This window comes from Chryseobacterium sp. 2987 (assembly GCF_031456375.1).
Classification (GTDB): Bacteria; Bacteroidota; Bacteroidia; order Flavobacteriales; family Weeksellaceae; genus Chryseobacterium; species Chryseobacterium vaccae.
On the sequence record NZ_JAVDUN010000001.1, the window covers coordinates 922,745 to 1,038,087 of the forward strand.

At 37.1% G+C, this 115,343-nt stretch carries 103 protein-coding genes and 1 tRNA gene (1 of these 104 cut by a window edge); 70 read left to right on the forward strand and 34 right to left on the reverse strand.

The window, feature by feature from the left end; genetic code table 11:
* The 3 genes in view from J2Y40_RS04210 to J2Y40_RS04220 are tightly spaced (at most 60 nt apart) and all read right to left on the reverse strand, a layout consistent with a single transcriptional unit that may run on beyond the window.
* Positions 1-265, reverse strand: the 5' portion of a protein-coding gene (locus J2Y40_RS04210) for a JAB domain-containing protein (RefSeq protein WP_309997290.1). It extends 185 nt beyond the left edge of the window; only the first 265 of its 450 coding nucleotides appear in the window; it begins with the start codon at positions 263-265; the stop codon falls past the left edge of the window.
* 60 nt (positions 266-325) lie between these two features.
* A complete protein-coding gene (locus tag J2Y40_RS04215; RefSeq protein ID WP_309997292.1) occupies positions 326-1,399 on the reverse strand; it encodes a DUF932 domain-containing protein in 1,074 nt (357 codons plus the stop codon).
* Positions 1,400-1,435: 36 nt separating this feature from the next.
* Positions 1,436-1,837, reverse strand: coding sequence for a single-stranded DNA-binding protein (locus tag J2Y40_RS04220; RefSeq protein ID WP_309997295.1), 402 nt, complete (start codon positions 1,835-1,837; stop codon positions 1,436-1,438).
* Between the two features lie 386 nt (positions 1,838-2,223).
* Here J2Y40_RS04220 and J2Y40_RS04225 point away from each other — a divergent pair, with 386 nt between their 5' ends.
* From J2Y40_RS04225 to J2Y40_RS04240, 4 genes are all read left to right on the forward strand, one after another.
* Positions 2,224-2,898, forward strand: a complete 675-nt coding sequence (locus J2Y40_RS04225) for a DNA-processing protein DprA (RefSeq protein ID WP_309997296.1) — start codon at positions 2,224-2,226, stop codon at positions 2,896-2,898.
* The gene (locus J2Y40_RS04230; RefSeq protein WP_309997298.1) at positions 2,888-3,496 is read left to right on the forward strand and encodes a phosphoribosyltransferase; all 609 of its coding nucleotides are present in this window, start codon (positions 2,888-2,890) and stop codon (positions 3,494-3,496) included. Before J2Y40_RS04225 ends, J2Y40_RS04230 begins: the two co-directional genes overlap by 11 nt.
* A gap of 277 nt (positions 3,497-3,773) precedes the next feature.
* On the forward strand, positions 3,774-3,986 hold the full coding sequence (locus tag J2Y40_RS04235) for a hypothetical protein (protein ID WP_309997300.1): 213 nt from the start codon (positions 3,774-3,776) through the stop codon (positions 3,984-3,986).
* Positions 3,987-4,085: 99 nt separating this feature from the next.
* Complete coding sequence (locus J2Y40_RS04240; RefSeq protein WP_309997302.1) at positions 4,086-5,648, forward strand: recombinase family protein; 1,563 nt, start codon at positions 4,086-4,088, stop codon at positions 5,646-5,648.
* Here J2Y40_RS04240 and J2Y40_RS04245 read toward each other — a convergent pair.
* Positions 5,614-5,687: transfer RNA gene (locus tag J2Y40_RS04245), tRNA-Arg, on the reverse strand. The genes J2Y40_RS04240 and J2Y40_RS04245 overlap by 35 nt on opposite strands.
* A gap of 60 nt (positions 5,688-5,747) precedes the next feature.
* On the opposite strand from J2Y40_RS04245, the gene J2Y40_RS04250 reads away from it, so the two are divergent.
* From J2Y40_RS04250 to J2Y40_RS04260, 3 genes are read left to right on the forward strand one after another with little or no spacing between them, the layout of a single operon-like run.
* The gene (locus J2Y40_RS04250; protein WP_153393586.1) at positions 5,748-6,794 is read left to right on the forward strand and encodes an ABC transporter substrate-binding protein; all 1,047 of its coding nucleotides are present in this window, start codon (positions 5,748-5,750) and stop codon (positions 6,792-6,794) included.
* Positions 6,795-6,839: 45 nt separating this feature from the next.
* Positions 6,840-7,484 (forward strand): monofunctional biosynthetic peptidoglycan transglycosylase, encoded by a 645-nt coding sequence (gene mtgA / locus J2Y40_RS04255; RefSeq protein ID WP_153393584.1) that lies wholly within the window; start codon positions 6,840-6,842, stop codon positions 7,482-7,484.
* Between the two features lie 13 nt (positions 7,485-7,497).
* Entirely contained in the window at positions 7,498-9,531 is a 2,034-nt protein-coding gene (locus J2Y40_RS04260; RefSeq protein ID WP_309997306.1) for a recombinase, read from the forward strand.
* Between the two features lie 170 nt (positions 9,532-9,701).
* On the opposite strand, the gene J2Y40_RS04265 is transcribed toward J2Y40_RS04260, so the two are convergent.
* From J2Y40_RS04265 to J2Y40_RS04305, 9 genes are all read right to left on the reverse strand, one after another.
* Positions 9,702-10,511, reverse strand: a complete 810-nt coding sequence (locus tag J2Y40_RS04265) for a helix-turn-helix domain-containing protein (RefSeq protein ID WP_309997309.1) — start codon at positions 10,509-10,511, stop codon at positions 9,702-9,704.
* Positions 10,512-10,721: 210 nt separating this feature from the next.
* Positions 10,722-11,132, reverse strand: coding sequence for a 5-fold beta-flower protein (locus tag J2Y40_RS04270; protein WP_153393578.1), 411 nt, complete (start codon positions 11,130-11,132; stop codon positions 10,722-10,724).
* A gap of 103 nt (positions 11,133-11,235) precedes the next feature.
* Positions 11,236-11,799 (reverse strand): GAD-like domain-containing protein, encoded by a 564-nt coding sequence (locus tag J2Y40_RS04275; protein ID WP_309997311.1) that lies wholly within the window; start codon positions 11,797-11,799, stop codon positions 11,236-11,238.
* 331 nt (positions 11,800-12,130) lie between these two features.
* Positions 12,131-13,558, reverse strand: coding sequence for a hypothetical protein (locus J2Y40_RS04280; protein WP_309997313.1), 1,428 nt, complete (start codon positions 13,556-13,558; stop codon positions 12,131-12,133).
* 200 nt (positions 13,559-13,758) lie between these two features.
* A complete protein-coding gene (locus J2Y40_RS04285) occupies positions 13,759-14,340 on the reverse strand; it encodes a HEAT repeat domain-containing protein (RefSeq protein ID WP_309997315.1) in 582 nt (193 codons plus the stop codon).
* 129 nt (positions 14,341-14,469) lie between these two features.
* Positions 14,470-15,396 (reverse strand): hypothetical protein, encoded by a 927-nt coding sequence (locus J2Y40_RS04290; RefSeq protein WP_309997317.1) that lies wholly within the window; start codon positions 15,394-15,396, stop codon positions 14,470-14,472.
* 19 nt (positions 15,397-15,415) lie between these two features.
* Positions 15,416-15,979, reverse strand: a complete 564-nt coding sequence (locus tag J2Y40_RS04295) for a pentapeptide repeat-containing protein (RefSeq protein WP_309997320.1) — start codon at positions 15,977-15,979, stop codon at positions 15,416-15,418.
* A gap of 70 nt (positions 15,980-16,049) precedes the next feature.
* Positions 16,050-16,535: a pentapeptide repeat-containing protein gene (locus J2Y40_RS04300; RefSeq protein WP_309997322.1), complete on the reverse strand. Its 486-nt coding sequence runs from the start codon at positions 16,533-16,535 to the stop codon at positions 16,050-16,052.
* A gap of 40 nt (positions 16,536-16,575) precedes the next feature.
* Positions 16,576-16,839 carry a hypothetical protein gene (locus tag J2Y40_RS04305; protein ID WP_309997324.1) on the reverse strand — a complete coding sequence of 88 codons (264 nt, stop codon included), beginning with the start codon at positions 16,837-16,839 and terminating at the stop codon, positions 16,576-16,578.
* A gap of 153 nt (positions 16,840-16,992) precedes the next feature.
* Between J2Y40_RS04305 and J2Y40_RS04310 the strand changes: the two genes are divergently transcribed.
* The gene (locus J2Y40_RS04310; RefSeq protein WP_309997327.1) at positions 16,993-17,802 is read left to right on the forward strand and encodes a hypothetical protein; all 810 of its coding nucleotides are present in this window, start codon (positions 16,993-16,995) and stop codon (positions 17,800-17,802) included.
* Between the two features lie 458 nt (positions 17,803-18,260).
* On the opposite strand, the gene J2Y40_RS04315 is transcribed toward J2Y40_RS04310, so the two are convergent.
* The 5 genes from J2Y40_RS04315 to J2Y40_RS04335 form a co-directional block, all read right to left on the reverse strand.
* The gene (locus J2Y40_RS04315) at positions 18,261-18,554 is read right to left on the reverse strand and encodes a hypothetical protein (RefSeq protein WP_309997329.1); all 294 of its coding nucleotides are present in this window, start codon (positions 18,552-18,554) and stop codon (positions 18,261-18,263) included.
* A 1-nt stretch (position 18,555) separates the two neighbouring features.
* Positions 18,556-19,209: a hypothetical protein gene (locus J2Y40_RS04320; RefSeq protein ID WP_309997331.1), complete on the reverse strand. Its 654-nt coding sequence runs from the start codon at positions 19,207-19,209 to the stop codon at positions 18,556-18,558.
* 173 nt (positions 19,210-19,382) lie between these two features.
* Positions 19,383-20,066, reverse strand: a complete 684-nt coding sequence (locus J2Y40_RS04325) for a hypothetical protein (protein ID WP_309997333.1) — start codon at positions 20,064-20,066, stop codon at positions 19,383-19,385.
* Positions 20,063-21,142, reverse strand: coding sequence for a DNA replication/repair protein RecF (gene recF / locus J2Y40_RS04330; RefSeq protein WP_309997335.1), 1,080 nt, complete (start codon positions 21,140-21,142; stop codon positions 20,063-20,065). Before recF ends, J2Y40_RS04325 begins: the two co-directional genes overlap by 4 nt.
* Positions 21,143-21,145: 3 nt before the next feature.
* Positions 21,146-21,901 (reverse strand): hypothetical protein, encoded by a 756-nt coding sequence (locus tag J2Y40_RS04335; protein ID WP_309997337.1) that lies wholly within the window; start codon positions 21,899-21,901, stop codon positions 21,146-21,148.
* Between the two features lie 18 nt (positions 21,902-21,919).
* On the opposite strand from J2Y40_RS04335, the gene J2Y40_RS04340 reads away from it, so the two are divergent.
* From J2Y40_RS04340 to J2Y40_RS04460, 25 genes are all read left to right on the forward strand, one after another.
* On the forward strand, positions 21,920-27,820 hold the full coding sequence (locus J2Y40_RS04340) for an MG2 domain-containing protein (protein WP_309997339.1): 5,901 nt from the start codon (positions 21,920-21,922) through the stop codon (positions 27,818-27,820).
* A gap of 10 nt (positions 27,821-27,830) precedes the next feature.
* A complete protein-coding gene (locus tag J2Y40_RS04345) occupies positions 27,831-33,713 on the forward strand; it encodes an MG2 domain-containing protein (RefSeq protein WP_309997341.1) in 5,883 nt (1,960 codons plus the stop codon).
* 43 nt (positions 33,714-33,756) lie between these two features.
* Complete coding sequence (gene eco, locus J2Y40_RS04350; RefSeq protein ID WP_153393548.1) at positions 33,757-34,245, forward strand: serine protease inhibitor ecotin; 489 nt, start codon at positions 33,757-33,759, stop codon at positions 34,243-34,245.
* A 1,034-nt stretch (positions 34,246-35,279) separates the two neighbouring features.
* Positions 35,280-36,689, forward strand: a complete 1,410-nt coding sequence (locus J2Y40_RS04355) for a TolC family protein (RefSeq protein WP_309997345.1) — start codon at positions 35,280-35,282, stop codon at positions 36,687-36,689.
* Between the two features lie 18 nt (positions 36,690-36,707).
* Positions 36,708-37,664: an HlyD family secretion protein gene (locus tag J2Y40_RS04360; protein WP_153393544.1), complete on the forward strand. Its 957-nt coding sequence runs from the start codon at positions 36,708-36,710 to the stop codon at positions 37,662-37,664.
* Position 37,665: 1 nt separating this feature from the next.
* Entirely contained in the window at positions 37,666-38,862 is a 1,197-nt protein-coding gene (locus J2Y40_RS04365; RefSeq protein WP_153393542.1) for an ABC transporter permease, read from the forward strand.
* A gap of 166 nt (positions 38,863-39,028) precedes the next feature.
* Positions 39,029-39,484, forward strand: coding sequence for a DUF1569 domain-containing protein (locus tag J2Y40_RS04370; protein WP_153393540.1), 456 nt, complete (start codon positions 39,029-39,031; stop codon positions 39,482-39,484).
* A gap of 13 nt (positions 39,485-39,497) precedes the next feature.
* Positions 39,498-39,968 carry a hypothetical protein gene (locus tag J2Y40_RS04375; protein WP_153393538.1) on the forward strand — a complete coding sequence of 157 codons (471 nt, stop codon included), beginning with the start codon at positions 39,498-39,500 and terminating at the stop codon, positions 39,966-39,968.
* 2 nt (positions 39,969-39,970) lie between these two features.
* On the forward strand, positions 39,971-40,375 hold the full coding sequence (locus J2Y40_RS04380) for a hypothetical protein (protein ID WP_153393536.1): 405 nt from the start codon (positions 39,971-39,973) through the stop codon (positions 40,373-40,375).
* A complete protein-coding gene (locus J2Y40_RS04385; RefSeq protein ID WP_153393534.1) occupies positions 40,372-40,743 on the forward strand; it encodes a VOC family protein in 372 nt (123 codons plus the stop codon). The genes J2Y40_RS04380 and J2Y40_RS04385 overlap by 4 nt, the downstream gene beginning before the upstream one ends.
* A gap of 44 nt (positions 40,744-40,787) precedes the next feature.
* Positions 40,788-41,237 (forward strand): VOC family protein, encoded by a 450-nt coding sequence (locus J2Y40_RS04390; RefSeq protein WP_309997350.1) that lies wholly within the window; start codon positions 40,788-40,790, stop codon positions 41,235-41,237.
* 150 nt (positions 41,238-41,387) lie between these two features.
* On the forward strand, positions 41,388-41,789 hold the full coding sequence (locus J2Y40_RS04395) for a DUF1398 domain-containing protein (protein WP_153393531.1): 402 nt from the start codon (positions 41,388-41,390) through the stop codon (positions 41,787-41,789).
* A 140-nt stretch (positions 41,790-41,929) separates the two neighbouring features.
* Complete coding sequence (locus J2Y40_RS04400) at positions 41,930-42,607, forward strand: DUF2490 domain-containing protein (protein WP_153393530.1); 678 nt, start codon at positions 41,930-41,932, stop codon at positions 42,605-42,607.
* 84 nt (positions 42,608-42,691) lie between these two features.
* Positions 42,692-43,696, forward strand: a complete 1,005-nt coding sequence (locus J2Y40_RS04405; protein WP_153393529.1) for a bestrophin family protein — start codon at positions 42,692-42,694, stop codon at positions 43,694-43,696.
* A gap of 78 nt (positions 43,697-43,774) precedes the next feature.
* Positions 43,775-45,385 carry a Na+/H+ antiporter gene (locus tag J2Y40_RS04410; protein WP_153393527.1) on the forward strand — a complete coding sequence of 537 codons (1,611 nt, stop codon included), beginning with the start codon at positions 43,775-43,777 and terminating at the stop codon, positions 45,383-45,385.
* A gap of 115 nt (positions 45,386-45,500) precedes the next feature.
* The gene (locus J2Y40_RS04415) at positions 45,501-45,929 is read left to right on the forward strand and encodes an SRPBCC domain-containing protein (RefSeq protein WP_153393526.1); all 429 of its coding nucleotides are present in this window, start codon (positions 45,501-45,503) and stop codon (positions 45,927-45,929) included.
* Between the two features lies 1 nt (position 45,930).
* Positions 45,931-46,440: a GNAT family N-acetyltransferase gene (locus tag J2Y40_RS04420; RefSeq protein ID WP_153393524.1), complete on the forward strand. Its 510-nt coding sequence runs from the start codon at positions 45,931-45,933 to the stop codon at positions 46,438-46,440.
* A complete protein-coding gene (locus J2Y40_RS04425; RefSeq protein ID WP_153393522.1) occupies positions 46,437-46,820 on the forward strand; it encodes a VOC family protein in 384 nt (127 codons plus the stop codon). Before J2Y40_RS04420 ends, J2Y40_RS04425 begins: the two co-directional genes overlap by 4 nt.
* Positions 46,821-46,855: 35 nt before the next feature.
* On the forward strand, positions 46,856-47,878 hold the full coding sequence (locus J2Y40_RS04430) for a glutaminyl-peptide cyclotransferase (RefSeq protein ID WP_153393520.1): 1,023 nt from the start codon (positions 46,856-46,858) through the stop codon (positions 47,876-47,878).
* A gap of 374 nt (positions 47,879-48,252) precedes the next feature.
* Positions 48,253-49,278: a glutaminyl-peptide cyclotransferase gene (locus tag J2Y40_RS04435; protein WP_309997355.1), complete on the forward strand. Its 1,026-nt coding sequence runs from the start codon at positions 48,253-48,255 to the stop codon at positions 49,276-49,278.
* Between the two features lie 18 nt (positions 49,279-49,296).
* Positions 49,297-50,403 carry a serine hydrolase gene (locus J2Y40_RS04440; RefSeq protein ID WP_153393516.1) on the forward strand — a complete coding sequence of 369 codons (1,107 nt, stop codon included), beginning with the start codon at positions 49,297-49,299 and terminating at the stop codon, positions 50,401-50,403.
* Positions 50,400-51,353, forward strand: coding sequence for a hypothetical protein (locus J2Y40_RS04445; RefSeq protein WP_153393514.1), 954 nt, complete (start codon positions 50,400-50,402; stop codon positions 51,351-51,353). The genes J2Y40_RS04440 and J2Y40_RS04445 overlap by 4 nt, the downstream gene beginning before the upstream one ends.
* Before the next feature lie 27 nt (positions 51,354-51,380).
* On the forward strand, positions 51,381-51,995 hold the full coding sequence (locus J2Y40_RS04450) for a deoxynucleoside kinase (RefSeq protein WP_153393512.1): 615 nt from the start codon (positions 51,381-51,383) through the stop codon (positions 51,993-51,995).
* A 174-nt stretch (positions 51,996-52,169) separates the two neighbouring features.
* Complete coding sequence (locus J2Y40_RS04455; RefSeq protein WP_153393510.1) at positions 52,170-52,787, forward strand: hypothetical protein; 618 nt, start codon at positions 52,170-52,172, stop codon at positions 52,785-52,787.
* Between the two features lie 487 nt (positions 52,788-53,274).
* Positions 53,275-53,625 (forward strand): ArsC/Spx/MgsR family protein, encoded by a 351-nt coding sequence (locus J2Y40_RS04460; RefSeq protein ID WP_062696260.1) that lies wholly within the window; start codon positions 53,275-53,277, stop codon positions 53,623-53,625.
* Positions 53,626-53,692: 67 nt separating this feature from the next.
* Here the strand turns inward: J2Y40_RS04460 and J2Y40_RS04465 are convergent, their stop codons facing one another.
* Together J2Y40_RS04465 and J2Y40_RS04470 are read right to left on the reverse strand one after the other, a co-directional pair.
* Positions 53,693-53,998 carry a DUF493 family protein gene (locus J2Y40_RS04465; protein ID WP_153393508.1) on the reverse strand — a complete coding sequence of 102 codons (306 nt, stop codon included), beginning with the start codon at positions 53,996-53,998 and terminating at the stop codon, positions 53,693-53,695.
* A gap of 41 nt (positions 53,999-54,039) precedes the next feature.
* Positions 54,040-54,711, reverse strand: coding sequence for a DUF4197 family protein (locus J2Y40_RS04470; RefSeq protein WP_153393506.1), 672 nt, complete (start codon positions 54,709-54,711; stop codon positions 54,040-54,042).
* A gap of 349 nt (positions 54,712-55,060) precedes the next feature.
* On the opposite strand from J2Y40_RS04470, the gene J2Y40_RS04475 reads away from it, so the two are divergent.
* The 16 genes from J2Y40_RS04475 (at position 55,061) to J2Y40_RS04550 (ending at position 78,785) form a co-directional block, all read left to right on the forward strand.
* On the forward strand, positions 55,061-57,883 hold the full coding sequence (locus J2Y40_RS04475; RefSeq protein WP_153393503.1) for a SusC/RagA family TonB-linked outer membrane protein: 2,823 nt from the start codon (positions 55,061-55,063) through the stop codon (positions 57,881-57,883).
* Between the two features lie 12 nt (positions 57,884-57,895).
* Complete coding sequence (locus tag J2Y40_RS04480; protein WP_153393500.1) at positions 57,896-59,314, forward strand: RagB/SusD family nutrient uptake outer membrane protein; 1,419 nt, start codon at positions 57,896-57,898, stop codon at positions 59,312-59,314.
* A gap of 70 nt (positions 59,315-59,384) precedes the next feature.
* Entirely contained in the window at positions 59,385-60,767 is a 1,383-nt protein-coding gene (locus J2Y40_RS04485; protein WP_309997363.1) for a glucoamylase family protein, read from the forward strand.
* Between the two features lie 89 nt (positions 60,768-60,856).
* Positions 60,857-61,567, forward strand: a complete 711-nt coding sequence (locus tag J2Y40_RS04490) for a prolyl oligopeptidase family serine peptidase (protein ID WP_153393495.1) — start codon at positions 60,857-60,859, stop codon at positions 61,565-61,567.
* A 154-nt stretch (positions 61,568-61,721) separates the two neighbouring features.
* On the forward strand, positions 61,722-62,858 hold the full coding sequence (locus tag J2Y40_RS04495) for a hypothetical protein (protein WP_309997367.1): 1,137 nt from the start codon (positions 61,722-61,724) through the stop codon (positions 62,856-62,858).
* 129 nt (positions 62,859-62,987) lie between these two features.
* A complete protein-coding gene (gene bglX / locus J2Y40_RS04500) occupies positions 62,988-65,315 on the forward strand; it encodes a beta-glucosidase BglX (protein WP_153393489.1) in 2,328 nt (775 codons plus the stop codon).
* Positions 65,316-65,774: 459 nt separating this feature from the next.
* Entirely contained in the window at positions 65,775-66,170 is a 396-nt protein-coding gene (locus J2Y40_RS04505; RefSeq protein ID WP_153393486.1) for a hypothetical protein, read from the forward strand.
* An 840-nt stretch (positions 66,171-67,010) separates the two neighbouring features.
* Positions 67,011-67,151: a bacteriocin-like protein gene (locus J2Y40_RS04510; protein WP_153393483.1), complete on the forward strand. Its 141-nt coding sequence runs from the start codon at positions 67,011-67,013 to the stop codon at positions 67,149-67,151.
* Positions 67,152-67,389: 238 nt separating this feature from the next.
* Positions 67,390-68,817 (forward strand): adenylosuccinate lyase, encoded by a 1,428-nt coding sequence (gene purB, locus J2Y40_RS04515; RefSeq protein ID WP_309997371.1) that lies wholly within the window; start codon positions 67,390-67,392, stop codon positions 68,815-68,817.
* 50 nt (positions 68,818-68,867) lie between these two features.
* Positions 68,868-69,827 carry a WG repeat-containing protein gene (locus J2Y40_RS04520; protein ID WP_309997373.1) on the forward strand — a complete coding sequence of 320 codons (960 nt, stop codon included), beginning with the start codon at positions 68,868-68,870 and terminating at the stop codon, positions 69,825-69,827.
* Between the two features lie 15 nt (positions 69,828-69,842).
* Complete coding sequence (locus J2Y40_RS04525; protein WP_309997376.1) at positions 69,843-71,264, forward strand: serine hydrolase; 1,422 nt, start codon at positions 69,843-69,845, stop codon at positions 71,262-71,264.
* A gap of 22 nt (positions 71,265-71,286) precedes the next feature.
* Positions 71,287-72,714 (forward strand): serine hydrolase, encoded by a 1,428-nt coding sequence (locus tag J2Y40_RS04530; RefSeq protein ID WP_309997378.1) that lies wholly within the window; start codon positions 71,287-71,289, stop codon positions 72,712-72,714.
* Between the two features lie 43 nt (positions 72,715-72,757).
* Positions 72,758-76,453, forward strand: coding sequence for a phosphoribosylformylglycinamidine synthase (locus J2Y40_RS04535; protein WP_309997381.1), 3,696 nt, complete (start codon positions 72,758-72,760; stop codon positions 76,451-76,453).
* On the forward strand, positions 76,434-76,853 hold the full coding sequence (locus J2Y40_RS04540; RefSeq protein WP_309997383.1) for a ribonuclease inhibitor: 420 nt from the start codon (positions 76,434-76,436) through the stop codon (positions 76,851-76,853). The genes J2Y40_RS04535 and J2Y40_RS04540 overlap by 20 nt, the downstream gene beginning before the upstream one ends.
* A gap of 120 nt (positions 76,854-76,973) precedes the next feature.
* Positions 76,974-78,155 carry a glycosyltransferase family 39 protein gene (locus tag J2Y40_RS04545; RefSeq protein WP_309997386.1) on the forward strand — a complete coding sequence of 394 codons (1,182 nt, stop codon included), beginning with the start codon at positions 76,974-76,976 and terminating at the stop codon, positions 78,153-78,155.
* On the forward strand, positions 78,156-78,785 hold the full coding sequence (locus J2Y40_RS04550; protein WP_153393459.1) for a GDSL-type esterase/lipase family protein: 630 nt from the start codon (positions 78,156-78,158) through the stop codon (positions 78,783-78,785).
* Between the two features lie 60 nt (positions 78,786-78,845).
* On the opposite strand, the gene J2Y40_RS04555 is transcribed toward J2Y40_RS04550, so the two are convergent.
* Positions 78,846-79,202 carry a diacylglycerol kinase family protein gene (locus J2Y40_RS04555; protein WP_153393456.1) on the reverse strand — a complete coding sequence of 119 codons (357 nt, stop codon included), beginning with the start codon at positions 79,200-79,202 and terminating at the stop codon, positions 78,846-78,848.
* A gap of 198 nt (positions 79,203-79,400) precedes the next feature.
* Between J2Y40_RS04555 and dnaN the strand changes: the two genes are divergently transcribed.
* From dnaN to J2Y40_RS04585, 6 genes are all read left to right on the forward strand, one after another.
* Entirely contained in the window at positions 79,401-80,531 is a 1,131-nt protein-coding gene (dnaN, locus tag J2Y40_RS04560; RefSeq protein ID WP_153393453.1) for a DNA polymerase III subunit beta, read from the forward strand.
* Positions 80,532-80,597: 66 nt separating this feature from the next.
* Complete coding sequence (locus tag J2Y40_RS04565; protein WP_309997392.1) at positions 80,598-81,197, forward strand: hypothetical protein; 600 nt, start codon at positions 80,598-80,600, stop codon at positions 81,195-81,197.
* Positions 81,116-81,331: a M23 family metallopeptidase gene (locus J2Y40_RS04570; RefSeq protein ID WP_309997394.1), complete on the forward strand. Its 216-nt coding sequence runs from the start codon at positions 81,116-81,118 to the stop codon at positions 81,329-81,331. The genes J2Y40_RS04565 and J2Y40_RS04570 overlap by 82 nt, the downstream gene beginning before the upstream one ends.
* Before the next feature lie 40 nt (positions 81,332-81,371).
* A complete protein-coding gene (locus tag J2Y40_RS04575; RefSeq protein ID WP_309997396.1) occupies positions 81,372-81,650 on the forward strand; it encodes a hypothetical protein in 279 nt (92 codons plus the stop codon).
* A 40-nt stretch (positions 81,651-81,690) separates the two neighbouring features.
* Complete coding sequence (gene pheT, locus J2Y40_RS04580; protein WP_309997398.1) at positions 81,691-84,093, forward strand: phenylalanine--tRNA ligase subunit beta; 2,403 nt, start codon at positions 81,691-81,693, stop codon at positions 84,091-84,093.
* A gap of 486 nt (positions 84,094-84,579) precedes the next feature.
* Complete coding sequence (locus J2Y40_RS04585; RefSeq protein WP_153393444.1) at positions 84,580-84,990, forward strand: META domain-containing protein; 411 nt, start codon at positions 84,580-84,582, stop codon at positions 84,988-84,990.
* Between the two features lie 49 nt (positions 84,991-85,039).
* Here J2Y40_RS04585 and J2Y40_RS04590 read toward each other — a convergent pair whose 3' ends face one another.
* From J2Y40_RS04590 to J2Y40_RS04610, 5 genes are all read right to left on the reverse strand, one after another.
* Positions 85,040-85,279, reverse strand: a complete 240-nt coding sequence (locus J2Y40_RS04590) for a hypothetical protein (protein WP_002977986.1) — start codon at positions 85,277-85,279, stop codon at positions 85,040-85,042.
* A 37-nt stretch (positions 85,280-85,316) separates the two neighbouring features.
* Positions 85,317-86,636, reverse strand: a complete 1,320-nt coding sequence (locus tag J2Y40_RS04595; protein ID WP_309997401.1) for a hypothetical protein — start codon at positions 86,634-86,636, stop codon at positions 85,317-85,319.
* 27 nt (positions 86,637-86,663) lie between these two features.
* Positions 86,664-87,554 (reverse strand): 3-hydroxybutyryl-CoA dehydrogenase, encoded by an 891-nt coding sequence (locus J2Y40_RS04600; protein ID WP_185152042.1) that lies wholly within the window; start codon positions 87,552-87,554, stop codon positions 86,664-86,666.
* A 10-nt stretch (positions 87,555-87,564) separates the two neighbouring features.
* On the reverse strand, positions 87,565-87,975 hold the full coding sequence (locus J2Y40_RS04605) for a hypothetical protein (protein ID WP_309997403.1): 411 nt from the start codon (positions 87,973-87,975) through the stop codon (positions 87,565-87,567).
* Between the two features lie 89 nt (positions 87,976-88,064).
* Entirely contained in the window at positions 88,065-89,027 is a 963-nt protein-coding gene (locus J2Y40_RS04610) for a Gfo/Idh/MocA family protein (protein ID WP_153399805.1), read from the reverse strand.
* Between the two features lie 134 nt (positions 89,028-89,161).
* Here J2Y40_RS04610 and J2Y40_RS04615 point away from each other — a divergent pair, with 134 nt between their 5' ends.
* The 4 genes from J2Y40_RS04615 (at position 89,162) to J2Y40_RS04630 (ending at position 93,524) form a co-directional block, all read left to right on the forward strand.
* Positions 89,162-89,815 (forward strand): protein-L-isoaspartate(D-aspartate) O-methyltransferase, encoded by a 654-nt coding sequence (locus J2Y40_RS04615; protein WP_153393432.1) that lies wholly within the window; start codon positions 89,162-89,164, stop codon positions 89,813-89,815.
* A 135-nt stretch (positions 89,816-89,950) separates the two neighbouring features.
* The gene (locus tag J2Y40_RS04620; protein ID WP_153393429.1) at positions 89,951-90,925 is read left to right on the forward strand and encodes a D-glycerate dehydrogenase; all 975 of its coding nucleotides are present in this window, start codon (positions 89,951-89,953) and stop codon (positions 90,923-90,925) included.
* A gap of 60 nt (positions 90,926-90,985) precedes the next feature.
* Positions 90,986-91,276, forward strand: coding sequence for a hypothetical protein (locus J2Y40_RS04625; RefSeq protein ID WP_309997407.1), 291 nt, complete (start codon positions 90,986-90,988; stop codon positions 91,274-91,276).
* A gap of 262 nt (positions 91,277-91,538) precedes the next feature.
* The gene (locus J2Y40_RS04630) at positions 91,539-93,524 is read left to right on the forward strand and encodes a urocanate hydratase (RefSeq protein WP_309997408.1); all 1,986 of its coding nucleotides are present in this window, start codon (positions 91,539-91,541) and stop codon (positions 93,522-93,524) included.
* A 521-nt stretch (positions 93,525-94,045) separates the two neighbouring features.
* Here J2Y40_RS04630 and J2Y40_RS04635 read toward each other — a convergent pair.
* Entirely contained in the window at positions 94,046-95,134 is a 1,089-nt protein-coding gene (locus tag J2Y40_RS04635; protein WP_309997410.1) for a DUF4365 domain-containing protein, read from the reverse strand.
* A gap of 313 nt (positions 95,135-95,447) precedes the next feature.
* On the opposite strand from J2Y40_RS04635, the gene J2Y40_RS04640 reads away from it, so the two are divergent.
* Together J2Y40_RS04640 and J2Y40_RS04645 are read left to right on the forward strand one after the other, a co-directional pair.
* Positions 95,448-96,041, forward strand: a complete 594-nt coding sequence (locus J2Y40_RS04640) for a hypothetical protein (RefSeq protein ID WP_309997412.1) — start codon at positions 95,448-95,450, stop codon at positions 96,039-96,041.
* A 125-nt stretch (positions 96,042-96,166) separates the two neighbouring features.
* Positions 96,167-96,766 carry a hypothetical protein gene (locus J2Y40_RS04645; protein WP_309997414.1) on the forward strand — a complete coding sequence of 200 codons (600 nt, stop codon included), beginning with the start codon at positions 96,167-96,169 and terminating at the stop codon, positions 96,764-96,766.
* A gap of 110 nt (positions 96,767-96,876) precedes the next feature.
* On the opposite strand, the gene tpx (J2Y40_RS04650) is transcribed toward J2Y40_RS04645, so the two are convergent.
* The gene (gene tpx / locus J2Y40_RS04650) at positions 96,877-97,449 is read right to left on the reverse strand and encodes a thiol peroxidase (protein WP_153393404.1); all 573 of its coding nucleotides are present in this window, start codon (positions 97,447-97,449) and stop codon (positions 96,877-96,879) included.
* Between the two features lie 168 nt (positions 97,450-97,617).
* Between tpx (J2Y40_RS04650) and J2Y40_RS04655 the strand changes: the two genes are divergently transcribed.
* From J2Y40_RS04655 to J2Y40_RS04670, 4 genes are all read left to right on the forward strand, one after another.
* Positions 97,618-99,246, forward strand: coding sequence for an NADP-dependent glyceraldehyde-3-phosphate dehydrogenase (locus J2Y40_RS04655; protein WP_309997417.1), 1,629 nt, complete (start codon positions 97,618-97,620; stop codon positions 99,244-99,246).
* A gap of 159 nt (positions 99,247-99,405) precedes the next feature.
* Positions 99,406-99,912 carry an RNA polymerase sigma factor gene (locus J2Y40_RS04660; protein ID WP_153393399.1) on the forward strand — a complete coding sequence of 169 codons (507 nt, stop codon included), beginning with the start codon at positions 99,406-99,408 and terminating at the stop codon, positions 99,910-99,912.
* A gap of 9 nt (positions 99,913-99,921) precedes the next feature.
* The gene (locus tag J2Y40_RS04665; protein WP_153393396.1) at positions 99,922-100,740 is read left to right on the forward strand and encodes a hypothetical protein; all 819 of its coding nucleotides are present in this window, start codon (positions 99,922-99,924) and stop codon (positions 100,738-100,740) included.
* Positions 100,741-101,184: 444 nt separating this feature from the next.
* Positions 101,185-103,176, forward strand: a complete 1,992-nt coding sequence (locus tag J2Y40_RS04670) for a M4 family metallopeptidase (protein ID WP_153393394.1) — start codon at positions 101,185-101,187, stop codon at positions 103,174-103,176.
* A gap of 127 nt (positions 103,177-103,303) precedes the next feature.
* On the opposite strand, the gene J2Y40_RS04675 is transcribed toward J2Y40_RS04670, so the two are convergent.
* Entirely contained in the window at positions 103,304-104,839 is a 1,536-nt protein-coding gene (locus J2Y40_RS04675) for a S41 family peptidase (RefSeq protein WP_153393391.1), read from the reverse strand.
* A 229-nt stretch (positions 104,840-105,068) separates the two neighbouring features.
* Here J2Y40_RS04675 and J2Y40_RS04680 point away from each other — a divergent pair, with 229 nt between their 5' ends.
* Positions 105,069-106,109 (forward strand): MBL fold metallo-hydrolase, encoded by a 1,041-nt coding sequence (locus tag J2Y40_RS04680; RefSeq protein ID WP_309997421.1) that lies wholly within the window; start codon positions 105,069-105,071, stop codon positions 106,107-106,109.
* A gap of 1 nt (position 106,110) precedes the next feature.
* Here the strand turns inward: J2Y40_RS04680 and J2Y40_RS04685 are convergent, their stop codons facing one another.
* Positions 106,111-106,398, reverse strand: a complete 288-nt coding sequence (locus J2Y40_RS04685) for a GNAT family N-acetyltransferase (protein WP_153393386.1) — start codon at positions 106,396-106,398, stop codon at positions 106,111-106,113.
* A 158-nt stretch (positions 106,399-106,556) separates the two neighbouring features.
* Positions 106,557-107,834, reverse strand: a complete 1,278-nt coding sequence (locus tag J2Y40_RS04690; RefSeq protein WP_309997424.1) for a hemolysin family protein — start codon at positions 107,832-107,834, stop codon at positions 106,557-106,559.
* A gap of 152 nt (positions 107,835-107,986) precedes the next feature.
* Here J2Y40_RS04690 and J2Y40_RS04695 point away from each other — a divergent pair, with 152 nt between their 5' ends.
* The 3 genes from J2Y40_RS04695 (at position 107,987) to J2Y40_RS04705 (ending at position 110,503) form a co-directional block, all read left to right on the forward strand.
* Positions 107,987-108,412 carry a hypothetical protein gene (locus J2Y40_RS04695; RefSeq protein ID WP_153393380.1) on the forward strand — a complete coding sequence of 142 codons (426 nt, stop codon included), beginning with the start codon at positions 107,987-107,989 and terminating at the stop codon, positions 108,410-108,412.
* Positions 108,413-108,508: 96 nt separating this feature from the next.
* Positions 108,509-109,405, forward strand: coding sequence for an AraC family transcriptional regulator (locus J2Y40_RS04700; RefSeq protein WP_309997427.1), 897 nt, complete (start codon positions 108,509-108,511; stop codon positions 109,403-109,405).
* 96 nt (positions 109,406-109,501) lie between these two features.
* Positions 109,502-110,503 carry an aldo/keto reductase gene (locus tag J2Y40_RS04705; protein ID WP_153393374.1) on the forward strand — a complete coding sequence of 334 codons (1,002 nt, stop codon included), beginning with the start codon at positions 109,502-109,504 and terminating at the stop codon, positions 110,501-110,503.
* A 254-nt stretch (positions 110,504-110,757) separates the two neighbouring features.
* Here J2Y40_RS04705 and J2Y40_RS04710 read toward each other — a convergent pair whose 3' ends face one another.
* The 3 genes from J2Y40_RS04710 to J2Y40_RS04720 form a co-directional block, all read right to left on the reverse strand.
* Positions 110,758-112,977 carry an NADP-dependent isocitrate dehydrogenase gene (locus J2Y40_RS04710; RefSeq protein ID WP_309997430.1) on the reverse strand — a complete coding sequence of 740 codons (2,220 nt, stop codon included), beginning with the start codon at positions 112,975-112,977 and terminating at the stop codon, positions 110,758-110,760.
* A 106-nt stretch (positions 112,978-113,083) separates the two neighbouring features.
* Entirely contained in the window at positions 113,084-114,199 is a 1,116-nt protein-coding gene (locus tag J2Y40_RS04715) for a hypothetical protein (RefSeq protein ID WP_153393368.1), read from the reverse strand.
* Positions 114,200-114,212: 13 nt separating this feature from the next.
* Positions 114,213-114,665: a T9SS type A sorting domain-containing protein gene (locus J2Y40_RS04720; RefSeq protein ID WP_153393365.1), complete on the reverse strand. Its 453-nt coding sequence runs from the start codon at positions 114,663-114,665 to the stop codon at positions 114,213-114,215.
* A gap of 155 nt (positions 114,666-114,820) precedes the next feature.
* On the opposite strand from J2Y40_RS04720, the gene tpx (J2Y40_RS04725) reads away from it, so the two are divergent.
* On the forward strand, positions 114,821-115,324 hold the full coding sequence (gene tpx / locus J2Y40_RS04725) for a thiol peroxidase (protein ID WP_153393362.1): 504 nt from the start codon (positions 114,821-114,823) through the stop codon (positions 115,322-115,324).
* The last annotated feature ends 19 nt before the right edge of the window (positions 115,325-115,343 follow it).

Here is a 115,343-nt window from a genome sequence, read left to right on the forward strand (position 1 = left end):
CATTGCAGAGCAGAGCAGCCTGCATAATAATTCTTACATCAACCATCGTTGAGGAAATGCCGCATTCAGAAATTTTCTTGATTCCCAATACATTGTTTGCCTGATTCAGATAAAGGGCATAGAAAGATTCTCTGTAATCGATTTCGTCACTGTCAAAATGCTGACGGAAAACACTTACCGCATCGTTTGAGTTGGTAATCTTCTTTTCACTGTTGCCTTTTCGGGTGTATGTTATTTTTATTTCGTTCACAATACTGTAATTCATATTAGTGCTCCTGCACGGTGGAGACTTGGATTTCCCGTGCGTAGAAAATTTATAGGGGTATCAGTTCATTAGTAGCGAATCTGCTCCAGTTTTGGCAAATATCTCACATAATTCAAATGCTTTTTGCGATTTGATTTGCGCAGTTCCGCCCATAACAATAGATTGTAGTTTGGCTTCATCATCTTTGTAGGTCTTTACATTTTGGTAAAAACCAGTAACGGCATTGTAAGCTCCAAATAATGTCCCTTTGGTAGTTTCCATCTGCTGGGTATCGCTCATCATAGCGTAAGCAAAAGCATCATCAACAGTATTTTTAAAGACAGTTGACAGTTCGTCAAAATTCCCCATTTGCAGATGATTTAAAGTTTCTTTGTTTGGGCAGAGTGCCAATCGAATGAGCTTTTTCATTTCAGCGTCTCCAACAGTTATTTTTGACCAATGATTAAACGTGTTTTCCAATTCATTACTTAATTTGTTTGCTAATCCCATGACTTTGTGAGCATCATCTAAACGTTGTTTTGCTCCTGCGGTATGTCTGATTCGTACCACATTACTCATGTTTTTTAGGGATGCATTTAAAGTGTTTTGGCAAACGATACGGATTGGAGTAAATGCGGCGGTAATGCTTCCGCTTCCATCATGTGAGGTTGTTAAGAAAATATATTTTTCTGTAATATCATCACCGTTTCCAACACGGATATAATCGGGAAGTTTAGCCGTAATAAAAATTCTTTCGCCATTTCCTAAAGCTCCTGCAGTCTCGTATAAAATACCGTTTCCACCGCCTACAATTGAATCAAAAAAAGAAAAGGCTTCACGGCTTTGTACAATATGATAATCTTTTCCTACTACACCCAAAACAGTGTTATTATCAGTACGGATATTGGCAAAGTAATTTGGAACATCCAATTCTGAATCAATCATTTCAATTCCGTTGTCATTGTCAATAATTCCTGAACCTTTTGTAAATAAGGGAGATTTCTCTACATCATAGTCAAGTCCTGCAAACTTAATTGCTTCCTCACTCGTTGGGTGTTCCTGCACAATCTGTCCTAAGTTGTGCCATGCTTTTTCTTTAACAGTAAAAAATGAGTATTTCCCTGTTCTGTTGTTGAAATTTAAATTATGTGCCATGATAATGATTTTAAATGTTAATAATTGTGATTGATTTTAGAATGGTAAATCATCGTCTTTGTCGTTATCTGCCGATTTTGATTTTGCATTTACTCCTTTGTTTTTTGGTGTTATATTATTACTATCCTTTCTACTACCGCTATGGAGTTTAATCTGTGATGTAAGGAAATTGAGTCCTGCGTGTGCTTCTCCGTCTTTGCCTATCCATGCAGAAGTGTATGCTCTGCCATTTAATTCTACTAAAGCTCCCTTGGTAAGAATTTCAGCCACTTTCGGAGAAATCCAATAAGAGCAGTCGAAATAGGTAGTTTGTTCGATTTTTTCGCCTTGTTTGTTGCGATAATTGTCATTGGTAGCAATTGAGAAATTAACTACTTGTTTTTCATTAGACAGGGTGCGCACTTCCGCATCTCTTGTCAGTCTTCCGATAATGTTCATAACTGTTTGTTTTAAGATTGTACATTTTGATTTGTTTTCAATCTCTTCTCCGTCTTTTCTTACAAAGCCTTGTCGGCTTCGCTGAATATTTTTCAAAAGAAAAACCGGAAAAAAGAAAGCAGATATGAAGTGTTGACAAAGAAAAAAAGCCAAAAGGAAACGGAATAATTGGAGGGTACCTTTAGGGAGGAAACCGTTTATGCCGTAGTCTTTTGGTGGGAAAAGCTGTCGGCTGGCAACAATACCTTAGCTGACTTTTTACCGGTTTATTATGGAAAATTTTTGATAAAACAACCTTTAATTAATCTATATTATTTACTACTATTACTTTGAAAATACACTGTAAATGCACTATATTTACAATGTTCATTTAAACCTTAATACTTATGCAGATCGGTTCTTTTAACGATTACTATGAGAAGCTGACCACTATTGAGAAAAAAAACAGTCCCAAAGAAATATTCTATAAGGGGGACTTTTCTCTGTTGGAAAATGGTAGGAGAGTAGCAGTTGTTGGTTCTCGTAAGGTTTCAGATCTTGGCGTAAGAAGAGCTAGAAAGATTGCTAAATTATTAGTGCAAAATGATATAACTGTAGTAAGCGGTTTAGCTGAAGGTATTGATACAATAGCTCATAAAACGGCAATTGAATCCCAAGGTCATACGATTGGTGTTATAGGAACTCCTATTGATAAATATTTTCCGGCTGAGAACAAGCAATTGCAGGATTTTATTGCTGAAAATCATTTGCTAATTTCTCAGTTTCCTGAAAATTATCCAGTAACTCCGAAAAGCTTTCCGATCAGAAATAGAACCATGGCATTGATAAGTGATGCCACAATCATTGTTGAAGCCAGTGAAAAAAGCGGTACAAAACATCAGGGGTGGGAAGCGCTAAGATTGGGAAGGCAGCTTCTTATTATGGAAAATGTTCTCAATCAAAAAGTTTCATGGGCAGAAGAAATGCTAAGTTATGGTGCACAGGTTTTGACCAACGACAACTTTGAATTTCTAATTGAAAGCATTCCTTTTTTAACCACAAAAAAGGAGTATGTCTTTTGAATTTCTTACCTTTCTGGCCTATTCTCCGAGAGGTAAGTCTGATATTGAAATTAATTCACGGACGGTTGCCGGTTCTTGCAAAAATGGAGATGTTACCTTCAGTACGAGATTAAGCCAAAGAATAGAAGAAGCCGATTTATCAGAATATTTTGCAAACTCATCTTTAATCCCTGTCCCAAGAAGTACTCCACTTGTTGACGGAGCTGTTTTTCCAGCACAAGTAATTTGTGAAACACTGGTCAAAAATGAATTAGGTGAAAGTGTTACTGTTTGTGTTGACCGTGCATATGCCATTCCCAAATCAAGCGGACAGTTTCATGCCGATACAAGAAATACAGTTCAAACTCATCAAGATAGCTTAATCATAAGACCTGTAATTATCACCGAACCAACGATTATTGTGGTTGATGATATTCTGACATTAGGTCGAACATCTATGGCTGTTGCTCTTGAACTTCAAAAGATTTATCCGGAAAAAGAGATTAAAATTTTCTGTGCTATCAGAACAAGAGGCTGGAAGAATTTAGAAAATATTATAGATGTTAGTAGAGGCCATATGAGTCTTACAGCCAATGGTGGCGTTCAGCTACCGGATTAAGCTTACAGTACATTTTATTTTAATTTGCGGGAAATTATTATCTCAAATACTGATAAACCCGCAATTGATTTGTGCAGATGAATATTCATAGGTACTATGCGGATACCCACCGCTTTAGTCACCAGTTATGTTCATAACGAAAAGGTAAGAAATTTTTTAATTTAAAATAAAGTTGTAATCAACAGCCAAAAAAGGACTTTTTCGACAATAGCTTGGTCAATAATATGCTACCTACTTAAATTACAATGTTTGAGAACAAATCTTCAATCACATTGTTATGAAGAAAGCTAAATCAAAAAATGGATCCCAGCAACCTGAAATTAATAAATATATTCCTTCAATACCTTTAAAAAAAATTCCTCCCGAAAAGGTGCTACAGATATTAAGGAAAGCAGGTCATGATGTAAACGAAGAACAGTCAGAAGAGATTATGGAATTTCTATACATTATAGTAAAACTTACTTTAAAAGAATTTTTTACATCTGATTGATAATTTGTACCTTAGCAGTATATCGGAAAGATGAATTTCTACTGCATCAGTTTCTTTGATGCGAATTTAAAAACTAAATTTTAACGAAATACTAGAACTATGGTTATTGCAGATTTGTATATAAGAGTATCTACCGATGAACAGGCTGAAAAAGGCTATTCACAAAGAGATCAGGATGAAAGATTAAGAAAATATTGTGCTAATAACAATATAGCTATCAATAGAGTGATTTTTGAAGATCATTCAGCAAAAAGTTTTAATCGCCCTGAGTGGAAAAAATACCTTCTTGAAATAAGAAAGAAAAGCCATAAAAGCAACTTAGTCCTATTTACCAAGTGGGACAGATTCAGTCGTAATACAGCAGATGCTTATCAAATGATAATTTTACTGCATAAAAATCACATTATCCCTCAATCTATTGAACAGCCATTGGATATGTCTATTCCTGAAAACAAACTTATGCTTGCGATCTATCTCTCCACTCCGGAGGTAGAAAATGACAGAAGGGCACTGAACACGTTTCACGGTATGCGGAGAGCAAAAAAAGAAGGCAGGCTGATGGGAATTGCTCCCTATGGATATATCAACAGAAGCCATGAAGATGGTAAAAAGTATATTGCCATCAAAGAGCCGGAAGGATCTAATATAGCCTGGGCATTTAACGAGGTTGCAAAAGGACATATTCCGGCAGATCATGTCAGATTGCAGATGAACAAAAGGGATGGTGCTTCAATGTCAAGAAGTGCGTTTGCAAAAGCTATGAGAAATCCGGTTTACTGTGGTAAAATATATATTGAGGATTATAAACAGGAAGAGGCATATTACAGTGATGGAAAACATGAGCCATTGATTAGCGAAAGACTGTTTAATCAGGTGCAGCAGATTATGGACAAAAAAAGGAAGGTAGAAGGGCCTGGCGGTAGAGTATTAGGTAATGAACGTTTTCCACTACGTGGACTTTTACGTTGTCCAAGGTGTGGTAAAAATCTCACAGCAAGCGGGGCTAAAGGAAAGTCTAAAACCTATTACTATTATCATTGCCATTATAAATGCGGATTTCGTTTTGATTCAGACAGATTGAACGAGCTCTTTGAATTGGAAATTTCGAAATTGGAATACAATCCTATCATTAAAGACTTGATGAAAGATATACTTTTAGATAACTACAAACAGTTCACTTTTGATATAGATGTAAAAAGGAAGTCCATATCAAAAGAGATTAATGAGCTTAATGAAAAAGTTGCGAATGCAAGAGATAAATATCTTGCAGATAAATTGGATGAAGAAGATTATAAAGAGGTGAAAAAAATAACAAAAGAACAAATTGAACAGTTGGAACAAGAGATCCAGCATATTGTTTCAGAAAGCAAAGAACTTGATATAAAAACAAAAATAGAAAATGCTCTCGACTCAATGGAAAACCTTGCAAACCTCTATCAACAGGGCGATTTACAGACAAAAAGAACGATAGGGTGTTTGATATTTCCTCAAAAAGTCGAATTTGACGGAAAAAGTTTTCAAACACCTAAAATGAATATTGTGGCTCAATGTATCTATCAGTATAACAACGGATTAGGAAATAAAAAAAACCGACATAAGAGAAAAAAATCTACAAATGTCGGTCTTGTGACCTCGACAGGATTCAAACCTGTAACCTTCTGAGCCGTAATCAGATGCGCTATTCAGTTGCGCCACGAGGCCTTGTGTTACCTTGTTGTTTAAAGGTTTGCAAATATAGCACTTTTTTCTTTTCTTTGAAAGATGAAACAGAGAATTTTACTTTTATTAACGGTTTTTTCGCTAATTGCCTGTAAGAGAGAAACAAAAATTTCGTCCTCAGACTGGACCAAAATCTCAGAACGCACCCAGTTTAAAGAGAGTGGCGGAACCTTAGAGCTGAAATCGGGAAATTTCACCTATAATTTTAAGGAAAATCAGACCCCGTTCAGGAAAATTATTCTGTTAAATGCGAGTATGGCAGGGTATATTTCAGAGCTTGGAGCAGAAAATCTGATCATCGGAATATCCAGCCCGGAATACATCTATTCTGAGAAAATTCTGAACCTTCTTAAAGACGGAAAGATCCAGAATGTAGGAAATGAGCAGAAATATGATGTGGAAAAAATTATTTCCATGAAACCGGATGCCATTTTTACCAACCATATTGCAAGCTTTGACAATACGTACGAACTGTTGAAGAACAACGGAATTCAGGTGATATTTCTGGATGAGTATATGGAACAGCAGCCTCTTGAAAAAACAGCTTATATTAAACTTTTCGGAGAATTTTTAGGAAAAGAAAAAGAAGCTGAGGCTAAATATAAAGAAATTGAAAAAAATTATAGAGACCTGAAGCAGCTTGCACAGAAAGCAAAAGAAAAACCTGTTGTTCTGGCTAATGAGATGTATGGTGATGTCTGGTATCTTCCAGGCGGAAATACTTCGGTAGCTCATTATATTGCAGATGCCAACGCGAACTATATCATGAAAGAGAATAAAGATGAAAAAGCGTTAACGATGGGGTTTGAAGAAGTCTACGCTAAATGTGGAGGGGTACAGTACTGGGTGAATGCAGGAAGTCACGCTTCTAAAAAGCAAATGCTGAATGCCAATCCTTTCTACGGAAAGCTGGATGTATTCAATAAAGGAAAGATCTATACAATGGCAGGGAAGGAGAAACAGAAAGCCAATGATTTTTTTGAAAGCGGCGTTGTAAGAGCTGATCTGGTTCTCAAAGACTATATTAAAATCTTCCATCCTGAACTTTTACAGGGTTATCAGCTTACCTACATGAAAGAACTGCAATAAAATCCGGACATTTGCTTATTTTTGCATTTCATTTTACGAAAAACTATGTGGAAAAAAATTAAACAGCTGATTTTCATCGTTCTTGTCCTGAATGTAGTTTTTATCATTTGGGGTAGGTTTTTCAATCCGCCTATCACGATTACTCAGATAGGTGGTCTTTTTGAGTACGGGAAACTGCACCGGGATTATATTTCTTATGACGAAATGGGAAATAACGTAAAAAAAGCAGTGATTGCCTCTGAAGACCAGAAGTTCTTTAATCATGACGGGTTTGATTATACTGCTATAGAAAAAGCAATGAAACACAATGAAAAAGGGAAGAAGATCAGAGGAGGAAGCACCATTTCCCAGCAGACTGCAAAAAATGTTTTTCTGTGGCAGGGCAGAAGCTGGCTTAGAAAAGGGCTTGAAGCCATATATACCTTCATCATAGAAAAGGTATGGAGCAAAGATATTATCCTGGAAAGATACCTTAATTCCATTGAAATGGGACAGGGAGTATTTGGGGTAGAAGCGGCCGCTCAATATTATTTTGGAAAATCTTCCAAAGATCTAAGCGCATCAGATGCCGCATGGATTGCCGCAGTATTGCCTAATCCAAAGAAGTATGATCCAAAGAACCCATCTCCTTATTTAAGAAAGAAACACAATTGGATCATGAGACAAATGAGGAATGTGAGTTTGAAATAGTATCTTTGTACTAATGAAATTCTTTAATTCCAGCACAAATTTTGAATCTGTTCTTAAAAAATACTTCTCTTTTAAGAATGAGACCCTTTCTCTGGAACCCTTTGCCGAGTTTTTAGAGAGTATTAAAAGAGCTGATTTTACGGATGTTCTTAATTTTTTAAGAAACAACCCTGTTTTTGCTGAAAACTTTAAACATTATATTCACAATATATTCAGAGGGAGACCTTTTAACCTTTCGCTGACTGAAGCTAATATTCTGTCGGAAAATGCTTTCTTCCCTGAACTTAAAAAAAGAATCCTGAACAAGCTGCTGCCACCTGTTGAAAATGAAAAAACAGTGTGGTATATGATTGATAATGTCAGTTTAAGACCCAAAAAAGACTTAAAATACCTTCACAATCTTCCTGAAAATGAGATTGATGAATTCCTTGTCCTTCTGGGAGCTTCCGATTTTATTGTTAAACCCAACGTAAAAAAAGAGCTGATCTTCTCAATGAATATCCTTTCATGGAGGGTTACAGGAATGGCGATGGAAGTAGAGGTTGTAAGAATGGCCCCGCAATACAGGAATCTGGACAACCCTTTTCTGGCTTTGCAGAACGAACTGGAAACATTGGCGGAAGATCTGAGAAAGGATCCTGAACTTCAGCTGCATTCCAAAGACAGCCGTTATAAGCAGATTAAAATATATTCGGAACAATGTCTGGAATTCGTTAATATTGCTTTCAAAAACTCAGATAAATACGGGATATCAGGAAAAATTAACCAGTCACTGTTGAAGATTCGCCAGCAAACCGAAAGGATTTATGAAATAGTGCAGCTTCTGGTAATCGATAACGAAGAAGATGTAATGATTAAATCAAAACAGCTGGTCTTCAATATCCTGAATTATAAATCCCATAAAAATAATATTGCCGATCTGATCAACGACAGTACCCGTCTGATCTCACACCTTATTACCAACCATACCGCAGAAACAGGCACTCATTATATTACTTCCACAAGGAAAGAGTATATGACGATGTTCTATAAAGCGAGTGGCGGTGGAATTATTGTAGGAGCGCTCTGTGTCCTGAAAATGCTTTACGGCTATATTCCCGGAAGTGATTTCTCCCATGCATTTTTATATTCCATGAACTATGCAATGGGGTTCATTATGATTTATCTGATGGGCTTTACGCTGGCAACAAAACAGCCTGCCATGACTGCCGCTACCATGACGAAGGTTCTGTCGGAAGAAGGCAACAACAAAAGAAATAATACCGAATTCGCCCACCTTGTATCTAAGCTGTTCAGAAGCCAGTTCATTGCTTTTGTTGGAAACGTACTGCTTTCATTCCCGATTGCTTTGGCCATCATTTATGGTCTTGATGTATTTTTCTCTCAAAACCTTGCTGTTGAACGGTCGGATAAATTATTAAAAGACTTAGATCCGTTTAAGTCAAAAGCTATTTTGCACGCATCCATAGCTGGGTTTTATCTGTTTATTTCGGGAATTATTTCCGGAAACATCGGGAACAACTCCGTATTTTACCAGATTCCCGAGAGAATTGCCAAAAACCTTTCCATCAGAAACTTTTTCGGTAAAAAGTTTGCCAAAGGATTGTCTAAATATTATGCTAAAAACTGGCCTGGAATTATTTCCAACTTCTGGTTCGGGGTATTTCTGGGGGCAACAGCACCCATCGGGCTGTTTTTCGGGCTTGATCTTGATATCAGACACATCACTTTTGCCGCCGGAAACTTTGCATTAGGACTTTATGGTAAGGATTTTTCAGTAGATTCCTACACTTTCTGGATCTCTTTTATTACAGTTTTCCTGATTGGGTTTTTCAACTTCCTGGTAAGCTTTTCATTGTCTATGTTCCTGGCTTTCAGATCAAGAAAATTGAACTTCGGACAGGTAAGCGAGATCTATAAAGAAATTTTCAGATATTTTATTAAACATCCATTTAAGTTTTTTATTCCGCTTCGCTCCGGATTAGACAAAAAAGCAGATGACCTGATGAACAGTACGGTTTCTAATAAATCTGAAAATCAACATTAGAGGTTTTATAGATTTGAAGCTTGGCGATGGAAGAGGGAAGTTATGAAGGTCATCAAGAATAAGAATTGATTCAGTTTTATCTTTTTTAAGGTAATTTGATGTTACAGTGGCTTTCAAAACCTATAGCTAAAAGTAACTTCCAGCCTCCTTCTTCCATCTTTCAGTCTTATTTATATAAAAAGCCAGATATTTTCCTTGCTTGTGTCAACGTTTTTGAAAAATGTACTTGGTTTTATATGGGTTAATTCCTTAAAATCTTTGATGAAGTGAGATTGATCGAAAAAGAGATTTCCGTAAGATAAATCTGTAAGGTTTTTGCTTTTCTTCCGGTTGATCAATGTATTTCTGAAACGATGGATTTTCCGGTATTCAGAAGATGTTTTTCCTATGTTTTTAATAAATAGTTTATTGATGTATTGCCTTGACAGGTTATATTTCTCTGCAATTTCTTCGATTTTCATATCCTTTTCAATGTCCGATAAAATTTGCTCCATTAAGGATAGATCTTTTAGCTGGAATTTTGAAATCCAGTAGTTTTCTAATAACTCAATTTGCTGTTCCCGGTTTGGGTTAGTTAAAATTTGTTTCATTGTATCCTTAAAATCAGGAAAAGGAGTATAGCTGGTAAGGTTTTTTCGTTGAGCAAATATTTTCTCCAAATCACTCACGAAATGATTTAATCCGAGGGGTTTAAAATAGAGGGTAATCTCATTGATTGGCTGTTCGCAAAAAACTTCAATAGGATAATTATACCGGAAAACCAGGTCAGTCCAAACTTTATTTTGGGTAGAAGGGGTCACCATAATCCGGTTTTCTTCAAGAATCGTATCAGAATTGTAAGTGGTGGATAAGATGCAGAAATTGTTAGGAAAAGTAAGATATTGTATAGGATTTGAATCTTGATTGCCAGCCATAAAATAATACCCTTCAATATAATTTTTCAGGATGCTGTTTTTCGGTTTATAAAAATTGACCTTCATTCATGCGTTCGTTTTTTCACCAGACTAACTTACAAAATTCTGGTTAATGTGAAATACATTCAATGGAGAAATATTGCTTTAATCTATAGGTTTGAATCCTGTTGAGATCACAAAAGCGGCAAATATTGAAATATCTGCCGCTTTTATATAACTGAGTCTGAAGGTTAATTGTATTTTTAACAGGATTGACCTATCTTACAGAATTGAACATTAATTCATCTTGAAAAAAAAATATACTACCGCTGCCCATTCTTTTTTAACACCTCTGGCATAGCCAATCGTACTGCGGCTGCTGTTTTCTACGGTTCCATCATCTTTGATGTAACCAATGGTCGAACGGCTGCTGTTTTCTACAGTACCATCTTTTTTAACGTAACCAACCGTTGAACGGCTGCCGTTTTCTATAGTACCGTCGCTTTTGATGTAACCGATGGTGTTGCGGCTTTTGTTTTCAATAGTACCGTCGCTTTTAATATAACCAACCGTTGAACGGCTGCTGTTTTCTATGGTACCGTCACTTTTGATATAGCCCGTTGTACTGCGGCTTCCTGATTCTATAGTCTGCGCACTTACCATAGATATTCCGAATAAAAGACAACAAATGAATACTGTTTTTTTCATGGTTCTAAAATTTTAAAATGGTTGTTATTTTGGTTTTATTTTTAAAAATAGTGATTATTTTTTTCTGCTCATCTGGTAACAGGCTATCATTCCAGCCGTTTTTTTAATGATGAAGCTGTGATAATAATTCAAGATGGGTCTTATAATCGAATAATTCCATATGATCAAGGCGTTCTTTTCCTCCCAGAGGCAAAGCTAAGGAATACCCCCCACACTGATTGTTCGGGATATGCTTAAACCTATCCATTACCGCAAATTCTACTTTGCCGTAACAGTCTTCCGTCCAATAGTTTGACGCTGTTAAATTCCACTCTATTAACACATTGAAGCTTGTAGAGATGATGCTTTTCTCTCCCGTATGAATATTCAAAAAAGCAATATTTCTTCCGAAACTATATTCTTCCCATAAAAACAGGCAACCGGTGGCCGTTCTTGCAAAAACTTCTGCTTTCTCTGAAACTTCAGGAAAATTTCTGGCCAGCCTGTTGTATTCTTTGGGATTTAACAGGGAAAACAATCCATTCTTATAGAGACAAAAACCGTATTTTTTCCAGATTTCTGTGATAACGTCTGTCTCATCTTTAGGATCCATGAAAACACCTCTGTACTCATCAATTAATTCATCATCAGCGTTGGCATAGTTTTCAGATGTCTCCATAAACCCCATAAAAGAGTTGTATATTATTTCAAATTCAGTCACTAAATTTATTATTTAAGATTGATATTCATAAGGGATAATTTCTGATTCAGTCAGGTTTTAGGTTATGAAAGTCATACCTTATACCTGATGATCGGCTTGTATCTTTTATCCTTTCCGGACAATCTGTTATTCAAATTTAATCCAAAGCATAGAATACTTTTAAGCAAATGAACAAACGCAGCTTTATCTGGTGGAAGCGCAGTATTTGAGCCTATTTTCGTTTGAGATGAATGGCTTATATAACGCTAAAACGGAAAAATAAGGGTCTGTTTATGCCGGAACCTGAATCATTTTTACACTATTTACTGTGATAGGTAAGAGGCACTAAGTTCCACGATCCACTATCTTTAAATTCTTTGATAATATGCTGTTTTGCTTCTTCATTGTTATCACTCCTTAGTTGGTCTTTTGAAAGCCATTTCTTGACAACAGGTTTGATGCTTATCAGTAAGATTTCTTCCAGATTCAGCTGCAGTTTTTGATGAACAGTCTTCGATTCTATACCTAACAACACTCCAAAACTCTCGTCTTCTATAAAATCTTCAGAAACCAAAAAGCTGGACAGATCCTGGTTGGGGTTGTTTTCACTGGTTACCCAGAGCTCAATATTTTCTTCGCTGAATTCTACAAAAGTCACTCTGAGGTTTTCCATCAGACTTTTAAAATCACCATGCCCGATAGCCATCTGAGATACACTGTTGATCAGTGCTACGGCAAAATGCTTATGAATAATTTCATACGGAACCGTACTATGAAATTCCATGTAAAATTCTGCACCAATGCCATTGTGTTCTAAATGTTCATCGTCATCAGAGTATCTGTAAATATCAGAAAGCCCGTCAGTCATTAAAACCGTTGATTCCGGGGTATAAATAACCCTCATTTTACAGGAATTGTGTAAAGTGCTGTCTTCCGGCCATGAATGATCCCCGAGTCCGCCTAGACTTAAATAAATGATGTGTTCATCGGGTTTTCCTAAAGAATTGAAAAAATCATTTCGGAGTTTTTTACATTCTTCTGAAGCTTCTTTACGTTTTTTATATTCCGGATCTGATTCAATCTGAGATACAGTTAAAAGCTGGAGCCCATGTTCTTCAAAAGCCGGATAGGATTGTGCCTGAATTGTGTCATTTTCACAGATAAAATAAAGGGTTTCTATTTTACCGTCTAATTGATGATAAATGGAAAGAATATCTTCTTTATTGGCTGTATCATCATATGAACTTATTTTGTTATCATAATAATAAGTTGAATCTACAAACATTCCGATTTCATTTCCTTCTTTTTTAAAGTGAAGCAGTACTTCTGCTTTATGTAAAACCTGATCATTATCAACAAACAGCATGAGCCGTTTTATCACTTTACTTTTAACGCTTTCCAGCAGCATGGGAATGCTGAATTTTTCCGCCTGAATCAGTTCTCCTTTTTTGAAAGTGAATTTTATTTTTGAATATACAGGGAAAAAGGTAAGCAGTTTTATAAAATTGAAGCGATTAATGCTTTCAATGTGTTCTCTGATTTCCTCTTTGGCGTATTTTCCGAAATTATTAAAGTCATGAAGAACTCCATTTTCATAAAAATAAATGCCGTCTCTGGAACTTCCGTGTTCATCTATGTTGACCTCAGAATGGTAAGTACGGCCTTCAACCAGCAATTCATCCATTTTTTCAGAAAGTTCTGCAAGCATTTCTTTAGCTTCTTCAGAAACCAGATATTCGTTTTTCATGGTATAGTTTTATTTTAATATAGTTTTTATTGTAAGGCCGATAAAATTACACATTACGGGGTTAAAAATTGTATCCTCTTTACGTATTTTTTTAATTCACATCATTTGACCAATATCTTTACTGAAAGCATAGCACGTATGGTCTGAAGCCGGAAACAGAAGAAACGGGTTCTGAAAAAGATGTGGATCTGTTTTTATCTTCAACTCTGGTTGTTTTCTATATCTTCTATCGCTTTTCGGGCAACCGAATTTACATAATCATGATTGTATGATGTGTCTATTTTTTTCCAGAGATCCAGTAAATCCTTATCATTCATTGAATATAAAGAATCTGCTGCAGGGATAAATATATATGGATTTTCATCATTGAGAATTAAAAATATTAATGCTTCCTGAGCTTCTTTACAAGGATAATTCTTTAGTTGCTCAGCAGCCCGCTGTTTAGGGGAGGCAGATACTTTGGGCCGTTTTACTTCCTCAAGCAGAACTTTTAATATAGCATCACTTCTATAATTATCTAAAGCCAATATAGCAAACATTCTTACGGATTCTTCCTCATTTTTTGCGGTGTCTATAATGTAGGTAATTGCTTTTTCATCCTTTATTTCTCCAAGATTAAATACAGCGGTTTCTCTTACTTCTTTTGAATGATGCCTTAAAAAAGGTAAAATAAGTTCTAAAGAATTCTCATATCCTGATTGGGCTAAATCATCCAGGGCTTTTTCTATAACTTCAGAATCATTGCTTTTTAAATTCAATAGGATTTCGTTTAAATCTTGCATAGCTTTATTCTGTTTTTACTGAAGTTAATGTTGTTGAATTAAAAATTAAGAACTGAAATCCGTGCAAAGGATACAATTTTTCCTGATTCATTTTTTATTTTCATGGCTGATATACCGTATCAGCTACAGTTAGTCTATTCTCTGGGCGTTGCCTTTCATTATAATTTTATCTCCATTTTTATTAAAATACAGCACCTCTCTTATGATCCAGCACCAAGTGTCTTTATTGTTTTTCCAAAAATATTCATTAAAGATCTGAGATATAAGAAATGGATCCAGAAAGTTCATTTTTTCTTTCATATCCAAGGTGTCATCCAGAATATCTTTATAGGAAGGATATTCCGTGAGGTTTTCAAATAGTTCCAGGGCATAGTTTTCGTTGACCAGCAGGTCATCTGCGATTAATTCATTCAGCAGCTCTGCATATTTAGGTTGCATTCTTTCATTAAAATCATTCAGGTCAATATAGAGTTCAAAAGGATATATTTCTTTACCTCCAATATATTTTCTGTAATAAAACTCATCGTATAATATAGTACGCGGATCCACTTCCTGATCGTTGATAAATAGCTGTAGAGGATTTAATGTTTTATCCACCATAGGAGATTTTTGAGGAGGTATAGGTTCTTCTGTATAATAAAGAGGGCTGAAATAATCCTGGATGACTAATTTTTCATTCTCCAGGATGTCCCTGATTTCTGCCGCCGGGAGGTCTGTTACAATAGTAGGATCACCTTCCAGGGTAAGCAGAGCGGATTCTGACTGATATATTAATATGCCTTTATAGGAATTATTGATCACAATCCCTTTTTCTCCCGTCTCCGGATTTACACTGATTAAGTGTTTGCCCTCCCAATACAGATATTCATTGTATTCGATATCAAAAAGCAGCTCTACGGTATAAGAATACACCTTCCTTTTATCGTTAATATGAAAACGGGGAAAGCAGTACTGTAATACATAAGGGAGCCCGGCCTGTTTTAATGATTCTTTAAATTTTTTTATATGCAGTTTCTCTGCATTAAGGATCCGTTGTTTAATTTCTTCGAAAGTCATGGTTGGTCTGTTTTAATCCTTATTCATTGAATGCTTTAATGGTAGTTTTCAGCTGATCAATAGTGATAATATTTACATGATCATTAATTTTCACAGGATAGACGGTACTGAATTCCGCATTTTTAAAATCAACGGCTTTAAACTTACTGTCGATGAAAGTTAAGCCATCCAGTTCTGCTGATTCAAAAGTTGTATCTGATACATAACAATCTCCAAAGTGGCTCAACCCCAGTTTTACTTTCCTGAAAGTACAGGACTCTATGACCGTATCATAAAATTCAGCTTTTGTTATTTCATCTTCCGAAAAAACACAGCTTCTGAAGGTGCATCCATGAAACTCACATTTCCTTAAAAAACAATGTTCAAAATTGACGGAAGAGAAAGTACAGTTAAAGAACGAGCTGCCTCCCAGATTCAGACTGCTGAAAGTACCGGATATAAATTTTGTATTACTGAATACCGCCGTATTTAGATCTTCCTCTTTCAGTATGAGATCATTAAATTCTTCATCGGCTATATCCAGCTGCTGCCCTCCGGTACCGTGAAGCCATTGCTGATGCAGTTGTATTTTTATATTCTCCATGTTTATTGATCTGTATATCTGATCCTTTTGTGAGTTTAATGCTCTGATTTATGCTGTTGATAAAAATATTTTACATTTTTTGATCAAATAACCAAACCACATCTTTTTCAATATTATCGCTAATGGAAGAGAAAGAATGGTTAGTAATCTCGAATTGAGTATCATGAATTACATTATCACAAAAAACAATATCCGTAAAATTACATTTCCTGAAAATGCATGATGTAATTTCTGCTCCCATTATTTCAGCACTGACAAAAGAACACGAGGTAAAGGAACATCGTGTAAATGAGGTATTGCTTAAGTTGGACTTTGTAAAATCAACATTCTGAAAGATGCATTCCTGAAATGAGGTCTGCACAAAATACGCGGAATAAAGCGAAGTTCCGTTAAATTCAACATGACTGTATTGGGATTTTACAGAGATCAGATCATCCAGATTCAGGCTTCTGATAACCAGATTATTGAATTCAGTTTCGTTAAAACCTGGTAAATCATCAGCTGTGTAATCACTTTTCTCTCTTATTGCACTATATAAATTAAATCTGTTCTCCACTTTTTATATCTGGGTATTAATTTTAACATCCGTAAACAGCCTATTCCTTTTCAGGAGGAAAAGGATAATCTGCTAGTGGTAATAATTCTTCTCCTTTTTGGGCTAAATATTTCTGAAGGCTGCCTAATTCGTAAGAGTAATGAAACACTAAATCACGGCTGGTTTCTTTAAAATCAATCTTTACAAAAGGGGAGCCTTCTATGATTTCATGGGTATGTTCAATGTGGGTATTATTTTCTTTATTGAATCTGTAGGTAAACTGTGTAACTGCTGTTGGAGCGTACATTATTTTTGTCACTTTCATTTTTATTAGTTTTTGGTCTGTTAATTTTTCCATTCGGAAACATTCGGATAAATTTACATTTTTTAGCGGTATTTATTTTGGCCCCATAAAAAATAAAATCTTAAAGAGAGGATATCAGAATATATGAGAAGTAAGAATTACTATTTTTAAAATATGAAATTAGAAGCATATACAGAACCCAAAACCTATTTTATAACCCAAACTGTTTACTGGAAATTAACAAAAAGTGATAGTTACGTTCCCATAATCAATATTACCGGGAAAATTGATTCAATGGAGGAATCAGAATTACTGAAATTTTATCTTAATGAAGAGTTTTACGATGATACTACTTCTTATCGAATAATTAATTTTTCTGACTTACAGAATAATACAAATACTCCTTTCAGATTAAATCCTATCTACAAAGACCGGTTTATTTTTATAAAAGGGAACTTCAGCATTGAGGAAAATAACGTTTTCGATACAGAATTAGAGGCTTTAAACTATTGTTCCGGATTACTGAAAAAAGAATATTATGACGGGAAAATAAGAATATATGATGACCAATACCAGAAACCTAAATTTGTTGAAGCACTGGAACATACTCATTTTATTTCCTTTGAAATTAAGCACGACCAAAAAAATGGATTAGGCTATTTTAAAATAACAGGAGCCTATCCCGGGCCTACCAAAGACCTTGAGGATGATATATTAGAAACAAAAAGGATGTACGCTGCTTTAAAGAAATTTTTAAAATTTTCCGGAGTAAAGCATGTGATCATCGATATTACAGATTTTAAATATCAATACTTAGACAAGTATTTAGAAGATTTTATGCCTTCTTATGAAGATTTTGAGAGCAACCCATCTAAAATAAGCTATATTATCAATAAGAATACAGATACTACTTATGGTTTTGTAAAAAACTCAGGACTGTTTTTTGATCAGGATGAGGCAATAAGAGCTTTGAAATTGGAATAAAAAGACATCATTGGCAGCTCATCATCATGATAATGAAAGCTGCAATTTATTCTATTTTATAATCAGCAGGAATTATGTGTGATTTGCAGAATTTATTCAATAGGGGCCGACTTTAGTCCGCCAAAATAATAAAAAACAATCCATTGGCTTTAGCCAAAACCTATATAATGAATCCATGAAATATAGGAGAAAAAATATCCACAAACATCCGTGCATTCTGTGGGAGATTTAAAAAAAAATTCGTGCATTAGTGGCAGGTATATTGCCACTAATGCACGAATTAAATTTAATATTGATGTTATAATTTACTTAAGTTTCAAAGATCTGAAGTTTTTATTGGTGTGAAAATAAATCTGCGCAATCTGCAAAATCTGCGAGAATAAAAATAATCGCAAAGATCAGTGCCAATCTGTGTATTCTGTGGGAAACGATAAAAATATCCGCCAGGCAAAAGAGTTCTATAAAATCTTAAGATCATTAAACTTTTCCTCTCCAAACTTATCCTGGAACTTTTTCAGATAAAAACTCTTCCTCATCTGAAAATCATGCTTAAGCAGGGGAGAGTCTATTTTAATCACCACACATTTTTCTTCGATATTTACGCTTCGGATTTCGCTGAAAAGACTTTTATCAAGGTAATCTTCCAGAAAATCTTTAATCTCAAAGGCGATAAGCTTATCTTCAAAACCATAAATTCTTGCAAAAGATTTCACAAGTTCTGACGATTGATATTCACGTTTTTTCTTCTTCATACTATTTTCTCCCTATAAATTGAGTGGTTAAACCTTTGCTTTTAAAAAACTTTTCCAGTTCAGGATAAAGGTATTCACAGGTTTCAATAAAATTTAGTTGATCATCCGGAAATGACCTTGATCCGGAACATTCAAAACAAACCTCAAAGTAAGCAAAAATCTGATCATTTTCATCATAAAAGAGGACCGCATTTCTTGGAAAATAACATTTGTTTCCCATTTTATTTTCCAGATAATATTTGCTGCAGGTATTATAAAGGATATTGGTCAGTTCTGAAATTTCGGCCAATGTCAGAATTTTTGATTCCTGAATATCTTCATCAGTCGGATTTTTAATAAAGTCTTCCAGCTCAATAGGCTTTCTAAGCTTTTTTTCAGCTTCCTGAAAACGCAGATACTCCTCATTTGTTTTAAAGGCTGTAGGCGGAGGAGGTGACGGTAAGCTCTTTCCAAGCAATTTCAGATTGAACGAAATAATTTTCACTTTAACTGCCTGGTTGAACGGAAATTTTGCAATTCTTTTACTCAATGCGAGCGGTTTGAAGTTCTTATTAAGCTTTCCATGTTCAGGAGTATTCACTTTTGAATTCTTCTTCTGACCTAAAGAAAAACAAAAGAATAGTAAAAGTGTAGTAATAATTATTTTCTGAATCATATTTTGAAAATAAGGTTTTTGATGCGAGCAAATAAGATCGACTTTGTCACAAAATAAATGGATGATTAAAAACAACCGCTTCATCAAATCAACGGTCTTAACAATGAAAAATTTGTGTTGTAAAAATACGGGTTAATCTTCCGGGGTTGATTAAAAAAGGATATTCAATCCTATTATTTTCTCTTTACATATTCGGTTGTCAATCCCTTGCTTTTAAAAAACTTTTCCAGATCCGGATAAAGGTATTCACAGGTTTCGATGGGTTCCAGCATCTTTTTCGGTGAAGATTCTATTCCTGAACATTCAAAACAAACTTCGAAATGAGCAAAAATCTCATCATTCTTATCATAAAACAGGATGGCATTTCTTGGAAAAAAGCATCCGCTTGTAGAAACAACACTTATATAATATTTATTGCAGGTATTGTAGATCACATCCGTGAGCTCGGAAATTTCAGAATGTGTTAACGTTTTAGATTCCTGAATTCCTTCAAAATTAGAATGTTTAACCGCTTCCCTCAATTCAAACTTTACATTTTTTCTGATACTGTCATAATATCTGGTGAGATTGATAGAGTCTTCCCTTGTTTTTGGTGGTGGAGGCGGTGGCGTATAAGATCCTGCACTCGTTCTTTTTAAATTCAGATTATAAGAAATGATCTTTACCTTGGCCGCTTTATTAAACGGAAATCTGGCCATTCTCTTCTGAGGGGGAATAGGTTTGAAATCCTTTCTGAGATCACCGTCCCGATAAGAATTATACTCCGATAACAGATCTACAGCCTTCTTCTTTTTCTTCTGTCCAAAAGAAAATATAAAAAATACTGAAAATATCAGGATGAAGATTTTTGATGTCATATCTCAAAAATAATACTTTCTTCGTTAATTTTCTTCACCACACTTTCCGTTCTTTCCCTGTGGGTATCCGTAATGAAAATCTGTCCGAAACTTTCTTTGTTAACCAGTTCAATCAACTGGGAAACCCTTGTATCATCAAGCTTATCAAAAATATCGTCGAGTAAAAGAATAGGAGTCTTCTTGGTCAGTTCTTTTACCAGATTCATCTGAGCTAATTTAAGGGAAATAAGGAAAGACTTCTGTTGTCCCTGCGATCCGATTTTCTTAATTAAAACATGGTCCATTTCGAAAAGAAGATCATCTTTGTGAACGCCTTTTGAGGTATAGGTAAGCATCCGGTCTTTTTCAAGACTTTCCTTTAAAAGTTCTTCAAAAGAGCTTTCAAGAAGGTGGGATTCATAAATAACGGATACGGTTTCCTTTCCTCCCGAAATAATTTGATAGAAGTTCTGAACAATAGGGTTCAGTTGTTCTACAAATTCTTTTCTTTTATTAAAAATTTTCGTTCCGTATCGGGTAATTGGATCATCATAAATTTCCAGTGAGTCTTTATCCCAGGTTCTGTTTTTCGCAAAATATTTAAGCAGGGCATTTCTCTGCTGTATAGTTTTCTGATACTGGATCAGATCAAAAAGATAGCCTGAATCCGTCTGGGAAATCATAGAATCCAGAAACTTCCGGCGGCTTTCTCCGGAATCCGAGATCAGGTTGGAGTCATAGGGAGAAATCATCACACTGGGCAAATATCCGATATGATCGGCGAGTCTGTCGTAGCTTTTATCATTTTTTTTGATGATCTTCTTAGCTTCTTTGGGTTGGGAGATCTTGATGGTGTCTTCACTGTCTTCATTCAGGACCTCGGCATCGATGGTGAAAAAGTCTTCCTCCCGTTTGATATTGTTAAAATCCGTATTGCCTAAAAAGCTTTTCCCTACAGACAGATAATGCAGGGCATCCAGAATGTTGGTCTTTCCGGCACCATTGTTCCCTACAAAACAGTTGATCTGTGGCGAGAACTCGAATTTCTTCTCCGAATGGTTTTTGAAATTGTAAAGAGAAAGCTTCTTGATAATCATTCGTCAAAAATACTCCATTATTAGTAAAAATAAAAAAGGAAGTGCTGAACAGGTTTCCACTCCGAAGGAAAAATAAGTGTCATCACGTTTATTTTCAGCGAAATAAATGAAAATATAAGTTATGATACCCGAAAGGAAAAATGCTCCGGCATATAATGGTTTAAGATAAAAAGTGGAGATCAGGCAGCTAACAAATACAAGAATATACGCAATATACTTCGTATTCTGAATCCCAATCATTTTAGGGAACGTCTGTATCGTATCACTGTCCATATCCCGGATGTCAAAAGGAAGGACTAATGCTGTTATAAAAAAGAAACTGACCAGGAAAATGGGCAGACTGAATTCAGGAAGCGTAAGCCAGCAGTTCACCAATGCCCAGACCAATCCAACGTAAAAAACCTTCAGAAGCGGGATTTTCCGGATATATACATCAAGGAAAAAGCTATTGTAAAGCAGTCCCAGAACAACAATGATGAACCATTTCAGAAGCCTTATTTCATTATGATTATGAATGATCAGAAAAGCGCAGATAACCCCGGCTATGGCATTTAAAGTAACAATCTTAAGAAAATGTTGGGTGTATTGATATTTGGTATAAAGATAACCACTGAAATAAGTGATAAAGATCAGTAATACAGACGGGAAACGGAATGTGTTTTGCTCCTTCATAAAAAATACTGCAAAAAGAGTTCCCATTAAAGAGACATAGAGCTGGCTGTCTATAATGTATTTTTTCAGTACTTTTAAAACATTCATTTATCAAAATTAATACCTATGAAAATCATCTCCAAATGTGTTCTTCTCTTTTTTGCTTTTTCGTGCATATTTTTCCATGCACAGAAGTTTTATGAAGAGCAGTGGAAGAAAATTGCAGAAAGCTACAAAGACGGAACTTTCAAATCCAATCTGCCCCTTATTCTTGAGATTCAGAACAAAGCTGTAGAAGAGAATAATACGACGGAAATAATCAAGTCTCTGAAGGCAGAATTTGCAGTATATAAAGCCACTCAGGACGATCCGAAGAACGATTATGCTTCCGTTTTCTTTTCCAAGATCAGTAATATGGAAAAAAGATTGAAAAATGAAGATCTGCTTTTTTTTAAAGTATTGGAGATAGAATTCTTTGAAAATTATTATAACCTTAAAAAATGGGAGATTCTGAGCCGGACGAATGTTGCTAAAGGAGATATTTCAGAAATAGAATCCTGGACGAAGCTTGATTTCAAAAACTTTTACCTGAAGAGACTGGCAGAATTGACCGCAGATGATAATAAACTCCGGAAAATAAATATTGAGAAATACAAAGACGCCTTTGAAAATGAGCGCGACTTTCAGTTCTTTCCCTCTCTTTACGACTGGAAGGTTAAAAAAAATATTGATTTCCTGAACAACAGTGATATATTCACCAAAGATGAATTAAAAGAGAATCAGGCTGTTGTTCTTGCTTTATATCAGAATGTGATTGATTTTAATACCGCTAATTCTAAACTATATTTCCAGCACCAGAAACTGATCTATGAAAACACTATCAAAAAAGATGAAAATTTCCTGGATAAGCAGTTAGCATTAGTCAATTCCCCTGTAAAAGGAGATTACAAGATTTTAATTGTAAAAAATATAGTGGGAGAATACACCGGCAAATCAAAGTATATTCAGGCTGTAGAGCTGATTGATAAAATAAAGAAAGAATATCCCGGTTCAAAATTTCTGAGCAATATTATCTACCAGGAAAACCAGATAAAAGCAGGCTCTCTTACACTTTCTCTTGAAGTTCATAACGAACCCGGAAAGCCTATCCAGATCGTTGCCAATCATAAAAATACAGACCGCTTTACCCTTAAAATATATCAGGTTAATAACGTTAAAAAGCAATTAGAGTATCTGGCCTATTTAGGATATCAGGTAGATCCCCAGGAAGAGGAGTATAAAAAAATAGATAAAACCCTTTTCAGGACAGATTCTTTCAGCCTTCCCAATAAGAAAGATTATCTTAAATACAGCACGGCTCTTGAAATGAAAGAGCTTCCTAAGGGAGTATATATCGGGGAGTATATTAACGGAGAAGAGGTGTCAAAATTTATGTTTATTATCACCTCTTCCATGATAATTTATGATGAAAATAAAGATTATGTTCTGGTTGACCGTGAAAACGGAAAACTGAAACCCAATACCCGGCTTTTTAAATTTAACTTCAGAGACTATTCCGGAATAGACGAAACCCAGCTGATGATTGATACAGATAATATGGCTAGATTTCCTTCCGAAAAAATAGTGGAATATAATGTTCCGCGTCGTCTGATGTATGATCCGGCAGGAAATGATTACAACATCGTAGAAGGTACCTATTTTTCCCGTTCATATGAGGCATATTACCCACATACGCAACTTTTCCTGGACCGGCAGATCTTCAGACCGGGACAGACGGTTTATTTTAAGGCTATTTCCACCTACCCGGATGCTGAAAAAAGATCAGACAGGCTTACCGTCAGTAAAAATCAGAAAGTGACCCTGTATGACGCCAACGGGCAGATCGTGAGCAGCCAGGATTTTACGACCAATGCATTCGGATCGTATAGCGGAAGTTTTGTTTTACCAAAAGACAGATTGAACGGACAGTTCAGGCTTGAAGCCTCTGGTTATGCTGAAGGAGGTCATATAAGTGACTCTAAATATTTTTCTGTAGAAGAATATAAGCGCCCTAAATTTGAGATCATTTTTGATACCATCAAAAAAGATTATAAATACGGCGAAACCATTGAACTGAGAGGAAAAGCTGTTACATTCTCCGGAATTCCATTGAGCAGTACCAACGTTAATTATGAAATTAAAAGAGAGAATATCCGCCAGAGATATTTCTGGTGGTACCCATACGAGAGCTACAGCAATGAAAATTCAATCCTGGGAAAAGCAGAAACGGACGAGAAAGGAGAGTTTGTCATTAAAATCAATCTTAAAAAAGATGAAAACACAGAAGGAATACAGGTTCATAACTATAAAATAAAAACGTCTGTAACGGATATCAATGGTGAAACCCAATCGGCAGAAACCAATGTGAAAGTAGCCTCAGTTTCCCATTATTTAAAAACCGATGAAATAAAAGAAACTTTTGCTGAAGATGAACTGAAAATTAAAGTCAAAGCCTACAACTATAATGATGTTTCCCTGAATAAGAATTACAGGGTAAAACTGGTCCAGCTGAAGCAGCCGGAACGCGTTCTGAGAAGTAATTTTGAAAATCTGATTCAAACCCTTCCGGGAATGTCCAGAAAAGAGTTTCTGAAAAAATTTCCGCATGACCGCTTTGATCATTCTGAGAACCGTAAAAATTGGGAAACCCTGAAAACCATTATAGACGGAACAAAAGATGATAAAGAATTGAATCTTGGAAAACTGGAACCAGGAGATTACAGACTTCTGGTATATAATATTGAGGGCAAAGACACTATAAAAGCTGAACAGGATTTTGAGATATGGAGCCGAAAGAAATTGGGGAAAAATCAATATCCGTTTTTGAAGGTCATGGGCCCGAAAGATAAGGTGGAAAGAGGCTCCCAGGCCGTTGTTTATGCTTATTCAGCGATTCCTAATGCATCTGTAAATATCTATTTTCAGGACGGACAGGGGAAAAGGACCATCGAAAGAAAGAAATTTACCAACGGAATATTAACGTATAGCTTCCCGGTATCCAGAGAGAAAAAGATCACACAATATAATGTACAGTTTGCTCTGGCTTATTATAATGATGTACAGAATCAATATGCTCAGGTTAGAATTAAAGAGGAAGAAGATCCTTTGAAAATTGAACTGATGACTTTCAGGGATAAAGTAGAACCAGGTACGAAAGAAAAATGGAGTGTTAAGATCTCGGGGAAAAATAACGAAAAAGTGATTGCCGAAGTGTTGGCCAATATGTATGATAAATCTTTGGATAAATTTGCTCCCAATACCTATAACTTTATAAAATATTACAGACCTGTAAATGTTATGCAGGATTACAATATCAGAAACCTGATGCAGACTCTTGACTGGTATCAAAAAGTCAATTATCTGGAAACAAAAGGAGTTTATATTCCAAAGTTTAACTGGTTTGAAGAAGGTCTGTTTCACAGGCTGCTGATAAAATATGGACTGATTACCGATACAGACGGTGATGGAATTGATGATATGAATGATGCCTGTCCTACCGTTCCGGGAATCGCTTCGTACAATGGCTGCCCGCCTTCCAGCCACAAGGCAGTGGCTGAAACGGTAAGCAGTTCTGCCAAGGAACAAGGACGCTTTGACAATGAAGCTGATGTGCCCCTGTCTGATAAAAAAGATGCAGCACCAGAAGAAAAAACGAAAGAAGATCTGAACGATGTGAAAACCCGTCAGAATCTTAATGAAACTGCATTTTTCTATCCAAACCTGAAAACGGATGCCAATGGAAATGTAAGCTTTGAATTTACAACACCGGAAGCCCTGACCAAATGGAAATTGATGTTCCTTGCCCACACTGTAGACCTAAGAACGGCTATTCTGGAAAAAGACATCATCACCCAGAAAAAACTATCTGTAAATCCAAATTATCCGCGATTTTTGAGAGAAGGGGATGAACTGAACTTCCAGGTCAAAATTTCTAACCTTACAGACAAAACCATGTCCGGGGCAGCTTCCCTGCAGATCCTCAACGCAGAAACCAATGAAGATATTTCAAAGCTGTTCGGAATTGATTCAGCGGTACAGAATTTTGAAGTAAAAGATACCGGAAATTCCGTGGTCAGCTGGAAGATCAAAACACCATTCAATAAAGCAACATCCATCATCATCAAAGTAGTGGCAAAAGCAGGAGAATATTCCGATGGGGAACAGATCCCGGTTGCCGTGCTTTCCAACAGGATGATGCTTACCGATGCCGTTCCTATCTTTGTGAAAGAAGGGCAGACCAAAACCTTTACCCTCCAAAATCTTAAAAACAATACTTCTGCGACGGTTGAAAACATCAGCAATACCCTTGAACTAAAAACAAATCCGGTTTGGGAGATCCTTTTTGCCCTTCCGGATCTGAGCCAGAACCTCAATATCACGTCTGATGCTATCTTCAATACCTGGTTTGCAGACATCGTGGGAACCGAGATTTTCAAAGCCAATCCAAGGATGAAAGCCGTTTTTGATGAATACAAAAGCGCCGACCTCCTGAAAAGCAACCTTGAAAAAAATCAGGAGCTTAAACAAGTGCTGCTGGAAGAAACTCCCTGGGTGCTGAATGCCCAGTCTGAAACAGAAACCATGAACAGGATTTCAAGGCTTTTTGAAGTCAATGCCATGAAAGCATCCATCAACAGCGACTGGAAACTTCTTTTACAATATCAGAACGGAGACGGAGGATTCCCATGGCTGCCGGGGTACCCGAGCTCATATGTTTCCTCGTTATACATCCTCAGAAATCTTGGGAAAATGAATGAATGGCTGAAAGGAGGAATAAACCAGTATCAGTCAGGACAGGCGAATATGGTTTCTTCCCTGATCCATTATATCGACAGGGAATTGGGTACCCACTGGAAAGAAAATGAAAATACCCCGTGGAGCAACTTTGCCCTGGATTATCTGGATGCAAGACGCTATTGGGAAAAAGAATATCCGCTGCAGGGAACAGGGGCAAGCCTTAAACAGAATATTATCACCCGTGCAGATCAATTCAAAATTACAGACTTTACCTTCTTCGGTCTTCACAGGGCAGCGCTTATTTATGACAGCTACGGATTGAAAAATACCTCTAAAAAGCTGATTAAATACCTCAAAGAAACCTCTGTTTCTTCAGAGACACAGGGCGCTTACTGGAAACAGAACCTCAATGACTGGGGCTGGTATGAATCCAAGGCGGTAAATCATGCTGGCGCCATAGAAGCGATTAGCAAAGTAACACCCGAGGATATTAATTTTATTGAAGAATCAAAAGTCTGGCTGGCCACACAGAAAGAAACCAATTCATGGGGAAATTCCAGAACAACCGCTGAAATTATTTATACCCTCATGAATTCAGGAAAATCTTGGACCACCCCGGAAGCGGATAAGGCTACCGTAACCTGGGGAGGAAAAGAAGTAGCTCCACAAACCAAAACAACAGGCTATCTGAAGCAGACCATTCATTCTGATAAGGTCGATAAAAAGCTGGCTGAGGTAACCGTAACAAAACCCGGCCCGGGAATTGCACAAGGTGGATTGTTCTGGCAGTATTACGAAAACCTGGAAAATGTAAAATCCACAGAAACCTATCTTTCCATGACAAGAGAGTATTATAAAAAAATAAAAACCACAAACGGAGAAGAGCTGATCAAAATCACAGACAGCAGTCCGCTTACCGTAGGAGACCGTATTACCGTAAGGATGATCCTTAACACAGATCGTCCAATGCAGTATATCCACCTGAAAGATATGAGAGCAGCAGGACTGGAACCTGTAGATGTACTTTCCGGTTATCAGTATAAAAATAATCTGGGGTATTATCAGGCCACCAAAGATGCTTCCACCAACTTCTATATTTACTACATGCCGAAAGGGAAATATGTATTTGAATATGATTTGGTGTGCAACGCTTCAGGAAACTTCTCCAGTGGTTTTGCCACCCTGCAGAATTATTATGCACCTCAGATGAATGCCAGAACCAAAGGAGATAAAATAGAAATTAGAAAATAACATATAACAGATGAGAAATGTCAAACTATTAATGATGTTGCTGTGTTTTAGCTTTTACCCTAAAATGCAGGCGCAACAGTATTACGACGGACAATGGAAGAAGATTACGGACAACAGCACCAGAGGAGCCTATAAATCCAATCTTCCCATTATTTTAGACATACAAAACCAAGCCATGAAAGAAAATAATGTACTTCAGCTGATTCGTTCCCTGAAAGCGGAATTCAGTATCGTAAACCGGACCGTAGACGATGATCAGAATGATGCGGTCTCTCAGTTTTTTAAGAAGCTTCAGACCACAGAGGCTAAACTGAAAGGAGAAGAACAGCTGGTATTCAGGGTTCTGATGAATGAGTTTTTCCAGGATTATTACAGCCAGAACTCCTGGAAGATAAATAGCAGAACCAATATCAATTCACAGGATCTGTCACAGATAGAAACCTGGAGCAAGCTGGATTTTAAAAACTATCTCTCCAAAAGCTATCAGGAACTGGACAGCCGCAAACCGGAAATGAAAAAGATTGCCCTGCAGAAATACCAGGATATGCTGACAGAAACAAAGGATATCGCTTATTTTCCAACGCTTCTTGACTGGTATTCCTTAAAAAAGATAGCTTTCCTTTCTGACAACGGATTTTTTACAAAAAATGAACTTACAGAAAACAGAACAAAAATCAATACTGTTTTCGATGAGCTTATTGCGCAGAACAGCGGAAATTCAAAGCTCTATTTCATGAAAGAAAAATTGACGGAAAACTGTGATTACAACCGTTGTAAAGATAAACTTGAACAGCTTCAGAGTCTCTTGAAATCCGGAACAGAAGGTGATTACAAAGTAGTCATCATGGAAGAGATCATGAGTGAGCTTATCATCAAAAAGAACATAAAAGAAGCTCTGGCTGTTGCAGATCAGGCGAAAAAGCAGTACCCGAAATCGCTCTTCCTTGAAAACATTAAAAACAGGGAAAACCAGATCACCAATCCGCTGCTTACCATTAAATATGAGCAGCAGACGCAGAGTAACCTGCCTGTTCATATTGTTGCAGAACATAAAAATGTATCCGAATTCTCCCTGAACATTTATGAAGTAAAAGAAGACTTTCTTCCATTCATGCAATACATACAGGGCAGCTATAACAATACATTCGGAAACATCAAAAAAAATCTGGTAAGAAAAGAAACTTTCCAGCTTGCCGATGCCAAAGATTATCAGAATCATAAAACTTCTCTGGAGATTAAACCTCTTCCGGCAGGAGCTTATGTTGCTGAATATGCAGTAGCAGGATCAAATGATAAGAACAGCGATTCCAGACAGAATTTCTATTTTCTGGTTTCCGGAAACAGGATCATCTATCAGAACAAAACGGATCGTAATCAGCTTTCCAATGAAATGAAACTGGTAAGCAGTGAGAATGGAAAACCTGCGACGAATGAAGGTCTTACTTTTTATGAGTTTGTTTCCAATAAAACATTAAATAAAATTGACGGTAAAACCAACGAAAATGGGGTTTTCAAATTCCCTTCTACAGCCAGCAATGCGTACTACAGAACATTCCTGATCCGTCAGCCGAAAACCAATGATTTCCAGATTATGCAGGTCTACGGTAACAGTGGAACGGCAGAAGAATATAATCCGAATAAACAATCCCGTCTCCAGGCTCAGATCTTTACCGACAGAGCCATCTACAGACCGGGACAGATCGTTTATTTTAAAGTGATCAATACAAAAATTGATAATGAAATAGAATCTGTAACGGCAGGTCTGAAGCAGAAAATTACCCTTCAGGATGCCAACGGTCAGGATGTTTCCTCCCAGGATTTTACCACCAGCGAATTTGGTTCCTATCACGGCAGTTTTACCCTTCCAAAAGGCCAGCTGAACGGTGTTTTCTACTTGAGAACAGATGCAGGTTCTCAAGGCTATAAAGATTTCAGGGTGGAAGAATACAAGAGACCTAAGTTTGAAGTAACCTTTGATCCTGTAAAAGACGAATATAAATACGGACAGACCATAGAGCTGAAAGGAAAAGCAATGATGTTTTCCGGAGTGGCTTTAAGCAATACCACGGTAAATTATGAGATCAAAAAACATAATATCCGATGGAGATATTTCTGGTGGTACCCGCGTGGAAATGATAATGAAAACTCTATTCTGGGCGAAGCGAAAACCAATGAAAAAGGAGAATTTGTCATTCGTCTGGACCTTAAAAAAGATGAAACTTTAGAAGGAATTCAGATCGATAATTATGAAATCAATGCTTCCGTAACAGACATTAATGGAGAAACCCAATCCGCAGATACACAACTGAAGGTAGCTTCAGTTTCCCACTACATAAAAGCAGATGAGCTTAACAATGCCTTCAGTGATGAAAATGTAAAGCTGAAAGTGGAAACCAGAAACTACAACGAACAGGATCTGAAAAAATCTTACCAGGTTAAGCTTTCCAAACTGGCGGCTCCGGACAGAATTTTCAGAGAGAACTTCCAGTCGGCGGTTCAGGATCTTCCGAAGTTTTCAAAAGAAGAATTCATCAACAGATTTCCTCATGATCTTTTCGATAAAAATGATGAGGTTAAAAACTGGAAAACAGAGAAGGTGCTTATGGAAAAACAGCAGCAGCCTTCAGCAGAACTGGATTTAGGAAAACTGGATGCAGGAGATTATCAGTTGGAGCTTTATAATATCGAAGGAAAAGATACCATTAAATCCTCTCAGAACTTCAGTGTCTGGGATAAAGGAGCCTTAAAACCGGCACAGAAAACCTTCCTGAAAGTCATTGAACCTAAAAATGAATTCTCAAGAGGGGAGAAGGCGAAAATATATGTTTATTCTGCAATACCGGATGCCACAGTGAATGTTTTTGTACAAGACGGAACCGGAAAAACCGTTTCAGAAACCCATAAACTGAAAAAAGGAGTACTGGAATATACCACAGACATTCCTAAAGATAAAGGAATTTCTGCGCTGAATCTTCAGTTCCAGGTCGTAGCATTCAACGATGTGCAGACAAAATCTGTAGTCCTGAAAATTAAAGATTCAGAACAGCCACTGAAAATAGAAACCGTAACCTTCAGAGATAAGATGGAACCGGGTTCAAAAGAAAAATGGAGCGTAAAAGTTTCAGGAAATGACAAGGAAAAAATAAATGCTGAGGTACTGGCCAATATGTATGATATGTCACTGGATCAGTTTGCGGCTAACAGTTTCAACTGGCAGAAGCTTTATATGCCTTATTCTCTGATCACCTCATATGAAATCGGTGAATATCTGCAGCAGGCTTATTATCAGAAAAGATTGAAATACTATAACGGTAAATCTGTGCAGGTTCCTGGCTTCAACTGGTTTGATAATGACATCTATGGTTATGGGGTAGCTGGAAATATAGGACGTTTAACCCGTAGCAAAATGGCGCCTGTTCCTGCTCCTACTGCCATTGCTAAAGAAGCAAGCGTTGATGAAGTTGTGATGGTGGCATATGGGCAGAAGAAAGCTATTACTGGATCGGTAGCGGAGGTTAAAGAAGCAGATGCTGACGGAGTTGTAGATCAGGCTGAACAAAAAGAATCACTGGAAAAAGTTCCTGTACGTCAGAACCTGAAAGAAACAGCCTTCTTCTATCCCGATCTGAAAACCGATGCGGAAGGTAACGTAAGCTTTGAATTTACTTCTCCGGAAGCCCTTACAAAATGGAAGCTGATGTTCCTGGCCCATACCAAAGATGCCAGAGCAGCTGTACTGGAAAAACAGGTCGTGACCCAGAAAGAGTTTTCTGTAACCCCTAATTATCCAAGATTCCTGAGAGAGGGAGATGAACTGAATCTTCAGTCTAAATTATCGAATCTTACCGATAAAAAATTAAGCGGTTCCGCGGAATTACAGATTCTGGACGCTTTCACCAATGAGAACATTACTTCAAAATTTGGGATCAATGCAGGAGCTCAGAACTTTAATTTAAGTGAGAACGGAAATTCTGCCCTGACATGGAAGCTTAAGGTTCCGAATAATGTTTCGTCCATCATCATGAAAGTAGTAGCCAAAGCCGGAGCTTACTCAGATGGTGAGCAGCAGGCTGTAGCCGTACTTCCTAACAGAATGCTGGTAACAGATGCTGTTCCTGTTTTTGTAAAAGAAGGAGAAACCAAAACATTTGTTCTGGAAAATCTTAAGAATACAAACTCAACAACAATTTCCAATGTTTCCAATACACTCGAACTGACTACCAATCCGATCTGGGAGATCATGTTTGCATTGCCAAGCCTGAAAAATGATCAGAATAATTCTGCCGATGTCGTGTTCAACAAATGGTTTGCGGATGTTTTAGCCTCTGAGATCTTCAGAGCCAATCCGAAAATGAAAACTGTTTTTGAAGAATACCAGAACAAAGGATTGCTGAATTCAAATCTGGAGAAAAATCAGGAACTGAAACAGCTTTTACTTGAAGAAACCCCTTGGGTACTGGAAAGTAAAAATGAAAACGAACAGATGCAGAAACTGGCGCTGTTATTTGATGTTAATACGATGAGAAACTCCATCAGCCAAAGCTGGGACGATTTCAGAAAACTACAGAACCCTGACGGCGGATTCTCATGGTATTCCGGGTATCCAAGCTCGTACGGAACTTCTTTATACATTCTTAAAAACTTAGGAAAGATCAATTCATGGTTAAAAGATAATGTAAAAGATTATCAGGGAACAGAACAGAATGAGCTTGTTGCAAAACTGGTTCAGTATGTTGATAATGAGGTCAGCAAATATTGGGATGTGAAAAAAGAAAATGTGTGGAATAACTGGACGATGGATTACCTTGATACCCGTAACTACTGGGAAAAACAATATCCTTTGAAAGGAAAAGGAGCTACATTGAAATCATTGGTAAAACAAAAAGCAAAAACCGCGAAGATCACTGATTTCACTTTCTTCGGACTTCACCGTGCTGCATTACTGATGAATGACTATGGCCTGAAAGACGTTTCGGATAAACTGATGAATTACCTGAAAGAAACCTCCACAGACACAAAAACACAGGGCGTCTACTGGAAACAGAACCTGAATGACTGGGGCTGGTTCGGATCAAAAGTAGTGAATCATGCAGGAGCTTTGGAAGCGTTCAATAAGTTGAAGGCTAATGACCAGAAGTTCATTGAAGATATGAAAATCTGGTTGGTAACCCAGAAAGAAGTAAACTCATGGGGCAGCTCAAGAGGAACCTCAGAAGTGATCTTTACCATCCTGAACTCAGGAAAGTCATGGACCAGTGCTGAAAGTGATAAAGCTACAATCATTTGGGGCGGAAAAGAGCTGGCACCTCAGACCCAGGCAACCGGATATGTGAAATCTGCCGTAAAAACAGACGCTGTAGATAAAAACTTAGCAACCGTTACCATTACAAAACCCGGACCTGGAATTGTTCAGGGAGGACTGTTCTGGCAGTATTACGAAGATCTGGATAAGATTAAATCTTCAGAAAACTATATCTCGGTGACCAAAGAGCTGTATAAAAAGATAAAAACAGTGAATGGAGAGGAACTTCAGAAAATTTCGTCTGAAACCCCGCTGAAAGTAGGAGACAAAGTAACCGTAAGAATGATCCTGAATACAGACCGCGCTATGGAATTCATCCATATTAAAGATATGCGTGCTGCAGGATTTGAACCTTTAGATGTGCTGTCCGGATACCAGTGGAAAAATAATTTAGGATATTATCAGTCCACCAAAGATGCCTCCACTAACTTCTACATCCAGTACATGCCGAAAGGGAAGTATGTATTTGAATATGATGTGGTTGCCAATGCTTCAGGAAAGTTCTCCAACGGGATTACCACGATGCAGAATTACTATGCTCCGCAGATGAATTCACACACAAAAGGAACAGCCGTTTCTATTTTGGAATGATTTTTGGCCATAGGGAAGTAGTAAAATTTTAAAATAAAACAAAATGAGATTTTCAAAAACTTTAATTACAGGATTGGTAATGCTTGCAGGTGTAAATGCTTTCGCACAAAAGAAAGCTGAAAAGTTTGAGAAGCTGGAAATTCAAATGTTCCCAAAAGCTAAAGAAGGATACAAGCAGGTATACATTCAGCTGCCTGTTGCAAAAAATGAAGCGGATTTAAAAGTAGAATTCTTTGTAGGTGCTGAAAAAATGCTGGACTGTAACAAATATTTCCTGATGGGAAATGTGAAAACCCAGGATCTTCAGGGATGGGGCTACAACTATTATGAAGTAGAATCCAACGGAGAAACAGGCGGAACCTTAATGGCTTGTCCTGATAAGAAGCTGACGAAAAAATTCGTAACCCTTCAGCCGGAGGTTGTAAGATACAACAGCAAACTGCCGTTAGTATTCTACGTACCGAAAGATTTAGAAGTACGTTACAGAGTTTTACGCCCTGATGCCAAAATGAAAACAGCCGTTCAGAAATAATCTGAAACAGCAGTACATAAAAACCTCCCCTCAGAAATGTGGGGAGGTTTTGTTTTTTATAAACATTACTAACGAAAAACCTGTATTTATCTACGAAACCTGCGAAAGAAAAACATTCACCAAAATCTTTGAAATCCGTGCAATCCGCGGGAAACCTGAATAATTAACCTCAGAGTTCGGGATAATAAAATTAGACTTATATTAAGCATTATAATTGATGATCAATTTATAAATTTTTGTAAAAAAACACGATGTTATTTGAGTTTTTTTAAGTGCTCCGCAGGAGTACTCTGTTCATAGAATTTAATACATGATCTAAGGTGAGCTCCGTAGGAGCGACCTGATAATTATAATGATTAATATGTTATTTTAATATGAACAAAATTTGAAAACAATTATACCCTCAGTCCGGGATAAAATGTCTTATTTAGACTGGCTTAAAGCTGGGAGAAGGAAGTTATGAAGGTCATTAAAAATAAGTGTTGATGTATTTTTATCTTTTTAAGGCAATTTGATTTTACAATGGTTGTCAATACTTATAACTAAAAGTAACTTCTCGCCTTATATACTTAAACTTCTTAACCCGAACCAAGGTTAATTATGTTGGAAAACGCAACAGGCGCAAGGTTTTGAATCATTATACTGCATTTAAGGCGCTAGAAAATCAAAGATTTCAATTCATTTGATAACCATTTTTTAGTCTGGAGGATTGAGCAGATCAAGCCGATTTTATCATTACTAAACCGGATACTTACAACGTCCGCTTCATCGAATCAACAAAGTTGATTCCCTTCTTAGCTTCCTTAAAAATCAACATTGCCTATACATCGAACTTTACGTTTCCAAAAACTGAAAATAATTTTTTTTTATTTAAAACATCTCTCAAATTGAAATTAAACGATTACTCTATAGTTATGTTAAATAGGGAGTTAAAACTAAACGTATTTTAAACTTGTTTTAAATTCACCTATTTTTGATGTATATCGGTAACGAATTAACATTTTTTTGCATTATATTTGTTATAAACATAAACCATGAAAAACAATTTATTGATTTTTACGTTTAGTTTTCTGGCTTTCCCTGCTTTTGGCTGGGCACAGTCTGCTCCGGATTTTAAAGAGCTGCTAGATAGTGCTATGGTTCGCGATTCTGATCTCAAAATGCAAATTACCCAGAATAAACTCACCGATCTTGACGAACACAAGCTGAAAGACATTTTTCTGCCTACACTAGAAGTGAGCGGACAGGTCGGATATCTTAATGCAACCACAAGACTTACATCGCCGGAAATTAACCTCACGCCTTTCATCAATATCCCGGAAGGAAGCTTTAATAACAATCTCAACATATCCGGTTTCTCCGGAATCGCCAAAGCAGAGGCTAAAATGCTTCTTTACTCAGGCGGTAAGGTGAAATACATGAAAAAAGCGGTTGAGGAAAAGAAAATATCCGAAGATATTCTTTTGGAAAAGACGAAGGATGATGTGGTGGCTAATATTTCCAAAGCCTATGACCAGCTGGCATTGATTCATCAGTCTAAAAAAGTATTGGATGAAAGCAAAAAAAGGCTGGATATCAACAGGAAAACAGCAGATAAAGCTTTAGGGTACGGTCTCATTACCCCGTACGATCACAAGAAAATCGAACTCGCTCAGGCAACACTGAACGCTAAAATGGTAGAATATGAAGGGAAAAAAGAACTTCTTCTTACCCAGCTTTATATTCTTACCGGTATCAACAGAGACCGCCTAAGAATGATTGTTCCGGTACTTTCTCCGGTAGATCTTATAGCTCCTGAAAAAGGAATTGAACAGAGAGCTGAGATCAGAGCCCTCGATCACGGAATTAGCGCGGCAGATTACAAAATCAAAGCAGAAAGAACGTGGATGATTCCAAAAGTACAGCTGATGGCTTCGGCTTATTATATCGGGCTTTATGGAAGCAGAATCAAAACCTCTGAAAATATTATTCCTGCCATTCCGGAAATAGGGTATGGCGGAGCAAAACTGGACTGGAGGCCCAACAACGTCAATGTTCTTCCGTTACTCACCGCAGGCGTAGGCTTTAAATGGGAAATTTTTGACGGAAAAGAAGGGAAACACGCAGAAGAAACCGCACGGATTGGGAAAGAAATTCTTCAGAACAAAAAAGAAGATGCCGTGAAAAAGCTGACCCTGAATCTGGCTAACAACCAAACCAATTATGATATAGCCACTGCACAGATTGAGCTGAAAGCGAAACAAAAAGAACTGGCTAAAAACGCACTGGTGCAGGCAGAAAAAGAATTCAGATACGGAATGAGCAAATCGTCCCAGCTGATTGATGCCGAAAATGATCTTGAAGCGGCAGAATTGGAATATCAAAATGCTGTTTTCAACCAGAGAAGAGCCGGAATAGAACTGATGAGATCCACTCAGGAACTGGATGTAGCCAAACTTTATTAACTCCTTACCATTAAAACGATGCATAAAAATATACCCATACTCTTTGCAGCTCTTTTTCTATTAGGGAGCTGTGGTGAAAAAAAAGAAAACCTTAATGATTCCGAAGGGAAAACCAAAAAGGACGTGATTTCCTTCGCTCCGAAAGTAACCGGAAGAATTGTGAAAATATACGTTACCGAAGGGCAGACTGTAAAAAAAGGGGATACCCTTGCGCAGCTGGATGTACCGGAAGTTTCTGCAAAAATAGCCCAGGCTCAGGGTGCTGTAAATGCAGCCACAGCCCAGGAACAAATGGCCAAAAACGGAGCTACGGCAGATCAGCTGAGACAGCTTCAGGCCAAATATAAAGGCTTAAAAGAGCAATATGAATTTGCCCAGAAATCTTTCAAAAGGGCTAATAATATGTTCCGCGACAGCTTAATGTCTCCACAGGCTCATGATGAAGTATACGCAAAACTTCAGGGCGCAAAAGCGCAGTATGATGCTGTAGTGGCAGAACTGGATGATGTGAAAAGAGGAACCCGTGTAGAAAAAGTGGAAATGGCAGCAGGACAGGCATCACAGGCCCGAGGAGCACTTCAGGAAGCCAATGTTGCTTATTCTGAAAGATATGTAATTGCCACTAATGACATGGAAATAGAAACCATCAGCCTGAATACGGGAGAACTGGCAACAGCGGGTTTTGCTTTATTTAACGGCTATATTCCTGAAAGTACCTATTTCAGATTTACCGTTCCCGAAAGTGCTATTGCAAAGTATAAAAAAGGACAGGAGGTCAATATGCAGGTCGTCTATAACAAAGAAAACCTGGCTGGAAATATTGTATACATCAAACAGCTGACAAGATATGCGGATATTACCACTGCCTATCCTGATTATCAGCTTCAGGATGCCGTATATGAGATCAAAGTAAAACCTAAAGATATGAATAAGGCTAAAAGTATTTTAGTCAATGCTAATGTTATTCTGAAATAAGATGAAAGAATTTTTCCGGCTTTTAAAACGTGAGTTCAAACTTTTTATAGGTAATTCTACCTTAAGGACCGTATTTTTTCTGGCCCCGGTATTTTATGCCACCCTGTTAGGATTCGTTTATAAAAGCGGAAAAGTTGAAAATACACCCGTATTGGTCATCGATAGGGATAACACCCCTTTGTCCAGCCAGCTCACTGATATGCTGGATGACAACAAAAGCATCCGGATTATAAAATACGTTCAGGAACCTTTGAGCATGAAAGATGAGGTGATCCGTCATGAAGCCGCCGCCGTAGTCGTTATTCCTTCCCGATTTGAAGCAGATATGCTTCAGAAAAAATACCCTGAACTCAATGTATATATCAATACCGGAAATGTTCTTACAGCAAATTTCGCTTCCAAAGCATTACAATTAACCATAGGAACATTCTCTGCCGGAGCCTCCATAAAAGCTTTACAGAAAGCCGGAATGCCTGCAACCAAAGCAGCAACCCAGTACGAACCTTTCAAAGCCAATTACATAACCCTTTTCAATACCACCGGAAATTACCTTATTTTCATGTGGCCTGCCATGCTGGCGGTTGTGCTTCAGCAGGTAATCCTCCTGGCCATGGCAGTAAGCTTTGCCGCCGAGTTTGAAAGAGGATCTTTTGTAAAAGAATACCTTAAAATGAAAAAATGGGCTTTCCCGACGATGCTTATTAAAGTAATCCCGATCTGGGTATTTTCCATTCTTATTGTAGGAATCTATTACTTTATGCATATGATATTCCGGGTTCCGATGCCGGAAGGAATACTGAACTTCATCCTTCTGACAGCTGTTTTTGTGGGTTCAGTATCCTTTTTAGGAGTGTTCATCAGTATCCTGATTCCGGACGCACTGAAAGCGACACAGATTCTGATGGTCATTGCTTCACCGGCATTCATTATCAGTGGATTTACTTGGCCATTAAGTGCGATGCCTGCTTTCGTACAATTTATTGCAAACATTATCCCGCTTACCCCTTTTCTTCAGGCGTTCAAAATCCTGTTGATCCAGAAAGGCTCCGTGGAGCTTACTTATCCTTACTTACAACATCTGAGCATTCTTCTTGTGGTATATGCCATTATAGGCTGGATTGCTTTGAAGATCAAACTATGGTTTATTTTTAAAAAGGCAGCCCCGCAGCAAATAGAAGAACTGGAAATTGAAGAGTAAATAACAGGAGTTTTTTCCGGCATCAGGCTGTCTTATCAGTATATCCCAGTTCATTAATAACTTTGGACAGTTAAATTTCAATTAAAAACAATTAACAACTTTTTTGTTGCCCTATCCAATCAAAAGAAAAAACTGATATATTTGCTTTCAGATAATTTAACAGACTATGGAAAATGTATTTGATGCAAAAGATGCTCAGAATTATATAGATAGAATAAACAAACTTGTTGAAGATACCCATGGTTTATGGGGCAAAATGACAGTGGACCAGATGCTGGCACACTGCAGTATATCTTATGAAATGGTATACGAACCTGAAAAACATAAGAAGCCGGGAGCCATTGCCAAATTCATTCTGAAAACTTTTGTAAAACCTAAAGTAGTGGGAGAAAAAGCATATCCTAGAGATTCTCCTACAGCTCCGCAGTTTCTGATCTCCGGAAGAAAAAATTTCGAAGAAGAAAAGAAAAGACTAATCGGGTTTATCCAGAAAACACAGCAGCTGGGTCCGGATGCTTTTGATGGCAAAGAATCTTTTTCTTTTGGAAAACTTACCGCTCAGGAATGGAATAATATGTTTGCGAAACATCTGAACCATCACCTGTCTCAGTTCGGAGTTTAAGCCTTACCCATCTATGAAAAAACTTTTATACCTCCTCATTCTTGCCTGTAATTTTGCATGGGCACAAATGCCGGATATTTCAAATGTCTGGCTCAACAGCAGTAAACCTTACATCGGAACCATCGGTGGCAAAGGGCAGGAATTAAAGATGAAGATCAATATTTCTGAACAGAATAAGAAAAATGATCAGGAATATTTTGTTTCCGGTTATTCGCTTGTTGATGATAACTATGCAAAATTCGAAGGAAAATTCATCATTACCAAATACAAAGATGCCAAGAGTAAAGGCACAGTATTCGGAGAATATGAACTGGCAGAAGAAAATAAAGGAAAACATTCAGGACTTTTCAAAGGGAAGTTCACCTATACCTTCAAATGGAATAAGAAAACCGAAAAAATTGAAGATCAGGATATAGAACTCACCGGCGACTGGAAAAGCTATGACGGAACACTGGACTTTAAAACCCGCTTAAAAAACCAATAATTATGTTGAGAAGAATATTGGCAGTCCCCGGAGGGCTTATTGCAGGGATCATCTGCATAACCATCGTAGAAAAAATAGGGCATATGCTCTATCCAAGACCTGCAGCAGCAGGAAGCAATGATATGGAAGCCATGAAGGAATATGTGGCATCCGCTCCTTTTATGGCGTTGTTCTTCGTTATTATCGCCTACGCACTGGCAGCTTTCGTTTCCGGATATACAGCTTCAAAAATTGCAGCTAATGGAAAACATACATCTGCAGTTGTTTGTGGTATTATTTTTCTGATGATCACCATTTATATGATGATGTCTCTGCCAACTCCTATCTGGTTCTGGATCTTGGGAATTGCAGTCTGGGGCCTTGTATTTATAGGAAGTAAAATAGCTTTAAAAACAAAAACAATATGAGATTAGGAGTATTCTCACTCAGCTTAAGCGTAAAAGACCTTCAGAAATCCAAAGATTTTTATGAAAAGCTGGGATTCTCTGCTATGGGCGGAAATATGGATCAGAACTACCTGATCATGAAAAACGGAAACACATTGATCGGTCTGTTTCAGGCGATGTTCGATGGAAATATGCTTACCTTCAACCCTGGTTGGGACGAAAATGCCCAAAACCTGGAGTCTTTTGATGATGTCCGGGAGATTCAGAAACATTTAAAGGAAAATGGAATTGAACTTGATAAATCTGCTGATGAAACCACTTCGGGCCCGGAACATATTTTCCTGAAAGATCCGGATGGAAACATGATCCTGATTGATCAGCACAGATAATCTGTATAAAAACTTATCTTAAAAAAACTTATTAAAAAAAAATCATGGCAACAGTAAACGTTTATTTAACATTCAACGGCAATTGCAGAGAAGCATTTGATTTCTATAAATCAGTGTTCGGCGGTGAATATCCTTATATCGGAACTTTCGGAGAAATGCCTCCTATGGACGAAAAAGAAACTCCCGAAGAAGATAAAGACAAAATTATGCATGTTTCTCTTCCTATTTCCAAAGAAACCATTTTAATGGGAAGCGATACTGGTGGAGAATGGTCTTCCGGTTTCAAAGCTGGGAACAATTTTTCAATCTCTATAAATGCAGAGTCTAAAGAAGAAGCAGACAAATTATTTGCAGGACTTTCTGCTGGCGGGCAGGTAACAATGCCAATGGCAGATACTTTCTGGGGAGCTTATTTCGGAATGTTCACCGATAAGTTCGGAATTGGCTGGATGGTCAATTATGATGATCCTGCAAAAATGCAGCAGCATCCTTAATATGAATATTTTGTATAAGAAATATAGTTAAAAATAAACCGACAGATCTTCTGTCGGTTTTTATTTTATCATACATTTGCATCCCGAAAATTTTTAAATTTGATAATGACTTTTTAAAGAAAGGCATTGATTAAACCATAAACAATAAAGATGAAATTTACCATTGATGATATTAAAGCTGAGCACCAAAAAGTAAAAAGCGGTGCCGATTTTCCGAAATATATTCAGGCATTGAAAGAACTGGGAGTTTCCAATTATACGGCCTATGTTGCTGACGGAAATACAGATTACTTTGATGAAGATAATCAGTTGGCAACTACAGGAAAGAAAGATGATGGGGTAAGAAGTATTTCCGAAGCAGTAAAACTTGAAGACTTTATTAAAAGATTAAAACTTCACCAGCAGGGAGGAACAGATTATGTCACTTTCTGTAATGACTGTGCAGAAAACGGGATAGAAGGCTGGAAAATGGACCTTGATGCGATGACCTGTACTTATTTTGATAAAAAAGGAAATGATGTCCTGCTGGAGCATATTCCGGGCAGAGATTAGAGAAAGTATCTTTTCATCGGGATTTATAAGTTAATATTCTGTGTAAACTAATCTATTGCTTTCCCAGTAAATATCATTTGCTATTATTGATTTAAAGTATTAAATTTGTTCAACGTGATAGATAATAGTAATTGGTATTTATGAGAAAGGTTTTTACGAAGCTGGCATTAACAGTATTAAGTCTTGGATCAATAAGTGCATGGGCACAGAAGAATGACCTGGGAGCATGGTATATGTATTTCGGAAATAACAAGATCAGCAAAAAGCTGAACTGGCATAACGAAATCCAGTACCGGAACTTTGATGCAGTGGGAGACCTTGAACAGCTTTTGATCCGTACCGGGGTAGGATATGATCTTACCGAGAATAATAACAATGTGCTGTTGGGATATGGATTTATTTTAAGCCAGCCTTACGTAAACGGTGAAAAAAAAGAAAATATTGAGCACAGGATCTTCCAGCAGTATATCACCAAGCAGAAATTTGGGCGCTTCAACCTGCAGCACCGATATCGCTTGGAAGAGCGCTTCCTGGAAAGCGATTTCAGAATGAGATTCCGTTATATGCTGGGATTGAATATTCCTATCACTCAAAAAGAAATGCTGCCGAAATCTCTCTATGCATCAGTCTATAACGAGATTTTCCTGCATTTTGACAGCCCGGTGTTCGACAGAAACAGAGTATACGGGGCATTGGGATATGTAATCAATAAAAACATGAGGATTGAAGCCGGATATATGAACCAGATTCAGGAAAACAGAAATCGCGGACAGATTCAGATCGGTTTTTATAATAATATTCCGTTTACCAAAAACTAATACCAATAGTTATTCCTGAAAGTGCCTGATGAAGAAAAAACTGTTGGTTAACAATAAACAGAAACATAAATAAAATAAACACATATGCACTCAGGGAAAAGGTTCGGAGCCCGCGAATTCGCAAAATGGACGAGGCAGAGTATCTACGTTTTAACAATATTGTCGGCAATTCCCACAATATTATACTTTTTTGGTTGGAAATTTCTTTCAGTCCCCTGGCAGCCGATTGCGATTATGGGAACAGCCGTCGCATTCATTGTCGGATTTAAGAATAATGCCAGCTACAGCAGGTTATGGGAAGCCAGACAGATCTATGGCTCCATCATCAATGACAGCCGGAGTTTCGGGTATATACTGAGGGATGCTCTTACAGCAAAAGATCCAAAAAAAGTAAAAGAAATGTTTCTCCGTCATTATGCATGGCTTACTGCGCTCCGTTTCCAACTTAGGGAGCCGAGAGTATGGGAAAATATGGGAACCGCACAATTTGATGAATACGCTAAGAAGTATGAAATTCCGGAACGCACTTCAAAGCTGGAAGACGAATTGAAAAAATACCTTGCCGAAGATGAACTTCAATACATTCTGAGTAAGAAAAACAGGGCCACTCAATTAATGGCTGCTCAGAGCAGGGAACTTTCAGAAGCCTATGCCAAGGGAGATATTAATGATTTCCAATGGACGCAGATCAATCAGCAGCTGGTAAAATTTACCGATGATCAGGGGAAAGCAGAAAGAATTAAAAACTTTCCGTATCCGAGAAACTTTTCCTCCATTACTACTTACCTTTTGCTGCTTTTCATTCTTTTCGTACCATTCGGATTATTGAAAGAGCTTGATAAACTGGGCGACGGAACAGTGCTGGAAGGCTGGACTTTATGGTTCAATATTCCGTTTTCGTTATTGGTGACATGGTGCTTTCACACATTAGACAGCGTGGGAGAAGCTTCTGTCAATCCTTTTGAAGGAAGCCCTAATGATGTGCCGATTACCCAGATCAGCAGAACGATTGAAATTGATATGAGAGATATGCTGGATGAGTCCGATCTTCCGCCAGCCATTGCTCCGAAGAATAATATCGTGATGTAAACCGTGGATGTAGAAAGATCCATATAAGTTTTACAATCTCACAGATTAACTAAAAAACAACTAAAAAACAAACTCAAGATGATTCACAGTTATGTTATCATATCCATTGCAGTACTTCTGTCTGTAATGATATTAGTGATGATAGGGCAGAAACTGAAAGTAGCTTATCCTATCTTTCTGGTGATTGCCGGATTGCTGATAAGCCTCATTCCGGGAATGCCCCATATAGAAATAGAACCGGACCTTGTATTCCTTATCTTTTTGCCGCCAATTTTGTTTGAGGCGGCGTGGTTTACCTCCTGGCAGGATTTCCACAAATGGAGGAAGCAGATCTTTTCAATGGCTTTCGGACTGGTGTTTTTAACCTCAATTGTAGTGGCCTATCTTTCATCTTCCATTATTCCGGGATTAACCGTAGCCATGGGATTTCTGTTGGGAGGAGTGAATTCTCCGCCTGATGCGGTAGCCGCAACCTCTGTACTGAAGCATATGAAGATCCCTAAAAAAATCACCAATATTCTGGAAGGGGAAAGCTTAATTAATGATGCTTCCAGCTTAATTGTATTTAAATTTGCGCTTGCAGCCGTTATTTCCGGACAGTTTATCTGGAGAGATGCCGTTCAGGATTTCTTTACAATGGCTATCGGAGGAGTGGCAGTAGGAGTGGGAACCGGCTTGCTGTTTGGGGCACTATTAAGGTTAATTCCTTCCAACTCCAATATAGATACCGTGATTACCCTTATTGTTCCTTACATTATGTATGTAGGAGCAGAACATTTTCACTTCTCCGGAGTGCTTGCAGTAGTGGCAGGAGGATTATTGATGTCCTATAATTCACATTGTTATTTAAGCCATACGTCGAGGATACAGTCGGGAAATGTCTGGAGCGTGCTCATATTTGTGATGAATACAATTATTTTCATCCTTATTGGGCTTGAACTCCCTGTGGTTGTAGCCGGAATGAAAGACTATACCATTTCAGAAGGGATTTTCTATAGCATTGTGATTGGTGGGGCTATTATCCTGACCAGAATGCTGTACAGCTACGCACTGATGTATTTTCCAAGGGTCTGCTCCAAAGAATTAAGACTTAAAGTACCCAAACCCGACTGGCGGGAACCTTTTATCATCAGCTTTGCAGCAATGAGGGGAGTGGTATCATTGGCGGCTGCATTGTCTATTCCTGCATTTTTACCTAACGGAGAGGCTTTTCCGCACCGTAATATTATTTTGTTTGTAACTTTTGTTATTATTCTGATCACTTTAGTAGGACAGGGATTGCTTCTTACCCCAATCCTGAAATTCCTGAACATACAGGATGCAGGAAGTGAGCTGCCGGAAGAAAAGCAGGAAGTAATTCTGATGCGTAAACTGAAGGAAACAGCCATGCACAAATTAGAGAACGATTTTTCTGAATTGGCAGAACGTAACAGCCTCGTACGCCACCAGAAGCATAAGCTGGAAAATGAAATGATGCTGATGGCAGACAAAGCTCAGTGTATGGCTTCCACAGGAGATTATGTAACCGCAATTAATGAAAATAAAGACGTTCTCCGTCAGATCATTCAGGCACAGAGAAATGAACTGCACCGAATGAAAAGAGAAAAAATATTTGATGATCATGTGATGAGAACCATTGAGATGCAGCTGGATTTTGATGAAGCAAAGATTACAGGGTTTGCTCATTAATAACACAGATTTAAATAAGCTCTATAGAAGCCGTAAAAGAATATTTAAAATAAACTTTTGCGGCTTTTGCCATTTTAATATGTAATTTTATGTAAAATCTTTTTGAGTTTTATTTATGGATACACCCATCACTGTTCAGTACACAATAAATGCTCCGGTACAAAAAGTATGGAAAGCATTGACTGATAAAGAGGAAATGAAAAACTGGTATTTTGATATTCAGGATTTTGAGCCGGAAGTTGGAAAAGAATTTAACTTTTTTGAACCGGGAGAAGAAAAAAAGTATCACCACCACGGCCGGATTTTAGAATTGATCCCTGAACAGCGTTTAAAACATACCTGGTCATATCCTGATTTTTCCAAAGCTGAAACAACGGTAACCTGGAATCTTCAGCCAAAAGGAGAGGAGACGCTGGTAACGCTTACCCATGAAAATATTGAGAATTTTAATGAGCTTGGAGAAGGCTTTTCCCGTGAAAATTTTATTCAGGGCTGGAATGCTATTATCGGACAGAGCTTGAAGTTATATCTGGAAAATAAATAGAATGATTGAATTACTTCCTTTTAAAGATGAGAATGTTTCAGAACTGATTTCTAACATCAAAGATCAAAGAATGCTCCTCCAGTTTGCAGGACCTGCCTATCATTTTCCATTAACGGAAGAACAGCTGAAAGGTGATCTTGAAAATAAAAACAGATTCATGTTCAGTATTGAAGATAAAACTATTGGAAATATAATCGGTCATGCCCAGATCTTTCTGAAAGAGAATACTTTTCTGCTTGGGCGTATATTGATCTGGGATGAAAACAACAGAGGAAAAGGTTACGGAAGAAAGACGGTAGAAAATCTGCTGGAATACGGATTCAGTCATTTTGATCGCGAGACTGCAGAACTCAATGTTTACGACTGGAATATTGGAGCAATTGAATGCTATAAAAAAGTAGGTTTTGAAACAGATCCGGAAGTGATGAGTACCGTGAATATAGACGATGAAACCTGGCTTTCAGTCAATATGAAAATCAATAAAAATACCTTTGAAAAGCTAAAGCGATGACAAAATTTACAGCAGTCCGTCCCATATTATGGACCGAAAATATGGATGAAACCATTAATTTTTACACCCTCATTCTGGGATTTACATTGCAGGGAAGAAATGATGACTGGAATTGGGCGTCCCTGCGCAAAGATGAAGTGCAGATCATGCTTTCCCAGCCTAATGAACATGAAAAGTCTGAAAAGATAGGCTTTACAGGCTCATTTTATTTCAATGTGGATGATGTAAATGAACTTTGGGAAGACCTTAAAACAAAAGCAAAGATCTGCTATGAGATAGAAACCTTTGAATGGGAAATGAGGGAATTTGGAATCTATGATAATAATGGTTATATCCTACAATTTGGACAGCCCGTGGATAATATTGGCAATACGGAATAAAATTTGCTATTTTTGGGGAAATATTTAGAAATTCAATGAAAAAAAATATCATAGCAGGTTTTGCAGCGGTTCTCCTGCTGGCATCTTGTAACAAAGATGAAAAAATCCTGAACACTTTAAATGATTATAACAACTCTATGGAGACCAAAGGTTATCACTTTGGTGATAAACTGGAACTTCCGAAAGAGGTAACGGAAAATGCAGAAAGTATTACCATCAGTTTCGGAGATAAAGAATCTTCAAACCTTACGGTAGATCCTAAATTCTTTACATTAGGAGATAATGCTGTTACCTTTAATGTGAAAACAAAAGGCGGAAAAATACTGAACCAGGATGCAACCATCAATGTATTTGCAAAAAATCCGGAGCAGAAAATTTCATATGAGATTGTAGGAGAATATCCGCACGATCCTAAAAATTTCGTACAGGGATTTCAGGCGGAAGGAAATACTATTTATGAGAGTGACGGGCAGAACGGATCTTCACAGATCTTAAAATATACATTGGGAACAACAACACCGCTTGCTTCCACAAAACAGGCCCAGGAAGACTTTTCGGAAGGAAGTACCATTGTAGGAGATAAAGTATACCAACTGACATGGCAGAGCAAAAAAGGATATATCTATGATAAAAGTTCTTTGAAACTGCTTTCAGAATTTGCTTATCCAAATGTACTTGGAGAAGGCTGGGGACTTACCTATGACGGGAAAAACCTGATTGCATCAGACGGCAGCAAACTTTTATACTTCCTGGATGTTAATGATCCTTCCAAATTAGTTAAGCATATTGCTGTTGCAGGAAGTGCTCAGGCTTATGATCAGCTGAACGAACTGGAATACCATAAAGGCTTTATCTATGCCAACGTTTGGCAGAAACCGGTTATTTTAAAAATCAATCCGGCCAACGGAGAAGTGGTAGGAACTTTTGACTTTACAGAAATTGCCAAGCAAAATACCAAAGGAACTGATGATGTTCTGAACGGAATTGCCTTCAAAGGTGATAATATGCTGGTAACCGGTAAAAACTGGTCGAAAATCTATGAAGTACAGATCAAATAAATGACTGAGACTTTTTAATCATACAACAGCGTTCTCTTTGGAACGCTGTTTTTCTTGCCATGTATTGAAAGACTGAATAGGAATTAACATGATGTAACACCAGGTCTGGTCACAAGTTTATGATTTGGACAAACTTGAAACTTATAATTAAAATATCCAGTCCGTTTCATCGAATCAACAGAGTTGATTCTGTTCTTTGCCTCCTGAAATCAGCAGCATTCATCATGAAGCTTTGCGTTTCAAATAAAAATCAACGTAAAGCTTTATCAAAGCTTGCCTTCACAAGAAATTTTTATAACCTGTGATTTTGTTTCGGGTTCTCTATGAAGGGATCAAAAAATTACTATTTTTGGAAAATGATTATAAACTACTCATTGAAAAGAAATCTAACCATTGGACTGGGCGCTGTTTTTCTGTTGGTTTCCTGCAGCAATAATGAAAAGATAATTGATTCTCTGGTTAACTTTAATAATTCTAAGGAGGCAGAAGGCTATCATTTTGGAGATAAGCTTGCTTTACCCAAAGAAGTGACAGACAATGCCGAAGCAGTGGCTATCAGTTTTGGAGACAAAGAAAGCTCAGATTTAACGATTGATCCTAAGTTTTTCACAATGGGGGATAATGAAGTTACTTTCGTTATTAAAACTAAAAACGGAGAAACCCTGAATCAGGATGCTACCATTAATGTTTTTGCCCGAAAACCCGAACAGAATATTGCCTATGAAATCATAAAAGACTATCCTCATGATCCCGATAATTTTGTGGAAGGATTTCTGATAGAAGGTAATACCGTCTACGAAAGTGATGGTCTGGAAGGAACTTCTCAGCTTATAAAATATACATTGGGTTCAACCGTTCCCAGTCTCGTTGCCAGGCAGCCTGCTAACATTTTTTCTGAAGGCTGTGCGGTAGTTGGAGATAAAATCTATCAGCTGACCTATCAAAACAGGAAAGTTTTTGTATATGATAAAAATACATTCAAAAAACTTTCTGAATTCCGCATGGCGAAGGCCATGAAAGAGGGTTGGGGACTTACTTACGACGGAGAAAACCTGATTGCTACTGACGGTTCGAAAAATTTATTTTTTCTGGATATAAATGATCCTTCAAAGGTGATAAAAACAATCTCTGTGGCTGGAAATACTGAAGTTTATGATAAGCTGAATGAACTGGAGTATTATGACGGCTTTATTTATGCTAACGTTTGGCATCAGCCTTTCATTCTCAAAATCAATCCTGCAACCGGAGAAGTGGTTGGAAAACTTGATTTTACTAAAATAACAGAAGAAAATGTTCAGGAAAACAGTGAACATGTTCTCAACGGAATTGCTTTCAAAGGAAATAATATGCTGGTGACCGGCAAAAACTGGGCGAAAATTTATGAAGTTTCCATTAAATAAACAGGAGACCGTTTTATAATGATGAATAGTACAAAAACTTCTTTAAAAGTTGTACAGGTTATCGCTTTTTTCTTTTTCTGTACCATGGCAGGGCAGAATACAACTGACTTTTCTGTTCTTGATAAAAAGACGGATAAACTGCTTGAAAAATTCAGAAAGAAATATAATATTCCCGGACTTTCGATTTCTGTTTCCTATAGAAATCAATTGGTTTATTCCAAAGGGTCGGGGTATGCAGATGTGGAAAATAAGACTGAAGTAATTCCGTCCAAAACCAAATTCAGAATAGGAAGCATTTCCAAAACGATGACTTCTGTAGCATTAGCAAGCCTTCAGGAGCAGAATAAAGTAAACCTCAAAGAGAGTGTTTATAAGTACCTGGATAGCCTTCCTAAGAAAGAATATGACATAACGATCGAACAATTGCTGAGCCATAGAGCCGGACTAGTGAGAGATAAGCAGAAAGGATTTCTGTGTGGGAAGAATAATCTTCACAGGAGTAATTTTTATCAGTCTTTTCAGGATGCGGAGCTGATATCCAGACCTGGAACTTCTTACAGTTACAGTAATTATGGATACATCCTTTTGGGTGTTCTGCTAGAAAAGCTGGCAGGGGAATCTATCATAAAGGCAAAAAAAGAATTGGTGCTGGATAAAGCAGGTTTAGAGCATACTGTTCCTGATGATGGAAATTTTGATGAAGATACTTCGCGGTTTTACTACCGGATGAATGATGAATTGAAGATCGTACCCTGTACAGACTGCAGCTTTAATTATGGACCGGGCTGTTACCTTTCGACCTCCGAAGATTTGGTAAAGCTTGGGAATTCATACCTGTATGCAGATCGTATTCTGTCTAAAGAAACATTTAAAGAACTGTTAGTTCCCAGGGATGAAGATAAAACCTATGCGCTGGGATTCATTACCGGACGGGATTTTTACAGGAATTATTATTTCGGCCACGGAGGTGCTTATCCGGGAGGAATGTCCGACCTGAGAATATATCCTAAAGAACGTCTCGTGGTCTCAGTTTTGATTAATATTTATGATAATGATATCAGGTTAAATCATCTTTTGGATGAAATAATTTTTCAGTATCTTGAACTCATTAAAAAAGAAGGGTGAAATTTTTAAACATACTATTTTTTTTTCTTTTCTGTACAGCTTTCGGACAGAAAACACTTCCTTTGGATACCTTAAAACTGAAGGAGGCAAAAGATATGCTGGCAGATGATTACGGAAATCTGTACATCTATAAGAATAAGGATTTCAGTTTTACCAAATACGATTCATTAGGAAAGCAGTTGGGAAAAATGATGCTTACCGTTCCGTATAAAGTTCAGTCTGTTCAGAATCCTCTCAGTGTACCTTTATTTTCGGAAAATGCTCAGGAGATGAAGTTTGTGGATCAGAACATGAATGAGATCCAGAAACTGGATTTCAGGCAAAAGTTCGGATTTATCAGGATGGCGTATGCGGAAGATCTTCAGCAGCTATGGCTTCTGGACGATAGTACAAAGCGTTTAATACAGTATAACTTCAGAAATGAAACCACAATCAATTCCTATCCTTTTGATATTAGCTTTGATGATCTGACTGATCTTTTAGTATATGAAAATAAAGTGTATATCCTCACCAGGAAACATATAAGAATCTATACCCTGAAATTTGAAAAGCTTTTTGAAGCATCTCTGGAAAACGGTAAACGTTTCAGAAGAGAGAACGATATTATTTTAGTGATTGCCGGAAACTCTATTTTAAAATATGTTCCTGAAAAAGGAATGGTAAAAGTTTTTGAAGATCCGGATGCGCAAATTGTGGATAAAAACATCCTGTCATATTTTGCAATCAAAGCGAACAAACTCTATCTTTACAACCTTGAAAAAATAAAGGAAGCCAAGCAACAGACAGAACCGGATGCTGTACAGAAAACCTCCGTACCCACGGCAGAGAAAGCCTCTGAAAATGGATCGGAAGCTGCTGAACAAAAAAAGGAAGACCAGCCAAAAGCAGCTGAGGATACTTTACAGAAGCTTATTGAAAATGTCTCCACAGTTCAGGATGTTGGAATTTAATTAAATAAATACTAAGAGAAAAAGAATATGCATATTGCAGTTACAGGAAATATTGGAGCAGGAAAAACTACTTTAACCACTATGCTTTCCAAGCATTACGGATGGGATGCGCAGTTTGAAGATGTAGATCATAATCCTTACCTTGAGGATTTTTATGCAGACATGAGTAAATGGAGTTTTGCATTGCAGATTTATTTCCTCGGAAGCAGATTCCGTCAGGTAAAAGAAATCAGAGAGAGTGGCAAAAATATTATCCAGGACCGTACAATCTATGAAGATGCCCACATCTTTGCGGAAAACTTAAATGATATGAACCTTCTTTCAGACAGGGATTTTAATAATTATGCATCGGTTTTCAATCTGATGAAATCTTTCGTCTCTGCACCGGATCTTCTGATCTATTTAAAATCTGATGTACCCAATCTGGTAAAGAAAATCTACAAAAGAGGCCGTGAATATGAAGCATCCATCAGTATTGAATATCTTTCCAAACTGAATCAGAAATACGAGAAGTGGATTTCCAATTATACAGAAGGAAAGCTTCTGATCATTGAGGTTGATGATCTGGACTTTGTTGAAAAACCGGAAGATTTCGGGCTCATTCTTGAAAAAATAGAGGCAGAATTACATGGATTATTTTAATGATTTGATTAATAAAATGCATTGAAATATAAATTTTAATTATTTTATTTTCGTTCAATCTGTTTATTGGATAAAGGCTTACTGGTTTTGTGTTTTTGTATGGTTTAACAGTTTAAAAATGTGTAGCTTTGATCATGTAATTGAAAACACATTTCTAACCACCAAATTATATCTATGTATTTAAACATTAAACATATTTTTGCATATTCCCTTGTTTCCTTATTTTGTCTTTCATGCAATAAGCAGACAGAAAAACAGTCTTCTCCAACTGCTGACAGCAACAGAATTCATGAAGCTCCGGCTGCACAATCAAAAGATACTGTTGCTGTATCCTCAACAAATGATTCTGTACCTACTGATCAGAAGGCTTTATTGATTGGTAATGTTTTGAGAGAGCAGCTGCTGAAAAATGATTTAAATATTCTGACCGAGAACGATCGAAAATTCCGTTATACTGAAGCAGACCTGAATGGTGATGGTGATAAGGAAATCTTTGTGGGTATGGCTGGAAGCTACTTCTGTGGAACGGGAGGGTGCACCGTTTATCTTTTAAACAGCAAAGGTAAAAAGATCAATGGATTCACAGTGGTGGGTGGCCCTATCGCTATTTCTTCCAATAAAACAAATGGCTGGGCAGATCTTATTATTCCGAGCAAAAGTAAAAATTACCTGATAAAATATACCGGAAAGATATATCCGGGAAATCCTAGTATACAACCGGAATATAAAGAAGCTCTACCACCATCCTTCCAGATTGTACTTGGAGAACATGAAGCGGAATATAGCTTTTAAAACAATCCCTTAGGGAGTGCTTAACATAAGTTCTTGAACCATTTAACATATATAGAATGAAACAAATGAAATTTTTATTATTTCTTGTGTTCAGCCTTATACATATTCAAAAGAGTTAATCGGAAAGTGATAGCTGGTTAAAGCAACCAAAAACAGAGTAGAGCCTCCCTGAAAATACATATCAGGTATTTCTTGAAGGGGGTAAGTTCCAGGGAATCAACGGTGATAAATCCCGTAATGGGAAATGAAAGCTTTCTGATAATAAAACACTTACAATCAGTATAAGTGTTATATCCTTTCCGTTTACAGTGGACTATTTTGATACTAAGAAAAGAATTAGTACGAACGATAAGACAGGACATTGGAATATGTAAAAGTTGATGAATAAATTTTGCTTTTAACAATTTTTTATCAGATTTTAAGATGCAGATCAGACGGTTTCTTGCTAAATTTGAGGAGAAAAGTTTAATTTTTAAATGTCTGTATTATGCTGGTAAAAGTTTTACATAACGGAGACTGCTCAAAGTCAAATGCTGTACTGGAATATCTGGACGAAAATGGTGTACCGTTCGAGATCATCAACATTATTGAAGATCCGCTAAGTATTCTGGAAATTAAAACGGTATTGAAAAAACTGAATCAGACCGTATTTCATCTGATCCGCAAGACTGATAAACTCTACTTAGAGAATTTTGCTGATAAAGAGTATTCTGAAGAAGAGTGGCTGAAGATTCTCTCTGAAAATCCTTCCCTTATCCAGCGTCCGATTCTGATCAAAGGCTCCGTAGCTATGCTGGGAAGACCTATTGAAAATGTGAAATTCTTTATTGAAAAATAAAAAATCAATAAAAAAACGGCTGTTTCAAAAGTAGAAATAGCCGTTTCTTATTTTTAGAAGTAAAGTATTATAATAGAATAACACCTTCTATTTTTGATACTTCTTTATAAATATTGACAACCTGATCTGCATCCAGTACAAATGCGTTGATGTTACAGGCTGTATATTTTCCGTTTTTGCTTTCGCGGTTTCCCAGTGTAAATTTAATGCCATCAAAAACTTTGTAAATCTCAGTAAGTTTTGCCTGGTCTGTGGGAATGATAAATTTAAATAAATAATCTTCCGGAAAGTCGTGATGACCTTCCAGCTTTTCCTTTAGAGATTTGTAAAAATCCTCGGGAGTTGCGTGTTGATTTCCTTGTAATATGTCCATCTGCCGTTGTTAAATTATATATAAATATAACGATTTTTTTTCTATTTTCCAAGTGGTCCGAGTAACGTCTTGGAGTTTTGGTGCTCGTAATCTTCGATAATATTGAAGAGGCCGTTTACCAGTTGTTCAGAAGCAAGCTGGCTTAATCCTCCTGCATTCACTGTATTATTTCCTCCACCCAGAAGGCTGCCCAGAAGATTGTTTCCGGATAGTGCCGTATTAAGGGTTTTTATAATACCGTATTCGTTCAGTTTTTCATCAACCTTTGGTGCAATGGCTGCAACAAGCTGTTGCGAAGTTTTTTCTTTCAGGATTTGGGTTGCTGTTGTACCCTGGATGATTCTGGTAACATCCTGAGCATTCAGACTGTTTACAGCTCCCTGGAGAATCGGTTTGGAAATATTCACGGTGTAAGACGCTGCCTGTGCAATATAATCTCTCTCTTTGGCAACAAGGGAAGGCGCTATCTTTTCCAGAGTGGAGTTGATGTCTCTAAGTTGTTTTGGAAGAGCCTTATCTACCATATTGTTTTGAAGAAAAGCTTCTTTGTTACTGTAGATGCCCATCCCTTTGTCAATGCCGTTTAAAAGCATTCGTTTAATGATCGATAAGCCCAGGTCGGAAGTAGCCATGGAAGTGCATGACTGTGTTGTGGTGATAATGGCGGCTCCGGTTCCTATTAAAACGGCTGCTGCGATAAGGTATTTTTTCATTGATCTTTATCTTGTTTTTTCAAATACTGCGCCAAAGGTAAAGACTATTCTCTAGTTTAACAAAATATTAATTTTACCCTACTGATTTAGTTAACTTTTAAGTGGAATTATGAATTTTTCAATTGTTTATTTTTCTTTGAATTTTACTTTGTATTACTGTTTATTTCTTTATGTTTCGTTTGTTTTGAATTTATATCTAGAAATTAACTGATTTTGTTAAATTTTTAATAATTGTTAACATTGTTCGTTTTTTTTTCTATTTTTGACTAATGTCTTTTTTTGAGAATTTAGAATAACTCCACTATTAAGACATGTTTAAATTTGATTGTACGAAATAAAATTGAACTATATGAAACAACGTGATTTAAAGTATTCATGCCTCATTGCTGTTCTATACTTCGGTATGAACGCCAATGCGCAGACTGCTCCAAAAGATACTGCTGTAAAAGAGCAGAAGATTGAGGAAGTAGTTTTGATCGGGTATGGATCTCAGAAAAAAGAAAATGTGACTGGTAGTATCGGAATCGTTTCTGCTAAGGATTTGGCTAACAGACCTAATGCTAATCCAATCAGTTCTATTCAGGGTAGATTATCAGGGGTACAGGTATTGAATTCCGGAGCACCGGGCGGCTCGCCCAGAGTTGATATCCGGGGAATCAGCTCTTTGACAGGTAAAACTGTTTTTATTGTTGACGGAATGATTACTGATGATATCTCTTTCCTAAACCCTCAGGATATTGAATCCATGAGTGTCCTGAAAGATCCTTCGAGTTTGGCAATTTATGGAGCAAGAGCTTCAAACGGAGCGGTGATTATTAAAACCAAAACCGGAAAAGGAAAGAAACCTGTTTTCAATTTCAACTCCTATTTAGGAATTAAAACAGTAACGAATATTCCTAAAATGGTTAATTCAGACCAGTATTTAGAGTTATATAATGAGAAATTAATCAATGATAAAGTAAATAATCCTGTATTTTTAAACAGGTCTTCTTATCCTCAGGATACAGATTGGTTCAAAGAAATTTTTAGAACAAGTATCATTAACTCTAATGATATTTCAGCATCGGGTAATCTTGGAAAACTGAATTATTACTTAAGTGCAGGAAATCTTCAGGACGAAGGAAACTTAGCAGCGGGGCGGGGAATTAACTCGGGAAGTGGCTTTAACAGATTTACCACTAAAGTAAATCTTACCTATAAAATTACCGATAATATTACCATCGGAAATAATTTCACTTTTTCAAAAATGCGTACTGATCATGCGCAGAATACCTTACTGGATGCTTACTCTTCACCGCCTATTTATGGTCCCATTGATCCGGCTACAGGAGGATATCAGTATTTTACACTGGCGAAGATTCCTAATCCAAGAGCAAAATTAGATTTATTCAGATCTCAGACCAGAGAAGAAAGATTGCTGAATAATATATGGGGAGAATATAAATTTTTAAAAGACTTTACTTTACGAATCAGCTATAGCTCTGATAACATCAATTCCAGTAAGTACGAATATACGCCAACATTTGGCTATGTCCCTACAGCAGATCAAAAACCTACTAAATTAATAACAAGAGATGCTAAGACCAGAAATTATATCTGGGACAATACATTAAGCTGGAAAAGAGATTTCGGAAAACACAATGTTGAATTATTAGCAGGATTTTCCAGAACAAGAAACTCTTATTCCCAGAACTATGCCGAAGCATTGAATGTAGGTTATGACGGAACAAATTCTTCGCTGGGTATTTCGAATGGAACAGATATTTATCTGACCAGTTTTGATAAAGGAGAAAGAAATGTGATTCCATATCAGGATAGAATTGAATCTTTTTTTGGAAGACTTAACTATGATTATGACGGAAGATATCTGGTGAACGCATCCATACGTAGAGATGGAACTTCTAAATATTCTTCTGACGACAGGTATCGTATATTCCCGGCTGTAAGCGCAGGATGGGTGGTTTCTAAAGAAAGTTTCATGAGTGAGCAGAATGTTTTTAATCTTTTAAAATTAAGAGCAAGCTGGGGTAAATTAGGTAATCCTGATGTACAGAGAGCTTATACTTTGAATACAAGTATTATTGAAGCCGGAACCTATTACGGAAATACTGGATACCCTGCTCAGACAATAGACCAGATTATAGACCCGAATATTGGTTGGGAAACAACAACAGGTAAAGATTTTGGATTAGAAATGGCGTTGCTGAATAATAAATTGAAAATTGATGCTACCTATTTTGATAAAGATACCAAAGATGTTGTTTATGGTATCGTTCAGGGAACTGTTTCTGGTGCGGGTAACTGGAATAATTATATTACCAATGCTTACTCTTTTAATAATAAAGGATTTGAATTCTCTGTTAATTATGATACTAAGATTAGTGATAATGTAAAACTGGGTGTTTATGGAAATATGACCACTTTGAAAAACAGAATTACCTCTGTTTTTAATGGATCTTATTTACAGACTGGAGCGAGTTTATATGGTAACTCTATTATAAGATTGCAGGAAGGACAGGCTGTTGGTTCCTATTTCGGATATCAGGTAGACGGGATTTTCCAGAACCAGGCCGAAGTGGACGCATGGGCTACTCAGAACGGAGCAAAAGCTGGAGGATTTAGATTTGCAGATATTGACGGAAATGGGGTAATTGATGCCAGAGATAAAACATTTTTGGGAAGTCCTATTCCTAAAGGAACATATGGGTTTGGTGTTAATCTGAATGTATATGATTTTGATTTTGCTATTGACTTTCAGGGTGTCTTCGGAAATAAAATTTACAACTTTAACAGGGAGCAGCGTTACGGAAATGAAAGCTGGGATTTAGATTTTTACAACAATAGATGGCATGGGGCAGGAACATCAAATGCATACCCAATGGCAACGAATGATCAGGCTATAATTTTACCTAATAGTTTTTATGTAGAAGATGGAAGCTATATAAGAATAAGAAATATTCAGGTAGGGTATAACTTACCAAAAGCATTTGCAGACGCTATGTCCATTACTAAATTAAGATTATATGTAAGTGCCCAGAACCCATGGACAAGTTTCAAATATAATGGATTCTCGCCTGAAATCTTAAATACAGACCGTGTACAAATGGGAGTTGATAATAATATTTATCCAATTTCAGCCATTTACACTATTGGTTTAAACTTAACATTTTAATAAGAAAGAGACATGAAAAAGATATTTTTATCAATCGCATTATTTTCACTTGTCGTGAGCTGCAAGGATGATTATTTAGATATAAAACAAGAAGGATATACAGAAGCGTCATCATTTTTCAAAACACAGGAAGATGCTATTCAGGCAACCAGTGCTATCTATAGCTTTTTAAGAAGCTGGGAAAACTCGGCTTTTCCTTATCAGTTTGTGTTTGGAGTACCGGCGGATGATGTAGTTAAAGGATCTAACCCAGGAGATGCTTCTTTTATCAATGTATATGATAATTTTACCTATACAGTCAGTGATGAAGGGGTGAGAGGTTATTGGATCGGGCAGTGGCAGGCTGTAAACAGAGCCAATCAGGTCATTACCAATGTACCGGGAATAGATATGAATGCTAACCTAAGAACCAGATTGGTTGCGGAAGCAAGAATGTTAAGGGCCTATTTCTATTTTAACCTGGTAAGAATCTATGGTGGAGTTCCAATTTATGATAAAGTGGAGACTGTATATGATAAGCCTAGAAATTCAGTTGAAGAAGTGTATAATTTTATCATTTCAGATCTTACTGCAGCGGCAGAACTTCTTCCCCAGACTTATCCTGCTTCAGATTTAGGAAGAGTAACAAAAGGAGCTGCATTAGGCTTGCTTTCTAAAGTATATCTTTATAAAAAAGACTGGCAGAAAGCTTACGATACTTCCAATCTTGTAATGGGAATGGGATATGATCTTGATCCGGACTTTAACCACTTATTCAGACCGGCAGGCGAATTTGGAAAAGAATCTGTTTTTGAGGTGAACTGTGATTGTATACCTCCATATAAAGGAAGTCAGTATGCTGAAGTTCAAGGAGTAAGAGATCAGTTCGGTTGGGGCTTTTTTACCCCTTCAAGTGCCTTGGAAAATGCGTTTGAAACTGGTGATATAAGAAAAGAACTTACCATACTTAGAAATGGAGAAACTACTCCGGAGGGGGATTTAATTGCCATGGGAGACGCCCAGTCCGTAACTACTTATAATCAAAAAATTTATGTTCCCAAAGCATTAAATAATAGTGCTTGCGGTTATGGATCTATTCAAAACATTAGAATCCTGCGTTTTGCGGAAATTCTTTTGATTAATGCAGAAGCAGCCAATGAATTAGGGAATACAGCTACAGCAATATTAAACTTGAATAAAGTGAGAGACAGAGCAGATCTTTTAGGAACTACAGCTACAACACAAACAGCACTTAGAGCTGCAATATGGCATGAAAGAAGAGTGGAACTTGCTTTAGAAGGAGACCGTTTTGTAGATTTGGTAAGAACAGGCCAGGCTGCAACAGTATTAGCTCCTTACGGATTTAAGGCTGGGAAGAATGAATTATTCCCAATACCTTTAGATGCGATGGATCAGAGCAACGGTGCTTTTACCCAAAATCCCGGCTATTAAGATTAAATAAACTTTAGAGGAGAATGAAAGTTCTCCTCTTCTTTTAGTAAGATCAGGTAAAAAAGAAATCATGAAAAAGACAATAGTATCAATTGCTGTAACTTTTTTGTTGTTGGTATACTCCTGCAAAAACACATCAACTCTTCAGTCGAAAAATGCAGCTGTAAAAAATGATATTACAGATGAACAGCTGATGGACAGAGCTCAGAAAGATGCCCTGAAATATTTCTGGGAATATGCAGAACCAAAGTCAATGCTGGGAAGAGAGCGCTATCATGAAGATAATATTTATCCTGATAAAGACAAGCATGTCATCACTACTGGAGGTTCAGGGTTTGGACTGGCTACCATTCTTGTAGGCGTAGAAAGAGGATTTATCCCAAGAAAAGAAGCGGTAAAAAGACTTTCTCATATGATGGATTTTCTTTCCAAAGCTGATCGGCACAAAGGAGCCTGGTCTCACTGGATCAACGGAGAAACAGGAAAAACAGTTCCTTTCGGTAAAAAAGATAATGGCGGCGATTTAGTAGAAACAGCATTTCTTACCTCAGGAATTCTGATGGTTCGTGAATATTTTAAAAACGGAACTCCCGAAGAAAAAATCCTTGCCGAAAAATGTGACGAACTCTGGAAAGGTATCCAATGGAACTGGTATACCAAAGGCGGTGAGAAAGTCCTTTACTGGCACTGGTCACCGGAATATCAATGGGAAATGAACTTTCCGCTGGAAGGCTACAATGAATGTTTAATTACCTATATTCTTGCGGCTTCATCACCTACTTATTCCATAGATGCTGAAACCTATTACAAAGGCTGGACAAGAAACGGCAGCTATCTCACCGACAAAACCAAATACGGACTTCCTTTGTACGTAAAACACAATTATGCTGAAGAATACGGCGGACCGCTTTTCTGGTCACAGTACTCATATATCGGGCTCGATCCTTCCGGATTATCCGATAAACTCGTGAAAAATTACTTTGAACTCAACAAAAATCAAGTCTTAATCGACTATAAATACTGCATTGAAAACCCTAAACAATGGAAAGGCTACGGTCCAAATTACTGGGGATTGACGGCTGGATACACCAGAAATGATGACGGAAGCACAGGCTACACAGCACATATGCCCTCCAATGATAATGGGGTAATCACTCCGACTGCCGCATTGAGCAGCTTTCCGTATACTCCAAAAGAATCCATGGATTTCTTAAGATTTATTTACACCCAAAAAACTCAATTCATAGGATCCGCAGGACCTTACGATGCCACTTCTATTAATTATAATAATTGGTTTACACCAAGATACCTTGCAATTGACCAGGGAACCATTGCTCCAATGATCGAAAACTACAGAACCGGATTCCTTTGGAAACTTTTCATGAATGCTCCTGAAATTCAACAGGGCCTTAAAAAATTAAGTTTCCGGTCAGAAAAATACGGGATCAGGTAATTATAGATGATAATGGAATCTATTAAATCACGGAACATCATTATTCAATTGAAACGGGTTTTAACCCATTTAAATATTAAAATGACAATATGAAATTAAATTTGAAATACATTCCTCTTTTGTTCCTGACGTTTTCATTACCCCTGAAAGCGCAGGAGATCAAAGCAGAACTCAACAAAGATTTCAAAAGAACAGAGAAAATATCATACATTCTGGATTATCCCCAAAAGGTAAAAGGAAGCGTTCCGTTAATTGTATTTCTTCACGGATCAGGAGAGAGAGGAAACAATCTTGAAGCGGTGAAAGCTCACAGCCCGTTTACCTATAAAAACCTGATTAAGGAACCTGTTGCTATTCTGGCTCCGCAGTGTCCGGCAGATACATGGTGGGATACGGTAACAGTATATAATTTAATAAAGGAAATACAGAAAAAATACAAGATAGATCCTTCCAGAATATATCTTACAGGGCTTTCCATGGGAGGATGGGGATCGTTGAAACTGGCGATGGAGCATCCTGAAATGTTTGCAGCAGTAGTTTCTGTATGCGCACCTACGGACCGAATAATGTATGCGAATATCAATCAGTATAAAGATTTGAATATGAAAATTTTTCATGGCGGAATGGACGATATTGTCCTTCCTGATAATGCACTCAATTTTTATCAGAAACTGCATCCCGTCAACCCTTCAGCAGAATTGAAAATATTCCCGAATGACAATCATAATTCATGGGATTCAACTTATTCAGATCCCCAGTTATATGAGTGGATGCTATCTAAGAAAAAAGAAACAAAATAAACAGGATCACTATCTTTACTGTAAATAGAATATAAAAGAGCCTTAGCTGAGTGTAATGCCCTTGCGTCCTAAAAAATATAAAGCATTAAAAAAACTTAGTGCCGTCGCGTTAACCAACAAAAAAATTAAGGCATAAAACCAAAGAGAATATAAAATGACAATCGATTATAAAGAAACAGATATTGTCCGACCGGAATACCTTAAAGGAGATCTTGCCGATATTCTTCAGGTAAATCAATATGAAAACGGAAAACTTACAGTATCTGCTTTTTTTGAAAACTCAAAAAAGATAAGGCAGCTGAATTTTGCACATCCTGAAGTTTCTGAGATTGTTTATGAATACCATCAGAATTATTCTACTGAGACCGCTTTGGATAGCGAAAAGAATATTCTGGAAAAGGTATTGCACATCAACGATCCCTTTGGTAAGTATTATCCCTATTTTCTATCTAAAGGAATGGGGCTGGTTATAGAGCAGAATGGAAATGAGCAGCTGTTTAAAATACATGATAAAATTGTATATCGCTTCAGAGAATCCAGTCTGGTGGAGGTTATTTTTGATATAGAAGGTTATGATGAATCTTATCACCTTACGGCAGACTGTGATAATGAAGGCCGCCCTGTCCGTATGTTGAAAAAATATATAAGGCTTAATGATTTTCCTGATGTAGTTAAAACCTATGATTATTTTGAAAATGGAGTGATCGAACGGTTTGAAGACAAGATCAGCTATACAATATATGATGACAAAAAACGTAAAATAAGGATAGGAACTTTCAGATTCAATGAAGAAAAGGAAAAGTTGTACCAGGCATATATGGAAACTATGGATGAGAAAATATTCCCGCAAATTATGCAGGATATAAGACTGGAAACTTTTGAATATGATACGTTTGATAACCAGATCAGCTATGAAAAGTCCTTTTATCGTCCTGATTTTTCAAAAGAAAGACTTACGTATTATCTGCAGGAGTACAACTATTTTGACCAATACAATATAGAAACAGGCAGCTTTTATTGTAAGACGAAAGAAGATTATGATGATGATATGGAATACAGCTCTCAGCTGGAATATCTTGAAGATAGAGTGAACAAATATGAAAATGACAGGCTTACAACTGTGTATCATATTGAAAATGGTAGAAAAGTAAGAAAAGAGTTCTCCAATGAGCATCTGGAAGCTTACGAGACCTATGATGAATATGGAAATACACTTGATTCTTATGTCAAAAATAAAATGACAGGTGAAATAGACCGTATTCAACTTGAAATCATATACAAAAGCAAATAAAAGTAAGTAAAATATACAGCCTTTGCTGAGTGTAACGCCTTTTCGCCCTAAAAACATAAAAGCATTAAAAAAATCTTAGCGCTGTTGCGCTACACCAACAAAAAAACAATAATTAAAGAAGATAGATTTATGAAAAAGTTCATTGTACTCGCAGCTCTGGCACTCTCACCAGTGTTTTCTGCCCAGGAAATGGTCACCAAACCGGTGCAGTCTTTCCAGACAGCCCAATATCAGGCGAAAAGGAAAGCTTTTGTAGAAAATCTTTTATCTAAAATGACTTTAGACGAAAAGATAGGACAGCTTAACCTTCCAACCTCAGGAGACTTTACAACAGGACAGGCTCAAAGCTCGGATATCGGAAAAAAAGTGGAGCAGGGGCTGGTAGGAGGACTGTTCAATATAAAAGGAGCAGATAAAATAAAAGCCGTCCAGAAAGTGGCTGTTGAAAAAAGCCGTCTGAAAATTCCGTTAATCTTCGGAATGGACGTTATCCACGGATATGAAACTACATTTCCTATTCCGTTGGGATTAGCTGCTTCCTGGGATATGAATCTTGTACAGCAGTCCGCAAGAGTAGCTGCAAAAGAAGCATCTTCAGATGGTATCAACTGGACCTTTTCGCCCATGGTGGATATTTCCCGTGAACCGAGATGGGGACGGGTTTCCGAAGGCTCCGGAGAAGATCCTTATCTGGGAAGTGAAATTTCCAAAAATATGGTATACGGTTACCAGGGAAAAGACCTTTCTCTGAGCAATACGATTCTTGCCTGTGTAAAGCACTTTGCGTTATACGGGGCAGGAGAAGCCGGCCGTGATTACAATACCGTTGATATGAGCCATGTAAGAATGTTCAATGAATATTTTCCGCCTTATAAAGCTGCTGTGGATGCAGGAGTAGCTTCCGTAATGGCTTCTTTCAATGAAGTGGACGGGGTTCCGGCCACAGGAAGCAGATGGCTTCAGACCGAAGTGTTGAGAAAAATGTGGAATTTTAAGGGTTTCGTGGTGACAGATTACACCGGAATTAATGAAATGGTAGAGCATGGAATGGGTGATCTGCAGCAGGTTTCAGCGTTGGCATTGAAAGCCGGAGTTGATATGGATATGGTAGGAGAAGGATTTCTGACGACTCTAAAAAAATCTCTTAGCGAAGGAAAAGTAACTCAGTCTGAAATCGATATGGCAGCCAGAAGAATTCTTGAAGCCAAATATGACTTGGGATTATTCGACGATCCTTATCGTTACGGTGATGCTAAACTAGCAGCAAAAGAGGTCTATAATATGGAAAACCGGAACATTGCCAGAAGCGCTGCCGCCCAGTCTATGGTATTGTTGAAAAATGAAAACCAGATCCTTCCTTTGAAAAAATCAGGAACGGTAGCGGTGATCGGACCTTTAGTCAATAATTCACTGAATATGGCCGGAACATGGAGTGTAGCCACAAAACACGCTATTTCAGTCTCTTTGATGCAGGGATTACAGGCCAATTACGGAAAAGAAGTGAAATTCATTTCAGCCAAAGGAGCCAATATCGATGATGATGCAAAATTGGAAGAAATATATGCTGCTCACGGTAAAAAAACAGACAGAGACAACCGCTCCAAAGAAGTTTTATTAAAAGAAGCAGTTGATACAGCCAATAAAGCAGACGTGATAGTTCTGGCAATCGGCGAATCTGCTGAAATGAGCGGAGAATCCTCTTCAAGAACAGAAATTACCATCCCTCAATCTCAGGTAGACCTTCTGAATGAGCTGAAAAAAACCGGAAAACCTATTGCGGTAGTTCTTTTCACCGGACGTCCGCTGGCCCTGACCAATATAAAAGACACTCCTGATGCGATTCTGAATACATGGTTTGCAGGATCAGAAGCAGGAAATGCCATTGCCGATGTGCTGTTCGGAAAAGTAAACCCATCCGGAAAGCTTCCGATGACATTCCCGAGAAGCCTTGGGCAGGTTCCTATCTACTACAATGCCAAAAATACAGGCCGTCCACTGAGTCAGGAAAAAACAGATAAATGTGAATATGAAAGATTCCGGTCCAATTATATGGATGAATGTAATACACCGTTGTATCCGTTTGGTTATGGCTTAAGCTATTCCAAATTCAGTTATTCAGATATGTCGGTTTCCAATGCAAATCCAAAAGGAAATCAAACGGTTCAGGCATCTGTTACCGTAACCAATACCGGGAATTTTGATGGGGCAGAAGTAGTGCAGTTGTACATCAGGGATATGGTAGGAAGTATTACAAGACCTGTAAAAGAACTGAAAGGTTTCCAGAAAGTAATGCTGAAAAAAGGCGAATCTAAAAAGATTACGTTCAATATTACCCCTGAAAATCTCAAATTTTACAACGGAGACCTTAAATACGATTGGGAACCAGGAGAGTTTGATGTCATGATCGGTACAAACTCTCAGGATGTTAAACATTCAAAGATCAATTGGACGAAATAATTTCCGGATCAGTTTTTAATATATTTTAAATAAACAAAAGCCTTGTCAGATTATTATGACAGGGCTTTGTTGTTTCTGTATTGATAATCCTGTTTGCTTTGAATTTTTAGAATGTCATATAGAATCGGTGATCTGCTTATAAAAAATCAAGGATTTTTTTCCTTAACTCAACTTAAAACTTAATTGAAGCTTAATGTTTCAATTAAAATTTAAATGATTTCTTAATTTATCTCTATGTGTTGAAATATTATTTTAAATAATAAATAACGACTTTATTCTTATCATATCTTCTATTATTGAAGAGTCCTGTTTTGAATTTTACAAACTTAAAACAGGATAGTTGTAATCTGTGAAATCAGCAGGTGGAGAGTTGATCAATAAAAACCATCCGGAAGAGTATTTTTTAACTTTTTTGGCATGATTTTTAATAACACTGTAATAACTTTAATGCAGCAAAAAATGAAAAAAACAATTTTACTTAGCACAATGTTCCTTGGTTCTTTTGTGTTCGCACAACAGAAGCCTGTATTAGGCGGAGATAAAGATGCACATGGATGTATCGGTTCGGCAGGATATACTTATTCTCAGATCAAAAAAGACTGTGTAAGAGTATTTGAGCAGAAAATCAAGCTGACAGAAGTTGCTCCTAAAGGAAGTTCTACTTCTATGGCCGCTGTAATTTTCAGCAAAGACATGAAAAAAGCAGAGGTTTTTGTACCGGGTACAGGTTCAGAAAGCATTATCCTGGATCGGGCAGGAAAAGGAAAAGCCTGGAAAAAAGGAGAATATGCATTGGTTCCTTTCAAAAAAGGAGGTTACCAGCTTAAAAAAGATAACGTAGTTATTTATAAATAGATTCAATTTTTCAAATGAAAAAGCCGTCCCTGAGGATGGCTTTTTTTGTGGAAATGATCTCTTCCTAAAAACATGATATTATTATTTTTTGTCTGTGTTGTGATTAATTGTACGTTGCTGATAGGTTAATCTTCATTTTCCACATCTCACGGATTTTGCAGGTTTTCTATTGATCACAAAGCAAAAAATCTGTATCATCTGTTCAATCAGCGAGGCGTTAAAAATTATCTCGTAGATTTGCAGATGTTTGCGTAGTAAATCAAACGTTATAGGTTTCCAGAACCTATAATGTTTTTTCAATCAAATAAAAAATCTGTGTAATCAGCGGGATTTGTGGGAAACTTAAACGTATGTTGGAGAGGCACAATGGTGCGAGGCTTTTGATCTATTATGCTGCTTTTAAGGCGCAAGAAAATCCAAAATTTTCGGCAAGTAATACAGTATGAAATTTTATCTCCGATAAAATTTTTGTGCCTTTATACCCATAAAGAAAGTAAAAAATAGCGTCTTTGCGCAATCCAACAAAAACACATGTAAATCAATAGAATCTGCACAATCTGCTAGATCTGCGAGACCATAAAAATACTAACAAGTTCTTAGTAAAGCCCTGTCATATTAATTTGTAGAATTTATTCAATAGAGGTGGACTTTAATCCCCCTAAATAATAGTACCATTCATCCGGCTTTAGCCAAAACCTACATAATCACTCTGCAAAAATAATGATCATAAATCCTTCTGCGCTTTAAATTATTTGTCTGAAAATAAGTATATTAGTGTTGCCAAATTAAAGCAGGATCCGAAAAGCTTACAGAGTAGGAAAAAATCAAAAAAATGTTATTATGAAAAACTTAAGAAAACTTTCAAAACAGGAATTGAAAACAGTTCAGGGAGGTATCCCGATGTGTCTGTCAGGGTACTTCTGGTGCTCATTTGTAAGAAAGTGTATTCCGGTAGGATCGCCGTGCGGACTTATTGACTAAGATTGATTCCTGAATAAATAATCTAAAGTATATTGCTTTATATTATTGTAATAAACTAATAGAGACTGTCCCCGAAGTGGGCGGTATCTTTAGTTTTAATATATAAATGCAGTCCTGAAATTTTTTAATAAAATCCATATCAATCAACAAAAAACAAGGTTGAAAAATCATAAAAACAGGATTTTTATCTCTCACCGAAAAACCGTATTTTTGTACATCTAAAAAGTAAAAGAAAAGAATGAATTCCTACAAAAATCCATTGGAAGAGCGCTATTCCAGTGAAGAAATGTTGTTTAATTTCTCACATAATAACAAATTCCGTACCTGGAGAAAGCTTTGGATTGCTCTGGCTGAGATTGAAAAAGACCTAGGTCTTGACATTACAGATGAGCAGATTTCCGAACTGAAAGCAAATGCTGAAAACATCGATTACGATAAAGCGGCAGAATACGAAAAGAAATTCCGTCATGATGTAATGGCTCACGTTCACACGTATGGAGATGTGGCGCCTTCAGCAAAAGGAATTATCCACCTGGGAGCTACTTCAGCTTTTGTAGGAGACAATACAGACCTTATTCAGATCCGTGATGGGCTTTTAATTTTAAAGAAAAAGCTGGTTAACGTGATGAAGAATCTGTCTGATTTTGCCATTCAGTACAAAGATCTTCCGACTTTAGGATTCACCCACTTCCAGCCTGCCCAGTTAACGACTGTTGGTAAAAGAGCTACACTTTGGTTACAGAGTTTGGTTCTTGACATTGAAGAGCTTGATTTCTTCCTGGAAACCCTTCGTTTCAGAGGGGTAAAAGGAACTACAGGAACAGCGGCAAGTTTCCTTGAACTGTTCAACGGTGATTATTCCAAAGTAAAACATTTAGATAAAGAACTTTCAAAAAGATTTGGATTTGAGAAAGTTTTCGGAGTTTCCGGACAGACTTACGACAGAAAAATCGATGCGAAAGTGGTGGCATTATTAGGAAATATTGCACAATCTGCTCATAAATTCACCAACGATTTACGTTTACTTCAGAACCTTAAAGAAATTGAGGAACCATTCGAGAAAAACCAGATCGGTTCATCCGCAATGGCTTACAAACGTAACCCAATGAGAAGCGAAAGAATCGGAGCGTTGGCAAAATATGTGATGTCATTAACGACAAGCTCTGCTATGGTAGCTTCAACACAGTGGTTTGAAAGAACGCTGGATGATTCAGCCAATAAGAGACTGACAATTCCTCAGGCCTTCCTTGCTGTTGATGCCATTCTATTGATCTGGAACAATATCATGAACGGAATCGTGGTGTATCCCAACAGAATCAACAAACATATTATGGAGGAGCTTCCTTTCATGGCGACAGAATACATCATCATGGAAGAAGTAAAAGCAGGAGGTGACCGTCAGGAGATCCACGAAGTGATCAGAGTTCACTCTATGGAAGCATCCAAGCAGGTGAAAGTAGAAGGAAAAGAAAATGACCTTATCGAAAGAATCTTAAACGATGATTCTTTAAAATTAGATAAATCGAAATTAAAAGAAGTTTTAGATCCTAAAAACTTTATCGGGTTTGCCCCAATTCAGACGGAGGAATTCATCAAGAATGAAGTCCAGCCGATCCTGGATCAGAATAAAGATTTGATAGGACTGGAAGCTGATCTTAAAGTATAAAGAAGTATGCAGCCTTTTGGGCTGCATATTTTATTTCAGACCCCATTCATATGAAAAAGATTCTATTAACCATTTTGCTTGCACCCATTATTACTCTTTCCCAGGAAAAAGAAGCTTTACAGTACTTTAAATCAAAAGATTCACTGGTGGGAGTAAAGAATAAAGCTGGAAAAATAATTATTCCTGCACAATTCAGAGTGTACTCAGATCTTAAAGATGGAGAGCCTGTAAAAGGAGAAACAATCTATTTCGATGGTGAAAAAAAAGGCGAACAGCGTCAGAAAAACGAATGGGGATATGTCTATGACAGAAAAGGGAATTTCCTATACAGACCTTTCCTTTACGATAACGGAGCAGATTATTTTTCTGAAGGACTAAGGAGGCTTGTTAAAAACGGGAAGATAGGGTTTGCTGACAGAAACGGGAAAACAATCATTGCCGCAGAACATGATTTTGTATCACCCTTCAACTATGGATACGCCTCTTTCTGTGACGGCTGCGACTGGGAGAAAACAGAAGACGAGCATAAATCTATCGTTGGCGGAACATGGGGTATTATGAATGCCAAAGGAGAAGTGGTTCAGCCCGTATCACAGAAGTCCGAAAAAGATGTAGAAATTGATGGGGAATATTACCCATATCCTTTCAGTTATAATGAAAAAGAGAAGGATATTCTTCAGTTTTTCAATCAACAGAATAAAAAGCTTTCAGATATTTATTATGTAAATCTTTACAATAAACTGTCTGAAAATGAAAAAAAACTATACTTTGAAATTGTAGAAAGACCTAAAGAAAACTTCCCGTTCTATCAGGTCAATACCTATGATTACAGAAAAGAAGATACAGGATCGGACTACCGCTTTAAATTTACAGTATCTGAAGATGGGAAAACAGTGTATGCCGTAGATTATGATGAAAAACTTCCTTTTGAAAAATGGCTGAAAAAAGAAACCAAAGCCGCAGAAAAATTTCAGAAAGATCATCCGGACAATCCAAATAAAATCAAATAACAGAGAAGAGAGTCAATGAAAAATATATTCGTATTGGTACTGGCTTTAGCGTTTACAAAGAACTATGCACAGAATGATAAAGCTGTTTATTCCATCATAGATGCCAATGCAAAAAAAATTGCAGAAAAATCCGGAGCGTATTCCGTTTCTGTCGGAATTTTGAAAGACGGGAAAATCTATACCAAACATTTCGGTGAAATAGACAAAGGAAAAGGCAATAAAGCCAATGATAATACCTATTTCGAAATTGCTTCAGTTACCAAGGTGATGACCGGACAATTACTGGCAAAAGCAGTGGTTGACGGAAAAATTAATCTTGATGATGATATCAGAAAATACCTGAAAGGAGATTATCCCAATCTGGAATACAACGGTACCCCGATTAAAATCAGAAACTTTATCGCTTACAATTCCGCATTACCGCGTACATTACCCGATGATGAGGCTCTTTATAAAAATCTGACGAGTGATACCCCGTTTTTATTAAGAGATCTCTCTGCCTCTTATTCCAGGGAACAGTTTTTCAAAGATTTAAAAAATGTAAAACTCAAAGGACTTCCGGGAGTAGAATATAACTACAGCAATCTGAGCCTGGAACTTACAGGGGTTATTTTGGAAAACGCATACGGAAAGAGTATAGAGACCCTTTTCAATGAAAATATTTTTTCCAGACTGGGAATGCAGCATACCAAATTCGGAGCTCAAAAAACGGTGCCTGTAGCAAATGGGTATTACGACGGAAAGCTGATGCCGCATTTTGAATCAAATCTGTGGAGTTCTTCAGGAATGAAAACCATATCCAGTATGGGAGATCTTATGAAATTCATGAAAGATGAGTTGTATTCAAAAGACAAAGTCATTCTGGAGTCACAGAGAAATATTGATAACAGCAAGGAAAACTGGCACAGCTACTTCTGGGATAACTTCTACATCAGTGAATACGGAAAGGTTGGCAATAAACATGGCGGAGCATTCGGCACGCAAACCTGGTTTGCCATTTATCCCGAACTTAAAATGGGAATTTGTGTAATCGTCAACAATAGTACACCCACAACTTTCCCTATTCTTCAGAATGCTGCTGGCGAAATAATAGAAGATTTCGCAGTCCCTTCAGCAAAAAAAGAAATGTACGGATATTCAGTAAAAGGAAATAACGTTGTATTCAGCTATACCCACCCTCAAAATGCAGATGCCGGACTGCTCAATACCGTTGCACTAGCAGGCTCCTTCAATGACTGGAATCCTGAAAATAAGGACTACCAGATGACAAAAAAAGATAAAAACCGGTTTGAACTGGAAGTTCCTGTATCCAAATTTGAAAAAGGGAAGACATATACCTTTAAATTTGTACTGAACAAGACCGCCTGGCTGAATGCTCCTAAAAGAGCTTCCAATGCAGACAATACACCGGATAAGAACTTAATATTCACACTTTAAATAGAAGAAAAAAATCAGCCTGATGAGAAATGTACTGATGTTTATACTTATTCTGACCTTTGTAAAGAGCTATTCACAGAGTGAAAAGACAGTATATTCAATCATTGAAGCGAATGCAAAAAAACTGGCTGAAAAATCAGGAGCCTATTCCGTGTCCATCGGAATCATAAAAGATGGAAAAGTCTATACCAGACATTTTGGTGAACTCGATAAAGGAAAAGGAAACCAGGCAAATGATAATACCTACTTTGAAATAGCTTCAGTAACTAAGCTTTTTACAGGTCAGATGCTGTCTAAAGCAATATTGGAAGGGAAGATTAATCTTGATGATGACATTAGGAAATATCTTAAAGACGATTACCGGAATTTAGAATATAACGGAACCCCTATAAAAGTCAGAAATATTCTTTCTTATACTACAGCCTTACCAAGAAGCCTGCCCGATGAAGATGATTTGAGAGGTAAAAACTGGACGGGTAAAAGCCCTTTCTTAATGATGGAACGTGAAGCGGGCTATTTCAAAGACCAGTTTTTAAAAGATCTGAAGCAGGTAAAACTGGATACCGTTCCCGGATTTAAATATCAATACAGCAACTTAAGTCTTGAACTGGCAGGACATATCCTTGAAAATGTCTATGGTAAAGAGGTAGAAACGCTTTTCCATGAAAATATTTTTTCAAAATTAGGGATGAAGAATACTAAGTTTACCCTGGGGAAAAATGAAATATTAGCCAATGGATACAATGGAGATCATCAGTTAATGCCTCATTTTGCCTCTAATTTATGGGGTTCTACAGGAGCAAGAACAAAATCAACTCTCGGAGATCTGATGAAGTTTCTGAAAGATGAACTGTATTCAAAAGACAAGGTTGTTCAGGGAACCCATAAAAATATAGAGAATAGTAAAGAAACCTGGAAGGGCTATCTTTGGGATGACTATTACATCAGTGAATTCGGAAAAGTTGGATTTAAACATGGTGGCTCTTTTGGAACTCAGACCTGGTTTACGGTATACCCTGAATTGAATATAGGAATCTGTATGATTGTCAATGTCAGTGTAGACGGGGGCGGATTTGTACTTCTGGACAGCGCTTCAGAAATCATGGAAGACCTTACTTCATCATCAGCAAAAAAAGAAGTGTACGGATATTCTGTAAAAGGAAATAACGTTGTGTTCAGCTATACCCATCCCAAAAATGCAGATGCCGGGTTGCTCAATACCATTGCAGTAGCAGGTTCTTTCAATGACTGGAATCCTGAAAATAAAGAATACCGGATGACGAAAAAAGATAAAAACCGGTTCGAACTGGAAGTTCCCATATCCAAATTTGAAAAAGGTAAGACATATTCCTTTAAATTTGTACTGAACAAAGTAGTCTGGATGAATGCTCCTAAAAAAGCTTCCAATGCAGACGGAACTCCGGATAGAAATCTGACACTGGTGCTTTAAAGTAAAAAGAATAAATAAATCTAATATTAAAATCTGACATCTAATGTCTAAAAACAAAAGAATTTTCGTAGAAAAAAGAGGAATTTTCGATGTGGAAAGTCCAAAAATTTTTGATGAAGTAAAAGCGGTGGTTCCTGCCGTTCAAAGCGTAAAAGTATACAATGTGTACGATATTTTCGGTTTGAATGACGGAGAATTTGAAAAAGTAGTATATAACACTTTTGTAGACCCTGTTACGGATATTTTACACACCGAAAACCCGGCAGAAAAAATCCACTTTGGAATGGAGTTTTTACCCGGACAGTATGACCAGAGAGCAGATTCTGCCCAGCAGTGTATTGCATTGCTGACGGAAAATGAAAAATCAAAAGTAAGAAGCGGTAAGCTGATTGAATTTGAAGGAATCTCTGAATCAGATCTTGTTAAAATCAAAGACCTGCTGATCAATAAAGTAGAGTCTCAGGAAAAAGACCTGTCCGTACTGGATATTCCTGCCGATGAAACCCCTTCAAAAGTTTTGGTTCATGAAAATTTCACCAATTTTAATGATGCTGAGCTTGAGAATTTCTACAATAACCACGGTTTTGCCCTGGGATTGGATGACCTTAAATTCATTCAGGAATATTTCAAAACAGAGCAGAGAAATCCTACGGAAACAGAGCTTAAAGTTTTAGATACGTATTGGAGTGATCACTGCCGTCACACTACTTTCGAAACAGAATTGTCAGATATTCAGTTTGAAGGGCAGTTCAAACATACATTGGAAACCATTTTCAATGACTATATCGAAAAAAGAAAATTCTTAGGCCGAGAACTGAAGCCAATCTCATTAATGGATCTGGCCACCGTATGCGGTAAATATTTCCATAAAACAGGTAACCTGGATAATCTTGTGATTTCCGATGAGATCAACGCCTGTACCATCCAGATTGAAGCAGAATACGACGGTAAAAAAGAACCTTGGTATTTATTATTCAAAAATGAAACCCACAATCACCCTACAGAAATTGAGCCGTTTGGAGGAGCTTCAACCTGTTTAGGAGGAGCGATCAGAGATCCTTTATCTGGAAGATCTTTTGTATTCCAGGCGATGAGACTGACAGGAGCTGCTGATGTTTTAGAATCAGTAGATAAAACTTTACCGGGAAAATTACCACAAAAAACCATTACCAAACAGGCTGCCAACGGATATTCATCGTATGGTAACCAGATCGGTCTGGCAACAACCATGGTTTCCGAGATCTATGATGAAGGCTACAAAGCCAAAAGAATGGAAGTAGGGTTTGTAACCGGAGCGGTTCCTATAGATTGGGTAAGACGTGAAAAACCAGCCAATGGCGATTCTATCATTATTTTAGGAGGAGCAACAGGACGTGACGGAGTGGGCGGTGCCAGCGGAAGTTCAAAAGAACAGGATGAAACCTCTATTCATACCATGAGTTCCGAAGTTCAGAAAGGAAATGCAGTAGAAGAACGTAAAATCCAGAGACTGTTCAGAAATCCGGAGGTGACAAGACTGATTAAAAAGTCAAATGACTTCGGTGCCGGAGGAGTTTCCGTAGCCATCGGTGAAATTGCAGACTCTCTGGAAGTAAACCTTGATGTGCTTCCTTTAAAATATGAAGGATTAAACGGAACCGAACTGGCTATTTCCGAATCTCAGGAAAGAATGGCTGTAGTGGTAGATCCGAAAGATAAAGAAAAGTTCATTAAATTCTGTGAAGCTGAAAATATCGTAGCGGTAGAAGTAGCGAAAGTAACAGATTCAGGAAGAATGCAGATGTTCTGGAAAGGCGATAAAATTGTAGATCTTTCAAGAGCATTCCTGGATACCAACGGATGTTCAAAATCTCAGGAAGTAAAGATCACTCACCTTGAAGAAGTAAAAGAAGAAATCAAAACATTCACGGAAGAAAACTTCCTGGATATTTTAAAAGATAAAAATGTAGCCTCTCAAAAAGGATTGCTGGAAATGTTTGATTCTTCAGTTGGAGGAACTACCGTAGCAATGCCTTTAGGAGGAAAATATCAGCAGACCTTAATGGAAGGAAGTGTTCAGACACTGCCTGTTTTAGGTGCAAAAGATATTAAAACCGTTTCTCTGGCAAGCTGGGGCTTTGATGCTGAAATTTCAAAACAGAACTCATTGCTGGGAGCATCTTATGCAGTAGTAGAAAGTGTTGCGAAGATCGTGGCTATGGGAGGTGATTATAAAAACATCAGACTTAGCTTCCAGGAATATTTTGAAAAACTGGGACAAAACGCTGAAAAATGGGGCAAACCTTTAGCCTCTCTTTTAGGAGCTTATGATGCTCAGATCAACCTTGGTTTAGCGGCTATCGGAGGTAAAGATTCCATGAGTGGAACTTACCAGGATCTGAACGTACCACCAACATTGATTTCTTTCGCATGTGCCAATGGAGAAAAACAAAATATTATTTCTCCGGAATTTAAAGCGGCAGGAAACAAGATTTATTTCTTCAATCACATCGCTCAGGAAAGCGGTCTTCCAGACTATAATGCTTTAAAAGATGTTTATGAATTCATCTTTGAAAATATCAAATCAGGAAAAATTGTTTCTGTAAAAACGGTAAAAGAAGGAGGTATTGCTGTAGCATTGGCAAAAATGAGCTTCGGAAACAGATTAGGCGCTGAAATCAATGCAGATGAAAATACCTTATTAGCTAAAAATATCGGTAGCTTAATTATCGAAGCTAAAGAAGAACTAAGCTCTGTAAATCTTCAGATGATTGGAAAAGTAGTTACGGATGAAGTGGTAACCATCAATAATTTCAAATTTCAAATTTCAAATCTTGAATCAGCTTACACCGGTACATTTGAAAACCTTTTCCCAACGGTAGAAAAAGAAAAAATTACGGTGGAGATTGATGAAAAATCAAACTCCATCCATCCAAGAAATATCATCATCAAGAAACACGGAATTGCGCAGCCTAAAGTATTCGCTCCGGTATTCCCGGGAACCAACTGTGAGTATGACACACTGAATGCATTCCAGAAAGAAGGAGCTGTAGTAAGCAGTCTGCCTTTGATCAACATCAGTCACCAATTATTGGATGAAAGCATCGATGCATGGGTAGAAGAGATCAGAACCTCTCAGATTTTAGCATTCTCAGGAGGATTCTCAGCAGGGGATGAGCCGGATGGTTCCGCAAAATTCATCGTGAATGTTCTGAAAAACGAAAAGATGAAAAATGCCGTTCACGAGCTGTTAGACAGAGACGGAATGATCATCGGGATTTGTAACGGATTCCAGGCGTTGGTGAAATCAGGGCTGCTGCCTTACGGAAGAATTAAAGATCTGGATGAAAACTCTCCAACATTGGCTCATAACGCCATCAGAAGACATATTTCCCAGATGGTGACGGTAAGAGTGGTGAATGATGAAAGCCCATGGTTAAAAGGAATGAAAGGCCAGGAGTTTACCATTCCGATTTCCCACGGTGAAGGACGTTTCATGGCTTCAGAAGAAGAAATCAAAAAGCTTTATGAAAACGGACAGATTGCAACACAGTATATCGATTTAGACGGAAACATTGCCCACGGAATGCCGTTCAACCCAAACAACTCACTGTTCGGAATTGAAGGAATTACCAGTCCATGTGGAAAGATTTACGGAAGAATGGGACATCCTGAACGTTTTGCAGAAGGCCTCATGAAAAATATTCCTACCGCGAATTATCACAATATATTCAAAAACGGTGTTGAATACTTCAAATAACAATACAAGAAAAATGATCGTCATCCATGGCGGTCATTTTTCGTCTCTAGCAGGTTTCTATGATGAAATTTCCAACGTGCTGATGAAAGATGCGGACTGGAAAGTGGGAACGCTTGATGGCTTTAATGATATTTTATATGGCGGTTTCGGGGTATTTGAAAATAATGAGGAAATAGAAATGATATGGAAGCTGTCTGGAAAATCAAAAGAAGACCTTGGCCTAATGGCTACACAGGAATTTTATGAAAATAAGATCAGACAGGGCAAACCTTTTAACACCGAATTGATTCAACAGAAACTAAACGAGCTTCTGGCCGGAAGAGGACAAACACTGTTTGAAATTCTGGTTGAAATCATACAATCCCATAAAAATATTACGTTGGTTTTATCGGAAGACTAATAAAAGTACTTTCTCTTTATGCCCTAAGTATAAGCCTAAATAATTAATTTTGCAGCCCACAATACTATTGAATTAATCATGACAAGACTAATGAATCTTTTGTTGAAATGTAAAGTTTTTATGATGTTTAACTTGGCAGTTCTTTTTCTGAAGATTTTTTATTCTCACAAAAAAAATTTTGAGGGACTTACCTTTGAAGATTGGGATATTGCTAATAATTTGGTTAAATATGGAGTGTATTCCGAATTTATGAGTGTGGGGCCTACCGCGTATAAGCTGCCGGTATATCCACTTTTTTTATCTCTATTCATTTATATTTTTGGGGACCATGCAAAAACAGCTGTTATTCTATCGCAGCATTTTATCTTTTTTCTAATCCCCCTGCTTTTTATTCTCATTTCAAAAATATTCAATAAAGATAAAATAGGAATTCTTACCGGATATTTATTTATAGGATCACCTGCCTACTTTCTCTATTCCAATACTTTGGAAATTACGAATGTTTTCATTTTTATTTTTCTGATCTTTCTATACTTTTTTTTAGTCATATGGAATGGAAAATATTCCTGGGGACACGTCATCATGCTGGGAATCAGTTCGGCAGTGTTATTTTTAAGCCAGGTGGTTGCAGTTCCGCTTTCCATGATTCTTTTACTGTGCCTTCTTTTATTTAAAAAAATTAAGCTGAAAGAAATGGTGGCAGTGCTGGGAATTATAGGCTGTTTATATACCCCGTGGGTAGCCCGGAATTACGTAACTTTTAATAAGATTATTCTATCCAAGAGCCCCGTTTGGCAGAATATACATTTCGGATATTTTCATGAAGTACAGGTTTTTGAGTCATTACAAAAAATATCTCTTCAGAAAAGCTCCGAAATAAGAAAAAAAAGAATGCATACCGATGAGTTCACCATGGAGAAAATATATGAAAAAGAAGTCAGGAGTATTGAAAAAAACAACCCTTATGTCTCACTGAAAAAAGCCGCTGCCAATGCACTTATGTTATGGTATGTACCATCAAGATATTTCTATGATTCCTCACCCGCAGTCATGGGAAGGAAAGTTTATGTTATCATTTTGAATTTTACTGTTTTGATAAGCTTGATCCAGTTATACAGGCACAAAAAGTGGGAATTATTTCTTTTTTCAATATTGTTGTTTGGTAACTTTACGGTACCTTATATGATAGGACAGGCCGGAATGACAAGATTTAAACTGGATTTTGAATGGTATCAGCTGTTTTTAGCAGCATACCTCGTGTATAACACTGTTTTTAATAAATATAAAAAAGAAACTGAATAAGTGAAAAAAATAGTATACGGGCTGTTCTTCGGAGACAGCATTACTTACGGAGAATATGACGGTGTTTTTGGCGGATGGGTTGATATTCTGAAAAGATACGCACTCCAGCAGTTCCATGAAGGAAATGGTGATGAACTCATCTTATTCAATCTTGGAATTGGCGGTGAAACAACTGAAGGGCTGCTGAAAAGAATGCCCCATGAATTAAGTGCAAGAAACTCAGCAGACGGAAATATTGTTTTTCTGGGATACGGAGCCAATGATCTGGCCATAAAAGACAATAAGCAGGTAGTAGGACATGAAAAATTCAAAAATAATATGATCGCTGCAGCTAAGGAAGCTAAAAAATTTTCTTCCGATATTTACCTGGTAAGTATTCTTCCTTTTGCTCAGAAAATAGATGGAGTAGTAGTAAACTCAGGAAAATTGAGAACCAATAAAGAAGTTATTGTGTACAATCGGATTCTCAGAGATATTGCGTCAGACCATGGGCTTGGTTATATCGATTTTTACACTGCTTTTTTTGAAGATAAGGAATTTCTGCTGTCGGCAGACGGTGTTCATCCCAATGAAAAAGGCTACGGAATTATGGCGGAAATAGCAATCCCAATCATCGAAAAATATTTATAATACAGAACCCTGCAGAAAGAGCAGGTACAAATGGAGATATCCCTGTTTTGAAATACTTTTTTATTGAAATAGATATTTTCTGTAAATAATAACTCCTGCAACAACTGCCAGAATACTCGTCAGAAGAACCGCGCCTGCTGCAATATCTTTAATAAAACCAATTCTTTTATCAAAATCAGGCTGAACCATATCACAAAGCTTTTCTACGGCTGTATTAAAGATTTCAGCGCTCAGAACCACAAAACAGACCAGAAGAATAAGAATGGCATCTGTAGCAGAAAGCTGTAAGTAAAAGATCAGAAAAATATTGATGAAGAAAGCCACAAGCTCAATTTGGAAATTCCTTTCCGTTTTTACCATTAAAAAAATACCGCGGAAAGCGTTAAAAAAACTTTTATGGACGGGTGGTTTTCGCATCGGGAAAATATTCTTGACAAATATAATTATTTGATCAAAAATAATTCATAAATTTATCATCGGAGGATTGTCTTCCTTATCAAAAAATTGAGATAGAAATAGTTGGGAAATTCTTTTGATGGTTGTTAATAACTCTCAGGATTATTTTTTTTAATCTATTTTCTATTTATTATATTTGTAAAAATTATTTTTAAATCTATGAAATTTATTATTTCAAGTGGTGAACTGCAGAAGGCTCTGCAAACTGTAAGTGGCGTAATATCAAGTTCTCAGTCGAGACCGATTTTAGAAAACTATCTTTTTGAATTAGACGGAAATAATGTTACCATTACAGCATCTGATGGCGAGACAACTCTTGTAACGTCCTTAGAAGTAAAGTCTGATGATTCAGGGAAATTTGCCGTTCCTGCTAAGATTTTCCAGGATTTTATCAAAACCTATGGCGAGCAGCCTTTAACGCTTGCTGTAAAAGACAATGCAGAAGGTACAGGAAGCCAGCTTGAGATCCTGGATGAAAAAGATAATTTCGCTGTAGCACTGGATAATGCAGACGATTATCCTGAACTGCCGGAATTTGATGCATCACAAAGCGTAACCATGCCTGCAGGTGTTTTATCTGAAGCATTAACCAATACCCTTTTTGCAACAAGTAACGATTCTCTTCGTCCCGTAATGACCGGGGTACTTTTCCAGTTTGGTGAAAATGAAACCAACTTTGTATCTACAGACTCTCACAGACTGGTAGTATACAAGAGATCTGACCTGATGAACCCTGAACCAATGGAATTCATCATGCCGAAAAAACCACTCAACATTTTCAAAAATATTCTGGCAAGCTCTAATGAAGACGTTACCATCGATTTCAATGAGAATATGGCCAAGTTTACTTTTGGCAAACATATTTGGATCTGCAGACTGATTGACGGGAAATATCCTAACTATACTGCGGTAATCCCTAAAGAAAATCCGAATATACTGACGATCAACAGAAATCTTTTATTAGGAGCAATCAAAAGAGCATCAATCATGTCCAACAAGTCAACCAATCAGGTTAGATTTAAGCTCTCTGCCAATATTCTTCACCTTCATGCAGAAGATACAGAATATGCCAACAAAGCAGATATGCAGATTCCTTGCGACTACAACGGAGAAGATATCAATATCGGGTTCAGTTCTAAGTTCTTAACAGAAATGCTTACCATTTTAGGTTCCGATGATATTACCATGAAAATGTCCCAGCCTAACAGACCGGGAATCATTGAGCCTCTTGACGGTCTTGAAGAAAGCGAAAATATTCTAATGTTATCAATGCCGGTGATCGGATTGTAATATTTTAAATACATAAAAACTCAAAAGAGGCTGAATTTTCAGTCTCTTTTTTTGATAAAACAAACCATGAAGAAAATATTGATCCTGATTGCAGGATTACAGTTTATCCAGATGTTTTCACAGAAAAATATCAAGGTATATCAGGAACGCAAGGAAGATACGGTAGCTTATTATGCAGACAACCGGGAGGTTTATCCCATGTCTTTTGTGTTTTCCGGAACACCGGAACTGGAAAATGCAACAGCTCCCGAAGTTTTTAAAGCAGTACAGGTTATACCAGCACAGTCATTCAAAAACCGGATTGCCTATTTTGTTGTAAAGGATAAGACAAAAAAGTGGGGCGCAAAAAAAATGCCGGGCTATACGATGTACACCGGCAATGTTAATCAGAATACCTATGATTCGGACTATAAGTACGATCTGCCGTTTAAAAAAGGTAATTCTTTCACAGTACATCAGGGATATAATGGAGCTTTTTCGCACCGTAATGAAAACTCCCTTGATTTTAAAATGCCGGAAGGCACAGAAATTACGGCTGCCAGAGAAGGAATCGTAACTGATTTTATTCAGCACAATAATACAGGATGCCCTACAATAAGCTGCATAGATCAGGGAAATTATGTTACGATAACTCAGACGGAACCTTTGCCCAATATTATCATTTGAAGGAGAATGGAGTTAAAGTGAATCTCGGTGATCAGGTAAAAAAGGGTGATGTGATAGCATTAAGCGGGAATACAGGCTGGTGTAACGGACCCCACCTGCATTTTGTATGTTATATTCCCAATCTTGCAGAATAAAAGCTGATGAAGACGATAAAAACACTTTTTAGAACAGGTAATGGAAGTAAGACGGAGTATCTTATGGAGAAAAAGAAATATTTCAGAGGATACTGAGTTTTCGACTGGGCCAGGCACAAAGAAAAAGCGTTTTGATGCGATGGAAGAAGATTGTTCTGCCAGACAGGTATTAAAACAAATCAAAGGAATTTATCCTATTAAAGTCGCTTCTAAATTTCGCTGTTTCTTAAAAAAACACGACATTTGTAGCGCGAAAACTCACGTAAATATTTACGTGAATCTTCAAATAAAAGTTCAAAATAGAGCAAATGAAATCTAAGGTTTCATTTGACGGGTAAAATTAGTAGATCGATAAACAAATGAAAATATCAAACAACTGGCTGAAAGACTATGTCAAAACGGAACTGAAAACGGAAAGGATTGGAGAATTCCTTACAGATATAGGTCTTGAAGTTGAAGGGATAGAAAAATTTGAAAGTGTAAAAGGCAGTCTGGAAGGAATTGTTGTAGGAAAAGTATTGACCTGCGAGAAACATCCGAATGCAGACAAACTGAAAAAAACTACGGTGGATGTAGGAAACGGAAAAGTTTTAAACATCGTGTGCGGTGCTCCTAATGTGGAAGCCGGACAGACCGTGCCTGTAGCGGTGGTAGGAACTAAAATTTATGATAAAACCGGGAACTTTTTCGAAATCAAGGAAGCAAAGATCAGAGGAGAGGTTTCTCAGGGAATGATCTGTGCAGAAGATGAGCTTGGATTAAGTGAAGATCACGGTGGAATCATGGTTTTAGACGAAACCAAATATGAAGTAGGAAAAAACTTTGCCGATTATTTTGAACTGACCAATGATGAAGTTTTTGAAATCGGTCTGACACCTAACAGGACAGATGCCATGTCACATTACGGTGTGGCAAGAGACCTGTACGCTTTTCTTTCCACTAATCAGCAGAAGTCAACGTTTGAGAAAGTTTCCTCTGTCGTTTTAAACGGTGAAGGTACCCACGAATTTACTCTGGAGGTAGAAGATACTGCGCTTTGCCCAAGATATATCGGAGCCGTTATTGAAGAGGTAAAAGTAGCAGATTCTCCGGCTTGGTTAAAAGACAGACTGAAAGCTATCGGATTAAGCCCGATTAACAATATTGTAGACATCACCAACTATATCCTTCACGGCTATGGACAGCCGCTTCATGCTTTTGATGCAGATAAGATTGCAGATAAAAAAGTAAAAGTAGGGGTGGTAAAAGAAGGAACAAAATTCAAAACTCTTGACGGAACAGAAAGAACCTTGAACGGTTCCGAGATCATGATCAAAGACGGTAAAGATAACCCGATGTGTATTGCAGGAGTGTTCGGCGGGGCAGAATCCGGGGTTTCTGATGCTACAAAAACCATATTCCTGGAAAGTGCTTATTTCAATCCGGTAGCGGTAAGAAAAGGAGCAAAATTCCACGGACTGAATACAGATGCTTCTTTCAGGTTTGAAAGAGGAGTTGATCCTAATATTACCAGAACAGCAATTACCCATGCCATTAAAATGATCCAGGAAATTGCAGGAGGAAAATTTGTAGGAGAACTGTTAGAAGAATATCCAAAGAAAATTGAAGACAGCTATGTGATCATCAGATTCTCTAAGATTGAACAGATTTTAGGAACAAAAATTCACAGAGAGAAAGTAAAAGAAATTTTAAAAGCCCTTGAGATTCAGGTACTGAACGAAATTCAGAACGGTCTTGAAATCTCTGTACCGGCTTATAGAGCAGATGTAACAAGAGAAATCGACGTTATTGAAGAGATTCTTAGAATTTACGGATACAACAAAATTGATGCTCCACAAAAGATCTCCTTTACTCCTGTAAAATTAAATGCAAATGACCAGGATGAACTGGAAAACAGCTGGGCAAGAACATTACAGGGATTAGGTTTCAATGAAGTGATGAACAATTCTCTGACCTCTGTGAAAGATGAAACAGATGCCGTGAAGCTGTTAAACCCATTGAGCGGTGATCTTGCATTTATGAGAAAATCTTTATTGGAAGGGCTTCTTCAGAATGCTGTTTACAATATCAACAGAAAAAATCAGGACATTAAGTTCTTTGAACTGGGTAAAATTTACCACAAGAGAGATAAATATGAAGAAAGAAAACAGCTGGCCATTCTTGTTTCCGGAAGAGATGCTGCAGAAAACTGGCTGCTGCCAAAATCTGCGGTAAGTTTCTATAACCTTAAAGCTTACGTTAAAGTTTTATTGGAAAAACTAATGGTTGATTATAAAGAAACGGCTTTATCTGATGAAAGATTCTCTGACGCCTTAGCTTATGAAGTGAACGGAAAAACGTTGGTAAGAATTGGTAAAGTAGCTCCTACATTGCTGAAAGATGCTGATGTTGACCAGGAATGCTTCTATGCTGAAATAGAACTGGAACTGGCTCAGGAATTACGCTCTAAGAATACCCTGAAATTTAAGGATATTCCTAAATTCAACAAGATCAGAAGAGACCTTGCATTATTGATTGATAAGAATGTAAACTATCAGGATCTTTACCAGACTGCAAAGAAAAATAAATCCCCATTCATTAAAAACATCAACTTATTTGATGTATATGAAGGGAAAAATCTTCCGGAAGGAAAGAAATCTTATGCGATGAGCTTTGAGCTTCTGAATGAAGAAAAAACACTGGAAGAAAAAGAAATTTCAGAAGTAATGGATTCTTTAATCAAAGCATTCCAGAAAGAATACAATGCAGAATTAAGATCTTAATTCAATAGAATAATATACTTATAAAACGGACTTTTTAGTCCGTTTTTTTTGTTATATAAAATTCTTATTATAAAATCCAAACTGCATTTTTTTAGTTGGAAAACGCAATGTCGCAAGGTTTTTTGACTATGCAGATGTTTTTAGGGCGCAAGAAAATCAGAGATTTTCAGCAAGTTTCCCAGTGTCATATTTTATCGCAGATAAAATCTTTGCGCCTTATGTACCCAGGAAGTTGGCAAAAAAAATAGCGTTTTTGCGCAAACCCAATAAAAGCAATTCCCAAAAATCTGCGCCATCTGCAAAATCAGCGAGCGAATAAAAAACTATCCAAAATTCATTCGTGCATCCGTGGCAGATCAGAATAAATTTTTAATAAAATCATTGGAAGAAATAGTAAAATAAACCTCTTAAAAAAGTAATAAAATTTCTCGCAAACCGTTTAGATAATATAAAATCCGTAAATTTGATTAATTCTAAAAGAAAAAAATGAAAAATCTTTTTTTAAGTATATGTGCGGCAGCAGTTTTGGCGTCGTGTGGTGCAGCAACAAGTGCTTCTGCTTCAAAAGTAGGAAAAGCGCAACCTTCATTAGAAAATACAAAATGGACCCTTGCAGATAACGTAAAAGGAAAAATTCCTACCCTGAATTTTGAAGGAGAAAAGATCAATGGTAATGCAGGATGCAATAATTATTTCGGAACGGCTAAAATAGAATCTTCTACAGGTACTTTCTCTGCAGGGCAGTTAGGATCTACCAAAATGATGTGCAACAGCATGAGTGTGGAACAGAATTTTATGGATATGGTAGGGAAAGCCAATAAATATGTGATTTCCGGGAATACCTTAGAGCTTTACAAAGACAATCTTTTATTGTTGAAGTTCAACAAAACAGAATAAAAAATAAAAGGAACTCAATTTGAGTTCCTTTTTTATGTTTAGATTGTTATTAATCTTCCTCTTCTTCGTCGTACTTAGCCAACTCTTCATCGCACCATTTAAATGCCGCTTCTACCACTTTAGTAGCTTCATCCGCCATTGTTTCTTCATCATCACCTTCAAGATCATCTAACCACTCAACCTCTTCTTCCTCAACGTTTAAGATAAATCTTGGATATTCTGTGTGTACTACGAATAGATCTTCAGGAAATTCCGAATTATCTGCTAATAAAAACTTTGGTAATTTCATTTTTTTAATGTTTTAACTTTAATCAAAGATAATAAAATTATTGATATTTATTCTTGTCGATTTTAATTTTTTGTAAAACTTTATACCATGTCAAGGTAGTTTTACGAACCGTATCCTGAGGTTTATAAGTGAGTGTGACATTGGAATTTACCGTACTGACAAGTTCTGCTGTTTTCATTTTATTCATGTCTTCTTCATTTTTCGTAACATAGAACTGTAAAGGAACCTTATCCAGTTTTTCATTTTCCAGAAATTCTGAAACTGCTTTTCTGTTTTCCAGATAATTTCCTTTGGACAGCCAGGTAAAAGTCATTCCGGTCATGATACTCAGTATGCTGATGAGATAGGTTCTCATCCCGAAAATTGCAAATAGCCTGTTGAAATAGACCAGCCACAGCGGAACAAGAAATGGTCCTATGATTCTGTAATCCATTGCATTCACAGAATAAAAATACTGGATAAAGTAAGAGCATACAACTCCCGTAACACTGATGGTTAAAAAGAACTGTTCTGTTTCTGACAACTTTTTATTTATTAAAAGATAGATCAGTAAAACGATATTTAAACCTCCGATACCATAAATAGCATAATTGATTTTGCCTCCACCCGGATCAGCAATATGAATAAAAGGGTTAAAGGAAGTAGCAATCCCCTGGAAAAGTTCTCTTAGTAATTTAGAAGTAGGATAGAGTCCTACTTCCAGAAAGGTTTTAACATAATTCTGATTAAAATAATCGATAAACAGGAATTTGTAAGCTATTACAAATGCTAAACCGATGAATCCTGATAATATAAATGCCGGGCTATATTTCTTTTTCAGGGACAATAGTCCGAAAAGACCGGTTCCGGCTATAAAAAACAGGGCACTGTATCGGATGTTGTAAAGAGCAATTAATGAAAGAGAGAGATAAAAAACAGCTTTTCCTTTTTCAAGCTTTCCGGTAATGATCTGTGAGGCGGTATAAAGAAACAGGAAAACAAACGGAAGAATGAATGGTTCACTCATGGTATACGCATAAAGCGAAACAAAACTGAACAGAGCACTCATCATAATGGCTTCTCTTTTATAGAAGTCTTTTGCCCAGCAGAAGCAGACAATAAATAACAAGGCTGTTATACCCAGCGCTTTGCTTCCCCAGAACTCATCAAATCCCATAAAAGTAAACAATTTGATGGCTGCCGGATAGCCCAAAGGAGTAGTGGTGTTATCAATAACCGGGAAAACATGAGCAAACCTCATAAAGCGGATAGAGTCCGGGTTTACCCTTCCTTTTTCATTCAGCAGAAAACGTAAAATGGTCATCATTACCGTAATGATGACCATTGCTATCTGGATATTTTTTTCTTTTATTCTCATTAAGCTAAAAAATAATCCCTGAAGAATTTATTTCAAAAACATTTTTGAAACTTTTTCAGCTTTTTTGCTTTCAGAATAATCATAGAACCCTTCTCCGGATTTTACCCCAAGTTTTCCAGCCATTACCATGTTGACAAGAAGCGGATTGGGAGCATATTTAGGATTTTTAAAGCCTTCATACATAACATTAAGAATAGCAAGGCATACGTCAAGTCCGATAAAATCTGCCAGTTGAAGAGGTCCCATCGGATGTGCCATTCCAAGCTTCATCACCGTATCAATTTCTTCTACACCTGCCACTCCGTTGTAAAGAGTTTCGATAGATTCGTTGATCATTGGCATCAGGATTCTGTTGGCAACAAAACCAGGATAATCATTTACCTCTACAGGAACTTTGCCCAAAGTTTTGCTCATTTCATAAATAGAATCAAAAGTCTCTTTAGAAGTAGAATATCCTTTGATGATCTCTACAAGCTTCATAATAGGCACCGGGTTCATAAAGTGCATCCCGATTACTTTGTCAGCTCTTTTTGTAGCTGCTGCAATCTTAGTAATAGAAATAGATGAAGTATTGGTAGCCAGAATACAGTTTTCAGGAGCAAATTCGTCCATCTGTCCGAAAATTTTTAGTTTCAGATCCTGATTTTCAGTAGCAGCTTCCACGATAAGGTCAGCAGCTCCCACAGCATTTTTAAGTTCAGTAAAAGTGCTGATGTTTCCTAACGTCTCAGCTTTTTGCTCTTCTGTAAGGTTCCCTTTAGCTATAATTCTGTCAAGATTGGTCGTAATGGTTTTCAGGCCTCTGTCCAGCGCATCCTGAGAAACATCTACCAGATTTACTTTGAATCCGCTTTGTGCAAAAGTATGCGCAATACCATTCCCCATGGTTCCTGCCCCGATAACTACGATGTTTTTGATCATTTTTCTTTTATTTTTTATAGATAGTTAAATTTTTTCTGTTCATAAGATCGTCCTGATAAACGGTTACCGCCTTATTAAAATTGACGTTTCCGTCTCTATTCTGGTTTCTTTTCTGATTTTGTGAAGATATAACAGAAGAAAGACCTCTCATAAAAATATCTTTCTGCTTTTTCCCAAGCCCGCTGATACTAATGTATAAATTGAATTCTCCTTCTCTTCCAAGGCCGCTCTGAATAAGGATTTCAAAAGCTTTAGACTGGTTTTTCTTTTCAAACTGCTTCAGATAATTCAGTACCGGTTCTGTGGAAGGTGTTCCGCAGCAGATGCTGGAATAGCCTATTTCTATGTAAGCCGGGCTTTTTTGTGCAGAAAAAAAAGTAAAGCAGAAAAGTCCTGTTATAATGAGTAAGTTTTTCATTTTCTTAGCTTTAAAAATAAGCTTAATATTTTATCTGATAAAATCTATTTTTTTTTTTCTGAAAGAAGGTTATATCAGTTTCGTCCTGATTAGGAAATCAATTTTACAATTTCAAGAGCTACTTTTAATGCTTCAGTTCCGTCTTCCAGAGAAACTTCTACGTTTTTACCATCAGTAATGGCGTATGCAAGAGAGTTCAGTTCATCCAGAATAGCATTGTTTGCCTGAATATTAGGATATTCAAATAAAATCTGATTCTTTTCTCCATCAGCATTTTCAATGATCATATCGAAAGGAGTCGGATTTTCCGGAGCATCTTTCATTCGGATTACTTCAGCTTTTTTCTCTAAGAAATCAACGGAAATATACGCATCTTTCTGGAAGAAACGACTTTTTCTCATGGCCTTCATAGATATTCTGGAAGTCGTAAGGTTGGCTACACAACCGTTTTCAAACTCAATTCTGGCATTGGCGATATCCGGGGTTTTGCTTACAACACACACACCGCTTGCATGAATATTTTTTACTTTGGATTTTACCATGCTCAATAAAATATCCAGATCGTGAATCATAAGGTCCAGTACAACAGAAACATCCGTCCCGCGTGGATTGAATTCAGCAAGTCTGTGAATTTCAATAAACATAGGATTTTGGATGTATTCTTTAGTAGCGATAAAAGCGGGATTGTATCGTTCCACATGGCCTACCTGAGCTTTAATACCGTTTTCCTGACACAGACGTAAGATTTCTTCTGCCTGCTCAAGCGTTTGGGTAACCGGTTTTTCAATGAAAAAATGAAGCTTTTTTTCAATGGCTTTTAATGCATAATCATAGTGATAAACCGTTGGAGTTACAATATCCAGCATATCAATCTGCTCCAGAAGTTCATCAAAATTTTCAAAATATTTATATCCGAATTCAGCTTCTATTTTCTTTCCGTTTTCAACATCTTTATCATGAAAACCTACCAGTTCATACTTATCAGACTGATTCAGAAGTCTTAAATGGATCTTTCCAAGATGTCCGGCACCTACCAAACCTGCTTTTAACATAGCTTTTTTAATTTCTGTAAAGATAATAATTTTAGGTATTAAGAAATACTCTGCAGCTTTTAGGTTGATCAATATGGATAGTTTTTTTACTTTTGCAGGAACGATTACCCAAACCTTAATATCCATACCCACCCATGACGCACGATTCGTTTGTACATAAAGGAAAAAGAAAGATCCTTGTGGACTATCTCCGACAAAGGATCGGAATTTCAGATGAAAATGTACTTTCGGCAATGAATGAAGTCCCGAGACACCTTTTTATTGAAAGTATTTTTGAAGATTTTGCCTATGAAGACCGGGCATTTCCTATTCTTGCCCAACAGACCATTTCGCATCCTTCAACGGTAGCGGAGCAGTCTGAGCTCCTGCAGGTACAACCCGGAGAAAAAATTCTGGAAATAGGAACAGGCTGTGGGTATCAGACGGCTGTTCTGCTGGCCATGAAAGGGTTGGTATATACCGTAGAAAGACAGAAAGACCTTTTTGATTTTTCAAAGAAGAAACTTAGAGAAATGCATTTGTATCCTAAATTTCAGAGCTTTGGGGATGGATTTGCAGGACTTCCCACCTTTGCTCCTTTTGATAAGATCATCGTAACCTGTGGAGCATCAGTTCTCCCTACAGAATTACTGAAACAGCTAAAAGTAGGAGGGAAAATGGTGATTCCATTAGGTCCTACAGATGAGCAGGTTTTATACAGATTTACAAAAGTAGGCCCAACCCAGTTTGAAAAAGAAGAATTCGGAGCCTATAAATTTGTGCCAATGCTTGGAAACACTAATCATTAGCAACAATTCTAAGGTGTAAAGTTCATTTCGGAATGAAAATTGGACTCGAAACTAAACCTAATTTAATATTAAAGTTATAACCTTACTTTTTATGGGAGTAAGGTTTTTTTATGGAGCTCATTAATCAAAGACAATATGAAAGTTTTTATCAATAAAAGAATTCCTGAGATCGGGATCACCATGTTGGAAAGAGAAGGAATAGATATTATATTTCCTGAAAAAGAAGATCTTTCTTATGAAGAATGGCTGTGGCACTGCAGAAATGCAGATGCCGTTTTAAACGTAGGAAATACATTCAGATATGATAAAACATTTTTTCAAGAATGTCCGAATATTAAAGCGATTGTACTTTACTCGGTAGGTTTTGATCATGTAGATATTCAGGAAGCTGACCGCAGAAAAATTCCCGTTGGAAATACTCCTGATGTTTTAAGCAGAGCCACGTCAGATACAGCATTCCTGCTGATGCAGTCTGTGGCCAGAAGAGCAGGATATAATTTTCAGAAAGTAAAAGAGGGAAATTGGGGAGCATTTGATCCGATGGATGCTTTGGGGCAGGAACTCTACGGAAAGACATTGGGAATCTTCGGTCTGGGAAGAATAGGCTTTGAAATGGCAAAAAAATCACAGAGAGCCTTTGATATGAAGATTATCTATTATAACCGCCACCGGAATGAAGAAGCAGAAAAAGAACTGAATGCGGACTATGTTTCTTTTGATGAATTGATCATGAATTCAGATGTACTGAGTATTCATGCCAGTTTTAGCCCTGAACAGAAAGACCTTTTTAATCATTCGGTTTTTGAGAAGATGAGATCTGGTGCTATTTTTATCAACACAGCGAGGGGAGGTTTTCACAATCAGGAAGATCTTTACCAGGCGATTGTTTCCGGCCAGATCTGGGGAGCAGGACTGGATGTAACAAATCCTGAACCCATGTCTCAGGATGATCCTCTTCTGGAACTTTCAACAGTTTGTGTGCTGCCTCATATAGGCTCGGCCACTATTGAAGCCCGAAACGGAATGGCAAGGCTGGCTGCAGAAAACATCATTGCTCTTTCAAAAGGAGGAAAAATGCCGTACTGTGCAAATCCTGAAGTATATTCATAGAAAATCTACAACTTGGAATTATTTTTGTTCTGTTTTTATAAACCTTAAATACTCAATACCATGACACCCGAAAATAATAACACCGAACAAGACAGAAGATTGGAACAGATGGATTACAGTCCGGATGAAGATATATTCAATAAACAAAAGCATATTCCGCTGGATGGGGACGGAAATCCTATCCTCAGTGAAGAAGATGATGATAAGATTGATAAAGGATTAGATATTCCCGGAGTAGAAGACGATGATGAAATGGAAGAAATAGGATCTGAAGATGAAGAAAATAATTATTGGAGTCTCAGTGATAATGCAGATGATCATGAAGAGGAAAATGATGATGTCTTAACTTAAAATATTGAATAGCAACAGAACAGCCTTACTGAAATTTCAGTGAGGTTTTTTATTTTAAATCCAATGAGTACATCCATACAATTATTCGAGCATTCGCAACATAAAAAAATCTTGGAGTATAAGATGTTCCGGAAACAGTGTTATTTTGCGTATAGCCCTCTGCTTTAAAAGAAACAAATTCGCTTTTTCCCCCTATTAGTTGCTTATTTTTCCTAATTTGAATATCTTTAAAACTTCAAAACGTTGAATTTTAAACAGCAATATGACATTTCAAGAACAGATACAGCAGGGGATTCCAAATCAGCTGCCACAGCCGAAACCCTACGAAACCAATATCAACCATGCTCCAAAGCGTAAAGAAATTCTGGGCGAAGAGGAAAAAAAGCTGGCATTAAAGAATGCACTGCGTTATTTTGATCCTAAATTTCATGCAGAATTAATTCCGGAATTTAAAAAAGAACTGGAAGATTACGGAAGGATTTATATGTACCGTTTCCGTCCAGATTATGAAATGAAGGCAAGATCCATCGCTGATTATCCCGGAAAATCGGAACAGGCTAAAGCCATCATGCTGATGATCCAGAACAATCTGGATTATGCCGTGGCGCAGCACCCTCACGAACTTATTACGTATGGTGGAAACGGGGCGGTTTTTTCCAACTGGGCGCAGTATCTGTTAACGATGAAATATTTATCGGAAATGTCAGATGAGCAGACACTGGTGATGTATTCAGGTCATCCGATGGGACTGTTTCCATCACATAAAGATGCACCAAGAGTGGTGGTAACCAACGGAATGATGATCCCGAATTATTCAAAGCCGGACGATTGGGAGAAATTCAATGCGTTAGGGGTTACCCAATACGGGCAGATGACTGCCGGAAGCTATATGTATATCGGGCCACAAGGGATTGTTCACGGAACAACCATTACCGTTCTTAATGCATTCAGAAAAATAAATAAAGAACCAAAAGGAGGTCTTTTTGTGACTTCAGGGTTAGGAGGAATGAGCGGTGCTCAGCCGAAAGCAGGAAATATTGCAGGCTGTGTTACAGTATGTGCCGAAGTAAATCCAAAGATTACAAAAATCCGTCACGAGCAAAAATGGGTCAACGAAATTCATGAAGACCTTGATGAACTGGTAAAAAGAGTAAAAGAGGCTCAACAGAATAAAGAAACCGTTTCTTTAGCCTACCTTGGAAATATTGTTGAAGTTTGGGAAAAATTTGACCAGGAAGATCTGAGAATTGATATAGGATCAGATCAAACCTCACTTCACAACCCTTGGGCAGGAGGATATTATCCGGCAGGGCAGAGCTTTGAGGAATCCAATACCATGATGGCGGAAAATCCTGAATTATTCAGAGAAAAAGTTCAGGAGACATTAAGAAGACACGCTGCTGCTATTAATAAACACACTCAAAAAGGAACGTATTTCTTTGATTACGGAAATGCCTTTTTACTGGAAGCTTCCAGAGCCGGAGCTGATGTAATGGCAGAGCATCCGACATTGGGAAGAGAATTCAGATATCCAAGCTATGTTCAGGATATCATGGGACCTATGTGCTTTGATTACGGATTCGGGCCTTTCCGTTGGGTATGTGCAAGCGGAAATCCTGAAGATCTTCAGAAGACCGATAATATTGCCTGCGCTGTTTTAGAGGAAATGATTAAAAATTCTCCTGAAGAAATCCAGCAGCAGATGAAAGATAACATTCAGTGGATCAAAGGAGCTCAGGAAAATAAGCTGGTGGTAGGTTCGCAGGCCAGAATCCTGTATGCTGATGCAGAAGGAAGAATGAAGATTGCGGAAGCATTCAACAATGCTATCAATAAAGGAGAAATCGGACCTGTGGTACTGGGAAGAGATCACCATGATGTTTCCGGGACAGATTCGCCGTACAGAGAGACGTCCAATATTTATGACGGTTCCAGATTTACCGCAGATATGGCTATCCATAACGTGATCGGAGACAGTTTCCGAGGGGCAACTTGGGTGTCTATCCACAACGGTGGAGGAGTAGGTTGGGGAGAAGTTATCAACGGAGGTTTCGGAATGCTGCTTGACGGAAGCGCAGATGCTGACAGAAGGCTGAAATCTATGTTGTTCTGGGATGTCAATAACGGAATTTCAAGAAGAAGCTGGGCCAGAAATGAAGGCGCTGTTTTTGCCATCAAAAGAGCGATGGAAGCAGAACCGAACTTAAAAGTAACACTTCCGAATTTTGTAGATGAGAGTTTGTTTTAATTTAAACAAAAATTTATATCATAAAAGAACTTTGCTGTATTTGTATTGCAAAGTTCTTTTTATTTTTACCAAAACTTAAACCTTGAAATATTTGAAAAAATATAAAGCTTTAACTATTAAAAAGCAGTTTGTTTTAGCATCAGAAGACCAAAAAGAGATTTGGAAGAATTGTAGAAACGAATGAGTTTTTTTCTTCAGGATATTATATTATTTTGAATTCCAGAAGTTATGACATAAAAAACGTTGGATTTCTAAAGAACGATGTTGAACTTTACCATTCTAAAGGTGTTATTTATTTTACAGATTTGCAAGAGGAGAGAATCATCAAATCTGGAGAAGTTAGAATTTTTTTTCATATTCAGACCGATGATTCTGTGAATGATTTACTGATATTGTTTTTCCTACATTATTCGACACAAGAGTTTAATTATATTGGAGGTGATGGAGATTAGTATTTTATGGATGAGATTTTGTTTTAAAAACCTTTTATAAAAACCTGCTGTGAAGCAGTTTTTTTCTGTTCATAATTTTTCTAAGATTTTTTTTATCAATTCTTTGGCATCTTCAAATTCATTTATCAAAAATTTTAACACTTCAATATGTTGATTTTTTGCTTCTTTAAAAAATGAGAAATTAAATGTAGGTGTATTTTTGAGAGTTTCTTTCAAGTTTATATATTCCGACAATGCAGATTCAATCTGGTTTGGGAGTTGCCTAAAATTACCTTTGAGAGTTTTCTTCAAATCTAGATGTTCTGATAATATGGAAGAAATTTGGTTAGGCGTTTGTCCTATACTATCACCAATAGATTCTTCGAATTTTGAAATAGAAATATATTGAGTAATTAAAAATTTTTCAAAAGAATTAATTCCTACTGAATATAATTGTGAAAATAAATCAACTTCAGTTTCTAATCTTTTTGTAGTTATATTCATAGTTCTTGATATTCCTTTGTATAAAATTGAAACTTCAGTTATAACATTAGGCAGATTTTTTTGGCTGAGCTCCTTTAATTTACCACCCATATTGATTGTTTCGTCAGTTTGCTTTTCAATTATTGCTGTAATATTGTTCAGGCAATCTACTGCATTACCTAGTGATTTTAAATCTTCGATTATGTCTGTGATTTCATTAGAGTCTACTCTACCGCGATATATATCAAATCTTTTATCATTTTTTTTGGATACAATTTTGGCAAGTCTCTTTTCTGATTTTTCATTGAACTCTTGACTAAAAGGAATTTCAATCTTCCAACTTTTTTTATTCTTTCTTAAATTAGTCTCTGTTATTTCTTGCCAATATGTTTTTCCCTCTTCTGGAATATACGCTATAAGAATAATTGGTATATTCAGATTTAACCAATAATTATAATGTATATTAGTTACATAATGAGATAATCCTTTTTGAGTTTTATAGAAATTTCCTGAACCACTTTTAATTTGAAGAGCTATAAATCTTCCTGTTGGTTCACCATTTTCCACTTCTTCAATTATAGCATCTAATCCTACATCAACAATTGGTTGTTCACGAAATATCCATCCAAGATTTTGAATTACAATTTTTTCAGTTTCATTAACTCCTAATCTTTCAGTTGGATTATATCTATTCATAAATATTTGCTAAATTCTTATTAGTGTGAAGTATTAATTATAATTCCCAAATATAAAAAAACGAACTTAACAGGAACTATGTTTTTCCACAATTATAAACCTACAACTTCGCCAACACCTCCGAAACTCTAAAACAATAGTGAAACAAACCTTCAAAGTCCTTGGCTATTATTAATCATTCAAACTACTTAATGGTTTAAATAATATGAGTGATAGTAGGTTTTATTGGGCAATGAAAAATCTCTTATTTATTTTTAATAGATATTCCAACCTTTTTCATCTTTAGTGCATCTTTATAATAAAAGACATCCTCATGAAAATCAACATACCTACACCTTGCCATGAAAACTGGAATAACATGACCCCTGATGAAAAAGGAAGATTCTGCTCAGTCTGTTCCAAAACGGTCAGAGATTTCAGAAAAGCTTCAGATCAAGAAATTGTGGATGTTTTCTCTGGTTCTTCAAAAAATATATGTGGAAATTTTAATGAAACCCAATTGGGGAGAGACTTGCGGTATTCCTTTGTTAATGCTCTTTTTATGAAATTTGCAGTGGGTTTTATGCTGACAGCAGGAGGATTTGTTTCTTTAGAAGCACAGCAAAAAGATCTGCCTGCACAATTAGCTGGTTTAAGCGGGAAGGCTTTTGCGCCTGTGGTAAAAGATAGTTTATTTTCGCGAAGAATGATCGGAGGGGCTTCAATGAGTCTGCAGAATCATCAAGAGCCATTATGCCTCCTCAATGGGAAAGTAAGCAGCCTGGAAGAGCTCAGGAAGATAGATCCTGATATGATAAAGAGAATGAAGGTTCTTGATAAAAATAAAGCAAGCGCAATGTTTTCAAATGAAAAAGCTAAAAATGGAGTTATTCTGGTAACCACTAAGAAGAGAAAATTCAGAAAATAAAACCTTCCATGCGGGAATTTTGTTCGTACTTTACTGAAGAAATATTTTATACTCTTAAATAAAAAAATAATCCCATTCCAACCTTTTTGCTCTTAAAAGCATCTTTATAATAAAAAGAAACCCTCATGAAAATCACCATACCTACTCCTTGCCACGAAAACTGGAATAATATGTCTCCTGATGAAAAGGGAAGGTTCTGTTCTGTTTGTTCCAAGACAGTCAGAGATTTCAGAACTTCTACAGATGAAGAAATTATGGATGTTTTTTCAGATTCTTCAGAAAATATATGCGGAAATTTTAATCCGTCACAGCTCAACAGGGATTTACATTACTCCACTATCAATGCTCTTTTTGCAAAATTTGCGGTGGGTTTTGCTTTAACAGCAGGAGGCCTTATAGCCGTAAATGCGCAGCAAAGTGTAAAAAATGATACGGTAGAAACAGCGGAGTTAAAAGATGTGGTATTATTGGGATTTCAAAAGGACAACAAAGCCCATCAACGGATGCTGGTTGGAGGAGGAACAGTCGTTAATCGGAGAGATATTGAACCTCTATATGTATTAAATGGAAAGATATCTGATTATGAATCAACCAGAAGTCTTGATCAAAACTCAATTAAAGAAATGAAAATTTTAAAAGGTAGTGAGGCGACTGCTTTATATGGAGATAAAGCTAAAAATGGAGTCGTATTGATCACAACTAAGAAGAGACAGTTCAGAAAATAAAAATCTCCGGTACTGATTACCGGAGATTTTGTTTAAGATATAGATAACTGTCAGAAATTAAAAGCCCGAAATAAACTTCCATCCTCCCTTCTTCAGTTTCCCTTCTTTTTTTATTTCTTCACGGCTTTAATAGCCGCTTCATAATTAGGTTCCTGGGAAATATCAGCAACCTGTTCCTGATAAACAACTTTTCCTGAAGGATCAATAACAACAACCGCTCTGCTTAAAAGCCCCTTCATGGCGGAATCTGTGATTTCCACGCCATATGTTTTCCCAAAATCAGAACGGAAATCAGAAAGCATTACTACATTTTTGATTCCTTCCGCACCGCAAAACCTTTTCTGGGCGAAAGGCAGATCTTTGGAAATACAAAGAACAACAGTATTTGGAAGATTAGCCGCATCTTCATTGAAATGATGTACAGAAGCAGAACAAACACCCGTATCTACACTTGGGAAAATATTAAGAATTACATATTTTCCTTTATAAGAATCTAAGGTCTGATCTTTCATATCAACATCCGTAAGCGTAAACTTTGGGGCAGTTTTATTCACTGCTGGTAATTGAGAATAGGTATGTACCGGCTTACCTCTCATTAAAATGGTATTGGCTGTTTTGGTATTTTGAGCAAAGATAAATGCTGAGAAGAACAATAACGTACTGAAAACTAATTTTGAATACATGAGATTTATTTTTACAGCAAAATTATTCTTTTTTTCAGTAAGCAGGATTAATTTTCGTTCAAACAGCTTTGAAATAGAGGAAATCTATTAAATCATTATTCCTGAAACCGAATTTTCCCTCTACCTTTATTCTTCAGAAAACAATCAAAATATTAAATAATAAACGATATGGATTCAGCAAACAAGCCGTCATTTCAAAATATTTTTAAAAACGAAAGTGAAATTCCTGAAGAGTTTAAAGTTCCTGAGATTCACCAGAAAGTGTATCTTCTCAACGGAGAATTGGTAGAGTGGAAAGGCGAAGTACAGAATATTTATTCACCCGTTTGTATTCCTACAGAAAATGGCCTGGAAAGGAAATTACTCGGAAGTATTCCCAATATTGGCCCGGCAGAAGCCATGGAAGTTCTCGAAGCCTGTGTTAAAGCCTATGACAACGGTCTCGGTGAATGGCCAACAATGTCTGTAGAGGGGCGGATACAGTGTATGCAGAAATTTGTTTACCTGATGATCCAGCAGCGTGATCTCATCATAAAACTGCTGATGTGGGAGATTGGGAAAACCTTGGCAGATTCCACAAAAGAATTCGACAGAACGATGGATTATATTAATCAGACGATTGATGCCCTGAAAGATCTGGACCGGGAATCTTCACGCTTCCAGGAGGCAGAAGGTACCATTGCACAGATCAGAAGAGCTCCTTTGGGGGTTGTTTTGAGTATGGGACCTTTCAATTATCCTTTAAATGAGATCTTCACAACATTGATTCCTGCGTTGATCATGGGAAATACAATCCTGTTTAAGCTTCCTAAACATGGAGTGCTGGCTCATTATCCGCTCCTGAATGCATTTAAGGAAGCTTTCCCGAAAGGAACGGTAAATACCCTTTACGGAAAAGGTTCAGAGATCATTACTCCAATCATGGAAAGCGGAAAAATAAATGTTCTGGCTTTTATCGGCTCCAGTAAAGTAGCCAATGGGCTGAAAAAACTGCATCCTAAGGTAAACCGGCTTCGCGCTATTCTGAGTTTAGATGCAAAAAATGCTGCTATTGTAACTAAAAATGCTGATTTGGACGTAGCCGTGAATGAATGTATTTTAGGGGCGTTGTCTTTTAACGGACAAAGGTGTACCGCATTGAAACTTATTTTTGTTCAAAAAGAAGTGGCTGCAGAGTTCACCCGAAAATTAAGTGATGCTGTTTCCGCCCTTAAGCCCGGTCTTCCCTGGGAAAATGGGGTTAAAGTTACACCCCTTCCGGAAGTTAATAAACCGCCGTACCTTCAGGAATGTATTGATGATGCTTTATCGAAAGGTGCCGCAGTTTTGAATCAGAATGGTGGATATACCGAAGCATCTTTTGTCTATCCGGCAGTGGTTTATCCTGTTGACAGCCGTATGAAACTTTATCATGAAGAGCAGTTCGGTCCTGTAATTCCCGTAGTTCCTTTTGATGATATTGAAGAACCTGTAGAATATCAGATCAATGCTTCTCATGGGATGCAGGTGAGTATTTTCAGTGAAGATCCGGAAGAAGTGGGAAGGCTGATTGATCCTTTTGTCAATCTGGTGAGCCGGGTAAATATCAATTGTCAGGCACAGCGTGGACCGGATGTTTTTCCTTTTACCGGAAGAAAAGACAGTGCAGAAGGAACGCTTTCTGTTTTTGATGCGCTCCGCTCATTTTCAATAAGGTCCCTGGTAGCCGCAAAGCTTACCGATTCCAATAAAAAATTACTCAATACAATCGTTAGAGATCATGACTCACATTTTCTAAGTACAGACTATATTTTCTAAGATTTGATTTTGACTTCAATTTAACATAAAATAATAATCCTCAAAAAATATAATCATTTATTGAGGATTTTGTATATTAATGCTTGAGTTTTGTAGTTATTTTTAATAAAAGAAGGCAGCTTTTGAATGAATTGCTGTTTTAGGGCTAGAGTTTTTACCATGTTTTCAATGGAAAGTGAATTTTTAGAAAAGATTGAGAAACATAAAGGTGTTATCTTCAAGATTTCTAAGATGTATATGGATAATCAGGATGATCAGAATGATCTTTATCAGGAGATCATTTATCAGGCCTGGAAATCATATGGTGATTTCCAAAGAAAGAGCGACTTTTCTACCTGGCTCTACAGAACTGCACTAAATACTGCTATCGTATTTCTCCGAAGCGAAAAAAAACGTAGTTTTATACAAAATCAGCAGGTGGAAAACCTTGCTGTCCATCAAGAGCCTTACAATGATACGGATGATCAAAATATGAAGCTGATGTATGAAGCAATCCACCAGCTCAGCCCGATTGATAAAGCGCTCATTTTTTATTTTTTGCAGGACTTTCCGGGTAAAGAGATTGCCCGGCAGTTAGGAATAACCGAAGTCAATGCAAGAGTGAAGATGAACAGGGCTAAAACCAAGCTGAAAGAGATTATTGAGAAGAAAAAAACACAGATTTAAACACATACAATGGAGTTAGAGAATTTTAAAGAACTTTGGAATAAAGATACCAAAGATGACCTGCCCGAGGTCTCTTTGGAAAAGCAGAATGAGATACATTCGCCGCTGCAGATGCTTAAAATTAATATGGAAACAGAGTTTTGGCTGATGGTCGTCACCCTGCCCATGCTTATGACCGGATTCCCGTTTGCTTCCGGAGATGCCAATATCAAGATCATATCGGCATTTGTGGTTGTGCTTACCCTTGCTCTTATCGTTTATTTTTACTCCAGATTCCTTAAGCTTTATAAGATGCTCTGCCAAAAAAGTATCAATACAAATTATGACTTGTTTAACCTTAAAACGCAACTTTTAATATCGAAAGAAATCTACATTTCCTATTATATTTCCTATATTCCTCTTGCTTTTCTGTTATCACTGATTACCATCAATTTTCATTTTGAAATGAAATACAACCTCGCTATTTTTGGAATCAGCTTTATGATCACTTTATTGCTGGTGTGGTTCATTATCAAATATTGGATGTATTATATGTACGGAAGATACATCAATGATGTTGTCCAGTTGATAGATGAACTTAATGGAGTAGAAATAAAACAAAATCCAAGACGAAATAAAACTTCATGGTTTGAACGCTCTCAAAAATTTTTCATCACAAAATTCGGAATCAGGGGAAATATTCTGAATACCGTTTTGTGGTTTGTATCAGTCTATATTTTTATTCTTGCATTTTTAACAGCGGTGCTTCTTATTTTTATCATTATAGGAGCGCTTCTCAATTTTATTGATTTAAATGAGCTTCAAAAGGCTTTAAACAGGATGAATTGAAAAAAAAACAGCATATATTACCATTCGCGGCAGGGATTTTTCTGCCGCGAATTATTTTTTTTTCTAAAAAAGTGTAACATTTTTGTTTTTTTTCTACTAACTGTGAAGATTAGAAATAGTTTTTGTTGATATGGAGATAATTCCTCACCATTTCACACTATCTATTTAAATTTTAAGACATAAATATTGGTTCAGAAAATTAATTTACTTATTAAAAAATTATTTCGTACAAATGTCCTTTTCAAAGGATGCTGCAGAGCAAAAACTTAAAAAAACACATAATGAGATCCGGCAGAATATTTTCTGTCGGGTTTTTATTTTTAATGTTGTTTTATAGGATATTTTAGTATTTGTTTTATTAAATCATTTAAATATTAAAAATTATGTAACATTTATGTATTTCTCCTACTAACTGTGAAATACTAATTAATAAATGTAATATCAATGAAAAAAATGACTACTCTTGCCAAAGTCCTGGCTTTTGCTCTTACTGCAGGTCTTACCCCTTTTACCTTACTACACGCACAAAACAGACAAGGTTCTGAAACTTCAATTAAGGATTTTCCGAAAATTTCGATCACTTCAGTAATGGGGAATTTTAATGCAAGTTTCAGCGGGAGAGATATTGCTCCGGATTTTCTGGCCAACCATTTAGGAGAGTGGCTAGGGACCGGAACCGATCATTCGTACAGGTTTCTTAAAAAGAATAAGGATGAGTTGGGAATCACTCACTCTGTATATGAACATTATTATAAAGGAGTAAAAGTAATGGATGATATGGTCCTGCTCCATGAAAAAGATGGAAAATTAATTTATGTAAACGGAGAAATTATTTCTGACATCAATTTATCTCCTAGACAGCAGCCTACTTTACAGAAGATAAGATCTCTCATTATCTCTGATCTGAATGCTAGGGGTAAGATTACTATATCCAATATAGAAGAAGTCATCACGAAAGTTGATAATGGGCGCTCTGCTGCTGTTTATCATACATCAAAAGTAGAAACTTTGTCTATGAAGCCTTTACAGGCCTTTACGTATTATATAGATAACAATTCAGGAACGGTTGTTAAGAAAATTTCCAGAATCCATGATGTAGATACTCCATCTCAGAGCTCAACCTATTATAAGGGTACTCAATCTATTACTGCTGATTCTTATAATGGTCAGTACCGGTTGAAAGACAATGCCCGGAACATCCATACCCGAAACGGAACTACTCTTGATATAGACACTATAAATGGAGGAATTATTAGTGTAGAAGAATATATCAGTCCTACGGCAGATTATACGGCAAGTGATACAAAACCTCCGGTAGAAGTTCATTGGGGTATGAAAAATGCCTATGATTATTATATCAACCGCCACAACAGGAATAGCTATGACGGAAATGGAGCTAGAATTGATAATTATTATAATTTCGATTTTGGAGGGCTCACCGGAGGTGCAAATGCAGCTGCCCTTGATACTCCTTTGTATGGAGGAATTGTATGTATGCTTTACGGAAACGGAAAGATGTTTAACGGGCTGATCACTTATATGAACCCCGTGGTAGGAATAGATGTGGCTGGACATGAATATTCTCACCTGATTATCGGAAGAAACGGTTTAGGTGGATTAAATTATCAATCAGAATCCGGAGCGATCAACGAATCTATCGCTGATATGCTGGGAACAGCAATTGAATTTTATTCAGGAAGTAATCCGAACTGGACCATAGGCGAAGGAATTACCGTAGCTTCTATATTTAATCCTTCTCCAAGTCCTTATATGAGAAGTATGTCTGATCCTAATAATGTAAATCCAACTCCGCAGCCGGATACCTATAACGGAACTCATTGGGCAAGTACCGCTAATCCTGATCCAAATAATGATAATGGAGGTGTACATATCAACAGCGGAGTAGGGAACTACTGGTTTTATCTTCTCTCGCAGGGAGGTTCAGGAACCAACGATATCGGCAATGCCTATAACGTGACGGGAATTACCATTGAAAAAGCAGAAAAGATTATCTATAGAGCGTTACATCAGTATATGACTCCAAATACAACCTATCTGGATGCTTATAATGCAACCAAACAAGCTGTAACGGATCTTTACGGTGCTTCCAGCAACGAACAGCAGCAGAATGTAAAGGCTTGGTATGGTGTAGGAATAGGAAATGGAGTACTGTCAACAAAAGAAATAACGAGAGCAGAAGATCATTTCCGCATTTATCCGAACCCTGTTAAAAACGGAGTATTTACCATAGAAAATAATAGAAATAATGCCTCTGTTGAAATCTATGATATTTCAGGAAGATTGATTAAAGCCACTCAGAAATTGGATAAAGGAGAAAATAAAGTTAGTATTGATGGAGTTAAGAAAGGAGTTTATGTGGTAAAAATCAATGCTGATGGAAGCGCTGTTGTTACTAAGAAAATAATAGTAGAATAATTTTTTATTAAAGATTAGTTTAATCCGGCAGAAAATTCCTGCCGGATTTTTTATTGAAAACAGATCTGATAATTGAAATACGTTGAAAACAGTTTCGGCGGGCTGAAAGCCCGCCGAAACTGTTTATTTATCTGATGATTTCTTTTTCTTTTGCAATCTCACTTTTTATCCATTCCAGCTGCGGATCTTTTTTATTGATAATGTCCTGCATACTTTCAGGAATAACCACATCCGGAACAACTCCTCTTTTGGTATTCAGAAAATCAATATTTGGCTGTACCAGAAGCAGGCCGATGGGAAGATTAATTTTTGAATTGGGAAGTTTCTGATAAGAATAAAATCCGGCAACCGTTCCGTCATTGGCCCCTCCGGTTTCTTCACCAACAAGAATAGCTCTTTTATCGTATTTAAGTTTAGCGGTAATGATGGATGATGCCGAAAAACTTCCTCCGTTGATCAGCACAAAAACTTTTCCTTGGAAAGCGTCTTTATTAGGTCGGGTAGGTTTATCAGCCTTCATTTTATAATATATCTTTCCGTCTTTCTTGTAGGTGCTGAAGGTCTGGGAAAATACATAAGTAGGATAAGCCAGGCTTTTAAAGGCATATTGAAGCGCATTGCTCTTTCTGAAATAATTGGTTTTTAGCGGGCTGAGTCTTGAGGTCAGCTGGGAAGGCTTGATCAGAACAAATGGTTCTGCTGCGAGATAAGAATACAGGTTATTAATCTCATGCAGTGAGCCTCCGTAATTGTTGCGAACGTCAATGATGAGGTATTTAGCCTTAGCATTTTTTATTTTGATAAATGTTTCCTTATAAAACTGGTCTGAATGATCACGGGAAAAACTCTTTACTTTTAGGTAAGCTGTCGTACTGTCTTGATCGAGGAATTTAAAATTTCGATTATAAGAATTACTGAAAGCTACATAGTCATTGACTTTCTTTTCAGAAGTGCGTTTTTCCTGTTCTTTATCTTTTTCCAGATCATTTTTAGTTTTAGATTCTCTATGAAGCGTATAAATATGCTTCTGACCGTTATAAACTGTTTCTATTACTGCGCTATCGGTAAATCCGTTTTCTGCCGTATAAAAATTGAAAAATACGTCTTTTAAAAAATAAGACTGGAAAGTAGTATTGTATCCATCGCTGCTGATTAGGTCTCTGTATTTTTTCAGATACTCTGAAACCGGAATCTGATTAATGGATAAAATTTCGCTACCCGGCTGTATGCCTTCTATAGAATCTTTGTTTTCAACAATAAATAAACGGTCTCCTTTTATATAATATTCAAAACGGCTGAACATTCCTTTTTTATGTTCCAGCTTTTTTATCTCTTTTTTAGTGAATTTTTTTCTGGGAATTCTCAAAGCGAGGTGTCCTTCCCGCACATCTGCAATAACGGGCTGCAATTTAAAATAAAATTGAAGCGGAGTCAAAGGTTGGTCGAAGGTCTGTTTAAGACTGTCAAATTTATGATCGAGTTCCTGTTTAGAGATATACCAATATAATTGCGGATGCATTTTTTGCAGTTTTAAATAAGCATAATCTACATCCTCTTTAAGTTTCTCCGGAGGAATGCAGGCTGCTCTTTGTTCATTATGTCTTCGGATAGAAGCACATGATGACATGATTAAAGCGGCAAATAAGATCGAATAATTTTTCAATGTGTTTGGAATTTTTTCAATCTGCTAAGTTAGAAAGTTTCTCATTATTGTTGTTTAAATTAATACTAAATTATTCAGAATACCTTATAAATTAAGTTAAAAAAGGTTGTTATCTGTATTTTTCATATAAAAATAAAAGTCAATACCTTTGGCATTTATTTTATAGAACAAGATGATTTATTGGGTGGTTATTACAGGGTTTATTGTAACGGTATTTTATTTTATAGTGATGAATAGGCCTGCATTTGGTGCTGCTCCGAAAGGTAAAAGGCTTGAACGAATACGCCAGTCAAAGTTGTATAAAAAAGGTAAATTTCACAACAGAAATTATACGCCAGCCGTTGCAGAGGGGTATGGAACTCTGCAGGTAACCTATGATTTTTTCTTTGGAAGAAAACATCCGCTGCTAAAACCTTTAAAAGCGATTTCTTCAGTATATACAGATCTTAAAAGCATTCCGAAAGACCAGGATGTGTTCATCTGGCTCGGACATTCATCTTATTACTTACAAACAGATGGCGTTTCTTTTTTGGTCGATCCTGTATTAAGCTTATATGGTTCACCATTCAAATATTTTAACAAAGCATTTAAAGGCTCGGATATTTTTAAACCTGAAGATATGCCTGATCTGGATTACCTGGTGATTACCCATGATCACTTCGACCATCTTGATTATCCTACCGTAAAATCTATTAAAGACCGTACAGGTATGGCTATTGTTCCTTTGGGAACAGGAGCACATCTGGAACGCTGGGGATACGGTGAAAATAAACTGATAGAAGAAGAGTGGGGTGCTGAAATAATCCTTAAAAATAATATAAAAATTACGTTTACGCCAGCCAGACATTTTTCCGGAAGAAAGATAAAGCAGAACAATACGCTTTGGACTTCTTACGTTCTGGAAACTCCGTCAAAAAAGATTTTCTTAGGCGGAGACAGCGGTTATGATACTCATTTTAAAGAAATTGGAGATCAATTCGGGCCTTTTGATTTTGCTGTTCTTGAAAACGGGCAGTATGACAAAGCTTGGAAATATATTCACGCGCTTCCGGAAGATGTGATCCAGGCGGCTATTGATTTACAGGCAAAAAATACAATTCCTGTTCATTCTTCAAAATTTGCACTGGCTCTTCATCCTTGGAACGAACCTTTGCAGATGGTAACCCGTTTAGGAAAAGAAAAAGGACTATCCATTCTTACTCCAATGATCGGAGAAGTTGTAGATTTAAACCGGGATAATAATCAGTTCAGTGTCTGGTGGGAAGATTGAATCAGGCATGCCAGATATCTTTATATCTTCTGGGGTGGTTTTCAAATTGCTGGCGGACAAAATCGCATTCAGGATCTACTAGCAGGTCTTTTTCCTCAGCATAACGAACCAGTTCGTCCAGTAGCATTTTGGCATATCCCTGTCCCTCACGTTCTTCATCAAGTTTAGTGTAATATACAATCAGCAGCCTTCCGTCAACTTCAATTGACATGTATCCTACTTTATTCCCGTCAATCAATAGCTGCAGTTCATCCTGGTATGGAGATATTTCAAACTTTATATTTTCCATAATGTATGAGATTTTATTGAGTTAATAAATGACTTCGAATACTTTTTCCGCATTCTTTTCCATTAAAATTACAAATTAAAACAATATGAAATAAAAGTTTTAAGAATCTTAACGAAATTTAAGGAATATAATAATTCAGGGATTAGTCCATTTTCAGACTATTTTGTCATCTTAGTTGCCATAATCTTGTCAATCCTGTTTCCGTCCTTGTCCACAATTTCCAGAATAAGATTGCCAATCTGTACTTTTTCCCCGGTTTTCGGAAGAGTGTCTCTGCCATAGATGAAAAGTCCTGAAACGCTGATGAAGTGTTTCTCTATTTCCTCATCCAGATCAACTTTGAAATACTTTTTAAAATCGTACAGCGGGCATTTGCCATCAATAAGCCATGAGTTTTCATTCCGTTTGATAATATCCCTGTCGTCATCAGATTCATCAGGAGTATTTCCGACAAGATCATTCAATATATCATTCAGGGTAATAATACCTTTTGTTGTTCCATACTCATCAATAACAACAGCAATATGGGAGCGGCTGATCTGGAAGCTTTCCATCATAGGATAGATGAAAGATTTCTCACTTACAAAAACCGTTTTTCTCACATGTTCCCGGAGATTAAAATGAAGTGGGTCAAGATCGAACAGATCCCGCATTTTGACGATTCCTATAATATGATCCAGGTTGTTTTTGTCAGTCACAGGATAAGCAGAGAACGAACTGTTTCTGATTTTTGATTTTACCGTTTCATAGTTGTCATCAGCATCCACAGAAATTATTTTTGAACGGTGTGTAGCAGCAGAACTAACTTTGCGGTCGCCAAGTTCAAAAGCATTCTTTAAAACATCATGTTCTTTTTCTTCAATAATGCCACCTTCTTTTCCTTCCCTGATGATCGATTTAATTTCCTCTTCAGTAATCAGTTCCTTTTCATCATTTTTAATTCCGAAAAGTCTCAGAACCCCATCATTGGTAACAGTGAGCAGCCAGATAAAAGGGGAAGCAATCACAGAAAGCCAATACATGGGCTTTGCTATAATAATGGCTGTTTTTTCCGGAAATTTCATTCCTATCCGCTTTGGAATCAGTTCACCGAAAACAATAGAGAGAAACGTAATAAGCGCCACAATGATAAAAGACGCAATTCCTTTGGAATATTCTGTGAAAGTTTCAAACTGAGCAATATAGGCAGCAAGATCCGAAGTAAGCCTGTCCCCGGAAAAAATACCAAGGAGAATTCCAATCAGGGTAATACCAATCTGTACGGTGGATAAAAATTGATTAGGGTTTTCAGAAAGTTTGATTGCGGTTTTGGCGTTAGTATTTCCTTTTTTCTTTTCCTTCCTAAGTCTGAAACCTTTGGAGGAAACGAGTGCCATCTCAGACATGGAGAAAATTCCATTCAGCAGAATAAGCAGTATGATAATGATAATTTCCATAAAGGAATCCTAATGATTGTATATAAATATAGAAAATATCTGAAAGATTATCAATGATTTATGTGGTTTTTAACAAACATTATGAATTCAATTTGAAGACTTGGCATTTTAATTGGAAAATATAAAACAGTTTAATTTAAAAATGAGGTGAAATGAAAAAAATAATAATAGCAATACTGCTTACGGGTACATTCGGTTTGAGCTTTGCACAATCTGATTATTATAATGATTACCGCAGGAGCATTACCGATGTAAACTGGCAGACGGTAGCAGCGGACCTTCTGCTCTCTGTTGTACAGACCAATCAATTGAATGCACTGAACAACAGGTATGACAACTATGATTCTTGGAACCGGGTTTATGTAAGCCATCCGGATCGGTGGAGAGAAGACCGGTATTACGAAATAGAAAGAATCTTAGGACGTGAAAAGTACTTAAAGTTTAAGAAAAAATATTACAAAGGACAAAATCCTGTAGCAGTATACAACCGAAATAAAAATAACGACAAGAAATACAAAAAAAATAAGTCCAAAGTATATAAAATGGATAAAAAACATGATCATCACGATCATCATTAAATCAACGATACATTCAATTTTGATGGCCGGCTTTTAGTCGGTCATTTTTTATAATTCTTTATACTTTTATTTGTTTGAATTTTATAATTTTGATGTATGGAGTCTAAAGAAACATTAAAAGGATTTTATGAACGGAACGAGCTTTCCCGGGAACTGTCATGTATTATAACTCCCGGAATTGGTCATTTTAATGTGTTTTCCCGTGACAGCTGTTCGTTGGTAACCCCTTACAGCAGGAGGGATTATTATAAAATTTCACTGATTATAGGAAAAGGAAAACTTCATTATGCCGACAAATGGATTCATATAGATCAGCCGGCTATTTTATTTTCAAACCCAATGGTGCCATATTCATGGGAAGCAGAGGATGAAAATCAGACCGGGTGGTTTTGTCTTTTTACCGAAGAATTTCTTCAGAACGGAAGCCGCATCGGGAATCTTCAGGATTCTCCGCTGTTCAGGATTGGCGGTACTCCGGTTTTCTTTGTCAATAAAGACCAGCAAAAGACCATTTCAGAGCTTTATAGCAAAATGACGGCCGAGATCCAGTCGGATTATACGCATAAATATGATATGCTGCGCGCTTATCTTCATCTTTTGATTCATGAAACCATGAAAATGCATCCTGCAGAAAGTTTTCAACCGTATCAAAATGCTTCACAAAGAGTGGCTTCATTGTTTATGGAATTGCTGGAAAGACAGTTTCCGATTGATAGTCCGGACGCTTATCTGAAGTTGAAAACTCCAAATGATTTTGCACAGAACCTTTCCATTCATGTCAATTCCCTGAACCGTTCCGTAAAAGAGATAACCGGAAGAACCACAAGTCAGCAGATTACTTCAAGAGTCATTCAGGAGGCCAGTGCGTTACTGAAGCATACGGATTGGAATGTTTCAGAAATCGCTTATGGGCTGGGATTTGAAGAGCCTGCTTATTTTACGAATTATTTTAAAAGACAGACTGGAATAACCCCAAATGCAGTAAGAAACTAGTTTGTTTGAATTTTATAAGTCTTCGTTTGAATTCTATATCGCTGCCATTGAGTTCTTGTTTTAATTTTGTCTTGTAAATATAAAATCACAGCAATCATGAAATTTAGAAAATTAGGAAACACAGGAGAGCAGCTTTCTGCCATAGGATTAGGATGTATGGGTATGAGCTTTGCTTACGGACCTGCCAATGAGCAGGAAAGCATCAATACACTTCATAAAGCCCTTGATCTGGGCGTAAATTTCTGGGATACCGCAGATATGTACGCCAACGGAGAAAATGAAAAACTGATCTCAAAAGTTTTAGTTCCGAACCGTGATAAGATTTTTATCGCCACTAAATTCGGATTCAGATTCAAAGACGGAAAAGCGAGCCACAGCGGAGCTCCGGGAACTTATTTCGATGGTTCTCCGGAATGGATCAGACAGGCTGTAGATCTGAGTTTGCAGAGACTGAAAATAGATACAATTGATCTGTATTATGCCCATAGGATTGATCCTAATGTTCCGGTGGAAGAAACAGTAGGAGCGATGGCAGAACTGGTAAAAGAAGGTAAAGTAAAATACCTTGGATTGTCAGAAGCTTCCGCCGAATCCATCAGAAAAGCAAATAAAATTCATCCAATCACGGCTCTTCAGTCTGAATACTCAATTCTTACCAGAGACGTAGAAAAAGAAATACTTCCTACGATCAGGGAACTGGGAATTACGCTTGTTCCTTATTCTCCGCTGGCAAGAGGACTTTTTGCGAATATCAACGAAGTTCAGAATTTTGGAGATGAAGATTTCAGGAAATCACTGCCGCGTTATCAGGCAGAATATCTGGAAAACAACAGGAATCTAGCCAGAGAATTTAACGAATTTGCCCAGTCTAAAGGCGTGAAAGGAACCCAGCTGGCACTGGCATGGGTACTGAATCAAGGGGATGATATCATTCCGATTCCGGGAACCAAACAGATCAAATATCTTGAAGAAAATATCGAAGCGATAGCTATTGACTTAAGCCCGTCAGACCTTGAAACCATAGATTCACTCCTCAAAAAATATCCGAATGTAGGAGAGAGGTATAGCGAAGGTTCTATGAAGCTGGTTAATAATTAAACTCATTAATTGACTAACAAAGATCCGGATTCCTGAATGTCAAACAGGAATCCGGATTTTTTAATGAATTCAAAAAAAAATCAAAATCTCAAAACACACAAAAGCACCAAAAGAAACCTCCTATGTTAACATGATTTCAATATTCAATAGAATCGGGCTTCGGCCCGATTAAAATTTAAACCAACACCAAGAAATAATCAACAAAAAAAGCCCCTTGAAAAAGGAGCTTTTTGTATTTCAAAAGAATCTGAAGTTTAGATTCCGTCAATAATTTCATTTAAAACAGTGCTTGGTCTCATGGCTGCATACGTTTTGTAGGTATCAGTTTTGTAGTAACCATCAATGTTCTGAGGCTTGCCCTGAGCGCCGATTAATTCAGCATTGATTACAGCTTCATTTTCCTGCATTGCTGCTGCTACCGGAGCAAATTGAGCCGCTAATTCAGCATCAGCAGTCTGGTTAGCTAAAGCTTCAGCCCAGTACATTGCTAAATAGAAGTGAGAACCTCTGTTGTCGATCTGTCCTACTTTTCTTGCAGGAGATTTATTTGTAGCCAGGAATTTAGCATTAGCTTCATCCAATGCATCAGCTAAAACCTGAGATTTTGTATTCCCCTGAGTTTGTGCTAAATGCTCTAAAGAAGCCTGGAGTGCTAAGAATTCACCTAATGAATCCCATCTTAAATAGCCTTCTTCAAGGAACTGTTCAACATGTTTAGGAGCAGAACCTCCGGCTCCTGTTTCGAAAAGACCACCACCGTTCATCAATGGAACGATAGAAAGCATTTTTGCAGAAGTTCCTAATTCAAGGATCGGGAAAAGGTCTGTTAAATAATCTCTCAATACGTTTCCTGAAACAGAGATGGTGTCTTTACCTTCTCTTGCTCTTTTAAGGGTTTCAGTCATCGCGTCTTTTACATCAAGAATTCGGATATCAAGACCTGTAGTATCATGGTCGGCAAGATATTTTTCTACTTTTTTGATGATTTCTCTGTCGTGAGCTCTTCCTTTATCCAGCCAGAAAATAGCAGGAGTATCAGATAATCTTGATCTGTTTACAGCTAGTTTTACCCAGTCCTGGATAGGCGCATCTTTAGTCTGGCACATTCTGAAGATGTCATCTTTTTCTACTTTTTGAGAAAGAAGAACGTTTCCGTTTTCGTCCTGAACTTCTACAGTTCCGTCAGCAGATAACTGGAATGTTTTATCGTGAGAACCGTACTCTTCTGCTTTCTGAGCCATTAAACCTACGTTTGGAACAGAGCCCATTGTTGTAGGATCCAGTTTTCCGTGAGCTTTCATATCATCGATTACCGACTGATAGAAACCTGCGTAAGAACGGTCAGGGATGATGCATACTGTATCTTCTTCGTTACCGTCTTTGTTCCACATTTTACCTCCGCCTCTTACAAGAGCAGCCATAGATGCGTCTACAATAATATCAGAAGGTACGTGGAAGTTAGTGATTCCTTTGTCAGAATTTACCATAGCTACTCTTGGCCCTTCAGCAAGTGCTTTTTCAATATCAGCTTTGATGTCAGCCTCCTGAGCATTCCCTTTGATTTTTTCAAAAAGATCTGCAAGACCGTTGTTTGGATTGATATCTAAAGACTTGAAAGTCTCAGCGTATTTAGTAAATACCTCTTTGAAGAACGTTTCTACGATTGCCCCGAAAATAATAGGGTCAGAAATTTTCATCATCGTAGCTTTAAGGTGAGCAGAAAGGAGTACATCTTTTTTCTTTGCCTCTTCAATAGCTTCCAGAACAAATACTTTTAAAGCATTAAGGTTCATTACAGAAGAATCAATCACTTCACCAGCCTGGAGACCGGCAAAATCTTTCAATACATTTTCAGAACCGTCGTTTCCTTTGAATACGATTCTGTATTTTGTAGTGTTTTCTAACGTTGTTGAAGTTTCAGTTCCGTAGAAATCACCGTTATTCATGTGGGCAACATCAGTTTTGCTGTCAGAAGCCCAGTCACCCATTCTGTGAGGGTTGGCTTTTGCATAGTTTTTAACAGCTTTTGGAGCACGTCTGTCAGAGTTTCCTTCTCTCAATACAGGGTTTACAGCACTTCCTAATACTTTGGCATATTTAGCTTTGATTGCTTTTTCCTCATCATTTTTAGGCTCTGCAGGATAATTCGGAACAGCAAAACCTTTAGACTGAAGTTCGGCGATGGCTGCATCTAATTGAGGTACAGAAGCAGAAATATTGGGTAATTTGATGATATTGGCTTCAGGCTTTGTTGCTAATTCTCCTAATTCTGCCAAAGCATCACTAATCTTCTGATCGTCTTTTAAGAATTCAGGGAAGTTGGCTAAAATTCTTCCTGATAGAGAAATATCCGGAACTGCAATCTCAATAGCTGCTGATTTTGTAAACGCTTTCACAATCGGTAAAAAAGAATGTGTAGCCAGCATTGGAGCCTCATCCGTTAAAGTGTAATAGATTTTTGATTTGTCTGACATTATACTGTTATTTATTATTTGATTTTTTAAGACACACAAATTTACTAAATATGATTGTTTTATGAAGTATTTTACACAAAAAAAGAGGCCTGAGCCTCTTTAAATTTTATATCTGTGTAATTGTATAACTTCCGGTGCCATCAAAATTGAGGCTGAATTCAACTTTATAGTTTTTAGGTGTGGTAGAAGAAATATTAGGGAAGGTAATCGCAGCTCCTTCTACATCAAAAGCTCCATCGCCCAGGTTATCTCCTAAATCTTCAGGTTCTAAACTCTCTGAAGCAAGTCTGATGTAAAAAGAACCTCCGGTACTGGTTGTAACCCCATTGATAAGGGCTGTAAATTTTCCTGTAGTATTATTATAGGTGACAGAAGTTACAGGCGTGGTACCCGAAGATGAAGTAAACTGGATCTGAGGAGCAAAATTGAAGAAACCTGCCCTCATTTGCGGACCGTTAGGAGCGATCAGGATCTGGTAATATCCATTGGACGAAACATTGTAGTTACTTCCATTAGCAGTAACGTATCCATTGGAGTCTGAACCGTAAACCTGTGCACCATTACCCGGTGAAGCTATGAACTTAATCTGTGTATTGGCCTGAAGATATTTATAACCCACTTTTGTACTGCCATTTCCACGAAGTAATTCAGCAGAGGAAGGAGTGAAGGAGTTATATGATCCGTACGTATATAAGTTGGAAGGTAAAGTGTTGCCGGATGAACCCGTATTCGTAGGCAGGGTTAATGTACCGGAGTCACTTACGCTTAAGGTGTAATTGGTTCCGTTAGGAGATACCAGAGTAATTCCTTGGCCAGGACCAGTAACGATTGTTTTACTTACCTGTGCATAGGGAACACTCATCAGCTGGTTTACTCCAACATTGGTGTAGTTAGAACCTCCCTGTGGGTCCATTTCCACCTTAACGAATTTGGTATTCGTTCCCCAGTTGATTCCTCCGAAACTTCCTGTGGAAGAAGTTCCCTGTCCGATATTTAAATTAACCAGACCTTTAGCGTTCGTTGTTTTATTGTGAGTTTCAGTATACAGAACGGTTCCTGTAGCCGAATTTTCTAAAATGCTTACTCTTAAAGAAACGTTTCCGTTGGAAATGGGTGCTCCGGAAGCGTTAAAGGCAATGGTCTGGTAGCTGAAAGCCTGCGGAACCTGTGCGCTTAATAATGAAGCGACAAATAATCCTATTGTAGCGTAAAGTTTTTTCATGATCAGATAGTTTTTAAGGTTTTTTAATGATTTTAATAGGTTTGATGTCAGGATTTCTGAAAGAGATCATATAAATCCCGGAATGAAGGCTGCGGAGATCAAGTTTTCCGTTTTCGAGTTTTGTTTTCAGAACAAGTCTTCCCGCTGTGTCGTATACTTCGGCATCTTCAATCTTAGAATTGGAGCTTAATGAAACGTGAATAAAGTCAGTGGTTGGATTAGGGTAGATCTTAACATTTTCTTTTTCAATCTCACTGATGCCGAGAACCTGTAAAGACGTCTGATACAGCATTCCCATTGTGCCGGAACTGCTCTGGTTTGGGTTATCCGGGATAACGTAAATTTCTCCTACGGAATGAGAAAATCCGGATTCAGAAATGGCACCGGAATTAATTGTGCCAATAACTGACTGGGCGAAACCAAAGACCGGTACTCCAAAGAGCAGGAATGTAATTTTTTTTCGCATGGTTATTATTTTTTTTCAGGATGCGAATATACTTAAAATTTACATCTGAAAGTGAACCTGGACACTTATTTCACTTTAAGAATTATTTAACCTTTATTTGAGGGAAAAGATTTTCTATTTTGAGTAAATTTGAGGAAACTAAAAAAATAAATATTATGTCAACGACAATCACTTTAAAAGGAAACGAAGTACACACAATAGGAACATTACCATCGGTGGGAAGCACTGTTAAAGATTTTGCTCTGGTAGATTCCGGACTGAATGTAAAAACGTTGGAAACTTTTGAAGGAAAGAAAAAAGTATTCAATATCTTCCCAAGTATTGATACGCCTACTTGTGCGGCTTCCAGCAGAAAATTCAATGAAGAAGCTTCAAAACTGGACAATACAGTAATCATTAACGTTTCTAAAGACCTTCCGTTTGCATTAGGAAGATTCTGTGCAGCAGAAGGATTGAATAATGTTGAAACACTTTCAGATTTCAGAAGCAGCTTTGGCGATGATTATGAAGTAACTATTACAGATTCTCCTCTAAAAGGATTATTAAGCCGTGCCGTAATCGTTACAGACGAAAACAATAAAGTGGTTTACACAGAACAGGTTTCAGAAATTGCTGATGAGCCTAATTATGATGCAGCACTGACAGCATTAAACCAATAATAGAAACAAGCGTTATAAA

What these genes read in the sequence shown, in the direction of transcription:
- J2Y40_RS04720 (WP_153393365.1), bottom strand. Translation starts at nt 114,665, where the DNA reads ATGCGAAAAAAAATTACATTCCTGCTCTTTGGAGTACCGGTCTTTGGT.
- J2Y40_RS04270 (WP_153393578.1), bottom strand. Translation starts at nt 11,132, where the DNA reads ATGAAAAAAACAGTATTCATTTGTTGTCTTTTATTCGGAATATCTATG.
- J2Y40_RS04645 (WP_309997414.1), top strand. Translation starts at nt 96,167, where the DNA reads ATGAAAATCACCATACCTACTCCTTGCCACGAAAACTGGAATAATATG.
- J2Y40_RS04625 (WP_309997407.1), top strand. Translation starts at nt 90,986, where the DNA reads ATGACACCCGAAAATAATAACACCGAACAAGACAGAAGATTGGAACAG.
- J2Y40_RS04660 (WP_153393399.1), top strand. Translation starts at nt 99,406, where the DNA reads ATGTTTTCAATGGAAAGTGAATTTTTAGAAAAGATTGAGAAACATAAA.
- J2Y40_RS04365 (WP_153393542.1), top strand. Translation starts at nt 37,666, where the DNA reads ATGAAAGAATTTTTCCGGCTTTTAAAACGTGAGTTCAAACTTTTTATA.
- J2Y40_RS04595 (WP_309997401.1), bottom strand. Translation starts at nt 86,636, where the DNA reads ATGAGAATAAAAGAAAAAAATATCCAGATAGCAATGGTCATCATTACG.
- J2Y40_RS04450 (WP_153393512.1), top strand. Translation starts at nt 51,381, where the DNA reads ATGCATATTGCAGTTACAGGAAATATTGGAGCAGGAAAAACTACTTTA.
- J2Y40_RS04485 (WP_309997363.1), top strand. Translation starts at nt 59,385, where the DNA reads ATGAAAAAGACAATAGTATCAATTGCTGTAACTTTTTTGTTGTTGGTA.
- J2Y40_RS04440 (WP_153393516.1), top strand. Translation starts at nt 49,297, where the DNA reads ATGATGAATAGTACAAAAACTTCTTTAAAAGTTGTACAGGTTATCGCT.
- mtgA (WP_153393584.1), top strand. Translation starts at nt 6,840, where the DNA reads ATGTGGAAAAAAATTAAACAGCTGATTTTCATCGTTCTTGTCCTGAAT.
- J2Y40_RS04635 (WP_309997410.1), bottom strand. Translation starts at nt 95,134, where the DNA reads ATGAATAGATATAATCCAACTGAAAGATTAGGAGTTAATGAAACTGAA.
- J2Y40_RS04410 (WP_153393527.1), top strand. Translation starts at nt 43,775, where the DNA reads ATGATTCACAGTTATGTTATCATATCCATTGCAGTACTTCTGTCTGTA.
- J2Y40_RS04220 (WP_309997295.1), bottom strand. Translation starts at nt 1,837, where the DNA reads ATGAACATTATCGGAAGACTGACAAGAGATGCGGAAGTGCGCACCCTG.
- J2Y40_RS04405 (WP_153393529.1), top strand. Translation starts at nt 42,692, where the DNA reads ATGCACTCAGGGAAAAGGTTCGGAGCCCGCGAATTCGCAAAATGGACG.
- J2Y40_RS04690 (WP_309997424.1), bottom strand. Translation starts at nt 107,834, where the DNA reads ATGGAAATTATCATTATCATACTGCTTATTCTGCTGAATGGAATTTTC.
- J2Y40_RS04715 (WP_153393368.1), bottom strand. Translation starts at nt 114,199, where the DNA reads ATGAAAAAACTTTACGCTACAATAGGATTATTTGTCGCTTCATTATTA.
- eco (WP_153393548.1), top strand. Translation starts at nt 33,757, where the DNA reads ATGAGATTTTCAAAAACTTTAATTACAGGATTGGTAATGCTTGCAGGT.
- J2Y40_RS04285 (WP_309997315.1), bottom strand. Translation starts at nt 14,340, where the DNA reads ATGCAAGATTTAAACGAAATCCTATTGAATTTAAAAAGCAATGATTCT.
- J2Y40_RS04590 (WP_002977986.1), bottom strand. Translation starts at nt 85,279, where the DNA reads ATGAAATTACCAAAGTTTTTATTAGCAGATAATTCGGAATTTCCTGAA.
- recF (WP_309997335.1), bottom strand. Translation starts at nt 21,142, where the DNA reads ATGATTATCAAGAAGCTTTCTCTTTACAATTTCAAAAACCATTCGGAG.
- J2Y40_RS04395 (WP_153393531.1), top strand. Translation starts at nt 41,388, where the DNA reads ATGAAATTTACCATTGATGATATTAAAGCTGAGCACCAAAAAGTAAAA.
- J2Y40_RS04425 (WP_153393522.1), top strand. Translation starts at nt 46,437, where the DNA reads ATGACAAAATTTACAGCAGTCCGTCCCATATTATGGACCGAAAATATG.
- J2Y40_RS04655 (WP_309997417.1), top strand. Translation starts at nt 97,618, where the DNA reads ATGGATTCAGCAAACAAGCCGTCATTTCAAAATATTTTTAAAAACGAA.
- J2Y40_RS04535 (WP_309997381.1), top strand. Translation starts at nt 72,758, where the DNA reads ATGTCTAAAAACAAAAGAATTTTCGTAGAAAAAAGAGGAATTTTCGAT.
- J2Y40_RS04415 (WP_153393526.1), top strand. Translation starts at nt 45,501, where the DNA reads ATGGATACACCCATCACTGTTCAGTACACAATAAATGCTCCGGTACAA.
- J2Y40_RS04585 (WP_153393444.1), top strand. Translation starts at nt 84,580, where the DNA reads ATGAAAAATCTTTTTTTAAGTATATGTGCGGCAGCAGTTTTGGCGTCG.
- J2Y40_RS04265 (WP_309997309.1), bottom strand. Translation starts at nt 10,511, where the DNA reads ATGAAGGTCAATTTTTATAAACCGAAAAACAGCATCCTGAAAAATTAT.
- J2Y40_RS04490 (WP_153393495.1), top strand. Translation starts at nt 60,857, where the DNA reads ATGAAATTAAATTTGAAATACATTCCTCTTTTGTTCCTGACGTTTTCA.
- J2Y40_RS04700 (WP_309997427.1), top strand. Translation starts at nt 108,509, where the DNA reads ATGGAGTCTAAAGAAACATTAAAAGGATTTTATGAACGGAACGAGCTT.
- J2Y40_RS04510 (WP_153393483.1), top strand. Translation starts at nt 67,011, where the DNA reads ATGAAAAACTTAAGAAAACTTTCAAAACAGGAATTGAAAACAGTTCAG.
- J2Y40_RS04360 (WP_153393544.1), top strand. Translation starts at nt 36,708, where the DNA reads ATGCATAAAAATATACCCATACTCTTTGCAGCTCTTTTTCTATTAGGG.
- J2Y40_RS04240 (WP_309997302.1), top strand. Translation starts at nt 4,086, where the DNA reads ATGGTTATTGCAGATTTGTATATAAGAGTATCTACCGATGAACAGGCT.
- J2Y40_RS04385 (WP_153393534.1), top strand. Translation starts at nt 40,372, where the DNA reads ATGAGATTAGGAGTATTCTCACTCAGCTTAAGCGTAAAAGACCTTCAG.
- bglX (WP_153393489.1), top strand. Translation starts at nt 62,988, where the DNA reads ATGAAAAAGTTCATTGTACTCGCAGCTCTGGCACTCTCACCAGTGTTT.
- J2Y40_RS04400 (WP_153393530.1), top strand. Translation starts at nt 41,930, where the DNA reads ATGAGAAAGGTTTTTACGAAGCTGGCATTAACAGTATTAAGTCTTGGA.
- J2Y40_RS04610 (WP_153399805.1), bottom strand. Translation starts at nt 89,027, where the DNA reads ATGTTAAAAGCAGGTTTGGTAGGTGCCGGACATCTTGGAAAGATCCAT.
- J2Y40_RS04705 (WP_153393374.1), top strand. Translation starts at nt 109,502, where the DNA reads ATGAAATTTAGAAAATTAGGAAACACAGGAGAGCAGCTTTCTGCCATA.
- J2Y40_RS04420 (WP_153393524.1), top strand. Translation starts at nt 45,931, where the DNA reads ATGATTGAATTACTTCCTTTTAAAGATGAGAATGTTTCAGAACTGATT.
- J2Y40_RS04310 (WP_309997327.1), top strand. Translation starts at nt 16,993, where the DNA reads ATGAAATTAGAAGCATATACAGAACCCAAAACCTATTTTATAACCCAA.
- J2Y40_RS04295 (WP_309997320.1), bottom strand. Translation starts at nt 15,979, where the DNA reads ATGGAGAATATAAAAATACAACTGCATCAGCAATGGCTTCACGGTACC.
- pheT (WP_309997398.1), top strand. Translation starts at nt 81,691, where the DNA reads ATGAAAATATCAAACAACTGGCTGAAAGACTATGTCAAAACGGAACTG.
- J2Y40_RS04605 (WP_309997403.1), bottom strand. Translation starts at nt 87,975, where the DNA reads ATGAAAAACTTACTCATTATAACAGGACTTTTCTGCTTTACTTTTTTT.
- J2Y40_RS04620 (WP_153393429.1), top strand. Translation starts at nt 89,951, where the DNA reads ATGAAAGTTTTTATCAATAAAAGAATTCCTGAGATCGGGATCACCATG.
- J2Y40_RS04670 (WP_153393394.1), top strand. Translation starts at nt 101,185, where the DNA reads ATGAAAAAAATGACTACTCTTGCCAAAGTCCTGGCTTTTGCTCTTACT.
- J2Y40_RS04280 (WP_309997313.1), bottom strand. Translation starts at nt 13,558, where the DNA reads ATGAAAAACGAATATCTGGTTTCTGAAGAAGCTAAAGAAATGCTTGCA.
- J2Y40_RS04380 (WP_153393536.1), top strand. Translation starts at nt 39,971, where the DNA reads ATGTTGAGAAGAATATTGGCAGTCCCCGGAGGGCTTATTGCAGGGATC.
- J2Y40_RS04570 (WP_309997394.1), top strand. Translation starts at nt 81,116, where the DNA reads ATGCCCTACAATAAGCTGCATAGATCAGGGAAATTATGTTACGATAAC.
- J2Y40_RS04520 (WP_309997373.1), top strand. Translation starts at nt 68,868, where the DNA reads ATGAAAAAGATTCTATTAACCATTTTGCTTGCACCCATTATTACTCTT.
- J2Y40_RS04460 (WP_062696260.1), top strand. Translation starts at nt 53,275, where the DNA reads ATGCTGGTAAAAGTTTTACATAACGGAGACTGCTCAAAGTCAAATGCT.
- J2Y40_RS04470 (WP_153393506.1), bottom strand. Translation starts at nt 54,711, where the DNA reads ATGAAAAAATACCTTATCGCAGCAGCCGTTTTAATAGGAACCGGAGCC.
- J2Y40_RS04355 (WP_309997345.1), top strand. Translation starts at nt 35,280, where the DNA reads ATGAAAAACAATTTATTGATTTTTACGTTTAGTTTTCTGGCTTTCCCT.
- J2Y40_RS04320 (WP_309997331.1), bottom strand. Translation starts at nt 19,209, where the DNA reads ATGATTCAGAAAATAATTATTACTACACTTTTACTATTCTTTTGTTTT.
- J2Y40_RS04225 (WP_309997296.1), top strand. Translation starts at nt 2,224, where the DNA reads ATGCAGATCGGTTCTTTTAACGATTACTATGAGAAGCTGACCACTATT.
- J2Y40_RS04455 (WP_153393510.1), top strand. Translation starts at nt 52,170, where the DNA reads ATGTATTTAAACATTAAACATATTTTTGCATATTCCCTTGTTTCCTTA.
- J2Y40_RS04480 (WP_153393500.1), top strand. Translation starts at nt 57,896, where the DNA reads ATGAAAAAGATATTTTTATCAATCGCATTATTTTCACTTGTCGTGAGC.
- J2Y40_RS04390 (WP_309997350.1), top strand. Translation starts at nt 40,788, where the DNA reads ATGGCAACAGTAAACGTTTATTTAACATTCAACGGCAATTGCAGAGAA.
- J2Y40_RS04340 (WP_309997339.1), top strand. Translation starts at nt 21,920, where the DNA reads ATGAAAATCATCTCCAAATGTGTTCTTCTCTTTTTTGCTTTTTCGTGC.
- J2Y40_RS04545 (WP_309997386.1), top strand. Translation starts at nt 76,974, where the DNA reads ATGATGTTTAACTTGGCAGTTCTTTTTCTGAAGATTTTTTATTCTCAC.
- J2Y40_RS04505 (WP_153393486.1), top strand. Translation starts at nt 65,775, where the DNA reads ATGAAAAAAACAATTTTACTTAGCACAATGTTCCTTGGTTCTTTTGTG.
- J2Y40_RS04370 (WP_153393540.1), top strand. Translation starts at nt 39,029, where the DNA reads ATGGAAAATGTATTTGATGCAAAAGATGCTCAGAATTATATAGATAGA.
- J2Y40_RS04250 (WP_153393586.1), top strand. Translation starts at nt 5,748, where the DNA reads ATGAAACAGAGAATTTTACTTTTATTAACGGTTTTTTCGCTAATTGCC.
- tpx (WP_153393404.1), bottom strand. Translation starts at nt 97,449, where the DNA reads ATGTATTCAAAATTAGTTTTCAGTACGTTATTGTTCTTCTCAGCATTT.
- J2Y40_RS04430 (WP_153393520.1), top strand. Translation starts at nt 46,856, where the DNA reads ATGAAAAAAAATATCATAGCAGGTTTTGCAGCGGTTCTCCTGCTGGCA.
- J2Y40_RS04680 (WP_309997421.1), top strand. Translation starts at nt 105,069, where the DNA reads ATGAATAGGCCTGCATTTGGTGCTGCTCCGAAAGGTAAAAGGCTTGAA.
- J2Y40_RS04230 (WP_309997298.1), top strand. Translation starts at nt 2,888, where the DNA reads ATGTCTTTTGAATTTCTTACCTTTCTGGCCTATTCTCCGAGAGGTAAG.
- J2Y40_RS04665 (WP_153393396.1), top strand. Translation starts at nt 99,922, where the DNA reads ATGGAGTTAGAGAATTTTAAAGAACTTTGGAATAAAGATACCAAAGAT.
- J2Y40_RS04525 (WP_309997376.1), top strand. Translation starts at nt 69,843, where the DNA reads ATGAAAAATATATTCGTATTGGTACTGGCTTTAGCGTTTACAAAGAAC.
- J2Y40_RS04325 (WP_309997333.1), bottom strand. Translation starts at nt 20,066, where the DNA reads ATGACATCAAAAATCTTCATCCTGATATTTTCAGTATTTTTTATATTT.
- J2Y40_RS04695 (WP_153393380.1), top strand. Translation starts at nt 107,987, where the DNA reads ATGAAAAAAATAATAATAGCAATACTGCTTACGGGTACATTCGGTTTG.
- J2Y40_RS04575 (WP_309997396.1), top strand. Translation starts at nt 81,372, where the DNA reads ATGGAAGTAAGACGGAGTATCTTATGGAGAAAAAGAAATATTTCAGAG.
- J2Y40_RS04235 (WP_309997300.1), top strand. Translation starts at nt 3,774, where the DNA reads ATGAAGAAAGCTAAATCAAAAAATGGATCCCAGCAACCTGAAATTAAT.
- dnaN (WP_153393453.1), top strand. Translation starts at nt 79,401, where the DNA reads ATGAAATTTATTATTTCAAGTGGTGAACTGCAGAAGGCTCTGCAAACT.
- J2Y40_RS04215 (WP_309997292.1), bottom strand. Translation starts at nt 1,399, where the DNA reads ATGGCACATAATTTAAATTTCAACAACAGAACAGGGAAATACTCATTT.
- J2Y40_RS04275 (WP_309997311.1), bottom strand. Translation starts at nt 11,799, where the DNA reads ATGGGGTTTATGGAGACATCTGAAAACTATGCCAACGCTGATGATGAA.
- J2Y40_RS04305 (WP_309997324.1), bottom strand. Translation starts at nt 16,839, where the DNA reads ATGAAAGTGACAAAAATAATGTACGCTCCAACAGCAGTTACACAGTTT.
- J2Y40_RS04710 (WP_309997430.1), bottom strand. Translation starts at nt 112,977, where the DNA reads ATGTCAGACAAATCAAAAATCTATTACACTTTAACGGATGAGGCTCCA.
- J2Y40_RS04260 (WP_309997306.1), top strand. Translation starts at nt 7,498, where the DNA reads ATGAAATTCTTTAATTCCAGCACAAATTTTGAATCTGTTCTTAAAAAA.
- J2Y40_RS04315 (WP_309997329.1), bottom strand. Translation starts at nt 18,554, where the DNA reads ATGAAGAAGAAAAAACGTGAATATCAATCGTCAGAACTTGTGAAATCT.
- J2Y40_RS04290 (WP_309997317.1), bottom strand. Translation starts at nt 15,396, where the DNA reads ATGACTTTCGAAGAAATTAAACAACGGATCCTTAATGCAGAGAAACTG.
- J2Y40_RS04495 (WP_309997367.1), top strand. Translation starts at nt 61,722, where the DNA reads ATGACAATCGATTATAAAGAAACAGATATTGTCCGACCGGAATACCTT.
- J2Y40_RS04565 (WP_309997392.1), top strand. Translation starts at nt 80,598, where the DNA reads ATGAAGAAAATATTGATCCTGATTGCAGGATTACAGTTTATCCAGATG.
- J2Y40_RS04615 (WP_153393432.1), top strand. Translation starts at nt 89,162, where the DNA reads ATGACGCACGATTCGTTTGTACATAAAGGAAAAAGAAAGATCCTTGTG.
- J2Y40_RS04685 (WP_153393386.1), bottom strand. Translation starts at nt 106,398, where the DNA reads ATGGAAAATATAAAGTTTGAAATATCTCCATACCAGGATGAACTGCAG.
- tpx (WP_153393362.1), top strand. Translation starts at nt 114,821, where the DNA reads ATGTCAACGACAATCACTTTAAAAGGAAACGAAGTACACACAATAGGA.
- J2Y40_RS04555 (WP_153393456.1), bottom strand. Translation starts at nt 79,202, where the DNA reads ATGCGAAAACCACCCGTCCATAAAAGTTTTTTTAACGCTTTCCGCGGT.
- J2Y40_RS04375 (WP_153393538.1), top strand. Translation starts at nt 39,498, where the DNA reads ATGAAAAAACTTTTATACCTCCTCATTCTTGCCTGTAATTTTGCATGG.
- J2Y40_RS04630 (WP_309997408.1), top strand. Translation starts at nt 91,539, where the DNA reads ATGACATTTCAAGAACAGATACAGCAGGGGATTCCAAATCAGCTGCCA.
- purB (WP_309997371.1), top strand. Translation starts at nt 67,390, where the DNA reads ATGAATTCCTACAAAAATCCATTGGAAGAGCGCTATTCCAGTGAAGAA.
- J2Y40_RS04335 (WP_309997337.1), bottom strand. Translation starts at nt 21,901, where the DNA reads ATGAATGTTTTAAAAGTACTGAAAAAATACATTATAGACAGCCAGCTC.
- J2Y40_RS04465 (WP_153393508.1), bottom strand. Translation starts at nt 53,998, where the DNA reads ATGGACATATTACAAGGAAATCAACACGCAACTCCCGAGGATTTTTAC.
- J2Y40_RS04345 (WP_309997341.1), top strand. Translation starts at nt 27,831, where the DNA reads ATGAGAAATGTCAAACTATTAATGATGTTGCTGTGTTTTAGCTTTTAC.
- J2Y40_RS04640 (WP_309997412.1), top strand. Translation starts at nt 95,448, where the DNA reads ATGAAAATCAACATACCTACACCTTGCCATGAAAACTGGAATAACATG.
- J2Y40_RS04475 (WP_153393503.1), top strand. Translation starts at nt 55,061, where the DNA reads ATGAAACAACGTGATTTAAAGTATTCATGCCTCATTGCTGTTCTATAC.
- J2Y40_RS04530 (WP_309997378.1), top strand. Translation starts at nt 71,287, where the DNA reads ATGAGAAATGTACTGATGTTTATACTTATTCTGACCTTTGTAAAGAGC.